The 113792-nt window shown below is 70.2% G+C and carries 102 protein-coding genes, 1 tRNA gene and 4 pseudogenes (1 of these 107 running past the window's edge); 60 read left to right on the top strand and 47 right to left on the bottom strand.

All coding sequences use genetic code 11. The features are described 5' to 3' along the window. A protein-coding gene (minD, locus tag J2744_RS06555) for a cell division ATPase MinD (protein WP_209545868.1) crosses the window boundary here: on the bottom strand, positions 1–1383 show its 5' portion. Its footprint begins 306 nt before the window's first position; 1383 of the gene's 1689 nt are visible here — the first part of the coding sequence; the start codon lies at positions 1381–1383; its stop codon lies off the left edge, out of view. Between the two features lie 176 nt (positions 1384–1559). On the opposite strand from minD, the gene ahaH reads away from it, so the two are divergent. The 10 genes from ahaH to J2744_RS06505 all read left to right on the top strand — a co-directional run bounded on the left by ahaH (position 1560) and on the right by J2744_RS06505 (position 11111). After that, the gene (gene ahaH / locus J2744_RS06550; protein WP_209545866.1) at positions 1560–1916 is read left to right on the top strand and encodes an ATP synthase archaeal subunit H; all 357 of its coding nucleotides are present in this window, start codon (positions 1560–1562) and stop codon (positions 1914–1916) included. Positions 1917–1920: 4 nt separating this feature from the next. After that, positions 1921–4149, top strand: coding sequence for a V-type ATP synthase subunit I (locus J2744_RS06545; RefSeq protein ID WP_209546079.1), 2229 nt, complete (start codon positions 1921–1923; stop codon positions 4147–4149). Positions 4150–4349: 200 nt separating this feature from the next. After that, the gene (locus J2744_RS06540; protein WP_209545864.1) at positions 4350–4604 is read left to right on the top strand and encodes a hypothetical protein; all 255 of its coding nucleotides are present in this window, start codon (positions 4350–4352) and stop codon (positions 4602–4604) included. A gap of 18 nt (positions 4605–4622) precedes the next feature. Further along, positions 4623–5198, top strand: coding sequence for a V-type ATP synthase subunit E (locus J2744_RS06535; protein ID WP_209545863.1), 576 nt, complete (start codon positions 4623–4625; stop codon positions 5196–5198). Further along, complete coding sequence (locus tag J2744_RS06530; RefSeq protein WP_209545861.1) at positions 5195–6241, top strand: V-type ATP synthase subunit C; 1047 nt, start codon at positions 5195–5197, stop codon at positions 6239–6241. Before J2744_RS06535 ends, J2744_RS06530 begins: the two co-directional genes overlap by 4 nt. Then, on the top strand, positions 6238–6567 hold the full coding sequence (locus J2744_RS06525; protein ID WP_209545859.1) for a V-type ATP synthase subunit F: 330 nt from the start codon (positions 6238–6240) through the stop codon (positions 6565–6567). The genes J2744_RS06530 and J2744_RS06525 overlap by 4 nt, the downstream gene beginning before the upstream one ends. Position 6568: 1 nt before the next feature. Further along, a complete protein-coding gene (locus J2744_RS06520; RefSeq protein ID WP_209545858.1) occupies positions 6569–8332 on the top strand; it encodes an ATP synthase subunit A in 1764 nt (587 codons plus the stop codon). A gap of 2 nt (positions 8333–8334) precedes the next feature. Beyond that, the gene (locus J2744_RS06515; protein WP_209545857.1) at positions 8335–9759 is read left to right on the top strand and encodes a V-type ATP synthase subunit B; all 1425 of its coding nucleotides are present in this window, start codon (positions 8335–8337) and stop codon (positions 9757–9759) included. Positions 9760–9898: 139 nt separating this feature from the next. Further along, the gene (locus J2744_RS06510) at positions 9899–10600 is read left to right on the top strand and encodes a V-type ATP synthase subunit D (protein ID WP_209545855.1); all 702 of its coding nucleotides are present in this window, start codon (positions 9899–9901) and stop codon (positions 10598–10600) included. A gap of 121 nt (positions 10601–10721) precedes the next feature. Beyond that, entirely contained in the window at positions 10722–11111 is a 390-nt protein-coding gene (locus J2744_RS06505; RefSeq protein ID WP_209545854.1) for a DUF6276 family protein, read from the top strand. A 545-nt stretch (positions 11112–11656) separates the two neighbouring features. Here the strand turns inward: J2744_RS06505 and J2744_RS06500 are convergent. The 3 genes from J2744_RS06500 to J2744_RS06490 form a co-directional block, all read right to left on the bottom strand. Further along, positions 11657–12013, bottom strand: a complete 357-nt coding sequence (locus J2744_RS06500) for a hypothetical protein (protein WP_209545852.1) — start codon at positions 12011–12013, stop codon at positions 11657–11659. A gap of 58 nt (positions 12014–12071) precedes the next feature. Continuing rightward, a complete protein-coding gene (locus J2744_RS06495; RefSeq protein ID WP_209545851.1) occupies positions 12072–13577 on the bottom strand; it encodes a stage II sporulation protein M in 1506 nt (501 codons plus the stop codon). Positions 13578–13668: 91 nt separating this feature from the next. Further along, positions 13669–16608 carry a DEAD/DEAH box helicase gene (locus tag J2744_RS06490; RefSeq protein WP_209545850.1) on the bottom strand — a complete coding sequence of 980 codons (2940 nt, stop codon included), beginning with the start codon at positions 16606–16608 and terminating at the stop codon, positions 13669–13671. A gap of 135 nt (positions 16609–16743) precedes the next feature. On the opposite strand from J2744_RS06490, the gene J2744_RS06485 reads away from it, so the two are divergent. Beyond that, a complete protein-coding gene (locus tag J2744_RS06485) occupies positions 16744–17136 on the top strand; it encodes a hypothetical protein (RefSeq protein WP_209545848.1) in 393 nt (130 codons plus the stop codon). Positions 17137–17570: 434 nt separating this feature from the next. On the opposite strand, the gene kynU is transcribed toward J2744_RS06485, so the two are convergent. The 4 genes and pseudogenes from kynU to J2744_RS06465 all read right to left on the bottom strand — a co-directional run. Next, positions 17571–18980, bottom strand: coding sequence for a kynureninase (gene kynU / locus J2744_RS06480; protein WP_209545847.1), 1410 nt, complete (start codon positions 18978–18980; stop codon positions 17571–17573). Between the two features lie 71 nt (positions 18981–19051). Continuing rightward, the gene (gene leuS, locus J2744_RS06475; protein ID WP_209545845.1) at positions 19052–21736 is read right to left on the bottom strand and encodes a leucine--tRNA ligase; all 2685 of its coding nucleotides are present in this window, start codon (positions 21734–21736) and stop codon (positions 19052–19054) included. Positions 21737–21843: 107 nt separating this feature from the next. Further along, positions 21844–23067 (bottom strand): RNA-guided endonuclease InsQ/TnpB family protein, encoded by a 1224-nt coding sequence (locus J2744_RS06470; RefSeq protein ID WP_209545843.1) that lies wholly within the window; start codon positions 23065–23067, stop codon positions 21844–21846. A gap of 181 nt (positions 23068–23248) precedes the next feature. Next, a pseudogene (locus tag J2744_RS06465) lies at positions 23249–23587 on the bottom strand (hypothetical protein); the annotation flags it as partial. Positions 23588–23674: 87 nt separating this feature from the next. Here J2744_RS06465 and J2744_RS06460 point away from each other — a divergent pair. Then, positions 23675–24067 (top strand): hypothetical protein, encoded by a 393-nt coding sequence (locus J2744_RS06460; protein ID WP_209545841.1) that lies wholly within the window; start codon positions 23675–23677, stop codon positions 24065–24067. A 6-nt stretch (positions 24068–24073) separates the two neighbouring features. On the opposite strand, the gene hisE is transcribed toward J2744_RS06460, so the two are convergent. The 3 genes from hisE to J2744_RS06445 all read right to left on the bottom strand — a co-directional run bounded on the left by hisE (position 24074) and on the right by J2744_RS06445 (position 25282). Then, positions 24074–24433 carry a phosphoribosyl-ATP diphosphatase gene (hisE, locus tag J2744_RS06455; protein WP_321169792.1) on the bottom strand — a complete coding sequence of 120 codons (360 nt, stop codon included), beginning with the start codon at positions 24431–24433 and terminating at the stop codon, positions 24074–24076. Further along, entirely contained in the window at positions 24430–25023 is a 594-nt protein-coding gene (gene pdxT, locus J2744_RS06450; RefSeq protein WP_209545839.1) for a pyridoxal 5'-phosphate synthase glutaminase subunit PdxT, read from the bottom strand. The genes hisE and pdxT overlap by 4 nt, the downstream gene beginning before the upstream one ends. A 97-nt stretch (positions 25024–25120) precedes the next feature. Beyond that, the gene (locus J2744_RS06445; RefSeq protein WP_209545836.1) at positions 25121–25282 is read right to left on the bottom strand and encodes a preprotein translocase subunit Sec61beta; all 162 of its coding nucleotides are present in this window, start codon (positions 25280–25282) and stop codon (positions 25121–25123) included. Positions 25283–25435: 153 nt separating this feature from the next. Between J2744_RS06445 and J2744_RS06440 the strand changes: the two genes are divergently transcribed. Then, the gene (locus J2744_RS06440; RefSeq protein WP_006111654.1) at positions 25436–25705 is read left to right on the top strand and encodes a thioredoxin family protein; all 270 of its coding nucleotides are present in this window, start codon (positions 25436–25438) and stop codon (positions 25703–25705) included. An 84-nt stretch (positions 25706–25789) separates the two neighbouring features. Continuing rightward, a complete protein-coding gene (locus tag J2744_RS06435) occupies positions 25790–25939 on the top strand; it encodes a 50S ribosomal protein L40e (protein ID WP_048078454.1) in 150 nt (49 codons plus the stop codon). A 243-nt stretch (positions 25940–26182) separates the two neighbouring features. Here J2744_RS06435 and J2744_RS06430 read toward each other — a convergent pair whose 3' ends face one another. Further along, positions 26183–26824 (bottom strand): MBL fold metallo-hydrolase, encoded by a 642-nt coding sequence (locus tag J2744_RS06430; protein ID WP_209545834.1) that lies wholly within the window; start codon positions 26822–26824, stop codon positions 26183–26185. A gap of 143 nt (positions 26825–26967) precedes the next feature. Between J2744_RS06430 and J2744_RS06425 the strand changes: the two genes are divergently transcribed. The 7 genes from J2744_RS06425 to hisH all read left to right on the top strand — a co-directional run bounded on the left by J2744_RS06425 (position 26968) and on the right by hisH (position 32134). Further along, positions 26968–27150: a DUF5786 family protein gene (locus tag J2744_RS06425; protein WP_007995123.1), complete on the top strand. Its 183-nt coding sequence runs from the start codon at positions 26968–26970 to the stop codon at positions 27148–27150. Then, positions 27151–27738 (top strand): endonuclease dU, encoded by a 588-nt coding sequence (locus J2744_RS06420; protein WP_209545832.1) that lies wholly within the window; start codon positions 27151–27153, stop codon positions 27736–27738. It begins immediately after the preceding gene. Positions 27739–27788: 50 nt separating this feature from the next. Continuing rightward, positions 27789–28424 (top strand): uracil-DNA glycosylase, encoded by a 636-nt coding sequence (locus tag J2744_RS06415; protein WP_209545830.1) that lies wholly within the window; start codon positions 27789–27791, stop codon positions 28422–28424. A gap of 96 nt (positions 28425–28520) precedes the next feature. Next, positions 28521–29558: a PhnD/SsuA/transferrin family substrate-binding protein gene (locus J2744_RS06410; RefSeq protein ID WP_209545828.1), complete on the top strand. Its 1038-nt coding sequence runs from the start codon at positions 28521–28523 to the stop codon at positions 29556–29558. Positions 29559–29585: 27 nt separating this feature from the next. Further along, a complete protein-coding gene (phnC, locus tag J2744_RS06405; RefSeq protein ID WP_209545826.1) occupies positions 29586–30419 on the top strand; it encodes a phosphonate ABC transporter ATP-binding protein in 834 nt (277 codons plus the stop codon). After that, positions 30416–31384: a phosphonate ABC transporter, permease protein PhnE gene (gene phnE, locus J2744_RS06400; protein WP_209545825.1), complete on the top strand. Its 969-nt coding sequence runs from the start codon at positions 30416–30418 to the stop codon at positions 31382–31384. The genes phnC and phnE overlap by 4 nt, the downstream gene beginning before the upstream one ends. 90 nt (positions 31385–31474) lie before the next feature. Then, positions 31475–32134 (top strand): imidazole glycerol phosphate synthase subunit HisH, encoded by a 660-nt coding sequence (hisH, locus tag J2744_RS06395; protein WP_209545824.1) that lies wholly within the window; start codon positions 31475–31477, stop codon positions 32132–32134. Between the two features lie 14 nt (positions 32135–32148). Here the strand turns inward: hisH and J2744_RS06390 are convergent, their stop codons facing one another. The 4 genes from J2744_RS06390 to J2744_RS06375 all read right to left on the bottom strand — a co-directional run bounded on the left by J2744_RS06390 (position 32149) and on the right by J2744_RS06375 (position 35318). Further along, positions 32149–33162 carry an aldo/keto reductase gene (locus J2744_RS06390; RefSeq protein WP_209545822.1) on the bottom strand — a complete coding sequence of 338 codons (1014 nt, stop codon included), beginning with the start codon at positions 33160–33162 and terminating at the stop codon, positions 32149–32151. Positions 33163–33261: 99 nt separating this feature from the next. Then, positions 33262–33405 carry a DUF7560 family zinc ribbon protein gene (locus J2744_RS06385; RefSeq protein WP_209545821.1) on the bottom strand — a complete coding sequence of 48 codons (144 nt, stop codon included), beginning with the start codon at positions 33403–33405 and terminating at the stop codon, positions 33262–33264. Between the two features lie 114 nt (positions 33406–33519). Further along, a complete protein-coding gene (locus J2744_RS06380) occupies positions 33520–34275 on the bottom strand; it encodes an ABC transporter permease (protein ID WP_209545819.1) in 756 nt (251 codons plus the stop codon). Beyond that, on the bottom strand, positions 34272–35318 hold the full coding sequence (locus J2744_RS06375; protein ID WP_209545818.1) for an ABC transporter ATP-binding protein: 1047 nt from the start codon (positions 35316–35318) through the stop codon (positions 34272–34274). The genes J2744_RS06380 and J2744_RS06375 overlap by 4 nt, the downstream gene beginning before the upstream one ends. Positions 35319–35493: 175 nt before the next feature. Between J2744_RS06375 and folP the strand changes: the two genes are divergently transcribed. From folP to J2744_RS06360, 3 genes are all read left to right on the top strand, one after another. Next, positions 35494–38106, top strand: coding sequence for a dihydropteroate synthase (gene folP / locus J2744_RS06370; protein ID WP_209545817.1), 2613 nt, complete (start codon positions 35494–35496; stop codon positions 38104–38106). Positions 38107–38194: 88 nt separating this feature from the next. After that, positions 38195–39721 carry a DHH family phosphoesterase gene (locus tag J2744_RS06365; RefSeq protein WP_209545816.1) on the top strand — a complete coding sequence of 509 codons (1527 nt, stop codon included), beginning with the start codon at positions 38195–38197 and terminating at the stop codon, positions 39719–39721. Positions 39722–39831: 110 nt separating this feature from the next. Beyond that, positions 39832–40902, top strand: coding sequence for an NAD(P)/FAD-dependent oxidoreductase (locus tag J2744_RS06360; protein ID WP_209545815.1), 1071 nt, complete (start codon positions 39832–39834; stop codon positions 40900–40902). Positions 40903–41316: 414 nt separating this feature from the next. Here the strand turns inward: J2744_RS06360 and ilvA are convergent, their stop codons facing one another. Together ilvA and J2744_RS06350 are read right to left on the bottom strand one after the other, a co-directional pair. Continuing rightward, a complete protein-coding gene (gene ilvA, locus J2744_RS06355) occupies positions 41317–42528 on the bottom strand; it encodes a threonine ammonia-lyase (protein ID WP_209545814.1) in 1212 nt (403 codons plus the stop codon). 208 nt (positions 42529–42736) lie between these two features. Next, entirely contained in the window at positions 42737–43144 is a 408-nt protein-coding gene (locus J2744_RS06350) for a gamma-glutamylcyclotransferase family protein (protein WP_209545813.1), read from the bottom strand. Between the two features lie 121 nt (positions 43145–43265). On the opposite strand from J2744_RS06350, the gene J2744_RS06345 reads away from it, so the two are divergent. Further along, positions 43266–44711 carry an MATE family efflux transporter gene (locus J2744_RS06345; RefSeq protein WP_209545812.1) on the top strand — a complete coding sequence of 482 codons (1446 nt, stop codon included), beginning with the start codon at positions 43266–43268 and terminating at the stop codon, positions 44709–44711. Positions 44712–44793: 82 nt separating this feature from the next. Here J2744_RS06345 and J2744_RS06340 read toward each other — a convergent pair whose 3' ends face one another. Together J2744_RS06340 and J2744_RS06335 are read right to left on the bottom strand one after the other, a co-directional pair. Next, on the bottom strand, positions 44794–45105 hold the full coding sequence (locus tag J2744_RS06340) for a hypothetical protein (protein WP_209545811.1): 312 nt from the start codon (positions 45103–45105) through the stop codon (positions 44794–44796). Positions 45106–45155: 50 nt separating this feature from the next. Then, positions 45156–46712, bottom strand: a complete 1557-nt coding sequence (locus tag J2744_RS06335; protein ID WP_209545810.1) for an alpha-isopropylmalate synthase regulatory domain-containing protein — start codon at positions 46710–46712, stop codon at positions 45156–45158. Positions 46713–47035: 323 nt separating this feature from the next. On the opposite strand from J2744_RS06335, the gene J2744_RS06330 reads away from it, so the two are divergent. Beyond that, on the top strand, positions 47036–47524 hold the full coding sequence (locus J2744_RS06330; RefSeq protein ID WP_209545808.1) for a cupin domain-containing protein: 489 nt from the start codon (positions 47036–47038) through the stop codon (positions 47522–47524). A 42-nt stretch (positions 47525–47566) separates the two neighbouring features. Here J2744_RS06330 and J2744_RS06325 read toward each other — a convergent pair whose 3' ends face one another. The 4 genes from J2744_RS06325 to J2744_RS06310 form a co-directional block, all read right to left on the bottom strand. After that, the gene (locus J2744_RS06325; protein ID WP_209545807.1) at positions 47567–48253 is read right to left on the bottom strand and encodes a CRISPR-associated protein Cas4; all 687 of its coding nucleotides are present in this window, start codon (positions 48251–48253) and stop codon (positions 47567–47569) included. A gap of 419 nt (positions 48254–48672) precedes the next feature. Next, positions 48673–49377 carry a hypothetical protein gene (locus J2744_RS06320; protein WP_209545805.1) on the bottom strand — a complete coding sequence of 235 codons (705 nt, stop codon included), beginning with the start codon at positions 49375–49377 and terminating at the stop codon, positions 48673–48675. A gap of 73 nt (positions 49378–49450) precedes the next feature. After that, positions 49451–51487: a type II secretion system F family protein gene (locus J2744_RS06315; protein WP_209545804.1), complete on the bottom strand. Its 2037-nt coding sequence runs from the start codon at positions 51485–51487 to the stop codon at positions 49451–49453. After that, a complete protein-coding gene (locus J2744_RS06310; RefSeq protein ID WP_209545802.1) occupies positions 51484–53919 on the bottom strand; it encodes an ATPase, T2SS/T4P/T4SS family in 2436 nt (811 codons plus the stop codon). Before J2744_RS06310 ends, J2744_RS06315 begins: the two co-directional genes overlap by 4 nt. A gap of 290 nt (positions 53920–54209) precedes the next feature. Here J2744_RS06310 and J2744_RS06305 point away from each other — a divergent pair, with 290 nt between their 5' ends. From J2744_RS06305 to J2744_RS06270, 8 genes are all read left to right on the top strand, one after another. Further along, the gene (locus J2744_RS06305; protein ID WP_209545800.1) at positions 54210–55415 is read left to right on the top strand and encodes an ATP-binding protein; all 1206 of its coding nucleotides are present in this window, start codon (positions 54210–54212) and stop codon (positions 55413–55415) included. 97 nt (positions 55416–55512) lie between these two features. Further along, positions 55513–56499: a bile acid:sodium symporter family protein gene (locus J2744_RS06300; RefSeq protein WP_209545798.1), complete on the top strand. Its 987-nt coding sequence runs from the start codon at positions 55513–55515 to the stop codon at positions 56497–56499. 52 nt (positions 56500–56551) lie between these two features. Further along, on the top strand, positions 56552–57604 hold the full coding sequence (locus tag J2744_RS06295; protein ID WP_209545796.1) for a zinc-dependent alcohol dehydrogenase family protein: 1053 nt from the start codon (positions 56552–56554) through the stop codon (positions 57602–57604). A gap of 748 nt (positions 57605–58352) precedes the next feature. Next, complete coding sequence (locus tag J2744_RS06290; protein WP_209545794.1) at positions 58353–58526, top strand: hypothetical protein; 174 nt, start codon at positions 58353–58355, stop codon at positions 58524–58526. A gap of 139 nt (positions 58527–58665) precedes the next feature. After that, positions 58666–59700 carry a hypothetical protein gene (locus J2744_RS06285; RefSeq protein ID WP_209545792.1) on the top strand — a complete coding sequence of 345 codons (1035 nt, stop codon included), beginning with the start codon at positions 58666–58668 and terminating at the stop codon, positions 59698–59700. Between the two features lie 141 nt (positions 59701–59841). After that, positions 59842–60786, top strand: coding sequence for an ABC transporter substrate-binding protein (locus tag J2744_RS06280; protein ID WP_209545791.1), 945 nt, complete (start codon positions 59842–59844; stop codon positions 60784–60786). Between the two features lie 72 nt (positions 60787–60858). Further along, a complete protein-coding gene (locus J2744_RS06275; RefSeq protein ID WP_209545790.1) occupies positions 60859–61923 on the top strand; it encodes an ABC transporter ATP-binding protein in 1065 nt (354 codons plus the stop codon). Continuing rightward, on the top strand, positions 61920–62762 hold the full coding sequence (locus J2744_RS06270) for an ABC transporter permease (protein WP_209545789.1): 843 nt from the start codon (positions 61920–61922) through the stop codon (positions 62760–62762). The genes J2744_RS06275 and J2744_RS06270 overlap by 4 nt, the downstream gene beginning before the upstream one ends. Positions 62763–62775: 13 nt before the next feature. Here J2744_RS06270 and J2744_RS06265 read toward each other — a convergent pair whose 3' ends face one another. From J2744_RS06265 to J2744_RS06255, 3 genes and pseudogenes are all read right to left on the bottom strand, one after another. After that, a complete protein-coding gene (locus tag J2744_RS06265; RefSeq protein WP_209545788.1) occupies positions 62776–63243 on the bottom strand; it encodes an HVO_A0114 family putative DNA-binding protein in 468 nt (155 codons plus the stop codon). Continuing rightward, a pseudogene (locus tag J2744_RS06260) lies at positions 63224–63531 on the bottom strand (toxin-antitoxin system TumE family protein). Before J2744_RS06260 ends, J2744_RS06265 begins: the two are co-directional and overlap by 20 nt. Positions 63532–63665: 134 nt before the next feature. Beyond that, on the bottom strand, positions 63666–64115 hold the full coding sequence (locus J2744_RS06255; protein ID WP_209545787.1) for an acyl-CoA thioesterase: 450 nt from the start codon (positions 64113–64115) through the stop codon (positions 63666–63668). A gap of 174 nt (positions 64116–64289) precedes the next feature. Between J2744_RS06255 and J2744_RS06250 the strand changes: the two genes are divergently transcribed. The 6 genes from J2744_RS06250 to J2744_RS06225 all read left to right on the top strand — a co-directional run bounded on the left by J2744_RS06250 (position 64290) and on the right by J2744_RS06225 (position 71651). Continuing rightward, complete coding sequence (locus J2744_RS06250; RefSeq protein ID WP_209545786.1) at positions 64290–65933, top strand: methyl-accepting chemotaxis protein; 1644 nt, start codon at positions 64290–64292, stop codon at positions 65931–65933. Then, positions 65926–66663: a G protein-coupled receptor family protein gene (locus J2744_RS06245; protein ID WP_209545784.1), complete on the top strand. Its 738-nt coding sequence runs from the start codon at positions 65926–65928 to the stop codon at positions 66661–66663. The genes J2744_RS06250 and J2744_RS06245 overlap by 8 nt, the downstream gene beginning before the upstream one ends. A gap of 816 nt (positions 66664–67479) precedes the next feature. After that, entirely contained in the window at positions 67480–70476 is a 2997-nt protein-coding gene (locus J2744_RS06240) for a BGTF surface domain-containing protein (RefSeq protein ID WP_245203233.1), read from the top strand. Positions 70477–70690: 214 nt separating this feature from the next. After that, positions 70691–70885 carry a hypothetical protein gene (locus J2744_RS06235; protein ID WP_209545782.1) on the top strand — a complete coding sequence of 65 codons (195 nt, stop codon included), beginning with the start codon at positions 70691–70693 and terminating at the stop codon, positions 70883–70885. Between the two features lie 89 nt (positions 70886–70974). After that, positions 70975–71253, top strand: a complete 279-nt coding sequence (locus tag J2744_RS06230) for an AbrB/MazE/SpoVT family DNA-binding domain-containing protein (RefSeq protein ID WP_209545781.1) — start codon at positions 70975–70977, stop codon at positions 71251–71253. After that, positions 71250–71651, top strand: a complete 402-nt coding sequence (locus tag J2744_RS06225) for a hypothetical protein (RefSeq protein WP_209545779.1) — start codon at positions 71250–71252, stop codon at positions 71649–71651. Before J2744_RS06230 ends, J2744_RS06225 begins: the two co-directional genes overlap by 4 nt. Positions 71652–71667: 16 nt before the next feature. Here the strand turns inward: J2744_RS06225 and J2744_RS06220 are convergent, their stop codons facing one another. The 3 genes from J2744_RS06220 to J2744_RS06210 all read right to left on the bottom strand — a co-directional run bounded on the left by J2744_RS06220 (position 71668) and on the right by J2744_RS06210 (position 73114). Continuing rightward, positions 71668–72123, bottom strand: coding sequence for a pyridoxamine 5'-phosphate oxidase family protein (locus J2744_RS06220; protein ID WP_209545777.1), 456 nt, complete (start codon positions 72121–72123; stop codon positions 71668–71670). A 135-nt stretch (positions 72124–72258) separates the two neighbouring features. Continuing rightward, positions 72259–72417 (bottom strand): DUF7560 family zinc ribbon protein, encoded by a 159-nt coding sequence (locus tag J2744_RS06215; protein ID WP_209545775.1) that lies wholly within the window; start codon positions 72415–72417, stop codon positions 72259–72261. Positions 72418–72481: 64 nt separating this feature from the next. Next, a complete protein-coding gene (locus J2744_RS06210; RefSeq protein WP_209545773.1) occupies positions 72482–73114 on the bottom strand; it encodes a helix-turn-helix domain-containing protein in 633 nt (210 codons plus the stop codon). A gap of 115 nt (positions 73115–73229) precedes the next feature. On the opposite strand from J2744_RS06210, the gene J2744_RS06205 reads away from it, so the two are divergent. The 5 genes and pseudogenes from J2744_RS06205 (at position 73230) to J2744_RS06185 (ending at position 79949) form a co-directional block, all read left to right on the top strand. Beyond that, positions 73230–73616 (top strand): winged helix-turn-helix domain-containing protein, encoded by a 387-nt coding sequence (locus J2744_RS06205; RefSeq protein WP_209545772.1) that lies wholly within the window; start codon positions 73230–73232, stop codon positions 73614–73616. A 103-nt stretch (positions 73617–73719) separates the two neighbouring features. Then, on the top strand, positions 73720–75459 hold the full coding sequence (locus tag J2744_RS06200; RefSeq protein WP_209545771.1) for a PAS domain-containing protein: 1740 nt from the start codon (positions 73720–73722) through the stop codon (positions 75457–75459). Between the two features lie 89 nt (positions 75460–75548). Then, positions 75549–77723, top strand: a complete 2175-nt coding sequence (locus J2744_RS06195) for an acetate--CoA ligase family protein (protein WP_209545767.1) — start codon at positions 75549–75551, stop codon at positions 77721–77723. Beyond that, a pseudogene (locus J2744_RS06190) lies at positions 77716–78776 on the top strand (phosphotransacetylase family protein). The gene J2744_RS06195 and the pseudogene J2744_RS06190 overlap by 8 nt, the downstream one beginning before the upstream one ends. A 105-nt stretch (positions 78777–78881) precedes the next feature. Further along, positions 78882–79949, top strand: a complete 1068-nt coding sequence (locus J2744_RS06185; RefSeq protein ID WP_209545765.1) for a DUF7139 domain-containing protein — start codon at positions 78882–78884, stop codon at positions 79947–79949. A gap of 63 nt (positions 79950–80012) precedes the next feature. On the opposite strand, the gene J2744_RS06180 is transcribed toward J2744_RS06185, so the two are convergent. After that, entirely contained in the window at positions 80013–81122 is a 1110-nt protein-coding gene (locus J2744_RS06180; protein ID WP_209545763.1) for a DUF373 family protein, read from the bottom strand. A gap of 161 nt (positions 81123–81283) precedes the next feature. Then, positions 81284–82006: a DUF6517 family protein gene (locus J2744_RS06175; RefSeq protein ID WP_209545762.1), complete on the bottom strand. Its 723-nt coding sequence runs from the start codon at positions 82004–82006 to the stop codon at positions 81284–81286. 157 nt (positions 82007–82163) lie between these two features. On the opposite strand from J2744_RS06175, the gene J2744_RS06170 reads away from it, so the two are divergent. Next, positions 82164–83159 carry a radical SAM protein gene (locus J2744_RS06170; protein WP_209545760.1) on the top strand — a complete coding sequence of 332 codons (996 nt, stop codon included), beginning with the start codon at positions 82164–82166 and terminating at the stop codon, positions 83157–83159. Positions 83160–83801: 642 nt separating this feature from the next. After that, entirely contained in the window at positions 83802–84098 is a 297-nt protein-coding gene (locus J2744_RS06165) for a DUF7130 family rubredoxin-like protein (protein WP_209545759.1), read from the top strand. A gap of 447 nt (positions 84099–84545) precedes the next feature. Here J2744_RS06165 and nreA read toward each other — a convergent pair whose 3' ends face one another. From nreA to J2744_RS06125, 8 genes are all read right to left on the bottom strand, one after another. Further along, entirely contained in the window at positions 84546–85871 is a 1326-nt protein-coding gene (gene nreA / locus J2744_RS06160) for a DNA repair protein NreA (RefSeq protein ID WP_209545757.1), read from the bottom strand. 99 nt (positions 85872–85970) lie between these two features. Further along, positions 85971–86966, bottom strand: a complete 996-nt coding sequence (locus J2744_RS06155) for a transcription initiation factor IIB (RefSeq protein ID WP_209545756.1) — start codon at positions 86964–86966, stop codon at positions 85971–85973. A gap of 78 nt (positions 86967–87044) precedes the next feature. Continuing rightward, a complete protein-coding gene (locus J2744_RS06150; protein ID WP_209545755.1) occupies positions 87045–88166 on the bottom strand; it encodes a TorD/DmsD family molecular chaperone in 1122 nt (373 codons plus the stop codon). 12 nt (positions 88167–88178) lie between these two features. Next, complete coding sequence (locus J2744_RS06145) at positions 88179–89369, bottom strand: 4Fe-4S dicluster domain-containing protein (protein WP_209545754.1); 1191 nt, start codon at positions 89367–89369, stop codon at positions 88179–88181. A 66-nt stretch (positions 89370–89435) separates the two neighbouring features. Next, positions 89436–92960, bottom strand: a complete 3525-nt coding sequence (locus tag J2744_RS06140) for a molybdopterin-dependent oxidoreductase (protein ID WP_209545753.1) — start codon at positions 92958–92960, stop codon at positions 89436–89438. Between the two features lie 219 nt (positions 92961–93179). Next, entirely contained in the window at positions 93180–94931 is a 1752-nt protein-coding gene (locus tag J2744_RS06135; RefSeq protein WP_209545752.1) for a P-loop NTPase, read from the bottom strand. Next, the gene (locus J2744_RS06130) at positions 94928–95629 is read right to left on the bottom strand and encodes a molybdopterin-guanine dinucleotide biosynthesis protein B (protein ID WP_209545751.1); all 702 of its coding nucleotides are present in this window, start codon (positions 95627–95629) and stop codon (positions 94928–94930) included. Before J2744_RS06130 ends, J2744_RS06135 begins: the two co-directional genes overlap by 4 nt. Before the next feature lie 66 nt (positions 95630–95695). Beyond that, complete coding sequence (locus J2744_RS06125) at positions 95696–96163, bottom strand: molybdopterin-binding protein (protein WP_209545748.1); 468 nt, start codon at positions 96161–96163, stop codon at positions 95696–95698. 115 nt (positions 96164–96278) lie between these two features. Here J2744_RS06125 and rnhA point away from each other — a divergent pair, with 115 nt between their 5' ends. Together rnhA and J2744_RS06115 are read left to right on the top strand one after the other, a co-directional pair. Continuing rightward, the gene (gene rnhA / locus J2744_RS06120) at positions 96279–96875 is read left to right on the top strand and encodes a ribonuclease HI (RefSeq protein ID WP_209545747.1); all 597 of its coding nucleotides are present in this window, start codon (positions 96279–96281) and stop codon (positions 96873–96875) included. Next, positions 96862–97635 carry a DUF7108 domain-containing protein gene (locus tag J2744_RS06115; RefSeq protein WP_209545746.1) on the top strand — a complete coding sequence of 258 codons (774 nt, stop codon included), beginning with the start codon at positions 96862–96864 and terminating at the stop codon, positions 97633–97635. The genes rnhA and J2744_RS06115 overlap by 14 nt, the downstream gene beginning before the upstream one ends. A 103-nt stretch (positions 97636–97738) precedes the next feature. Here the strand turns inward: J2744_RS06115 and J2744_RS06110 are convergent, their stop codons facing one another. Further along, a complete protein-coding gene (locus J2744_RS06110; protein ID WP_209545745.1) occupies positions 97739–98089 on the bottom strand; it encodes a PadR family transcriptional regulator in 351 nt (116 codons plus the stop codon). A gap of 346 nt (positions 98090–98435) precedes the next feature. Between J2744_RS06110 and J2744_RS06105 the strand changes: the two genes are divergently transcribed. Both J2744_RS06105 and J2744_RS06100 read left to right on the top strand, forming a co-directional pair. Continuing rightward, positions 98436–98969, top strand: a complete 534-nt coding sequence (locus tag J2744_RS06105) for an inorganic diphosphatase (protein WP_209545744.1) — start codon at positions 98436–98438, stop codon at positions 98967–98969. A gap of 97 nt (positions 98970–99066) precedes the next feature. Beyond that, positions 99067–99216 (top strand): hypothetical protein, encoded by a 150-nt coding sequence (locus J2744_RS06100; protein ID WP_209545743.1) that lies wholly within the window; start codon positions 99067–99069, stop codon positions 99214–99216. Between the two features lie 18 nt (positions 99217–99234). Here the strand turns inward: J2744_RS06100 and J2744_RS06095 are convergent, their stop codons facing one another. After that, positions 99235–100032 carry a helix-turn-helix transcriptional regulator gene (locus J2744_RS06095; protein WP_209545741.1) on the bottom strand — a complete coding sequence of 266 codons (798 nt, stop codon included), beginning with the start codon at positions 100030–100032 and terminating at the stop codon, positions 99235–99237. 99 nt (positions 100033–100131) lie between these two features. After that, positions 100132–100380: a hypothetical protein gene (locus J2744_RS06090; protein WP_209545739.1), complete on the bottom strand. Its 249-nt coding sequence runs from the start codon at positions 100378–100380 to the stop codon at positions 100132–100134. Positions 100381–100601: 221 nt separating this feature from the next. Between J2744_RS06090 and J2744_RS15630 the strand changes: the two genes are divergently transcribed. Further along, on the top strand, positions 100602–100733 hold the full coding sequence (locus J2744_RS15630; RefSeq protein ID WP_425544852.1) for a DUF7503 family protein: 132 nt from the start codon (positions 100602–100604) through the stop codon (positions 100731–100733). Here the strand turns inward: J2744_RS15630 and J2744_RS06085 are convergent. Next, positions 100730–102894, bottom strand: a pseudogene (locus J2744_RS06085) (caspase family protein). The gene J2744_RS15630 and the pseudogene J2744_RS06085 sit on opposite strands and share 4 nt — an antisense overlap. A gap of 151 nt (positions 102895–103045) precedes the next feature. On the opposite strand from J2744_RS06085, the gene J2744_RS06080 reads away from it, so the two are divergent. The 3 genes from J2744_RS06080 to J2744_RS06070 all read left to right on the top strand — a co-directional run bounded on the left by J2744_RS06080 (position 103046) and on the right by J2744_RS06070 (position 106180). After that, complete coding sequence (locus J2744_RS06080) at positions 103046–104002, top strand: succinylglutamate desuccinylase/aspartoacylase family protein (RefSeq protein ID WP_209545737.1); 957 nt, start codon at positions 103046–103048, stop codon at positions 104000–104002. Next, a complete protein-coding gene (locus J2744_RS06075) occupies positions 104002–105201 on the top strand; it encodes a pyridoxal-phosphate dependent enzyme (RefSeq protein ID WP_209545735.1) in 1200 nt (399 codons plus the stop codon). The genes J2744_RS06080 and J2744_RS06075 overlap by 1 nt, the downstream gene beginning before the upstream one ends. 82 nt (positions 105202–105283) lie before the next feature. Further along, the gene (locus tag J2744_RS06070; protein WP_209545732.1) at positions 105284–106180 is read left to right on the top strand and encodes a ketopantoate reductase family protein; all 897 of its coding nucleotides are present in this window, start codon (positions 105284–105286) and stop codon (positions 106178–106180) included. Between the two features lie 63 nt (positions 106181–106243). Here J2744_RS06070 and J2744_RS06065 read toward each other — a convergent pair whose 3' ends face one another. Beyond that, positions 106244–106465, bottom strand: a complete 222-nt coding sequence (locus tag J2744_RS06065; RefSeq protein ID WP_209545730.1) for a DUF7556 family protein — start codon at positions 106463–106465, stop codon at positions 106244–106246. 266 nt (positions 106466–106731) lie between these two features. On the opposite strand from J2744_RS06065, the gene J2744_RS06060 reads away from it, so the two are divergent. Genes J2744_RS06060 through J2744_RS06050 form a run of 3 tightly spaced genes read left to right on the top strand, consistent with a single transcriptional unit; the run spans position 106732 to position 110011 of the window. Further along, entirely contained in the window at positions 106732–107580 is an 849-nt protein-coding gene (locus J2744_RS06060; protein WP_209545729.1) for a CBS domain-containing protein, read from the top strand. Beyond that, a complete protein-coding gene (gene glyS, locus J2744_RS06055) occupies positions 107581–109383 on the top strand; it encodes a glycine--tRNA ligase (protein WP_209545725.1) in 1803 nt (600 codons plus the stop codon). Positions 109384–109387: 4 nt separating this feature from the next. Next, a complete protein-coding gene (locus tag J2744_RS06050) occupies positions 109388–110011 on the top strand; it encodes a dolichol kinase (protein ID WP_209545724.1) in 624 nt (207 codons plus the stop codon). A gap of 117 nt (positions 110012–110128) precedes the next feature. Here J2744_RS06050 and J2744_RS06045 read toward each other — a convergent pair. Further along, positions 110129–110213 (bottom strand) — tRNA-Ser (locus tag J2744_RS06045). Between the two features lie 132 nt (positions 110214–110345). Here J2744_RS06045 and J2744_RS06040 point away from each other — a divergent pair. Continuing rightward, the gene (locus tag J2744_RS06040) at positions 110346–111308 is read left to right on the top strand and encodes an AAA family ATPase (protein ID WP_209545723.1); all 963 of its coding nucleotides are present in this window, start codon (positions 110346–110348) and stop codon (positions 111306–111308) included. A gap of 30 nt (positions 111309–111338) precedes the next feature. Here the strand turns inward: J2744_RS06040 and pyrE are convergent, their stop codons facing one another. After that, the gene (gene pyrE, locus J2744_RS06035; protein WP_209545722.1) at positions 111339–111887 is read right to left on the bottom strand and encodes an orotate phosphoribosyltransferase; all 549 of its coding nucleotides are present in this window, start codon (positions 111885–111887) and stop codon (positions 111339–111341) included. Positions 111888–112036: 149 nt separating this feature from the next. Between pyrE and gatB the strand changes: the two genes are divergently transcribed. After that, positions 112037–113524, top strand: a complete 1488-nt coding sequence (gatB, locus tag J2744_RS06030; RefSeq protein ID WP_209545721.1) for an Asp-tRNA(Asn)/Glu-tRNA(Gln) amidotransferase subunit GatB — start codon at positions 112037–112039, stop codon at positions 113522–113524. Positions 113525–113792: the final 268 nt, after the last annotated feature.

Genomic DNA, 113792 nt, shown 5'->3' with positions numbered 1-113792 from the left:
GCGGTCGCCCTCGGCGGGTCCCTCGCCGGCGGCGCGGTCGTCGGTCTCGTCTTCGGCGTCGATTCCGTTCCCCTCGCCGCCGTCGCCCTCGTCGGTATCGGCGTCGACCGACTCGCTCGCCGTCTCGTCGCGTTCGGTATCGGTGGCGTCGTCGGTTTCGGGCGCGTCGTCATCTGTCGCGTCGTCGGTATCGGCCGCGCCGTCGTCGGTATCGGCCGCGCCGTCGTCGGCATCGGCCGCGTCGATGTCTCCGTCCGCGGTCTCGCCGCCGGCTTCGCTCTCGCTCGCGACGATGATGTCGTCGCCGTCGCCCGGCTCCGCGACCCCGGTCGCGTCGGGGTCGGCGACGATGATGTCATCGTCATCGGCGGTTTCGCCGTCGCCCGACTCGGACCCCTCCTCGCCGGCTCCTTCCACCGCTTCTCGGTCGCCGGCGTCGCCCCGCTCATCCGTTTTCTCGCTGTCGCCGTCCTCACCGCCCGCCGCCTCCGGCTCGTCGTCGACGATCACCGCGTCGTCGTCCTCATCTCCCGCCGTCGCCTCCGGTTCGTCGTCGTCCTCATCTCCCGCCGTCGCCTCCGGTTCGTCGTCGTCCTCATCTCCCGCCGTCGCCTCCGGTTCGTCGTCGTCGCCGTCCCCGCCTCCGCTCACCGCGTCGGCCGCGGGTTCGTCGAGTCCCGCCCCGTCGACGTCGGCGCCGGTCAGCGCTCGGACCAGGTCGCGGTACGCGCGCGTCGCCGGCGCGTCGGGCGCGACGGCCAGCAGGGGACGGTTCGACGCCGCGGCGCGTGCCACGGCCTCGTCGTCCGGGATCCGGCCGAGGACCGGGACGTCGAGCAGGGCCGTGACGACCTCGTCGGTGTCGTCGGTGACCCGGGTGATCGCGGCGCCGGCGACCGTGCCGCCGAGGCGCTCGGTCAGCTGTCGCGTCTTCTCCGTGTCGCCGAGCGCGCTCCGCTCCGGCGTCGAGACGAGCAGCGTCTCGTCGGCGATCGCCAGCGGGAGCGTCGAGTCGTGGGACAGCCCCGCGCCCGCGTCGACGAACACGTAATCGGCGTCGTCGAACGCCTCGACGACTCGCCGAAGTCCCGACGGGTCCGCCGCCGCGTACGCGTCGAGGTCGGTCGCCCCCGGGACGACCCGGAGTCCGGACGGTCCCTCGCGGACCGCCGCCGCCGGCTCAGCCTCGCCGGCGAGGACGTCGTGGAGGGTGGTCTCGCCGGGCGTCACGCCCACGGCGCCCGCGAGGTTCGCCATGCCGAGGTCGGCGTCGATCGCGACGACGTCGGCGCCCGAGTCCGCCAGAATCGTCGCCAGCGCGGCGGTCGTGGTGGTCTTCCCGACGCCACCTTTCGCCGACGCGACCGCATACACCGTTGCCATACGGTGAGGGTCCGGCGACTGGTACTTAAATGTAGGCGGCGACGCCCGGAGTCGGCCGACGCACCGGGCAAGTCCCCCCGGAATCTCCCCGGAAACGCCGCCGAATTCCTCCGAACCCCCGCGGGCTTTCGCAAACACCTTATACGTCGCTTGTAGAGTTTCAGGCGATTAGTAGCATGGCGAGACCAGAGGTGCTCAACTCGATCAAGGAGGCCGAACGGGAGGCGGACGAGATCATCGCGGACGCGGAGTCGGACGCCGAGGAGCGCCTCGCCGAGGCTCGAGAGCGCGCGGACGAGATCCGCGCCGAGGCCGAGGAGGAGGCGGAGTCCGAGGCCCAAGAGCGGCTCGAAACGGCCCGCGAGGAGATCGAGGAGCGGCGCGAGGAGATCCTCGAATCGGGGCGTGCCGACCGCGACGAGCTCGAACGCGAGGCCCGCGACCGGGTGGAATCGGCCGTCGACTACGCCGTCGAGCGGTTCGAGGCGGCGGTTCACGACCAGGCCGAGGAGGCGGTGGATGCTCAGGCCTGAGCGGATGAGCCGGGTGTCGGTGACGGGCTCGAAGCGCGTCATCGACGACGTCATCGAGGCGGCGTACGCCCACCACTCCCTGCACGTCACCGACTACGACGAGCGGTACGAGGGATTCGAGCCGGGGACCTCTCTCGAGGGGGCCGAGACGGTCAACGAGCGGCTCGTGACGGTCCGGTCGCTCGAAAGCATCCTCGACGTCGACGCCGAGGACGCCGAGGTCGCCCGGTCGCTGGACGACGACGAGCTCGTCGCCGAGCTGGAGCGCGTCCGCGAGCGGGTCAACGAACTCAACGACCGGCGCGACGAGCTTCAGAACGCGATCCGCGACCGGCAGGAGGAGATCGACCGGATGGAGCCGTTCGCCGAGCTGGGTATCGATCTGGAGTACCTGCGCGGCTACGACTCCGTCGAGGTCGTCGTCGGCGAGGCGAAGGCCGACGCCGTCGAGACGGCGCTCGAAGACGCCGACTCGATCGACGTTTTCGACGTGTTCGTCGGCGGCGGCGTGCTCGCCATCGTCGCCAAGCCGACCGACTCGGACGCCGAGGGCGTCGTTCAGGACGCGCTCGTCGGCGTCGACATCGCGCTGCTCGACGTGCCGGACGCGGATGCGAGCCCGGAGGAGTACGTCGCGGAGCTGGAGGCCGAGCAGGCCGACCTCCGCGACGAGCTCGACGGCGTCGAAACCGAGCTGGAGTCGGTGAAAGCGGAGGCGGCCGGCTTCCTGCTTCGCGCCGAAGAGCAGCTCACCATCGAGGCCGAGAAGAAGGAGGCGCCGCTCTCCTTCGCGACCACCGAGAACGCCTTCGTCGCCGAGGGGTGGGTGCCGACCGAGACCTACCCCGACTTCGAGGCGGCGGTCGTCGACGCGGTGGGCGACCACGTCGAGGTCGAGGAGCTCGAACGCGCCTCCTTCACGCCCGACGGCGACCACCACGCCAAGCCGGTCGACGAAGGGAACGACGGCGGCGCGGGGGAATCTGACACTCCCACTGCCGCCGGCGACGCGGCGGACGCGACCGCCGAGCGCGAGGCCGCCACGGACGGCGGCCACGCGGCACGCGGCTCCGACGACCCGCCGGTCGTCCAGGACAACGGGGGCGCGGCCGGTCCGTTCGAACTGCTCGTTCAGGCGTTCGGACGGCCGAAGTACTCCGAGTTCGACCCGACGCTGCTCGTGTTCCTCACGTTCCCGGCGATGTTCGGCTTCATGATCGGCGACGTCGGGTACGGCGTCCTCTACGCCGCTATCGGGTACTTCATGTACTCCAACTACGAGGGCGCGTTCCGCGAGCTGGGTTCGGTCGCGATGTGGGCCGGCGGCTTCACGATACTGTTCGGGATCTACTTCGGCATCGACGTGTTCGGCTACCACGCCTACCAGCTGCTGGGTATCCACTGGCCGGTCGCCGGGAAGGGACTCTCTCCAGCCGACCTCAACTGGGGGCTATCCTTCCTCGTCGCCAGCGTAGTGTTCGGTATCGTCCACCTGAACGCCGGGCACGTCCTCTCGTTCGTGAGCACGTACCAGCACCACGACTTCAAACACGCTCTGTACGAGGCCGGCTCGTGGCTGCTGATCCTCAACGGGGCGTGGATCTGGGTGTTCAGCCAGCACCTGGCCGGCTTCAAGCCTGACTTCCTGTTCGAGGCGGTGCCCCTCCTCACGTTCGGGATGGTCCCGTTCGCCGGGCTTCCGGCCGTCGTCGGCTACGCCGGCGGCGCGGCCGCCGGTCTCGGGCTCGTCTTACTCGGGATCGGTGAGCCGCCGGAGCTTGCCGAGTTCCTCTCGCCGCTCGTCAACGCCATCTCGTACGCCCGGCTCATGGCCGTCCTGCTCGCGAAGGGCGGGATGGCGCTCGCGGTTAACCTGCTCGCGTTCGGCGCGTACATCGACGGTGAGGGCGAGGGGAGCTTCCACTTCATCTTCACGCCGGGACAGCTCTCGTACGTTCAGGGACACACCGTGGCCGAAGGCGGCGAGTACGTGATGGTCTTCTCGGGACTGACGACCGCGTTCGACCCGAGCGCCGTGGGCGTCCTCGCCCTTGTGGGCGGCATCCTCGTGGCCGTCGTCGGACACTTCGTCGTCCTCCTGCTCGGTATCACGTCCGCCGGCATTCAGGCGGTACGCCTCGAGTACGTGGAGTTCTTCGGGAACTTCTACGAGGGCGGCGGGCGGGCGTACCTCCCGTTCGGTCGCGACCGGAAGTACACCCGCGAGGACTGACGACCGGAGTAGTCGGCCGCCGGTTGGTCTCGCCGCTTCGCATGCCGGTCGAACCCGGCAATTCCGTCGGGTATCTGACCGCAGTAGCCGCCGCTTTCCCCGCCGTTCTCCCGGATTCGTTCGGTCGTTTTGGGAAGCTTTATGACTCCTGTAGGGGCAATTAGCAACCGTTCGGAGACGAGCAACAGCAACTACTACCAATGTTTGAAGCTACCAACGAACTCGGGAACCTCGTACTGTCGACCGGTGGAACGCTGAATAACCCCGCCGCCGCCGCGGCCCTCGCGGTCGGGCTGGCCGCGCTCGGTGCGGGCTACGCGGAGCGCGGTATCGGGTCGGCCGCCGTCGGCGCGATGGCCGAGGACGATGACCTCTTCGTCAACGGGCTCATCCTGACGGTCCTTCCCGAGACGATCGTCATCCTCGCACTGGTCGTCGTCTTCCTGTTCCTGTAACAACGACCTCATTTTACAATGAGTTTGGAAACCGTCGTTGAGGACGTTGAAGATGAGGCCCGCGCGCGTGCGGAGGAGATCCGCGAACAGGCCGAAGCCGAGGCCGACGAGATCGTCGCCGAGGCGGAGACCGACGCGGAGCGCATCCGCGAGGAGCGGCTCGCCGAGGTCGACGACCAGATCGACCAGGAGCGCGAACAGACGCTCTCCTCGGCGAAGCTCGAGGCCAAACAGGAACGGCTCGGCGCCCGCCGCGACGTCCTCGAGGACGTTCGCGACGACGTCGAGGCGGCGATAGCCGGTCTCGACGGCGACGACCGCCGCGAGCTCACCGAGGCCTTACTCGACGCGAGCCTCGCGGAGTTCGACGACGAGGACGTCGCCGTCTACACCCGCGCCGAGGACGTCGAGCTGCTCGAGGACCTCGTCGCGGACCGCAACGCCGAGGTCGACGGCGAAGTCGACTGCCTCGGCGGCGTCGTCGCCGAGAGCGACACCTCCCGCGTTCGCGTGAACAACACGTTCGACTCGGTCCTGGAGTCCGTCTGGGACGACGAGTTGAAGAACATCTCGGAGCGACTGTTCGACCAATGAGTGCTGCCGGCAGCTCGAACCCCGAGTACGTCGTCGCGCGGGTTCGTGCCCGCCGCGGCAGCCTCTTCGGGGACGAGGAGTACCGGAAGCTGACCCGGATGGGACCGGCGGAGATCGCCCGGTTCATGGAGGAGTCGAGCTACGGCGCGGAGATCAACGCGCTCGGCAGCCGCCACGGCGGCGTGGACCTGATCGAGTACGCGTTGAACCGGAACCTCGCCGAGCAGTTCGACGCCATCCTCGACTGGAGCGAGGGGTCGCTGTACGACCTGATCGCCCGGTACCTCCGGAAGTTCGACGCCTGGAACGTGAAGACGGTCATCCGCGGCGTCTACACCGACGCGGACCAGTCGGCCGTCGAGGTCGACCTGATCCGCGCCGGCGAGTTCGACGACCGGCGGATCCGCCGGCTGCTGGAGGCGGACTCGGTCGACGGCGTGATCGAGGTCCTCGAAGACACGATCTACGGGGAGCCGCTGCGCGAGGCGTACGCCGAGTTCGAGGAGACGGACGTGCTGGTGCCCTTGGAGAACGCGGTCGACCGCGCGTTCTACGAGCGGCTCCTCTCGGGGCTGGGCGGCGACGAGCCGACCCGGCAGTACGAGGCGTTCCTCAAGGCGGAGGTCGACTTCCGGAACGCGACGAACGCGCTCCGGCTCGCCCGCTCGGGCGCGGACATCGACCCCGCGGCGTACTTCATCGAGGGCGGCGACCTGTTCACCCGCTCGTCGCTCGCGCGGCTGGCGCAGAACCTCGACGAGCTGGTCGAGTACATCGGCGACAGCCAGTACGGCGACGAGCTCGGTCCCGCGCTGCGCGAGCTCGAGGAGGCGGACAGCCTCATCGCGTTCGAGCACGCGATCGACGCCGCGCTGTTGGCGTACGGCGACCGGCTCGGCACGATCCACCCGGTGTCGGTCACTCCGGTGATCTCCTATATCCTCGCGAAGGAGCGCGAGACGGAGAACATCCGGGCGATCGCCCGCGGGAAGGAGGCCGGTCTCTCGCCCGACGAGATCGAATCGGAGCTGGTGATAACATGAGCCAGGAGATAGCGGTCGTCGGCAGCCCGGAGTTCACGACCGGATTCCGCCTCGCCGGCGTCCGGGCGTTCGAGAACGTCCCGGACGACGAGAAGGACGAGAAGCTCGACGACGCCGTCGAGCGGACGCTCGAGGACGAGGGCGTCGGCATCATCGTGATGCACGACGACGACCTCGACCACCTCTCGCGGGGGACCCGCGAGGCGGTCGAGGGGAGCATCGAGCCGGTCCTCGTGACGCTGGGCGGCTCCGGTGCCGGCAGCGGCGGGCTGCGCGACCAGATCAAACGCGCCATCGGTATCGATCTGATGGAGGAAGACGACTAATATGAGCAAAGCAGACACAACCGACGCCGAGACAGACAACGGCGTCATTCAGAGCGTGAGCGGTCCGGTCGTGACCGCCCGCGATCTCAACGCCCGCATGAACGACGTCGTCTACGTCGGCGACGAAGGGCTCATGGGGGAAGTGATCGAGATCGAGGGCGACCTCACGACCGTTCAGGTGTACGAGGAGACCTCCGGTGTCGGCCCCGGCGAACCCGTCGAGAACACGGGCGAGCCGCTGTCGGTCGACCTCGGCCCGGGGGTGCTGGACGCCATCTACGACGGCGTTCAGCGTCCCCTGGACGTGCTGGAGGGCAAGATGGGCAGTCCGTACCTCGACCGCGGGGTCGACGCGCCCGGTATCGACCTCGAGGAGGAGTGGGAGTTCGAGCCGGCGGTCGAGGCGGGCGACGTCGTCGAGCCCGGCGACGTCGTCGGCGTCGTCGAGGAGACGGTCACCATCGACCACAAGGTCATGGTGCCGCCGGACTACGAGGGCGGCGAGGTCGTCGCCGCCGAGGCCGGCAGCTTCACCGTCACGGAGACGGTCGTCGAACTCGACAACGGCGAGGAGGTCTCGATGCACCAGGAGTGGCCGGTGCGCGAGGCCCGCCCCGCCAACGACAAGAAGACGCCCCGGACGCCGCTGGTGTCCGGCCAGCGCATCCTCGACGGCCTGTTCCCCATCGCGAAGGGGGGGACGGCTGCGATCCCCGGGCCGTTCGGCTCCGGGAAGACGGTCACCCAGCACCAGCTCGCGAAGTACGCCGACGCGGACATCATCGTCTACGTCGGCTGCGGCGAGCGCGGCAACGAGATGACCGAGGTCATCGAGGACTTCCCCGAGCTGGAGGACCCGGCCAACGGCAACCCGCTGATGGCCCGCACCTCGCTCATTGCGAACACCTCGAACATGCCCGTCGCGGCGCGCGAGTCCTGTATCTACACCGGGATCACGATCGCCGAGTACTACCGCGACATGGGGTACGACGTCGCGCTGATGGCCGACTCCACCTCGCGGTGGGCGGAGGCGATGCGCGAGATCTCCTCCCGGCTGGAGGAGATGCCCGGCGAGGAGGGGTACCCCGCGTACCTCGCCGCCCGTCTGGCGCAGTTCTACGAGCGAGCCGGCTACTTCGAGAACATCAACGGGACCGAGGGGTCGGTCTCCGCGATCGGCGCGGTGTCGCCGCCCGGCGGCGACTTCTCCGAGCCGGTCACCCAGAACACGCTGCGTATCGTGAAGACGTTCTGGGCGCTCGACGCGGACTTAGCGGAGCGCCGCCACTTCCCGTCGATCAACTGGAACGAGTCCTACTCGCTGTACAAGGACCAGCTCGACCCGTGGTTCGAGGACGAAGTGGCCGACGACTGGGCCGAGCGGCGCCAGTGGGCGGTCGACGTGCTCGACGAGGAGACGGAGCTGCAGGAGATCGTCCAGCTCGTCGGGAAGGACGCCCTGCCCGACGACCAGCAGCTCACCCTGGAGGTCGCGCGCTACCTGCGCGAGGCGTACCTCCAGCAGAACGCGTTCCACCCGGTCGACACGTTCTGTCCGCCGGAGAAGACGTACCTCATGCTGACGACGATCCAGACGTTCAACGACGAGGCGTTCGACGCGCTCGACGCCGGCGTCCCGGTCGAGGAGATCGTCGACATCGAGTCGGCCCCGCGGATTAACCGTATCGGCGTGCAAGAGGACTACGAGGAGTACGTCGAGGATCTCAAAGCGGAGATCACCGAGGAGCTCCGGAGCCTCTACTGACCATGAAAGAGTATCAAACCATCACCGAGATCAGCGGTCCCCTCGTGTACGCCGAGGTCGACGAGGCGATCGGCTACGACGAGATCGTCGAGATCGAGACGGCACAGGGGGAGACGCTGCGCGGACAGGTGCTCGAATCCTCGGAGGACGTGGTCGCGATCCAGGTCTTCGAGGGCACCTCCGGTATCGACAGAGACGCGTCCGTCCGCTTCCTGGGCGAGACGATGAAGATGCCCGTCACCGAGGACCTTCTCGGGCGGGTGCTCGACGGCTCCGGCCGCCCGATCGACGACGGCCCGGAGATCGTCCCCGAGGAGCGACAGGACATCGTCGGCGCGGCGATCAACCCGTACTCCCGGGAGTACCCCGAGGAGTTCATCGAGACGGGCGTCTCCGCCATCGACGGCATGAACACGCTCGTCCGCGGCCAGAAGCTCCCGATCTTCTCCAGCTCCGGTCAGCCGCACAGCGAGCTGGCGATGCAGATCGCCCGGCAGGCCAGCGTGCCCGAAGAGGAGGAGGGTGACGACGACGAGGACGGCTCCGAGTTCGCCGTCATCTTCGGCGCGATGGGGATCACGCAGGAGGAGGCCAACGAGTTCATGGAGGACTTCGAGCGGACCGGCGCGCTGGAGCGCTCGGTCGTCTTCATGAACCTCGCGGACGACCCCGCCGTCGAGCGGACGGTCACGCCGCGGATGGTGCTCACCACGGCCGAGTACCTCGCCTTCGAGAAGGACTACCACGTCCTCGTCATCCTGACGGACATGACCAACTACTGCGAGGCGCTCCGCGAGATCGGCGCGGCGCGCGAGGAAGTGCCCGGCCGCCGCGGGTACCCCGGGTACATGTACACCGACCTCGCGCAGCTGTACGAGCGCGCGGGCCGGATCAAGGGCCGCGACGGCTCCGTCACGCAGATCCCGATCCTCACGATGCCGGGCGACGACGACACCCACCCGATCCCGGACCTGACCGGGTACATCACGGAGGGGCAGATCTACGTCGACCCCGACCTCAACAGTCAGGGCCTGCAGCCGCCGATCAACGTCCTCCCCAGCCTGTCGCGGCTGATGGATGACGGGATCGGCGAGGGGCTCACCCGCGAGGACCACGCCGACGTGAAAGACCAGATGTTCGCGGCGTACGCGGAGGGCGAGGACCTTCGCGACCTCGTGAACATCGTCGGTCGGGAGGCGCTCTCCGAGCTGGACAACAAGTACCTCGACTTCGCGGACGCGTTCGAGTCGGAGTTCATCGACCAGGGCTTCGAGACGACCCGCGACATCGAGGAGACGCTGTCGATCGGCTGGGACCTCCTCTCGATGCTGCCGAAGGACGCCCTCAACCGGATCGACGAGGAGTTCATCGAGGAGCACTACCGCGAGGACGACGCCGAGCGCGAAGTCGTCGAAGCGGCCGACTGACGCCTCGGTTCACTTTTCGCCGCGCGTCGCACGCTCGTCCGGTAGCGGCGGCGTCACCGGTATCAGTTCGTCGACGAGGCCCGCCGAACCGACGCGTCTGAAAAGATTTACCCGCCTCGGAGCGGAACCTTCCCCCAAGATGGCCAAGGACGTCAAACCGACGCGCAAGAACCTGATGGCGATCGAGGACCGCATCGAGCTCTCCGAGCGCGGTCACGACACGCTCGAACAGAAGCGCGACGGACTCATCATGGAGTTCATGGACATCCTCGACCAGGCGCAGGACGTCCGGTCCGAGGTCTCCGAGAACTACGACACGGCCCAGCGTAAGATCGATATGGCCCGCGCGATGGAGGGCGACGTCGCCGTCCGCGGCGCGGCCGCGGCGCTGAAGGAACACCCCGAGATCACGACGCAGTCGAAGAACATCATGGGCGTCGTGGTCCCGCAGATCGAGTCCTCGAAGGTCCAGAAGAGTCTCGACGAGCGGGGCTACGGGCTGCTCGGCTCCTCGGCGCGGATCGACGAGGCGGCCGACGCCTACGAGCAGCTGCTCGAATCGATCATCCTCGCCGCCGAGGTCGAGACGGCGATGAAGAAGATGCTCACGGAGATCGAGACCACGAAGCGCCGCGTGAACGCTCTGGAGTTCACGCTGCTCCCGACCCTCTACGAGAATCAGGAGTACATCGAGCAGAAGCTCGAAGAGCAGGAGCGCGAGGAGATCTTCCGCATGAAGAAGATCAAAGCGAAGAAGGAGGAAGAGGAGGCCGCCGAGGAGGCCGAGGCGGCCGCGGAGGTCGCGGCCGCGGAGACCGAGGAACCGGAGCCCGCCGACTGACGACTCGCCGCGCGTCGGCCGTCCTCTCTCTGCGATCTCTTCGATCGTCGGTCCCCGCTCGCGGTGTTTTCACCCACCTAAGACGGTCGTTTTTAAGTTCCGAGCGGCGCCTCTTCCACACATGTCCTGTCCTCACTGCGACGCCGACACGGTCGCGTTCGCCGTGCCGCCCGCGCTCCGCGAGCACGCCCCGGCCGACGCGGCCGCGATCTGTACCCGGTGTCTGCGCGTCGTCGCGGCCGCCGAGGCGGGGGTGGTGGGTGGGGTGTCCGAGGATCCCGACCTGTCCGCGGTCGATCCCGCGTTCCCGAACGGCGAGGCCGGGATCGCGCTGGCGCTCTGCTGTGGCAAGCTGGAGTCGTTCGCGCTCAACCGCGCGTCGATCGAGGCGCTGGTCCGCCACGCGGAGGGTGCGGGCGCGGACGCGTTCGCCTTCTTCGAGCGACTCGACGCGCCCGACGCCGCGTTCGACTTGGGCCGCCGGCGAGCGGCGCTCCGCGACGCGATTTAGGACTTCTCGGACCGATCGCTTTCGTCGAACGGTGACGCCGGCGGTGGTCACTTATAAATGACTGGTCGTGGATCGGCGGCGAACATCGCCAAATCCCCACCCGCTCGCTCATAATTGGCTGCTACTAGATTGACGAATGACACCGCCAAAGCCCCAGCCGCGAGGCCGGCGCAGACGACGTAAGCACCGCAGCGAGTGAGCGGAGCGAACGAGCGAGGAGCGCAACGAGTGTGCGCCGGCCTCGCGACTGCCCCTTTGAGTCCCGCCCCGCTCCGCACGGCACCTCACACCTCCCCAGCCTCGTCGCTGGCACCCTCCGCTTCGCTCCGGGAGCCAGCGACTCCCTCGCGCGTGCTGTCGCCGGCGCTACGCGCCGGCTTCCCGAGGGACCGAAGGTCCCTCGCGGCTCGGCCGCAAGGCGGCCTCGCAGGCACGCGCCGACCCACCGCTATTTATAAATAACTGACGCCACCGCTCTCGGGTATTTAAATATCGCATCGGTCGCCGCCGTCTCCGTGCTGACCGGAATCCGTCCAGTCGTCCCGTCAGCGGTCGACGCCGTCCGGGTCGTCCCACTCGTCGTCCGCGTCTTCATCGCCGTCGTCCGCCTCCGTTCCCGCCGGGCCGAGCCGTTTTTCCCCCTGCCGCGACTCGTGGACGGCGAAGCCGCCGGTCCGGTCGTCGTCGCCGCCGGCGTACGGATCGGTCTCCGGGTCGTAGTCGAGTTCGTCGCGCTCGAAGACGTACGCGAGGAAGCCGAACAGCGGGACGGCAAAGGAGATCAGCGCCCACTTTCGCGGATTCATTCCGTGCTTGGGCGCGTCGACGTACGCGTAGGCGGCGAAGCCGACGAGCCACGCGAGCGGGACGCCGACGAGGATGACGGCGACGAGCGGCTCCATACCGTCGCTTCGGGTACGTGGTAATAAGGCTGCGGGCGGGCGACCGCTCGGGTGCGGCCTAGAGGAACAGCTGCCAGTAGTACGGGCTGACGAACCCCTCGATGACGGCGGCGACGCCGATCAGGATCCCGAGCCCGACGGTCACCCAGAAGGCGGTCTCGACGGCGTCGGCGAAGCGCTCGCGGCTCGCGCGGCCGCGGAACGCCCGCCACGAGACGACGCCGAGGTGGATCCCGAGCGCGCCCGAGACGACGAGCGCGGGGATCTCGAAGATCCCGTGCGGGATCACGAACGCGACGAGCACCGGGAGGTTCTGCTCCAAGGCGGCGGTGGCGCCGAGCGCGAGACCGTTGAACGCGAGCGACGAGAGCGCGGGGACGACGAGACCGACCCCGGAGAAGGCGGTCGCGATCGCGACCCCCCAGTTGTTTCCGAAGTACGTCAGCGTCGCCACGGGCGGGATCTGTCCGGCGATCCGCCCCTCGATCGAGGCCGGGATCGTCTCGGCGAAGGGCGCGGCGGCCAGCCAGCCGACCGCGCCGAACCCGATCGCGATCGCGACCGCGAGCGCGTGGTGGCCCGGCGTCGACCGAACGAACCCGCCGAGTTCTCGCCACCCGCGCCGGAGACCGCCGACGAGCTGCGTCCTGACGCCGGTCTCGGGCGGCGAGACGGGGTCGACCGTCCCGCGGTAGTCGCCGTAGAGGACGGTCTTCAACAGGTCGAGCGCGGGCGCGACGACGACCGCGCTCGCGAGCGCGACGACGGCGCCGCCGCCGAGGAACGCGACGCCGGAGGCGACGGACGCGACGGCGACCAGCGCGCCGATCGCGACCACGAGGTACGCGGCGGCGTCGACCGGGTTCGACCGCACGAAGCCGCCCGCGCCCTCGACGGCTCCGACCACGCCGGCGTCGTCGACGACGACGGCCACCGGCGCGAACGCGAAGAGGATTCGAACGAGCACGAGGGCGACGAACCCGACGAGCAGGGCGGCGACCGCCACCGCGGCCCCGAGGAACGGGTTCGCGAGGAACGCCGCGCCGACCGCGATCGACCCGAGCGCGACGACGCCGATCCAGAGGAGCAGCTCGGCGACGTACAGCCCGAGGAACGTGAGCCAGCGGGACCGAGCGCCCGCGATCCCCCCGACGAGTCCGCGCTCGTCGCGGAGGCTCGCGATCACCGCCGAGAGCTGGCCGGCCGAGACGACGGCGTACACGAGGATCGAGAGGAGAACCGTGACGAGCACGCCGGCGGTGAACAGGATCCCGACGGTCTGCGTCAGCAACGGCTCGAACGCGGGGGCCAACCCCTCTGCCCACGCCTGAAGCGCCTCCGGGTCCTGCGTCTCCGGCGGCGGTTCGATCCCGCCCAGCGCGTCGCGGGCGGCCGCGAGCCGCCCGGTGAGTTCGAGGTGGACGTAGATTCCCGCGAGCGCGGCGAACACGCCGAGCCGGGAGATCACCGGTACCGCGGTACCGAGGAAGTAAAAGGGGAGGAGGTCGGCGGGGCGTCGACGGAGGGTCGCTGTCGTGGCCGTGACGGCGGCGGAGAGGTCCATGCCGCCCGGTTCGTTCGTCCGGTACTTAAAAACGGGAGTCTCTGCGAGTCGGTCTCGGCCCGGGCGCGAGCCGATTCGACCGCGGCGCGAGTCAGTCCCAGAACGACTGCGTGCGCGCGTACTCGCGCTCCTGCCGGAGCACGTCGCGGTAGAACTCCTCTTCGTCCTCGCGGAGCTTGTTGATGATCCGCGCGGCGTTGTGGGGACCGACGCCGCGGGCGGCCAAGGCGATCACCGCCCGCTTCCCGTGGGTCTGGACGAGGCTCGCGGCGCGGTGGGCGCGCTCGGTGCGACGCTCCTGCTCGTCGTCCTTCTCGGTCGCGCGGACCGCGGCGACCGTCTCGTCGTCCCACGGGTTGAGCGCCGCGATCCGGGTCGAGCCGCACTCGGGGCACTCGGGCTGGTCGCGGACGCGACGAACTTTCGTCGTGTGTTTCCAGTCCGCGCAGTGGAGACAGAAGAGTATCACGCGGTCCTCCTGAATCCGCTCTCTGACCGTCTCGATCACGTCCGCGTCGGCGTTGTCGGGCACGAGGAACTCCGTGCCGGCGGAGCGCCCCGCGGTGCCGAGCGGGGTGCGCTCGCGGGCGATCTCGACCCCCACGGAGTCGTCTTGGACCGCCGCGAGCAGATCCGCGGTCTCCGGCACCGCGAGGTCGGCGTGGAACACCTCGCGGAGCGCCTCGTCGTAGACGGGCGTGTCCTCCAGCGCCGCGAGCAGGCGGTCGCCGCCGAACCGGCCTCGCCCCTCCTTGTACCGCTTTACTGCGCCGAACTTCGCGGCGACCTGCGCGAGCGTGAACTTCAGCGCGTCCGACTTCTTGACGGCGAGTTCGAGGTACGCCTCCATGCGCTCGGGGTCGGTCGTCTCCAGCACCTCCCGGAACGTTCCGGGGTCGACGCCGTGCGGGACCTCGAACTCGATCCGGTACGGGTCGACGTCCATCCCCACCGACGAGCCGGCGCGCTGTCCGACGAGCGCCGCGAGCAGCCGCGCGAGCGTCTCGTTGACCTCGTGGCCGAAGGCGGCGTTGACCGCGACGGTGCGCGCGCTCCCCTCGATGACGACCCGCTCGTCGGTCGGGACCGGGTGGCCGGCCTCGACGTGGTCGACGACGGGCTTCAGGGCGGCCGCGACCGTCTCCCGGTCCGTCGGGTACCGCTCTGCGAGGTCGCCCGCGACCGCATCCGGCGTGGAGCCGGCCGCCAAGGCGGCCGCGGCCTCGCCGCGTATTCGGCCCACTTCCTCCGCGACGGGCTTCGGGACGGGAATCTCCTGCCCGACCCACGAGGGCACCTCGCCGGTGGGGTCGGGGATCGGCGTCACGTTCACGCGCTCCTCCTCCTCGTCGATCTCCGTAATCCGCCACATCTCGCCGCGCTGGACGAACGTCTCGCCCGGCCCGGCGAAGTTGACGACGAACTGCTCGTCGAGGGTGCCGATACCGCGCCGCGAGGACATGTCGTACACCTCGTAGGTGGACTCGTCGGGGATCATCGAGAGGTTCGCGTAGAAGTACTGCCACGTGCCCCCCGACTTCTCGAGGGTGTCCGTCTCCTCGTCGAGCCACAGCAGGCGGTTGCCGTCGAGTTCGCGGACGACCTCCTGGAACCGCGGCTCCGAGAGGTCCCTGAACGGGTAGGCGTTCGTGACCGTCTCGTACGCCTCGCGGGCGTGAACGTCGCCCTCGTCCATCACGATCCCGACGACCTGGTTGGCGACCGTGTCGAGGCTGCCGTGGTGGATGTTCGCCGGCTCGACCAGCTCCTCCCCCGCGCGGCGCGCGATGGCCAGCGCTTCGAGCGTGTCGTCGCCCCCCTGCGCCACGACGGTCCCCTCGGAGACCAGGTCGCGGCGGTGGCCCGCGCGCCCGACGCGTTGGAGCAGGCGGGCGACCTCGCGGGGACTCCCGTACTGGACCACGTGGTCGACGCGCCCCACGTCGATCCCAAGCTCCATCGAGGAGGTGCAGACCAGGCCGTCCAGATCGCCCGACTTGAACCGGTCCTCCACGTCGATCCGGACCTCCTTCGAGAGCGAGCCGTGGTGGAGTTCGATCTCGGTGGGGGTGGTGTCGTTCTCGCCGTTCTGGTCCCCGCTCGCCGCCTCCCGTTCCTTCTCGGCGAGCGTCTTGAACCGCGAGCCGAGCGCCTCCGCAGTCTGTCGCGTGTTGACGAAGATCAGTGTCGACTCGTTCTCGGCGACGATCTCGCGGATCGTCCGCACGTGGCTCGCCGTCGTCTCGTCGACCGCGAGCTCGCCGGCGAGGGTCGTGTCGCGGTCGGTGATTTCCGGATCGAGGACGCGCACGTCCGTCCGAGTCCCGGCCGCGACCTCGACCGTCTCGAACGCGCGGTCGCCGGGGCGGTCGGGGTCGCGCTTCCCCGTCCCGACGAGGAACCGGCCGACCTCCTCTGGGTCGCCGACCGTCGCGGAGAGACCGACGCGCTGGAACGGGCCGGCGACGCGGCGGAGCCGCTCCATGCCGACCGTGAGCTGGACGCCGCGCTTCGCCGAGGCGAGCTCGTGGACCTCGTCGATCACGACGTGCGCGACGTCTTCGAGCGCGGCGCGCATCTTCGAGCCGGTGAGGATCGCCTGGAGGCTCTCCGGCGTCGTGATCAGCACGTCCGGCGGGTCGTCGGCCTGTTTCGACCGCTCGTACTGGGTGGTGTCGCCGTGGCGCACCGCGACCTCGACGCCGAGGCGATCGCCCCACCACTCCAGCCGGTCCATCATGTCGCGGTTGAGCGCGCGGAGCGGGGTGATGTAGATCGCGGAGATGCCCTCGCGGGGCTGGTCGCCGGGCGAGTTCCGGGCGTCGACGACCGCGTCGAAGACCGGGAGCATCGCGGTCTCCGTCTTCCCGGTGCCGGTCGGGGCTAAGACGAGGGCGTTTTTCCCGTCGGCGAGCGGCGGGATCGCTTCGCGCTGGGGTTCCGTGGGCGTGGTGAACCCTCGGTCCGAGAGCGCCTCGCGGAGCTCGCTCCCGAGGTGCGCGAACGCGTCCATCCCCGACGGTTCCGACATTACGTGATCGCCGGAGCTTGGGCGTTCGGGCGATTAAGCCCGTCGTTGTGCGAGGTCGGCCGTAGGATGTTCCGCGGTTGTTTTGGAAAGATACTGCGCGGAAAATGTTTCAACGACGGCCGATCTACTGCCCGTGTGCCCTCCCCGTTCCGCGTGTTCGAGACGTGGTTCGCGTTGCTGTTGACCGTCGGCACCCTCGCGAGGATAACCGCCGGTGCGGCGTCGTCGCTCTCGAGGTCCGCCGAGATACTGGTCGGTCCCCTCCTCGCGCTCTGCGTCGCGGTCGGACTCCTCTGGCGGGACCCGGACCTGAACGTCGGACGGCTCTGGCGGGTCGGGTTCACCGCGTACGCCGTCGGCATCGCGATCGCGGTTGTCGGGATCTTCGGCGGCTGGCTGGCCGCGTACGACCGGTACGTGTTCCCGGTCGCCGTCGGAATCGCGCTTCTCATGGAACCCGTCTACGAGTCGGGCGTCCTGCCCACGGACGCGATTCCGGACTTCATAAGCGAGTATCAGGGTCGGTAGAAGCGTATTCCGACTCCTGTTCGATCTGTCCGCGGCGACGAACACCGCCAAAGCCCCAGCCGTTCGGTACTACGTATCTGGCTTCTCTGCGGTGAATACCTCCAAAGCCCCAGCCGGGAGGGCGCCGGACGCTCGCTGTGCTCCTCACTCAGTCGCTCGCGTTGCTCGCTCCTTCGTTGCGGTGCTTGCGTCGCCTCCGGCGCCCTCCCGGCTGCCCCTTTGAGTCCCGCCCCGCACAGCACCGCGCCTCACGCCTCCCCAGCCTCGTCAGTCGCCGTCGCTTCGCTCCGGCGACTGACTCCCTCGCACCGTCGTCGCCGGCGCTACGCGCCGGCTGCCAGAGGGACCTTCGGTCCCTCGCGGTTCGCGGCCCTTCGGGCCGCTCACCGGGGCGCGCCACCGCAGTTCGGTTTATAAATAATCGTTCGCACCGATCACGTCACGCCGCCCTCGCTCGTCGCGTACGCCTCGTGTGCGCCCGAATCGAGGATCGCCTCGACCTCGTCGACGACCGCCAGCACGTCGGCGAAGGAGGTGTAGGGCGCCGCGGGGCAGACGCGCACCACGTTCGGCTGTCGGAAGTCGACGACGACGCCGCGGTCGGTGAGCGCCTCGCTCAGCCGCTCGGCGTCCGGGTGTTCGAGCGCGACGTGGCCGCCGCGGGCGTCGCGGTCGCGGGGGGTCCCGACCGACACCTCGGGGAGTCGGTCGTCGACGAGCGCGATCAGGAAGTCGGTGAGCGCGAGCGACTTCTCTCGGAGGCGCCGGATCCCGGCCTCGCGCAGGAGTTCGGCGGAGCCTTCCAGCGGCGCGGCCGCGAGCAGCGGCGGCGTCCCGATCTGCCACGCGCCCGCCGAGTCGGCCGGGGTGTATTCCATGTTCATCTCGAACTGCGTTTCCTTCTCGTGGCCCCACCACCCCGCCAGCGCGGGCGTCAGTCCGTGGTGGCGCTCCGCGACGAACAGCGCGCCGATCGAGCCGGGACCCGCGTTGAGGTACTTGTACGTGCACCACACCGCGAAGTCGACGCCAGTCGCGTCGAACTCGTGGGGCACGGCCCCCGCGGAGTGGGCCGCGTCGAAGCCGGCGTACGCGCCCGCCTCGTGGGCGGCCGCGGCGATCCGTTCCACGTCGAACAGTTGACCCGACCGGTACAGCGCGGTCGGCATGAAGACGATCCCGATATCGTCGTGTGCGGCCAGCGCGGCCTCGACGTCTCGTGGGTCGATCGTCCGCCCGTCGCGGCTCGGAACGCCCCGGAGCTTCTCGTCGGGGTCGATCCCGCGCCCGCGGAGCTGCGCCCGGATCGCGTAGTGGTCGGAGGGGAAGTCGAGCTCGTTGACGAGGACGGCGGGGTCGGCGTCGGGGTCCCCGTCCGGCGCCCACTCCCCGTTCGCGGCCGCGACCCCCTCACGCTCCGGGCCGCTCCCGGCCAGCAGCTCGTCGAGGAAGGTGCCGACCAGCGTGTGGATGTTCACCGTGATCGAGTTGCCGACGACCACCTCGTCCGGCTCCGCGCCCACGAGCGGCGCGAGCGCGTCGCCCAGCCGCTCGCCGACCTCGAACCACGGCGGGTCGGCGTCGGTCCAGCCCGAGATCAGCAGGTCGCGCCACTCCTCGACCACGCGGTCGAGGCTCGCGAGGGCGGCGTCGCTCGCGGGACCGAGCGAGTTACCGTCCATGTAGAGCACGCCGTCCGGGATCCGGTACCGGTCCGCGAACCCGGAGAGCGGATCGTTCTCGTCGAGGCGAGCGGCGAGAACGGCGGGGTCGGCGTCGGCCGCGCCGCCGGTCAGGTCGTCACCGGCGAGCGCGTCCCGCGCGGGGGCGTACGGATCGTCCATACCGGAGGGCGCCGCCCCGGCGACTAAGCGTTTCCGGGGTCGGGCAGTAATTTAAAACGTCCGACCGAGCGCTACTCGACGATGTCGATGGCGGGGCGTCCCGGCTCGGCCTTGCTGACCACGTCCTCGTCGGCGTCCGCGGCGCGCTCGACGCGCACCGGCGCGTCGAATTCCCGTTCGATCAGCCACGCGGCCGCGCGTAAGGCGTCGTACTCGGCGTCGCCGCCGAGCGTCTCCCGTAACGCCTCGCGGTTCGCCTGGAGGTCCTGCCCGTACGAGGCGGCGGCGTCCCCCTGCTCGCGGATGTGTGACTCGGCCATCAGCTCGGAGATCAGGTTGTCGGCGTCGCTGTCGATCGCGATCGCCAGCGCGTCGTACTTCCAGTCGGGCGCGACGACCACGTCGATCCGCTCGGGGTCGTCGATGCCGGCGACGTCGATGATGTCGCGCACGTCCTCGCGGGTGTTGGTCACCAGCCGGCGGCGACGCTCGACGGTGTCGCGGTCCACCGTCGCGGTCGGCCACTCGGCCTCGGCGACGAACCCGTCCCGACCGAGCGTCTCCCACAGCTCCTCGGCGAGGTGGGGCGCGACCGGCGCGAGCAGGCGGACCGCGACGTCGACCCCGTGCTCGAAGACGGCCGGATGCGGGTCGGCGTACTCCCGGTAGCTCCGGAGCGTGCGGACCAGCTCCTGCGCCTCGCGGAGCGCGACGTTGAACGTGAGATCGTCGTACTCCGCGCCCGCGATGGCGACCGCGGCGTCGGTCTCGTCGGCGACGTAGTCGTCGATGGTGTCGCGGTCGGCGGTCTCCGCGTCGCCGTCCCCGGCGAGCGCCACGTCGCCCGCGGCGAACGCCTCGACGAGGTCGTTGAGGCGGGTCAAAAAGCGGTGGGTGGACCGGACGCCCTCCTCGGACCAGTCGAAGTCGCGCTCGGGCTGGGCGGCCTCCATCATGAACAGCCGCGCGGTGTCGGCCCCGTGCTCGTCGACGATCCGCTGGGGCGAGACGACGTTCCCCTTCGATTTCGACATCTTCTCGCCCTCCAGCTGGACCATCCCCTGCGCCAGCAGGTTCGTGAACGGCTCGCGGTGCTGTAACCCCTCCTCGTCGGCCAGCACCTTCGTGAAGAAGCGCGAGTACAGCAGGTGCATCACGGCGTGTTCGATGCCGCCCACGTACTGGTCGACCGGCATCCAGTCGTTCGCGCGGTCGAGTTCGAAGGGGGCGTCCTCGAGGTCCGGCGAGACGTACCGCAGGAAGTACCACGAGGAGTCGACGAACGTGTCCATCGTGTCCGTCTCGCGGGTCGCCGGCCCGCCGCACTCCGGACAGGTCGTCGCCTGCCACTCGTCGGCGGCGTCCAGCGGGTTCCCCGTCGTGTTGATGAACTCCGGCAGCTCGACGGGCAGGTCCTCGTCGGGCACCGGCACCGCGCCGCAGTCGTCGCAGTTCACGATCGGGATCGGCGTCCCCCAGTAGCGCTGGCGGGAGATGCCCCAGTCGCGCAGGCGGTACTGGGTCGCCTCGCTCGCGCCGTCGGTGTCGGCCGTGATCGCCTCTCTCGCGGTCTCGCTGTCGAGACCGGTGTACTCGCCGGAGCCGATCACGACGCCGTCCTCGGTGAACGCCGCCTCCTCGACGTCGGGGGCGTCGGGGACCGTCTCGCCGTCCCAGCCGTCCGGTTCCGGCGCGATCACGGGGCGGATCTCGACGTCCTTCTTCGTCGCGAACGCGTGGTCGCGTTCGTCGTGGGCCGGGACCGCCATCAGCGCGCCCGTCCCCACGTCGGAGAGGACGAAGTCCGCGACGTAGACGGGGATCTCCTCGCCCGTGACGGGATTCGTGGCCGACAGATCGGTCGCGACGCCGTTCGGCTCGTCACCGTCGGGGTCGGCCTCCTCCTCGACGAACCGCCGGACGTCGGGGTCGTCCTCCGCCAGCTCCTCGGCGATCGGGTGGTCGGGCGCGATCGCGAAGAACGTCGCGCCGAAGATCGTGTCGATCCGGGTCGTGAACGCCTCGACGGGGCCGTACCCCTCGACGTCGAAGGACAGCTCCGTGCCGTGTTGGCGGCCGATCCAGTTGCGCTGCATCTGGCGGACGGAGTCGGGCCACCCCTCCAGCCCGTCTATCGCCTCCAGCAGCTCGTCGGCGTACTCCGTTATCTTCAGGAACCACTGGTCCAGCTCGCGGGTCTCGACGGGGGTGTCACAGCGCCAGCACAGCTCGTCGTCGCCCTCGACCTGCTCGTCGGCGAGGACGGTCTCACAGGAGGGACACCAGTTCACCTCGGCGTCGCGGCGCTCGACGAGACCGGCCTCGTGGAAGCGGCGGAACAGCCACTGGTTCCACCGGTAGTACTCGGGGGTACAGGTGGTGACCTCGCGGTCCCAGTCGTAGCCGAACCCCATCGACTTCATCTGCCCTCGCATCGTGTCGATGCAGTCGAACGTCCAGTCGCGGGGGTTGGTGTCGCGCTCCTTCGCGGCGTTTTCGGCGGGCAGGCCGAACGCGTCCCACCCCATCGGGTGGAGCACGTCGTCGCCGCGCATCCGCCGATAGCGGGCGTACGCGTCCGTGATCGTGTAGTTGCGGACGTGGCCCATGTGGAGCTTCCCGGACGGGTACGGGTACATCCCGAGGACGTACGTCGGGTCCTCGGCGTCGTCCGGGACGTGGTACACGTCGGCGTCGTCCCACGCCTCCTGCCAGCGTTCTTCGACCGTCGCGTGGTCGTATCCCTCCTGAGACATCTGCTTATAGGTGCGTGGTCGATTCGGCGCCCTATAGCTTTCCATCCGTTGGTGCGCGATCACCTACACCCGGCGTAAACACCGGGGTTTGTCAGTGAACTCCCGGTCTACCCGCGTGATACGGTGGGCGTGAAATCGCCGCTCCCATTCACTGTTCCTGACTTCAGGGCAAGGTGATTGGTTGCCCCTCCGGAACCAGACTTACGCCGATTCCGGAGATACCGCGCTGCTATGTTTCGCGCCGCGTTGTAGTCGCTGTGTAGCTCTTTGCCGCACTTCTGACACACAAACTCATCGCCGTCGCGGTTATCCTCATGTGTGAACCCACACTCGGAATGACTACACTGCTGGCTTGTGTAGGCTGGATTCACCACTTCAACAGTGATTCCTTCAGCTTTCGCCTTGTAGGTTATCTTCCGCGATAGCTCTCGAAACGCCCACTGCTGGAACTTTGAGAGATCTGACATCCGCTCTCGGATATTCTCTAAGTCTTCCAGTACAATCGTTTCACACCCGTTGGCGACAGCCTCAGTAACTACCTCTTTCGACACATGGTGTAGATAGTTCTCGCTCCAATTGGCGAAGCGATCACCAATCGACTGGATTGTGAGATGGGCTGATCGCGTTCCGGTCTGTTGTAGGTTGCGGCGTCGGCGTTCGTATTCGCGGCGTTTGTGGTTCAATAGGTCTGCGTTACCGATGAACGCACCGGAGCTGGTCACAGCGAGATACCCGTCCACGTTGCGATCTACGCCAAGGACTGTTCGGCCCTCGGCTTCTTCCTGCGTGTCGTCACGTTCCTGCTTGACTGAGACGTGGAGGTAGTAGGTATCTGTCTGCTGGTCGTATCGGAGCTTCGCCCCCTGTTTATCCCATTCGTCTGATTCCATGTACTCAGTCTGAATGGAATCGTCTGGATAGACGTATTCGGCTTTTATACGACCACTGCCGTAGGCGGCAAGCGTACAATACCCATCAAAATAGCTGATTGCACTGGTATTGTAAACAGTCGTGTTCGACGTGAACACCGGCTTGGAAACTTTCTCACCCTCTTTCATGCGGTCAACGACGCCACGGAGTGCATCGGCGGCATGGTTGACCGCAGCAACACAGAGGTCAGAGTGCAATCCGGTTTCATCTCGGATGTCGTCGTAGAGGTATGGTTGAAGCTGGGAGCGAGAGGTAATCACGTACCCGTCGTTGTTGCCCTCCCATCCTCGATCAGCGAACCGCTGGGCGGCGTTCCTGAAGGTATCCATTGTTTCCTCCAGGTCGTCTCGGCGGCCGTTGGGAACGGAGAGTTTCACGACAGCGGTACGTTGAACCTCCATCTACACATCACATGTGGTGCTATGTATTTATACAAATTGGGGAGTTGGTTAGGATAGTGTTTTGCGGTTGGGTGTTACTCATGGCGCGATTCCCGCCCGCCGTGAACGGCGGGACTCCCTCGCTGTATTAGGTGGCACACGCTCGGCGAGGGTGACGCCGGCGACGACAGCCGAGCCGGGACTACAGCTTGTCGGCGTTCCGCGCCTGTTCGACGCGCTTCGTCGCCTGCTCGACCCGCTTCCCGGTCGCGTTCGCGAGTCCGGGCGGAAGCCCCTCTCGCGCGGCGGCGAGCCGCTCTTCGATCCGGGCGATCCGGTCGAGCACGTTCGCGAGCTGTCGCTCCGTGCCCTCGGCGTCGCCCTCCCGGGCGCGCTCCTCGGCCCGCCTCGCTTGGTCGACCGCGGCCGCGAGGGCCCGTTCCAGCCCGTTGACCGCGTTCGACGGGCCGCCGCCCGAGCCGCCTCCTCCGGACCCGCCGCTCCCGCTCCCCCCGCCGGAGTCGTCGTCATCGCCGTCGCCGCCGTCGCCCTCGGTCGCCGGCTCTCGGGTACCGGACGCCTCGTCCACGGGAGAAGGTATTTGCGCCCGGCAGCCCGACCCCGAGGCATGGACGGAACGAAGGCCCTCTACTACGGCGCGGTCGCGCTCGTGATCCTGATCGGGATCAGCGTCGTACTGTCCGTGATCTCTGCGATCATCGGGCTCGCCACCGCGGTGATATCCGGGATCGTCACGCTCGCCGTTCTCGTCGGGATCGGCTACGTCGCGTACAAGGCCGGCTCGTGGCTCCTCGGCGACGACGACTCCGCGTCGCTCGATTCGATCGGTACGGGGTCGTCGTCGACGTCGGTCGACGCCGGAAGCAGTCGCCAGGACCGCCTCCGGAAGCAGTACGTCGAGGGGCAGATCAGCGAGGCGGAGTTCGAGCGCCGCATCGGCGACGAACTGGAGACGGAGGAGATCGACGACATCGACCGCGAACTCGAACGGGAGCGCTAAGGGGATTTAAAAACGGTCGCGCAGCTCCTCGCGGAGGTCGTCGACGTCGAGGTCCTTCATCGCGAACAGCACGAGCAGGTGGTAGACGAGGTCGGCGCTCTCGTAGGTGAGCTCCTCGCGGTCGTCGTCTTTCGCCGCGAGGATCGCCTCCGTCGTCTCCTCGCCGATCTTCTCTAAGACGGCGTTTTCGCCCTTCTCGTGGGTGAAGAGGGAGGCGGTGTACGACCCTTCGGGAAGCTCCTCCCGCCGCGATTCGATGGTGGCGAACAGCTCGTCGAGGACTGCCTCTGGCGGGACCTCCGGATCCTCGTCGGTCTCGGGGTCGGCCCCCGCCGCCTCGCCGTCGTCCGCGCTCGGATCGCTCACGCGACCACCTCCCGCTCGGGGAAGAAGGCGAGGTCGTGGATCCGCGGGTCGTCGGTGAGTTCCGGGTGGAACGCGGTGGCGACGACGGGGCCGTCCCGGACCGCGACCGGGCGTCCGTCGACCGTCGCGAGCGTCTCGACGCCCGCGCCCACGTCGTCGATGAGCGGCGCGCGGATGAACACGGCGTGGAAGGGGTCGTCGAGTCCGGTCACCGGGATCTTCGCCTCGAAGGAGTCCTTCTGCCGGCCGAAGGCGTTGCGGTCGACGGAGACGTCGACCAAGCCGAGCGCGTCGACACGGTCGTCTTTCGCGTCGGTCGAGCAGACGATGAGTCCGGCACAGGTGGCGAGCACGGGCTTGCCGCTCGCGACGTGGTCGCCGATCTCGGCGGCGATCCCCTCGCGGTGGATCAGCCGCGAGATGGTCGTCGACTCCCCGCCCGGCACGAGGAGGACGTCGCAGTCCGAGACGATCCCCGCCTCCCGGATCTCGACGACCTCCGCGGACTCGTCGTGGGCGGCCGCGGCGTTGCGCACGGCGGCGGCGTGCTCGGCCACGTCGCCCTGAACGGCGATGACGCCTGCTTTCATACGGATCGGTGGGGCGGGCGCGTGGAAAAAGGGCGCGCTACGCGGTCGGTCGGTTCACGGTCGGTTCAGCGGGGAAACGAGGAACCGCGGGGGGACTCTACGCGACGGTTAGCGAGAGGATCTGGACGAACACGCCGAAGAGGACGGAGAACGCGAGGACCGTCTTGGGGTCGATCGCGATGGCGTTCCGGTCCTCGTTCTCGAAGTAGCGGACCAGTCCCGCACTGGACATCAGCCCGCCGGAGTTGGAACCACTCATACCCGTTTCTGCGGGTCGCCGCGTTCTAAACGTTTCGTTCGCTGCTCGGGTCGCGGTGAGCGCCGTCGCCGCGCGGTCGGCCGGTCGCGTGGGGCGCGCGCACGCACGAGTGGGAAACCCTTATGCGCGGGCCGGCGATAGTTGACGCCGACTATGACCGTTCGACTGCTGGATTTCCACGCCGAGTGGTGCGGCCCGTGTAAGACCCAAGACCCCATCCTGGAGGAGATTCAGGAGGACCTCGGCGACGCGTTCGAGCTCCAGAAGGTCGACGTCGACGAGGAGCAGGACGTCGCGAACCAGTACCAGGTCCGCTCGCTCCCGACGCTCATCGTCGAGAACGACGACGGCGTCGTCGACCGCTTCGTCGGCGTCACGCAGCGCGAGGACATCGAGGCCGCCCTCTCCGAAGCGGGCGCTTGACCCCGGTTCTCCCCCAGTAAGCGTTCTCCCGCGGTCGCCGCGGCGTCTCGCAACCTTTTACAGCACCGCACGTCCAGTAGCCGTATGGCCAAATTCGACGCCGCCGAACGCCGCATGCTCGACCGACAGATCTGTATGCGCTGTAACGCCCGCAACGCCTCCGAGGCCGAGCGCTGCCGCAAGTGCGGCTACACCAACCTCCGCCCGAAGGCGACCGAGCGCCGCGCGGCCTAATCCGGTCGGTTCCGGGCCGGCTTCGGCCCTTCTCGCGGACTCTCGTCTCGTCTCGTTTCGACGGCCAGCCGCGCGTGTGCCTCGCTCCTCCCCAGCCTCGGCGGACGGCCCGGCGCGGGCGGGGCCGCGCCGGACCGCCGCCTCCCTCGCGGACCCCTCGCGGCCGCCGGTGGCGGCCGCTCGGGGGCGCGCCGACGTTGGCGGTCGGTCTTCTCGTCTCCCGCCTTTACATTCGGGTCCCGCTTACTCGTCCGGGTACTTCGGCTCGCGGCGCTCGGCGCGTTCCGTCGCGCGCTCGATCACCTCGCGGACGGTGTCCGGTCCGTCGACGGCGCGGTAGACGTCGCCGTGGCCGGGGAACATCGCCGCGGTGGTGTCGGGGAGCCGGTCGAGAATCCCGCGGAGGCTCTCGATCAGGCGCTCGCGCGACTGGCCGGCCATGTCGGTGCGGCCGAACGAGCCGTCGTCGAAGGCGCCGTCGTTGTAGACGACGACGTCGCCGGAGTAGAGCCGCTCCTCGCCGACGAGCGAGACGTGGTCGTCGGCGTGGCCCGGCGTGTAGACGACCTCGCAGGGCTCGTCGCCGACGAGTATCTCGTCGCCGTCCTCGAGCGCGACGTCGCGGTGCGGGTGGTCGGCGTACGCGAACACCCGCGGGTCGAACCGGTCGACCACGGCGTCGAGCTCGCCCACGTGGTCGTGGTGCTGGTGGGTGATCACGAGGCGGTCGAGTCCGCCGACGCCGGCGTCGTCGAGCGCGTCGGCGATTACGTCGTCGACGCCGGGCATCGTTCCCGCGTCGACGAGCGTCGTCGCGTCCCCGACGACGAGGTACGCGTTGCAGGTGAACTCCTCCGCGTCCGCGGTGACGGTGATCGGCTCCATACCCGTACTCGCCCCCCGAGCGACAAAAGGCTACAGCCGCGGCCGCGCGGCCGGCGTTCGGATGCCGCCGCGCGGTCGACGCTCGGATTCCCTCCCCCTCGCCCGTGGATTTATCACTCGTCCCCTGCTAATCTCACACACATATGGGCTTCGGCAGCTACGACGAGTCCGAACAGGAGAATCAGGACCTGGACGCGGACTTCGACGACGACGACGGCGTCCGGGCTGCCCAGGAAACCCATCAGGGGTCCGTCGACTACGAGCCCGGCGCCTCGAACGACGAGCTTCTCGACCGGCTCCAGGAGATCAAGTCCGAGGACGCGTGAGTGACCCCGCCGAGCCGGACGCTCGGCATTGCCTTCTCTGACGCCCGCGACGCCAGCTACGCGGCCGGCGTCGTCGTCCGCGCCGACGGGACTCCGGACGGCTTCGCGTTCGCGCGGTGTACCGTCGGCGGGACGGACGCCACCGACGCGGTCCTCGACTGCTGGCGCGCGCTCGCGCGCGAGGACGTTCGCCACGTCGCCTGCGCGGGCGTCGCGCCGGCCTGGTTCAACCTCCTCGACCTCGACCGCCTCTCCGAGACGCTCGACCGCCCGGTGTACGCCGTGAGCTACGAGGAGAGTCCCGGACTCGAACCGGCGCTCCGCGAGGCGTTCGACGGCGACGCGCTCGCCGACCGTCTCGCGGCGTACCGGTCGCTCCCGGCCCGAGTCGCGGTCGACCCCTCGGACGTGGCCGACGACCCACCGGACACCGACGACCCCCGCTTCGTCCGCGCGGTCGGTATCGACCCCGAGCGCGCCGCCGCGGCTGTCAGGGGACTCACCCGCGACGGCTTCCGGCGCTGCGAGCCGCTCCGGATCGCGTCGCTCGCCGCGAGCGCGCACCGCGAGGCGGCGGCGGGCGAGTGAGCTTCGGATCGACCGACGGGACTTAGACGCCCGCGCCCGGAGCCGTGCGTATGAGCGAACACGGCGGCGACGCCGATTCCCCGCTCGACGAGGACCTCCGGGTGCCGGCCTGCGAGCGGTGCCCGGCGCTGGTCGAGTCCCGGAGCCGGATCGTGGACGGGGTCGGGCCGACGGACGCGGACCTGCTGTTCGTCGGCGAGGGACCGGGCGCGAACGAGGACGAGGAGGGAGAGCCGTTCGTGGGGCGGTCGGGCGACGTCCTCGACGACGCGCTGCAGGACGCCGGACTCGCCCGCGCGGACGTACGGATCACGAACTGCGTGCGGTGCCGACCGCCCGACAACCGGGACCCGACGACGGCGGAGCTGGCGAACTGCCGCGGCCACCTCGAAAGCGAAATCGACCGGCTGGACCCCGAACTGGTGGTGACGCTCGGGAAGGTGCCGAGCGAACACCTCCTCGACCGCTCGGTTGCGATCACTTCGGAGTCGGGCGAGGTGGTCGACGCCAGGCTCGCCGGCGAATCGCGGCGCGTCCTGCTCTCCGTCCACCCGGCGGCGACGCTGTACGACCGGAGCCAGCGCGACGGCTTCTTCGAGACGATCGCTCGGGCCGCCGAGCTGAGCGGCGTCGGGGGACGGTCGGGGGACGGCGGCGACGGCCAGTCGCGGTTGGGCGAGTTCTGATCCGCCGGTCGACCGCCGCTTGGCCACGACGGTCGTTCATGATCTATATAGAAAACATAGAAAACGATTAGTCGTGCGAGCGAAAGTACCGTCTGTATGTCCGACAACAGGTGGTCGGCGAACCGGCGAACGTTTGTCAAAACAGCGGGCGCGGGCGGCGTGGTCGCGCTCGCCGGGTGTTCCGGCGGCGGTGACGGCGGCGACGGCAACAGCTCCAACGGCGGCACCTCCGGCAGCACCGACGACGTGCCGACGGCGCAGTTCGTGTTGAACCCGGCGGAGGCGGACGTCGCCATCGAGGAGCAGTACCAGCCGATGTTCGAGTACCTCGAGTCGGAGGTCGAGGTCGAAATCGAGGCGAGCCGCGCGGAGAGCTACACGGCGACGCTTCAGGCCATCCGCAACGATCAGGGCGAAATCGCCGACATCTCCCCGTCCGCGGTCATCGCCGGCGAGGACATCCTCGACATCGTCGGCATCCGGATCGCGTACGGCGCGGCCCAGTACTTCTCGACGATCACGACGACGCCGGACAGCGGCATCGAGTCGCTCTCCGACCTCGAGGGCGAGCTCATCTACATGGGCGACATCCTCTCGGTGTCCGGGACGCTCGTCCCGCTCACGGTGCTTCAGGACGCCGGGCTGGACATCGGAAACGCCCCCGACGGCGACGCGGGCAACTTCGAGGCGGAGTACTCGGACCACACGACCGCGCGCGAGCAGATGGTCCAGCGCGACGACGTGATGGCCGCGACGACCGGCGCGTTCTCCTCCGCCCCGTACGTGCCCCAAGAGCAGTTCGAGGAGATGTCGCAGGACTTCGTCGACATTTCCGCGGAGTACGACGGCGCCGGAGACGAGATCGAGTCGTCGGGCACCCAGCTCGATCTCCTCGCGGTCTCCGACCCGATCCCGCGCGCGCCGCTCGTGACCCGGTCTAACTGGGACAACTCCGTGAAGGGCGAGATCGAAGAGGCGATCTTGAACGTCGAGGGGGACGACCTCAGCCACGGCGACGACTACGACGGCGAGCCGCTCTGGTTCACCGGCGTTCAGGAGGGGACGATAGACGACTACGAGATGATCCGGACCGTACTCGACGAACTCGGTCTCGAGTTCGAAGACCTTTCGTAAACCCCCCGGAAACATCATTTTGCCCTAATGAGCAGCATCACAGTCGAGGGACTAACGAAACGGTTCGGCGAGACCGTCGCGCTCGACGACGTCTCCTTCGAGGTCCCGGAAGGGGAGTTCGTCATCGTGCTCGGCGTCTCCGGATCGGGAAAATCGACCCTTCTCCGATGTATGAACGGGCTCGAAACTCCCACCGAAGGCGAGATCCGGATCGGCGATACGCCGGTGGACGAGCCCCGCCCCGACATCGCGATGATCTTCCAACAGCACAACATCATCGAGCAGATGAACGCCTACTCGAACGCGCTCACCGGCTCGCTCAACCGCAACACCTTCCTTGACTCGCTCTTCCAGCGACAGAGCGAGGAGGACAAGCTTCAGGCGCTCGACGCGCTCGACACGGTCGGACTCTTAGACGAGGCCCAGCAGAACGCCCAGCAGATGTCCGGCGGGCAACAGCAGCGCGTCGGGATCGCCCGCGCGCTGGTCCAGGACCCGACGATCCTCCTCGCCGACGAGCCGGTCGCGAGCCTCGACCCCGGCTCCTCACAGCAGGTGATGGGCTACCTCCGGACGGCCGCCGCCGACCGCGGTCTGACGGCCGTCATCAGCCTCCATCAGGTGAACCTCGCACGGAAGTTCGGCGAGCGGTTCATCGGGCTCCGCGACGGGAAGAAGGTGTTCGACGGCTACCGCGACGAGTTCGACATGGGCGTGATAGACGAGATCTACGGTGACATCGACACCGAGGGCATGTTCGCGCCCGATGGCGAGGCCGACGACGGTCCCGACCCGTCGAGCGAATCCGGCGACGACGCGTCCTCGAAGCGCGGCGTCTCCAGCGGGGGGATGGGCCAATGAGCTACGGCGACAGCGTCCGCGACCGCTACGAGGAGATCGTCCTCGCGCGCCGGGTCCGCGCGCTGGTGTTTCTCGCCGGGTTCGCGGCCCTCGCCGGCCTGTTCTACTACGCGCTCATCTCCGTCGGCTTCTTCGCGGCGAACATTCCGAACTACCTCCCGAACTTCCTCAACGCGCTGCGCGACTTCTTCCCGTTCTTCACGCCGGCGTTCCCGTTCATCGAGCCGGCCGGGTTCCTCGACTACTGGGCGTTCATCGACGAGCGAAACCTGATCTGGGGCGGCTTCGGCGGCGAGACGCCGCTCTTCGGTGAGGCCGGGATCACCCTCGCGATGGGATTCGCCGGCACCGTGATGGGGTTCCCGCTCGCGCTGCTTTTCGGCGTGCTCGGCTCCGGCCGCGTGACGCCGTTCCCCTTTAACTTCATCTTCCGCGGTCTCATGTCTTCCATCCGCGCCATCCCGGCGCTGGTGTGGGGGCTCATCTACATCCCGCTCGGCGGGATCGGCCCGGTGACCGCGACGCTCGCGATCGCCACCGACACCGTCGGCAACCTCGGTCGCCTGTTCACGGACGAGCTCGAAGAGATCGAGGACGGGCCGATCGAGGCGATGGAGACGACCGGGGCGAACAAGCCGCAGCTCATCACCTTCGGGATGCTCTCGCAGGTGACGACGCCCTTCATCGCGTGGACGCTGTACATCTTCGAGATCAACGTCCGGATCGCCGTCTCGCTCGGCATCATCGGCGGCGGCGGGCTCGGAAACGTGCTCTCCGTCCAGCAGGGGCTGTTCGCGTTCACCAACATGATGGCGACGATCCTCGTCATCCTCGTGTTGATCATCTCCGTGGAGATCGTCTCACAGCGGATCCGCTCGGCGCTCCGCGAGGGCGACGAGGCGCAGGGGATCGTGGCGCTGCTCATGGGCTTCCCGCAGCGGATGGCCGAGGCGGCGCTGAAGTGAGCTGAGCGCGTTCGATCCACTCCCTTTCCGCCCGCGCGATTCGACTGTCGCAAGGGAAACCGACTTTTCCGTCCCCCTCCGAGAGGAGGTATGAGCACCTTCGAACCGCCCGCGGAGACGCTGGCGGACGTCGTCGTCGTCGACTACGGGCTCGGGAACCTCCGGTCCGCGACCCGCGGGCTGGAGCGCGCGGGCGCGGCCGTCGAGATCACCGACGACCCCGAGGCGTTCGCGGCCGCCGACGGCGTCGTCCTCCCGGGCGTCGGCGCGTTCCGCGAGGGGATGGAGAACGCCGGCCCGCTGCGTGAGGCGCTGACCGACCACGCCGAGGCGGGCCGTCCCCTCTTCGGGATCTGTCTCGGGATGCAGATGCTCCTCACCACGAGCGAGGAGGCGGACCACGAGGGGGAAGGCGAGGTGACGGGTCTCGATCTGGTCCCCGGCACCAACGTCCGGTTCGACGTGGACCGGAAGGTGCCCCACATGGGCTGGAACGAGCTGGAGGTGACGCGCGACCACCCGATCGTCGAGGGCGTCGAGGGCCAGTACGCCTACTTCGTCCACTCCTACTACGCGGAGCCGGACGACCCGGACGCGGTCGTCGCCACCGCGGACTACGGCGTCGACTTCCCGGCGGTCGTCGCCAACGAGGCCGGCAACGTGTTCGGCACGCAGTTCCACCCCGAGAAGAGCGGCGAGACGGGGCTGCGGATCTTACGGAACTTCGTCGAGTACTGCGCCGATCGGTAGCGCCGCACTCCCTTCTACAGCGCGTCGTACGGGCCGGGCTTGGCCGCGGTGAGGCGGTCGACCTGCTCGTCCGAGAGGTCGATCGTCGCGGCCGCGAGGTTCTCCGTGAGCTGGTCGACGGTGCGGGCGCCGACGATGGGCGCGGTGACGCCGTCCCGGTGGGCGAGCCACGCGAGCGCGGTCTGCGCGGGCGAGGCGTCGACCGCGTCGGCGACCGCGTCCAGCTCGTCGTGGACGTCGAAGTTCTCCTCGGTGAGGTACGCCTCTTGGAACCGGCTGGACTCGGCGGCCTTCGAGTCGTCCGGCAGGTCGGCGTCGCGGTCGTACTTCCCGGTGAGGAAGCCCTGTCCGAGCGGGCTCCACGGGGAGACGGCGAGGTTCCGCTGGCGCGCGAACTCCAGGTAATCCCCCTCGACCTCGCGGTCGACGAGGTTGTAGCGCGGCTGGAGCACTTTGAACGGCTCCCACCCCTCGCTCCGGGCGATCTCGTTGGCGCGGGCGACCTTCCAGGCGTTCGGCCGGAGCGTGGAGGCGCCGAGGTAGTGGACCTTGCCGGACTCGACCAGCCCGTTGAGCGTCTTCATCAGCTCGCGGGCGGGCGTCTCGTCGTCCCAGCGGTGGATGTAGAGGACGTCGATGTAATCGGTGTCGAGCCGGTCGAGCAGGGCGTCGACGCGGTGGCGGACGTTCTTGCGGTTCGTGCCCCGACTGTTCGGGTCGCCGTCGCGGATCTGCCAGTACACCTTCGAGGCGACCGTGTAGCGCTCGCGGTCGCGCTCGGAGAGCCAGTCGCCGATCCAGCGCTCGCAGTCGCCGCCGCCGTACACGTCGGCGGTGTCGATGTAGCGCCCGCCGGCGGTCTCGTAGGCGTCGAGCAGCTCGTGGGCGCGGTCCTCGTCGATCTCAACGTTCCCCGCCTCGGTCACGCGGCCGAACCGCCACGTGCCGAACTGGAGCTCGCTCGTCCGCAGGCCGGTTCGGCCGAGCGGCACGGTTCCCAGATCGATCTCCTCGAGTTCTGGCGTCATCGTCGAACGGTTGTCGCGGTCGACGCAAAAACCTACAGCAACCGGATGCGGTGTGCGAACGCGTGGCGGACACGAGGGTGTCGGTGATGGCCGCGGCGCTCACTCGCACGCCACGGCGAAGTCTTCCTCCGCCGCGGTCGCGGTGCACACCGGGCAGCCGGCGTCGAGTATCGTCTCGCGCATCTCATCGTTGACCTCGATGGTCTGCGCGCAGTCCGGACAGGTGAAGTGAACGGTGCTCAACGGCGTTACCTCTCAGTTCCTCCGGACGCGGGCTGTGAACATAAATGGACGGTTACGGGATCCCGGACGGCGGCCGCTCCGACGCCGCCGTCCCGCGGGCGACGGGCCGCCCGCTCACTCGGTCCGCGGCACCGCGTACGCGCCGACCGCGAGGAAGCCGGCCGCGAGCGCGGTCAACGCGAGCAGGTCGCCGGCCCACGCGCCGCCTTCGAACGTTATCGCTCTGGTCCCCCGCGCGAAGTACGTCAGCGGCGAGGCGGCGACCGCGGGCAGGAACCACTCCGGGAGCAGCGACGGGGTGACGAACGTCTCGGAGAGGAACAGCAGGGGGAGCGCCACCGTGTTGCTCGCGGCGATCACGCCGTCCTGCGAGTCGGCGAGCGCGCCGAGGACCGCGCCGAGGCCGCAGAACAGCGCGACCGCGACCGCGACGAAGACGGGGAGGACGGCGAGCGCGGGCGAGACGATCAGGGTCGCGTCCGTCACCGCGAGCACCAGCCCGAGGATGAGCAGGCTCGCGGCGCCGATGATCCCGACGTTGACGAGCGTGTGCGCGAGCAGCCACTCGCCGCGCGAGAGGGGAGTCGTCGCCAGCTTCTCGAACCGCCCGCCGTCGCGGTGGCGCGCGATCTCGGAGCCGACCCGCGACAGCGGCGTGAACAGGACGACGACCGCGAGGTAGCCGGGGATGTAGTAGCCCGCCGGCTCGGCGAAGAGGCCGCCCCCGGTCGGCTGGGTCCGCACCAGCGCGCCGAAGATGACGACGAGGATGACGGGGAAGAAGAAGGTGAAGAACACCGCCGTCCGGCGGCGGGTGAACGAGCGCGCCGCCGCGACCGCCTCCGTCCGGATCCGGCCGAGGCGGGTCATCGGTCGCCCTCCTCGTCAGCTCTCTCGACGCTCTCTCCCGCGTCCCCTCGTCGCGCGTACTCCTCGCCGGTGAGCCGCAGGTACACGTCCTCGAGCGACGGTTCGGTCCACGAGAGCGAGTCGAAGGCGACCCCGGCGCCGTCGAGCGCGTCGACCGCGTCGCCGATCGCTTCGGGGCGCACGCCCCGCACCCGGAGTCCCGCCTCGGTCCTCTCGACGGTCGGCTCGGTCCCGAGGCGCTCCCGGACCCCGCTCGCGACCGACTCGACGACCTCTTCGGTCGCCGACTCGGCAGTCGCGGCGTCGAGCCGCGGCGCGCCGCCGTGTTCGGCGACCAGCCGGTCCGGCGCGCCGCTCGCGACGACCCGACCGTCGCGCAGCAGCGCGACCCGGTCCGTGAGCCGCTCGACCTCGTCCATCGCGTGGCTCGTGAGGAAAACGGTCGTGCCGCCGGCCGCGAGCCGCTCGATCAGCCGGTGTATCGCCCGCCGGCCGGCGGGGTCGATCCCGGTCGTCGGCTCGTCGAGGAACAACAGGTCGGGGTCGTTGACGACCGCGGTCGCGACGCAGGTCCGGCGCTTCTGGCCGCCCGAGAGCGTCTCGTACCAGGCGTCGGCGTCGTCGGCCATCCCCACGTCCTCGAGGACCGCCTCGGTGTCGCGGGCCGCGTCGTACAGCCCGCCGTAGTAGTCGACCAGCTCGCGGGCCGTGAGCCGCGCGGGCGGGTCGAACGACTGCGGGAGCAGCCCGATGCGGGCCGGGTCGACGTCTCGGGGCGGCTCGCCGAAGACGCGCAGGTCGCCGTCGGCCTCGGTGGTGCCGGTGAGCGCGCGCACCAGCGTCGTCTTCCCGGCGCCGTTAGGACCGATCAGCCCGAACACCTCGCCGGCCGCGACGTCGAGGCTGACCCCGTCGAGCGCGACGACGTCGCCGTACGACTTGCGGACGCCCTCGCCGCTCACGACGGGATCGGCCGCGGGGCCGCCCGGACTCGCCCCGTCGGCGGGGGCGTCTCCCGCGGCGTCGATCGCTGTCTCGTTCATGCGACCGACTCCGGCCGCCGCGCGCGTAAGGGTTGCTCTTCGGTCGACGCGGGGCGGCGCCGTCGACGGAAGCGCCGCCGTGGCGCCCGCCGGGTCCGTCGCCGTGGCGCTCGCCGGACCCCCTCCCTCGTCCCGGTCCGTTACCCCTAAGCGACGCGCTCCCGACTCACGGCGTATGCACTACCACGAGGCGGCGGCGTTCCTCTTCGACCTCCGCCGCTTCTCGGTCAAGCCCGGCACGGAGCGGGTGGAGGCGCTGCTGGCGCACCTCGGCGACCCGCAGGAGGACGTCCCGTTCGTTCAGATCGCGGGGTCGAACGGGAAGGGCAGCGCGGCGCGGATGACGGAGTCGGTCCTCCGCGAGGCGGGGCTGTCGGTGGGGCTGTACACCTCGCCGCACCTCTCCGCGCTCACGGAGCGCGTCCGCGTCGGCGGCCGGGAGATGACGGAGGCCGCGGTCGCCGACTTCGTCGCGGAGGTGCGCCCGTGGCTGATCGACCGGGCGGCCGCCGGCGAGCCGCTCACCTTCTTCGAAGTCGTGACGGCGATGGCAGTCCGGGAGTTCGCGCGGCGCGAGGTCGACGTGGCCGTGCTGGAGGTCGGTCTCGGCGGCGAGTACGACGCGACGAGCGCGGTCGACCCCGCCGCGACCGCCGTGACGAACGTCTCCTTGGAACACACCGCGGTGCTCGGCGACACGATCGGCGAGATCGCCCGCACGAAGGCCCGGATCGCCCGCTCCGACGCCCCCTTCGTCACCGCTTGCGAGGGCGAGGCGCTCGACGTGGTCCGCGAGGTCGCGGACGAGGCCGGCGCGCCGGTGACGCGCGTGACGGGCGAGAGGGGCACCGAGGAGGGCGGTGACGCCGAGTCCGAGTCCGACGACCCGCCGGCGTTCACGGCGACCTACGAGGGCCGCGTCAGCGCCACCGACGCCGAGGTCTCGATCGTCGGCGAGCGCGAGGGGACCTACCGGATCCCGCTCGTCGGCGCTCACCAGGCGACGAACGCGGCGATCGCCGTCGCGATCGCGGACCGAACCGCGGCGGCGCTGGGGACCGACCTCGCGGACCGGGCGATCCGCGACGGCCTCGCGCGGGCGACGTGGCCGGGGCGGTTCGAGGTGGTCGACACCGCGCCGCTGACCGTCCTCGACGGCGCGCACAACCCCGCGGCGGCTCGCACGCTCGCGGCGACGCTCGACGAGTACGACTACGACGATCTCCACCTCGTGTACGCCGCGATGCACGACAAGGACCACGCGGAGACGGCCGCGGCGTTCCCCGACGCGGCGACGGCGGTCACCTGCCGCCCCGCGATCGACCGCGCCGAGGCCCCCGACGTGCTCGCGGCCGCGCTCCGCTCGGCGGGCGTCGACCGCGTGATGGCGGGCGGCGACGTGTCGGACGCGCTCGCCGACGCGGTCGACCGCGCCGACGGAGACGACTGCGTGCTGCTCGTCGGCTCGCTGTTCGCGGTCGCCGAGGCCCGCGCGGCGCGAAACCGGACGGTCCGCCAGCGAACGGTTCGCGGCCCAGCGGACGCCGCCCACGCGCTTGACACGGCCGGCGTCCCGCCGGCGGGGGTCGCGGCCCGCCGGGACGGCGTCGACCACCGCGTCCTCACCCTCCGGCTGCGCGGCGACCGCGCCGAGCGCGTCGCGAGCGAGGTCCGGGCGGTCGGCGGCGACGCGGCGCTCGGCGGACTCGGCGCGAGCGAGGACCGCGGCGCCGGCGGCGAACGGGTCCCGGTCACCGTCGCGGGGACGGTCGCCGAACTCCGCGCGCTCGTCGACCGACTCGACGCGGCCGACGCCGGCGGACTCGGTGGCGTGGCGGCCGACCTCGCCGGGGCGGTCGGGATCGACGACTCCGGCGTGGACGGAACAGCGGACGGGGTCGCCGCGAGCGACGGAGCGGCCGACCCCGAAGACCCCGACCTTCCGTGGACCGACCGGACCGCCGTGATGGGCGTGCTCAACGTCACGCCCGACTCCTTCCACGACGGCGGGCGCCACGCCGACCTCGACGACGCGGTCGCGGGCGTCGAGCGGATGGTCGAGTCCGGCGTCGATATCGTCGACGTCGGCGGGGAGTCGACCCGGCCGGGCGCGGAGCCGGTCCCGGTCGAGGAGGAGATCGATCGGGTCGTGCCGACGGTCGAGGCGATCCAGTCGGTGCCGGCGGTCGACGCGGGCGACGTGCTCGTCTCGGTCGACACGCGGAAGCCGGCCGTCGCCGAGGCGGCGCTCGACGCCGGCGCGGACGTCATCAACGACGTGACGGGGTTGGAGGATCCGGAGATGCGCTCGGTCGTCGCCGACGCGGACTGCCCGGTGATCGTGATGCACAGCCTCGACGCGCCGGTCGACCCGGACGCCGACCCCGAGTACGACGACGTGGTGAGCGAGGTCGTCGACGCGCTGCGCGAGCGGCTCGCGCTTGCGGACACGGCCGGCATCGACCGCGACCGCGTGATCGTCGACCCCGGTCTCGGGTTCGGCAAGTCGCCCGCGGAGGACTACGAGCTGCTCGCGCGCTGCGGGGAGCTCGCGGCGCTCGGCTGTCCGGTTCTGATCGGTCACTCGCACAAGTCGCTGTACGGCGCGGTGGGACGCGACGCGGACGACCGCGAGCACGCGACGGTCGCGGGCACCGCGCTCGCCGCCGACCGCGGCGCCGACATCGTCCGGGTCCACGACGTCGCCGAGAACCGCGCGGCGGTCGACGTCGCCGCCGCGGTCGGCGGGGCGCTCCGCGAGGGAGACGATTCGGAGGACGCGGCGTAATGTCGGTTCGCCCCCCGACCCCGCGTCCGGGGCGTCACCCCCGCCGCGCCGACGGCAGCGTTTTGCCTCGCGACCTCGTCGCGTCCGTATGACCCGGCGCCTGCTGCTCGGCTGTAGCGCGGTCGGGAACGCCCTCGCCGAGCGCACCCGCGAGGGACGCGGCGATCTGGTGGCGATCACCGACGACACGGGGTGGGCGTCGACGCTGCGCGACCGCAACGTCGCCACGGTCGAGGCCGACCCGACCGACCCGGCGACGTACCCCGACTCGGCGGCGATCGTGCTGGTCGCGAGCGACGACGCCGCGCGGAACGTCGCCGCCGCGCGCGCGGCCCGGGAGCGATACCCGGACGCGATGGTCGTCGCGTACCTCGGAACGGCGCCGACCGACGAGCAGCGGGCGGCGAGCGAGGCGGTCGCGGACCGCGTTGTCGACCCCGTCGAGGCCGTCACCGACCGCGTCTGCGAGGCGATCGGTCTCGACGGCGGCGCGGACGACGCGGGCGGCGCGGGCGGCTCCGGCGATGCGGGCGACCTCGCCCCGAGTCTCGCCGGCGACCGCTCGCAGACGCCGGACGACGAGAAGCCCGCCCGGCTGCTCGCGGCCCTCCGGGCGCTCTCGGGACCGCTCCTCGTCGTCGCGCACGACAACCCCGACCCGGACGCCATCGCGAGCGCCCTCGGGCTGGCGCGGATCGCGGAGTCGATCGGCGTCGACGCCGACGCGTGTTACGGCGGCGAGATCGCCCACCAGGAGAACCGCGCGATGGTGAACCTCCTCGACATCGGTCTCCGGCCGTTCGACGAGATCGACCTCGACGCGTACGGCGGCGTCGCCCTGGTCGACCACTCCCGCGCCGGGATCAACGACAGCCTCCCCGAGGGCCACCCGGTCGACGTCGTGATCGACCACCACCCGCCGCGGGGACCGGTCGCGGGGTCGTTCGTGGACATCCGCCCCGCGGTCGGCGCGACGAGCACGCTAATCTCCGAGTACCTCTCGCGGTTCGGGATCGTGCCGGACCGGGACCTCGCCACGGCGCTCCTGTACGGGATCCGGATCGACACGAAGGACTTCACGCGGGCGACCGCCATCGACGACTTCGAGGCGGCCGCCGCGCTGCTCGCGCACGCCGACGAGTCGACGCTCGAACGCGTCGAGAGCCCGAGCGTGAGTCCCGAGACGCTACGCGTGCTCGCGGCCGCGATCGAGAACCGCGACGTCCGCGGGTCGGTGGCCGCCTCCTGCGTCGGCGAGATCGCCGACCGAGACACCCTCGCGCAGGCGGCCGAGCGCCTCCTCGATCTGGAGGACGTGACGGTGACGTTCGTCTACGGCTACATGGACGGGGTGATCTACGGCTCCGCTCGCGCCCGCGGCGCCGACCTCGACGCTGGCGAACTGCTTCGCGACGCGCTCGACCCCGTCGGTTCGGCCGGGGGGCACGCCGCGATGGCCGGCGCGCAGGTCCCGCTCGGGATCCTCTCGGAGGTCTCCGAGTCGGAGTCGCTGTCGGACGTCGTCGAGGCGTTCGTCGCCGGGCGGTTCTTCGAGGCGCTCGACGACGCCCCCGCCCAGCCGACCGGGCTTCCCCCGGAGTTTCCGACGGACTGACCGGGTTCGCGTCGATCTGAACAGTCGTCGGCCGTGTCACACTCGCCGGTCGTGCGGCCGACGCGCCAACGGTCGCAACGTACATACGGCGCGCCGGCGAACCCTTTCGCATGACCGACGACGTCGTCGAACACCGTCGACTGATCATCGCCGGCACCGGCATCTCGGGCCTCTCGGCGGCCATCTACGCCGCGCGCTCGAACAACGACCCGCTGCTCATCGAGGGCGACGAGCCGGGCGGCCAGCTCACGCTGACGAGCGAAGTGGAGAACTACCCCGGCTTCCCCGAGGGGATCTCCGGGCCGGGCCTGATCAACGACATGAAAGAACAGGCGCAGAAGTTCGGCGCCGAGACCCGCAACGGCGTCATCGAGGACGTCTCGAAGGAGCCGGCGGGCCACTTCCGCGTCGCGCTCTCCGACGGCGACGTCTACACCGCCGACGCCGTCATCGCCGCGTCGGGCGCCAGCGCCCGCACGCTGGGGGTCCCGGGCGAGGACGAACTGATGGGGTACGGGCTCTCGACGTGTGCGACCTGCGACGGCGCGTTCTTCCGCGACGAGGACATGCTCGTCGTCGGCGGCGGCGACGCCGCGATGGAGGAGGCGAACTTCCTGACGAAGTTCGCGGACACCGTCTACGTCGCCCACCGCCGCGAGGAGTTCCGCGCCGAGGACGTGTGGATCGAGCGCACGATGGACGCGGTCGAGGAGGGCGAGATCGAGCTGCTCTTGAACACCGAACTCACCGAGATCCACGGCTCGCCCGAGGACGGGATCGACCACGTGACCCTCGTCGAACACCCGGACGGCCACCCGAAGGAGAAGCTGGACGACCCGGCGACCGCCGACGAGGTCGACGAGTACGAGTTCGACGTGGGCGCCGTCTTCTACGCCATCGGCCACACGCCGAACACGGACTTCCTCGAAGGGACCGGCATCGAGACCGACGAGGACGGCTACCTGATTACCGAGGGCGGCCGCGGCGGCGGACAGACCCGCACCGGCGTCGAGGGCCTCTTCGGCGCGGGCGACGTGGTCGACTTCCACTACCAGCAGGCCGCGACCGCGAGCGGCATGGGCGTGAAGGCCGCGCTCGACGCCGACGAGTACCTCTCCGAGCGCGAGCGCGCCGGCGAGCTTTATGAAGGTGAGGTCGACGCCGCGGCCGCAGACGACTAATACTCGGGATCTGCGGTTTCGGACGTTCCTTTCGGCCGCTTCGAGTCACCCGCTCGCTGATTCGTCACTGCCGTCTGGGTGAACACCTCCAAAGCCCCTGCCGCGAGGCCGGCGTACGCTCGCTGCGTTCCTCGGTCGGTCGCTGCCGCTCCCTCCCTGCGGTACTTGCGTCGCCTACGCCGGCCTCGCGGCAGCGTGGCGCTGTGCGCCACGGGCAGCCGGCGGCGGAGCCGCCGGCGACTGCCCCTTTGAGTCCCATCCGACCGCGACCGCACAGCACCTCACGCCTCCCCAGCCTCGTCGGCCTCCCTTCGGTCGGCCGACTCCCTCGCGCGTGCGACTCGCGCCCTCTGGGCGCTCGTCGGCACGCGCCACCGCAGTTCCATTTATAGACGGCCGTCGTGATCGCCCACCTTACGACAGAATTTCGACCTCGTACCCCTCGGCTTCGAGCGCGTCGACGATGTCGGCGGCGTGTTCGGCGTCGTCGGTCTCTAATTCCAGTTCGAGTTCGGCGGCGTTGACGGCCACGTCGCGCGAGGTGCGGTCGTGGTGGACCGCGTACACGTTCGCGCCGGTGCGCGCGACGATGCTGGAGACGCGCTCCAGTTCGCCGGGCCGGTCCTTCAGGTCGATGGTGATCTTGAGGTACCGACCCATCTGGACCAGGCCGCGCCGGATCACGGTGCCGAGGCGGTTGAGGTCGATGTTCCCGCCGCAGAGCGCGGCGACGACCGTCTCGCCGTCGTCGTACTCGAACGCCTCCGAGAGCACGGCGGCGAGCGCGACCGCGCCGGCACCCTCGACGAGCGTCTTCGCGCGCTCTAAGAGCAGCGTGAGCGCGAGGGCGATCTCGCGGTCGTCGACGGTGACGACCTCGTCGACGTACTCCGCCATCACGTCGAGCGTCTGCTCGCCGACGGATCGGGTCGCGATCCCGTCGGCGATCGTGTCGACGCTGTCGATCTCGCGGAGCTCGCCCGCCTCCAGCGACTTCGCGGCGGAGGCCGCGCCCTCCGCCTGAACGCCGACGACGCGGGCGTCGGGGAGCTGTTCTTTGATCGCGACCGCGACGCCCGAGATCAGCCCGCCGCCGCCGATCGGGACGACCACGGTGTCGAGTTCGGGACAGTCGTCGACGATCTCCAGGCCGAGCGTCCCCTGCCCGGCCATCACGACGGGGTCGTCGAACGCGTGGACGTAGGTCCGGTCCTCCTCGCGCTCCAGCTGGTGCGCGTACGCCTGCGCCTCGTCGTAATCGACGCCCTCCAGCCGGACGCTCGCGCCGTACCCGCGGGTGGCCTTCACCTTCGAGACGGGCGCGAACTTCGGCATCACGACGGTGGCGTCGACGCCCGCGCGGCTGGCCGCCAGCGCCACGCCCTGCGCGTGGTTGCCGGCGCTCGCGGTGACGACGCCGGCCTCGCGCTCCGCGTCCGAGAGCGTCTCGATCCGGTTCATCGCGCCGCGGATCTTGAACGCGCCGGTCCGCTGGAAGTTCTCCAGCTTCAGGTGGAGGTCGGCGCCGCTCATCTCCGAAAAGGAGCGCGACCGCTCCAGCGGCGTGTGCCGGGCGACGCCCGAGACCCGCTCGCGCGCCTCGCGGATGTCGGCAAGACTGAGCATGCCACGTCGTCGCCGCGCCGACCGCTAATCGGTTCCGGTCGACCGCGGTCGCCTCGCCCGTCGTATCGACGAGCGAGCGGCTCGCGGTTCGTGAAGGGGGGAATGCACGCGTGTGACGTGCGAGTGAAGCGAGGCGACGGGAATACAAAAAGGTGGGGCTACCAGAGTGAAAGTGTAACCGCACGACTGCGGCGCTGTCATCCGCCCGTCAGACGGGATCTCGGGGGGTTAGCCGCACCCGCACGTCGCGGTCGTCGAGGACCGATCGCACCTGGTCGGCGAACGGACCGTTTCCCGGCCACGTCGCGTCCGCGTCGAGCCGGTCGGGGTCGCCGACGTACACCGCGGCGGTCCCCGGGTGGTCGGCCGGCGCGTCGAGCGGCACGGTCTCGCGGACGTACAGCCCGCCGTCGACGTCCTCGTACGCGTCGAGCGCGTCGATCTCCTCCGTCCGGAGAAGTCTGCCCGCCGTCTCGCCGCCCGGCGCGAGCGTCGGGTACCGGCCCTCCACGAGTCGGAGGCCGTCGAGCGTCGCGGAACCGACGAAGACGAACGAGTCGACCACCTCGGCGACCCGCTCCGGCTCGGTCAGCGTGCCGTACACGAAGACGTCCATGGGGTGCGTGGGTCGCTCGCGGGTTTCAACGTTCGGGCGGTCGCGGCCCGCGCCCTCGACTCCCGGCGGGAGCGTCCGGGTCCGATATATCAATACCGCGGGCGACCGTCGGGTGCGACACATGGACTTCCCGCGGCTGCGGCGCGTCTGGAAGCGCGTGTTCTCGCTCGCGTGGCCCGTCATGGCCGAGCAGACGTTCCGCACCGCGATGCGGACGACCGACATCCTCGTCACCGCGCTGTTCTCGCCCGCCGCGGTCGTCGCGATCGGACTCGCCGACCTGTACGCCCGGTTCCCGCTACGGATCGGGCTGGGACTGGGCGGCGGCGCCATCGCGCTCTCCTCGCAGGACACCGGCGCGGGCGCCGCGGAGAACCGCGACGAGGCGGTGACGCAGGCGATTCTGATCGGCGCGCTCGCCGGGATCCCGTTCGTCCTCTTCGGCTTCCTCTTCGGCGAACTCGCGATCGACGTGTTCGGCCGGATCGTCGGCGAGGAGACCTCGCCCGCGGTCGTCGACCTCGGTTCGACGTACCTCGCCGTCGTGTTCGCGACCGCCCCGGCGCGCCACGTCGCCCTGGTCGGCGCCCGCGCGCTTCAGGGGACCGGCGACACCCGCACGCCGATGTACGTCAACGTCGCCGCCAACTCCGTCAACATCGTCGGCTCCGTCGTCCTCGGCTTGGGACTTTTCGGGTTCCCGCGATTGGAGGTCCTCGGCGTCGGCCTCGCGACCACGGGCGCGAACGTGCTCACGGCCGGGCTGCTCTGTTTCGCGATCTGGGGGTCGTGGACTGACGCCGACTTCGCGTGGCCGCGCGACCTCACGATCGCCAAACAGCTGCTGGTCGTGAGCGCGCCCCGCGTGTTGGAGGGGTTCGGCTCGGAGCTCGCGGAGTTCCCGTTCAACGCCCTCCTCCTCGGCTTCGGCGAGGCGGTCAACGCCGGCTTCCAGATCGGCCGCCGGGTGTACCAGCAGGTGACCGGCCCGCTCTCGCGCGGCTACAACGTCGCGGCGTCGGTGCTGGTCGGCCAGGCGCTCGGCGAGGGCGACCCGGAGGCCGCGCGCTTCAACGGGTGGGCGGTCGCGAGCCTCGGCGTGCTCACGGTCGGGACGATCGGGATCGGACTCGTCGTCGGCGCGCCCCGGCTGGTCCCGATCTTCACCGACGACGCGGCGACGATCGGGTACGCGGTCGACTTCGCGCGGGTGTACGGGGTCGCGGGCGCCGCGCTCGCCTGCTTCTCCGCCCTCTCCGGGTCGCTTCAGGGCGCCAGCGAGACGCGGATCCCCCTCGTCGCGCGCGTCTCGGCGATGTTCGGGCTGTTTCTGGGACTCTCGTGGCTGCTCGGGCGCACCGCCGGATTCGGTCCGATCGGCGCGTACGTCGGCGTGTCCGCCGCCTACGTCTGGATGGCGCTCGTCGTCGCCGCCGGGTTCCGCTACTCCGGCTGGGCGACCCGCGCCGCAGACATGATGGACGCGCGCGGCTCCGGCCCGGGCGCCGAGTCGGACGCCGGACCGGAGTCGCCGCCGGATCCGGTGCCCGACGAGGAGTCGTCGTAGGCGCCGCCGCGATCGACAGCGGTTCTCGCGGCCGACAGTGGCTCTCGCGGCCGACCGCCGCTCCCGCATCGCGGCCTCTCGGCTACGGCTCGCCGCCGAGCGACTCCTGTTCGGAGCCCGTATCGCCCCTGAGCCGCCGCCGGCGCTTGTCGTAGGCGGCCTCCAGTTTCGCGTTCGTCGCCCGCGAGACGAGGTAACAGTCCGCGTCGCCGTCGTCGCGGGGGTGCGCGCTCGCGACCCACACGTGGCCGTCGCCGGCCGAGAGGTCGTCGGCCCACCGCTCGGCGGCCGCGCGGCTCTCGAAGGCGTGGCGGGTCCCGTCCTCGAAGACGAGCCGCCCCACCTTCGCGTTCCGCTTGCGGGCCGACGGTTTGATCGCGACGACGACGCTCACACCCCGCGATCGGTCGCCGTCAGTTAAAAACCTCGTCAGACGCGGCGCGGTCAGTCGTCGGCCACGGCGCTCGGCTCGGCGTCCGCGGCGTCCGCCTCCGCCGCCAGCAGGCGGTCGAGCCCGTCGACCATCCCGACGACGCTCGCGCGCGTGATGTCCGCGTCCGACGCCGAGACGCTCACGGAGCGATCGCCCCGCGAGAGGTCGACCTCGACGGTGACGACCGCGTCGGTGCCGCCCGTGATGGCGTCGACGTGGTAGGAGTCGAGCTCGAAGGCGACGCCGTCGCTCTCGCTTTCATACTCGTCGCCCGCGAGCGCCGTCCGGACCGCCTCCAGTCCGGCGTCGACCGGGCCGGCGCCGGTGCCGGAGGCGACGCGCTCCTCGTCGCCGACGCGGAGCCGGACCGAGGCGGTCGGGAGGTTCCCGCCGGAGGTCGCGGAGAGGTCGACCAGCTCGACGTGGCGCTCGCGCTCGCGGCCGCGGACGTCGTCGGCGACCGCGAGCAGGTCGGCGTCGGTGACGCGCTTGCCGCGCTCGCCCAGCTCCTTGACGCGGGCGACGGCCTCGCGCAGCTCGTCGTCGTCGACCGCCACGTCGTGCTCGGCGAGCGCGGCCTTCACGCCCGCGCGGCCCGCGTGCTTGCCGAGGACGAGCCGGCGCTCTCGGCCGACCGTCTCCGGCGGGTACGGCTCGTACATCGTCCCGTCCTTGAGCGTGCCGTCGGTGTGGATGCCGGACTCGTGGGCGAAGGCGTTGGCGCCGCAGACCGCCTTGTTCGGCGGGAGGGCGACGCCGGTCGCCTCCGAGACGGTCCGGCAGAGCCGGTAGAGCCGCGAGAGCTCGACGGTGTCGACGTCGTACGACCGGCCGAGCGCGACCGCGACCTCTTCGAGGGCGACGTTGCCGGCGCGCTCGCCGACGCCGAGGACGGTGCCGTGGACGGTGTCGGCGCCGGCCTTCAGCCCCGCGTGGACGTTCGCCAGCCCGAACCCGAGGTCGTCGTGGGTGTGGAGGCTCGTCGGGCCGCGGTCGGCCAGCCGCGAGACGACCGCGGCGGTGCGCTCGGGGTCGGCCGCGCCCACCGTGTCGCAGTAGCAGATCCGGTCCGCGCCGGCGTCGAGCCCGGCGCCGAGCAGGCGTTCGAGGTAGTCGAGGTCGGCCCGGGAGCCGTCCTCGCCGAGCACCTCGACCCACAGGCCGTGCTCTTTGGCGTACTCGACGAGTTCGACGGTCGTCTCGACGACCTCGTCGCGGGTCGACCCCACCTTCGTCTCGACGTGCTTGTCGGAGGCGGGCACGACGAGGTTCACGCCGTCGACGCCGCAGTCGAGCGCGTGGTCGACGTCCCGCTTCATCCCGCGGGCGAAGCTCGTCACGGTCGCGTCGAGTCCCTCGTCGGCCACGCGGCGGATCGCCTCGCGCTCGCCTTCCGAGGTGCACGCCGAGCCGGCCTCGACGAGGTGGACGCCGGCGGCGTCCAGCTCGCGGGCGACGTCGACCTTCTCGTCGGGCGATAAGGAGACGCCGGGCATCTGTTCGCCGTCGCGCAGGGTGGTGTCGAGTAGCTGTACCTCGTCGAGGTCGGTGAGTGGTGTTCGGGTCAAAAGGGAGTCCGTCGGCTCTGCGGTGGTCTCGGGGTCGGTGCCGCCGCGGGGCGGTCGTGCCCCGTCGTCGTTATCGTCGGAGAATTTCGCGGCCAGCCGCCGCGAGGCGACTTCCTCTATCCTCCGAACGATCGCGAGTGTCTCGCGTCATTCGTACCCGTGCGAACGACGCACACACGTATAAACTGCCGGGTCGCGTCACCTTTGGCCGAGCGATCGTCGCCGCGGCCCGGGGTTCGCTGAGGATCTCTCGATCCGCTTCGGCGACGGTCCCTCGACGCGACCGGCGACAGCGTTAGGGGACTCCCCTGCGAGCGACCCGCATGGAGCGAGTCGCGATCGACGATGTCGACGTCGTCACGAACCCCATGGGCGTCCACGACCTCCGGAAGCCGGTGTCGCGCGCGCTCGGCACCGACCACGTCGCGATGAACTACTTCGAGCTCGCGCCCGGCGACGGCTTCTCCGGCGGGCTTCACACCCACGGCGACCAGGAGGAGATATTCTACGTCCTCTCGGGCACCGCCACGTTCGAGGTCGGCCGCGAGCGCGAGCGGGTCGCGGTCGGTCCCGGGGAACTGATCCGCTTCGCGCCCGGCGAGTTCCAGTCCGGATACGTGGCCGAGGACGCCGACGAGGAGGTGGTCGCGTGGGCGGTCGGCGCGCCCGGCGCGCACCACGACTGGGACCAGATCGAGTCGGTCGTCGAGTGCCGCGAGTGCGGCGAAGAACGAGTCCACGACACGGAACTCACCGACGAGGAGCGGTTCCGGTTCACCTGTACCGAGTGCGGCACCGCCTTTTCGCCGTGAGAACGGGGACGCGTCGCGACGACCACGCCGCGCCGATTCGGCTCAGCCCAGCAGGGATCTGAGCGAGCGTCGCCGGGTGCCGCACTCGGCGGCGTAGTCGCAGGCGTCACAGCGGTCGTCGTCGACGCGCGGCGGCGGGCCGTCGATCGACCGCGCCGCGCGGAGCGCCTCGCGGTACGCCGCCTTCTTCCGGAGCGTGAGCCGGACCTCGCGGACGACGCCCACCGCGGGGTACTCGACCAAGGCCCGATCGATCTCGCGTTCGCGCTCCCACGCCAGCGCCTTCGCGATCCCGACCGCGCGGACCGCCTGCGGCTCCCACACGCCGGTCTCCGGCGGTTCGCCCGACGAGACGAGGGTCGGAACGGGCGACGGCGACCGCTCCTCGTTCCCGCTCGCGTCGCCCGGCTCCAACACCTTGTGAACCGTGCCGTGACAGTCCTTGCCCGAGAGGAACCCCCGCTCGCTCGCGGGGTTGACGAGGCAGTCGTAGTCGCTCCGCTCCCGCAGCCGGGTCAGGTTTCGGCGGTAGGCGGCCGGCGACCGGTGGAGCGGCAGCTGTAGCAGCACTCGGTCCGGCGCGTCGACCAGTTCGTCGTACCGGAACGCGAGGTCGATGCGCTCGCGCGCCTTCGGCGGGACGCTCCGCTCGTCGTCGCGCCGCACGTAGTAGAGCTGTCGGGGGCAGTACGCCGCGCGGGCCAGGTCGCTGAACGGGACGAGGGTCACGCGACCGGTTGGCCGCGGCCTCGGTGATAAAGATACGACGGCGCGTGCCGATGAGTGGCCCGGAGGGCCACGAACCGCACGCGCGAGGTCGCCGGCGCTACGCGCCGGCTGCCAGAGGGACCTTCGGTCCCTCGCTGGAGTCAGTCGCCCGGAGCAACGCGGAGGGCGACTGACGAGGCTGGGGAGGCGTGAGGTGCTGTGCGGTCGGGTGGGACTCAAAGGGGCAGCCGCGAGGACGAAGCACACCGACGTAAGCACCACAGCGAGTGAGCGGAGCGAACGAGCGAGGAGCGCAACGAGGTGCGCGAGTCCTCGCGGCTGGGGCTTTGGAGGTGTTCACCGTCGATCCGCAGTCACCGGATTATAGCCGAGCGGCTGGGGCTTTGGAGAAGAGTTACCGAGGATCCACAGCCAACTACTTATAAAGAAACGTCCGTCTCGATGTCCTCTGTCGCCTCGCGGAGGCCGTCCTCGCGGGCGTCGCTCGCGAGCGACCCCTCGATGTCGGCGTCGGTGAGGAGGTCGCGGAACGTGTCGCGGAACCGGTCGTTCGTCCGAGTGGAGGTGAGGTCGGCGCGCGCGACCGCGGCGTACTTAGCGACCGCATCCGGCTCCGCGTCCAACTCCTCGGCGCACTCGACGATGGAGTTCCCGGCGGCGGTGAGCCGCTTCAGGGCGGCGTATTCGAAGGGCGGATCGGCGGTATCGCCCTCGCTCTCGTCACCGTCCGCCTCGATGTCCCGGTCCGACTCCCGCACGAGGTGGAGGTCGAGACGCGCCTTGCGGACCGTCTCGGCGTCGACGGGGTCGGCCTCGGCGTCGCTGCCGTCGCCCTCGCCGTCCTCCCGCTCCGCGAGCGCGTCCCGAACCGCCGCCGCGATTTCGGCGTCGTCCGCGCCGCCGAACCGGCCGCGGGCGACGAGCGCGTACGCGTCGTCGTCGAGCGGAGTCGAGAAGCCGTACCGCTCGCGCATCGCGGCGACGAGTTCGCGGAGGCGCTCGTCGGTCGCCCCCTCGTCGCGGTCGGAGAGGGTCCCCCGCGCCGCGTCCTGGCGCTCGGTGACCGTCTCGGCGCCGGTGGCGTCGACGAACAGGTCGCGGAGGTCGGCGGTCTTCTCGTCCATATGGGCCAACATAAGCGGTCGCGGTGGAAAAGGCTCGTGTCGGCGCGGCGTCCACACCGGCATCAATCCGCCTTCACACCAGCCCGCCCACGGTAAAGACCACGTAACAGCACGCCACCAGCGCGCCCGAGTGAAGCAGCGCGGCGTACCGCCCGCGCGCCGCGGTGCCGGCGAACCAGCCGGACGCGAGCACGGTCGCCTGCGTGACGACGTACAGCCGGAAGCGCTCCAGCTCGGGGTACACCCCTTCCGGCTCCGTCACCGCCTCCGACGCGGCCGCGATCTCGGCCAGCCGCGCGGCGTCGACCACCTGCGTGTTCACGACCGCGACGACGCCGGCGACGAGGACCGCCGCGGCCCAGCCGACGGCGATGTACGGCTGCATCGCCGAGCGGAGCGCGCGCTGCTCGCTGTACAGCCGCCCGACCTCGATGCGGAGCGTCTCGAAGACGGCGTCGGCGTCGCCGCCGGCGTTCAGCGCCCCCGTGACGAGTCCGAGCGTCCCGGCGGCGAGGGGGGTCCCCACGCGGTCGACGAACCGCTCGATGGCGGCGCCGCGGACGTCGACCGCGGTCGACCCGTCCGCAACCGCCCCTCCGACCGAATCCGACACCTCCCCGGTCACGCCCTCGGTCGCGGTCGTCGACCGCAGCGCGAACGCGAGATCCGTCACGTCGTCGTCGAGGACGCCGAGGTCGACGTCGCGCGCGACGGCGTCGACCGCCGCCGCGAGCGGGCGCCCCTGCGCGACGTGGCCCGAAACGGCGTGGACGAAGTCGGCCAGCTCCCGGTCCTTCGCGTCGTCGATCCGGGTGCGCCGCGCGGCGACGAGTCCGACCGGCACCGCGAACGCGGCGTAGCCGAGGAGGGCGACGTTGACGAGCGTGTAGCCCGCGACCGCGAGCCAGGCCGCGAGCGCGACCGCCGGTCCCGCGGCGACGACCCCCGTGCTCGCGGGGTTGCGCCCGGCGGTCGCGAGGACCGCCCGCGGACTCGTCGGGACCTCGTAGCTCGCCCGCTGGCTCGGCGGCCGGAGCGTGCCGACCGCGACCGCGGCCGCCAGCCCGAACGCGACGAGGAACGCGACCGCCCCGTAGAGGACGACCGCCCGGGTCGGCACCACGCCGACCGGGGTGGAGACGGGCGGGAGCAGCTCGGGGATCACGACCGACAGCGCGGTCGCGCCGATGACGAGCAGCGCCGGCAACACCAGCACGGCGACGAACAGCTCCGTGAGCAGTTCGAGGAACCGCCGGGCGCGCTTCCGGGCGCGGTCCTGCCGGTGCGAGAGCATCCGGCGCTCGGTCGCGAGGAACGCCGAGAGCGCCTCGTCGCCGGTCGCGGCGTGCTTCCGGAACTTGAGGAGGAACGGCGCGAGCAGCTCCCGCGAGGGCGTGTCGCGCGCGACCCGCCGCAGCCCCTCGTCGAGGCTCCCGGCGAGTTTGGCGGCGTTGAGCGCCTTCCGCAGCGAGGTGGCGGTGCCGCCGTACGCGTCGCCGTCGGCCGCCTTCCGGAGCATCGCCCGCGGCTCGTCGCTCCCCGAGGAGAGCAGTTCGAGGTACCGCACCGCCCCGGGGAGGGTGCGCTCGATGTCGGTCCGCCGCGTGGCGACCACCCACCGGAGGTGAAGCCCGGCGGCCGCCACGGTCGCGCGCTTCGCGAGGAGCGCGACCGCGATCGCGACGAGCAGCGCGGCCCGGTCCGTCCGGAGCGGGCCCACGGAGTCGGGCGTCGGCGCGGGCGTCGCCGTCGGTCCCGACGAGAGCAGCGCCGCGCCGAACCGGGCCTCGACCGCGGCCGCGACCGCGGGGGCCGCGCCGGCCGCGACGACCAGCGCCGGGAAGAAGACCGCGACCGCGACGACCCACGAGAGACCGTACGCCCGCGCGAGGTACGTCTCGAAGCCGGTGTCGAGCGCGGTCCCGCGGTACCGCTTCCGGTCGGCGTCGTGCCGCCGGTCGCTCGCGTGCCGCGCGAACAGCGCGTAGCAGACGCGGTCGACGACCGCCAGCCGGCCGCCCGTCGCGAGCGCGCCGGTCGCGTCCGTCTCGTCCGCGGCCGTCTCGTCGGTGCCCGCCTCGACCGCTCCGCTCGCGCGGCGCCGGCTCACGGCCCCCTCCGTTCGGGGGAGTCGCTCCCCTCGTCCGGCGCGTCCCGCCCCCCGTTCCCGTCGCCGTCGCGGTCCATCGTCCGGGCGGCGCGCTCGACGGTCGCGGCCTCGTCGGTGCGCAGGTCGGCGAGGAACTCGAAGAGCGCGTCCGGGTCGTCGACGCCGTCGCGCACGAGATACTCCACGTACCGCCGCTTCGAGGCGAACTCGGCGGCGACGGTCTCCCGGTCGCGGTCGGTCCGGCTCGCAATTCGGTCGAAGACGCGGAACCGCGGACCGGTGTCGGTGCCGTCGCCCGGAGCGTCACTCGATCCGGCCGCGCCGGCCGCCGCGACCCCTTCGTCACCGTCGCCGCCCGGCGCGCCGGGGAACCGGAACGCCCCGTCGCCGTCGCGCCAGGCGACCGTGTTGTACCGGACGGACTCGGCGCCGGTCTCGACGACGCCGGCGCCGCCCCGCTTCGGGTCGCCGGTCGGGCTTCGCTTCGCCTCCGGACCGAGTCCCTCGTACGCGGTCTCGGAGAGCGGTTCGATCGCCCGGGAGACGTAGCGCTCGCCGTCGACCCGGCGCGGGAAGACGACGAGGTCGACCTCGCGGAGCAGGCGCGCGGGCAGGTCGCGCTCGCGCAGGCGGTTGACGAGGGCTTCGACGTCCTCCGCGTGCGTCGTCCCGATCACCCCGTGGCCGGTGTTCAGGCTCTCCGCGAAGGTCTCGAAGCTCTCGTGGGTGTTGATCTCGGCGATGACCTCCACGTCCGGATTCAGGTAGTTCGCCTCGGTCATCAGCTCCGCCATCCCCACCGACTTGTACGCGTCCTCGTGGTCGCGGGTGGTGAGCGAGACGCCCGTCTCGTGCGGAAGCCGGACCTCTCGGGACCCCTCGTCGACGGAGACCGGGCGGGCGTCGAAGGGGATGAAGGGCGTGTGGGCGTTGAGCAGCGTCGTCTTCCCCACGCCGGTCGGGCCGGCGAAGAGGACGACCCCGCGGTGCTCGTACAGCAGCCACAGTAGCGTCACCAGGTCGACCGACAGCGTGCCGCGCTCGATCAGGTCGACCGGGGTGAGCGCGTCCGCGCGCTGCTTCCGGATCGAGACGTGCGGGCCGCCCTCGGAGATGACCGGCAGCGCCACCGCACACCGGATCGTCTGTGGCACCCCGTCGAGTTCGAGGTTCACCTTCGCGGAGGGCGTCGAGGCGTTGAGTTCGGTGCCGTCGCGGGCGGCGATCCCCGTGACGACGTTGACGAACGTCGGCTCGTCGTCGAACGCGAGGTTCGTCGGCACGCGCTCGCCGGCCTCGGGGGCGTCGCCCTCGCCGTCGGAAGCGCCGGTCTCGCCCGTCTCGCCGCCCGTCCCCGAGAGGACCGACGCGCGCGGGACGACCTTCACGCGCTCGCCGACGCGGTTCGCCTCCACGTCCTCGAGGTGCGGGTCGCGGATCGGCACCGTCAGAATCCCCTCGCCGACGAAGTCGCGAAGCACGTAGTACGCGAGGTCGTCGAGGCGGTCGCGGGCGTACCGCGAGTCGACCGGCGGCGCGGCCAGCCCCCGGTCCGCGAGCGCGGCCTTCGCCCGGTGGGCCGCGGCGTCGAGCCACGCGCGGGTGTTGCGCGCGGTGAGCCGCCGCGAGAGGAACCGGCGGGCGCGGGCGGCGACGAACGACTCGCGGTCCTCGATCACGTCGCTCACGGTCGTCTCCCAGATCCGCGATTTACACTCCTCGATGAGCGCCTCGTCGCCCGGCAACAGGTCCGGCTCCAACACGGCGTACTTCGTCTCGAACGCGTCCGACCCGAGCAGCCGCTCGCGGTAGACGACCACCTCGATAGCGAGTCCGGCGAACTCCACCGCGTACTGCGCGAGCCGCTCGGCGGCCACCCGCTCGACGTAGTCGGCGTCGGCGTCGATCCCGGTCTCCAGCGGCGCGAACGTCTCGGTGTGGACCACCAGCTCGCGGTCGTCGCCCACGTCCGCGACCGCGATCCGGTCGTCGAGCGCGACCGGCGTTAGCTCGCCGAGCAGCCGGAACTCCCGCAGCGCGTGGTAATCTATCCGGCGGCGCGCGGCTGCGCTCGCGTCGACCAGCCGCTCTATCGCTCCCGCGTACTTCGCCTCGAACCCCTTCTCGGCGCGCTCGACGACGCCGACCCGCGTGAGCGGGCGGCGGTGGCGCACCGCGGAGAAGCGCTCGCGGACGCGGTCGAGCGCGCGCTCGTCGTCGGCCGACAGCGGCGGCTCGCGGACGTCGTAGCCGAACCGCCCGCCGTCGCGCTCGCGGACCGTCGCCACCACGCCGGGCGCGGCCTCGTACTGCGCCCGGACGTCCGGCGCGTACCACGCCTCGGGGTCGTCCGGCGGCACCGGCGCGGGGACCGCGCCGCCCGGGTCGTCGTCCGACTCGTCGACGATCCGGAGGGTCGCTCCGTCGCTCACGGCTCGGCGCTCCGTCCCGATCGGTCCGTCGCGGCACCGCCCTCTCGTCTCCGCGTCATCGTTCGATCGGCGGGTGGCCGACCGGTCGATTTAAGCGTTATTTTCTCCCACTCGAGGATAATTTCAAAGATGGAAAACGTATCCGCGGGCCCGCGACCCGTCGAACGCGGTTCGCGGCGTCTCCCGGCGTTCTCGTCGCCGATCCCGCGTCCCGGCTTGTCGCCCCCGATTCTTCGAGTTGATACCGCGTCGCAAACGGTTAACTTCCAGCGACGGAGACCGGGAGATCAATGCGGACCACACGGCTCCGAAACGCCGCGGAACTCGGGCTGCTCGCGGCCGTGGGTCTCGTCCCGCTCGCGTATCACCTGGTCTCGCTGTCGGCGATGACCGACCCCGTCGCGATCGTGAGCGGCGCGGTGGTCCCCATCGCCTGTAGCGCGCTCGTCGTCGCCGCGACGGTCCCCGTCGCTCGCTCGCCGATCTCGCCGGCGTACACCCTCCGCGTCACCGGATGGAGCGCGCTGGGAGCGCTGACGCTCGGCGCGGTCGCGCTGCTTTTCGTCACCTACGAGATGAGCCAAGGCCCGCCGCCGGAGGGACCGGTCGTCGTCATCGCCGGCGCGGCGTCGATCGGGTCGGTGTTCGGACTCGCGTTCGGGCTGACCGACGCGCGCCAGCAGCGCGCGCAGGACCAGGTCGAGCGGGCGAACGCCCAGCTCACGGTGTTGAACCGCGTGCTCCGTCACAACATCCGGAACGCAATGACGGTCGTCAGCGGGCGAGTCGAACTCCTCGCCGAGCGCGTCGACGACGGCGAGGAGAGCGCCGCCGTCGTGGAAGAGAACGTCGACCGGCTGCTGTCGGTCAGCGAGCACGCCCGCCACATCGGCGCGGTGATCGGCTCCGAGGGTCCCGACGGTCCCGGCGACGTGGAGGCGGAGATGGACCTCGTCGAGGTCGTCGACGGCGCGATAGAGCGGCTCGGGACCGAACATCCCGACGCCGAGTTCGACGCTCCCGCCGCGGAGACGTGCCGGGTCCGGGCGCACCCCCTCACCGAAGCCGTCGCCTCGGAGGTGATCGAGAACGCGGTGGTCCACGGCGGCGACGACGCGCCGCGGGTCTCGGTGTCGATCTGCCGGGTGGACGACGGCGTCGCGCTCCGCGTCGCCGACGACGGGCCGGGGATCCCGGCGGAGACCGTCGAGACGATCCGGCGCGGCTACGAGACCTCGATGCGTCACACCGACGGGCTGGGCCTGTGGCTCGTTCAGTGGGTCGTCGACCGCTCCGAGGCCGACCTCTCCTTCGAGTCGAGTGGCGAGGGGCAGGTCGTTCGGATCCTATTCGAGCGCGTTGAGGAGACGGCGGGGGTCCCCGCGAGTGACGACCTCGTCGCCCCCGACGACGACACGCCGCCGACAGCCGACGACGACACGCCGACGCCGACAGCCGACGACGACACGCCGCCGACAGCCGACGGCGACGACTGACCGCGACGGCGATCCGGCAAGTGCGGACGATACCGCGGGACGGAGAACATTGCCCGAACTGTAGTCCCTTTCAGTCGGTCGCGAGAACGCCGACGGGATGACCGCACTGGACCGGCTCGAACGGGTTGGTGAGTTCACGAGCAAGTACTTCGTCCTCTGGGTCCTCGTCGCCTCCGCGGCCGCGCTGTACTCGCCGTCGGCGTTCACGCCGATCGGCGACTACATCACGCCGCTGCTCGGGGTGATCATGCTCGGGATGGGGCTGACGCTCACGCCCGAGGACTTCAGACGCATCGTCGAGCGCCCGCGAGACGTGGCGATCGGCGCTGCGGCGCAGTGGCTCGTCATGCCGACGCTGGCGTACGCGCTCGTCGTCGTCCTCGGACTTCCGTGGGAGGTCGGGATCGGGCTGATCCTCGTCGGCGCGGCGCCGGGCGGGACCGCCTCGAACGTGATGACCTACCTCGGACGCGGCGACGTGGCGCTGTCGGTGACGATCACGACGGTGACGACGATCGCCGCCCCGCTCGTGATGCCGGCGTGGATCGTCGCGCTCGCCGGCGAACAGATCTCGGTCACCTTCGCGCAGCTGTCGGAGACGATCATCTGGGTCGTGCTCGTCCCGGTCGTGGCGGGACTCGCGCTCCGGCTCCTCCTCGACCGCTACGCGCCGACCGCGGCGAAGGTCGGTCTCTCCGTGTTCCCCGCGATCAGCGTGATCGCCATCGTCGCCATCGTGGCCGCGGTCGTCGGTCTCAACGTCGAGAACATCCTCACCGCGGGCGGGCTGGTCGCCGTCGCCGTCGTCCTCCACAACGGGCTCGGTCTCGGCGCGGGCTACGGAGTCGGGAAGCTGACCGGGATGGCGGAGGACCGCGCCCGGGCGTGCGCGTTCGAGGTCGGTCTCCAGAACAGCGGGTTGGCCGTCGCGCTCGCGACCGCCTTCTTCGATCCCATCGCGGCGCTGATCCCGGCGCTGTTCAGCGTCTGGCACAACGTGAGCGGCCCGGCGCTGGCGACGCTTTTCACCCGGATCGACGGCGAGCCGATCTCCGAGTACGACCCCTCGGTCGGCGCGGACTGAGTCTTCACGCCCGACCCGCGGCCTTTTGTGACGCGCGCCGGTAGCGGATCCCATGCGCGCAGCCGTTTTCAACGGACCCGGCGAGATCGGCGTCGAAGAGCGACCCCGCCCCGAGATCGAGTCTCCGACCGACGCGATCGTCCGCGTGACCCACACCGCGATCTGCGGCTCCGACCTCTGGTTCTACCGCGGGGACAGCGACCGCGACGCGGGATCCCCGGTCGGCCACGAGCCGATGGGGATCGTCGAAGAGGTGGGCGACGACGTGACCTCCGTCGACCCCGGCGACCGCGTGCTCGCCCCGTTCGCAATCTCCTGTGGGGAGTGCGAGTTCTGCCGGAAGGGACTCCACACCTCCTGTGAGCACGGCGACTCGTGGGGCGGCGACAACGGCGGCGGCCAGGGCGAGTACGTCCGGTCGACCCACGCCGACGGCACGCTCGTCCGCGTCCCCGACCGCCACGCGGACGACGAGGAGACGCTCCGCTCGCTGCTCCCCCTGACCGACGTGCTGGGCACCGGCCACCACGCGGCCGTCAGCGCGGGCGTCGAGGCGGGGTCGACCGTGGCCGTCATCGGCGACGGCGCGGTCGGACTCTGCGGCGTCCTCGCGGCCCGCCGGATCGGCGCCGAGCGGATCATCGCGGTCGGCCACCACGAGGACCGGCTCGAACTCGCCGCGGAGTTCGGCGCCACGGAGACCGTCTCCGAGCGTGGCGAGGCCGTCGTCGAGCGAATTCGAGAACTCACCTACGGCGGCCCGAACCACGTGATGGAGTGCGTCGGCGCCGCGAGCGCGATGAACACCGCCATCGACGTCGTCCGCCCCGGCGGCACGATCGGGTACGTCGGGGTCCCCTACGGCGTCGAAGACGAGGGACTCGACGTGTTCGGGATGTTCGGTCAAAACGTGACGCTCGCGGGCGGCGTCGCCCCGGTCCGCGCGTACGCCGAGGAGCTGATGGCCGACGTGCTTCAGGGGACGCTCGACCCCGCACCGATCTTCACCGAGACGGTCGGTCTCGACGGGGTCGCGGAGGGGTACCGGATGATGGACGAGCGCGAGGCGATCAAGGTGCTGGTGAAGCCGCACGGCGACGCCTGACCGGCCGCGAAAGCCGTCTTCCGCGCTGACTCTACTGAACCAATTTTTAAATGCTGGCGCGTGCCTCCGAGTGGCCGCCGAAGGCGGCCGCGAGTAGTGAGAGACCGAAGGTCTCTCTGACAGCCGGCGGCGAAGCCGCCGGCGACAGCACGCGCGAGGGAGTCGCGGGGGGCGCCCGCGCCCCCCCCCCGGCGGGGGGGGGGGGTGGGGGGGGTGGGGGGGGGGGGGGGGGGGGCCTGCGGCCCCGCGGGGGGCGGGTGGCGGGTGGCACTTGGGGCCCCTGGGGCCGCGGGGGGGGGGGGCGGGGGACCCCCGGGGGGGGGGGGGGGGGGGCGCCGCGGGCCCCCGCGACGAGGCTGGGGTGGTGTGAGGTGCGGTTGCGGTGCTGTGCGGGACTCAAAGGGGCAGCCGGGAGGGCGGCGCACACTCGCTGTGCTCCTCACTCGTTCGCTCCGCTCACTCGTTCCGGTGCTTCCGTCGCCTGCGCCGCCCTCCCGGCTGGGGCTTTGGCGGTGTTCGCCACGGAGTCACAGATCCCGTATCGCCGAGCGGCTGGGGCTTTGGCGGTAGTCGCCGTCGATCTGCTGACACCGATTTATACCCGAGCGGCCGCGGAGTCAGCGGACATCGCAGGACCGGACGCCGTTGAGACGTACTCTGACGGACCGAATACAGAACCTCTCAAACGTTCGATTTCGACGGTATCGGCGTAACCTTTAGTACGCCAAAGTCCTTGTCGCCTGTTGTCATGTGCCATCATTACGACGAGGCGCGCACGTGGACGGAGATTCAGGCGCGTCACCGGGCCGACGAGGCGGACGAACGCGACGAACTTCTCGATGTCGACGCGGTCGACGAGCCGGCGGGCGAGACGGAGGAAGCCGAACCCCCGGCCGAACCGCGCGCCCCGGCCGACGACTGACGCGGTCGGGCGCGACCCCGCCTCGAACCCCGACTTTCTATCGCGCGCCGCTCCACGACCGAGAGCGACGGCGCGGTCTCGCGGTCTTCGCTGCCGTCCGACCCACAGCTTTACGGTCGCTTTTCGGTTATCCTCGCCCGTGTCTCCCTCCATCCGCACCCTTGCGATCCTCGCGCTCCTCGTCGTCGGTCTCGGTCTCAGCTTCGCCTTCCACGCCACGGTCGACGGGACCGAGATCACCTACGAGGCGACGGCCGTCGAACCCGGCGACGACCCGGCGCTGGTCGCGAGCGCGTCGCGTAACGTCTCCGACCTCGACGAGCACCTCTCGGGCACCGAAGACCAGTACCGGGGGCCGGTCCGGACCGCCGCCGCGACCGGGTCGTTCGAGGGGTCGCTCTCCCCCGAGTTGGACATCGCGCTCGACGGCGTCGACTCCCCGTACGTCGCGTACGACGGGACCTACTACGAGTGGTCGCTGTCGACGCGCGGCGACACGACGAACGCGACGATCGAGATGGGCGAGACCGACCCCGAGACGGTGTTCGACGCGGTTGCGCGCCCGGCGGCTGCGGCGTCGCCCGGCGTGCGGACGGCCATCGACGAGGGGACCGTGACCGACTCGACCGTCCGGCCGGGGCTGTACGAACGGGACGGTGCGTACTACGCCGTCGCGCTCGAAAACGAGGCCGCCGTCCTCGTCCAGATCGCGGGCGCCGCCCTCGGCTTCGCCCTCACGCCGGTCGGGCGGGGGTACGTCGCGGTCGCGCTCGGTCTCCTCGCGTACCGCTACCGCGAGCCGACGCGCGACCGCCTCCTGACCGCGCGCCGGGCCGCCGCGGTCGCCGCGTTCGCGCTCCCGGTCGCGCTCGTCGGCACCGCGCTGTTCGAGAGCGGGTCGCCCTCCCGGTTCGTCACCGGTCCCGCGAGCGCGGCCGTCGTCGCGTCCGGCGTCGTCGCCGGCGTGCTCGCCGCCCAACGACGGTGGCTCGCGCTCGCCGGCGTGACGGTCGGTATCGGACTGCTCGCCACGGCGGCGATCGCGGGCGCGCTCGGGGTCGTCGGGCTGATATTCGGGCCGCTCGCGGTGGCCTTCGGCGTGGTCACCGGTCTCGTGCCGTTCGGCTACGGCTACTGGTTCGCGCCGAGCGCGCCGGGGGAGTCGCCCGCGTAGCGCCGCCCCTCGTCGCCGCGCCGGACGCCGTCGCCACGCCTGACCCCGTCGCCGCGCCGGCCCCCGCCGGACGCCGCCGTCACGCCTGACCCCGCCGCGCGGGACCCCTCACTTTAGTCGGCCGAGCGCCTTGGTCCGCCCATGCGCGTCGCCTCCCTGCTGCCCTCCGCCACGGAAACGCTGTTCGCGCTCGGCGTCGAGCCGGTCGGCGTGTCGCACAGCTGCGACCACCCGCCGGCCGCCCGCGAGCGACCGACGCTGACGAGCACGGTCGTCGACCACGCGGACCGCTCGGCCGCCGACATCGACGAGCAGATGCGCGAGGTCGACGGCGCCGTCTACGAACTCGACGAGGAGCGACTCGCGGCCCTCGAACCCGACCTACTCGTCACGCAGGCGACCTGCGACGTCTGCGCGGTCGACGCGAGCGAGGTCCGCGCGGCCGCCGCGCGCCTCGACCCCGAACCGGACGTGCTCGCCTGCGACCCGCACTCCTTCGCTGACGCCCTCGACGACGTGGTGCGGATCGGCGAGGCGGTCGGGGAAGCCGCGGCCGCGAGCGCCCTCCGCGCCGACTGCCGCGAGCGCGTCGACGCGGTCCGCGAGCGTGCCGAGCGCGCGGTCGCCGCCGAGGGCCGCCCCCGAACCGCGGTCCTCGACTGGACGGACCCGCCGATCCGGGCGGGCCACTGGGTGCGCGACATGGTCGAACTCGCGGGCGGCGACCCCTCCTTCCAGCCCGAGGGTCCCTCCGAGCCGGTCGCGTGGGACGACGTCCGCGCGGCCGACCCCGAGGTGCTCGTCGTCGCGCCCTGCGGGTTCGACCGCGAGCGCGCCCGCGACGCGGTCGCCGACCTCGCCGCCCGCCCCGGCTTCGACGAGCTGCGCGCGGTCGCCGACGACCGCGCCTACGCGGTCGACGGCAACGGCCTGTTCAACCGCCCGAGCCACCGGCTCGTCGACTCGCTGGAGGCGCTGTTCGCGTGTCTCCACCCCGACCGCGCCGCGACACCGCCCGCCGAGCACGACCGGATCGCCCGCGCCGACCGCGCGGCGACGCCGTCGGTCCGCGCCGACGGCGGGTAACGCGTCGCCGGGCGCCGTCCGCCGTCGCCGGCGAGCGCGGATATATCCCCCGTCGGCGCGTACCGGGAGGCGATGGCACGGAGCGCGACGAGCGCGCGCGGTGGTCCCCGCGAGCGCGACGACACGGACGCGGCACGCGACGAGTCGACACCGGAGCGATCCCCTCCCCCGGCCCTCGCGGTCGAGGGACTCACGAAGCGGTTCGGCGACGGCGACGACGCGGTGACCGCGGTCGACGACGTGAGCCTCACCGTCGAGCGCGGGTCGGTCGTCGGCCTCCTCGGGCCGAACGGCGCGGGCAAGACGACGCTGATCAAGTGCGCGCTGGGGATCGTGATCCCCGACGCGGGGTCGGTGCGGGTGTTCGGCACCGACGTGCGCGACGGCCGGCGGGCGGCGTACGCCGACGTGGACGCGATGCTTGAGGGCGCGCGAAACGACTACTGGCGGCTCACCGTCCGGGAGAACCTCCGCTACTTCGCGACGATAAGCGGGGTCGACCCCGACTCGGTGGCGGCGCGGCACGACCGCCTGCTCGATCGGCTCGATCTGGCCGACAAGGCGGACACGCCGGTTCGAGACCTCTCTCGCGGCATGAAACAGAAGGTGTCGCTGGCGAGCGTGCTTGCGGGCGGCGCCGAGCTGGTCTTCCTCGACGAGCCGACGCTGGGACTCGACGTCGAGAGCGCGCGGACGCTCCGGGCGGAGCTGCGCCGGCTCGCGGCCGAGGAGGGGCTCACCATCGTCGTCAGCAGCCACGACATGACGACGATCGAGGCGGTGTGCGACCGGGTCGTGATGCTGTCGAACGGGCGGGTCGTCGCGGACGACACCGTCGAGGCGCTGCTCGGCGGGACCGACCGCGACGTCGTCCGCGTGGCGAGTCCGGACCTCGATCGGGAGACGGTCGCGGGTCTCCGCGAGGCGTTCGAGGTCGTCGACGTCGACCGCGACGCGCACCCGCCCGCGGTGACGGTCGTCGCGGGCGGCGACCGGATCTACGACCTGACCGACGCGCTCCGCGCGGCCGGGGTCACCGTCTCGGACATCCGGACGGTTCAGCCCGACCTCGAAGACGTGTTCCTCGACCGCACCGGAACCGTGCCGAGCGCCGCGGCCGGGGGTGAGTCCTCGTGAGCGCTGACGCGTCGGCTGGGGACGCGTCGACCGGAGACGGGGCGGCGATCGACGACGCCCCCCGCCCGGCCACCTACTATCACCTGGCGCGGGCCGTGCTCTACCGGGAGTTCCTGATATTCGTGCGCTACCCGGCCAACGCGATCGGGGGGATCGTGGTGTCGTTGTTCTTCTTCGCCGCGCTGTTCCTCGGCGGCCAGCTGCTCGCGGGGCAGGCGCTGACGGACTCGATCGAGGGAATCGTCGTCGGCTACTTCCTGTGGACGCTGTCGGTCGGCGCGTACTCGTCGGTGTCGAACGACATCGGCAGCGAAGTACAGTGGGGGACCCTCGAACGCCACATCACCACCCCGTTCGGCTTCGCGCCGGTCGCGCTGCTGAAGGGGGTCGCGAAGGTGGTTCGGACGTTCCTCACGAGCGCGGTGATCCTCGCGGTCATGCTCCTCGCGACCGGGACGCGGCTGAACCTCGCGCCGCTCACGGTGGTCGCCGTCGCGGGACTCTCGATCACGTCCGTCCTCGGGCTCGGGTTCGCCGCCGGCGGGGTGACGGTGCTGTACAAGCGGATCGGCAGCTGGCTCAACCTGCTACAGTTCGGCTTCGTCGCGCTGATCTCGGCGCCCGTCTTCGACCTGCCGTGGACGCGCGTCCTCCCCTTAGCGCACGGCAGCGCCATGCTTCAGCGCGCGATGGTCGACGGGATCCGACTGTGGGAGTTCCCGCCCGCCGACCTGGCGCTCCTCGTCGCGGTCGCGCTCGGCTACCTGGTCGGCGGCTACCTCGTCTTCCAGTTGGCGACCCGGCGGGCACGGCGGCTCGGCGTGCTCGGGGATTACTGATCTCGGACGGCCGTCACGCCGATGCGGCCGGTTCCGACTCATCGCCGCGGGGCAGCCCGAACTCGACTTCGATCCGAACCGTCTCGTAGGGCACGGACGGCCGCTTCGCGCGGCCGTCCGCCTCGAAGTGGACGATGTCGTAGTCGGCCAGCAGCGACAGGTCGTCGTGGACGGTGTGGACGTCGCGGCCGAGGCGGTCCGCCAGCGCGCGGATGCTCTCCGGCGGCCGCTCCATCACGGCTTCTAAGAGTTCCATTCGGCGGTCTGTGAGCAGCTGGCGAAGTCCCGTTCGGTCCTCGAAGTTGACCACGTGCGGGACCGCCTCGCCGTCCTCCCAGCGCTCGGCGCGCTCGACCGCTGTCGCCTGTGCCTGTTCCGCCGGCAGCGACGTGATTCGAAGCGTCGACGGGTACTCGGCGTCGTTTGGGTCCGGGGTAAATTCGCCGTGGGCGGTGTCGGTGTCAGTTGGTTCGTCGGTCATGGATGTCGTTCACCTCGGCTTGGAAGTCGGTGATCAGGTCGGCGAGACCGGTGAAATCCAGTTTCGTGACTTCTCCCGCGTGCGTGTGTCGATGGTGTCGTCCGACGTCTCGGTGGTGCGGCGCGTTGTCGTACCGGAGGGGCGTGTCGCCGTCAGCGTCCATGTACTGGAAGCTGTACTTCACCCCTCCGGGTAGTCCTCGCTTTCCGGGACCTGCCACGCGACCATCTCGTACCGACTTCCGTCCGGTTTCTCGGACTCTTCCCGGTACACGACCGTGGCGGGCATCTGTCTCGTCTGTTGTGGTGCGAACTCAACAGTGTTACCGTTTTTCGTTGTGATCTGACCGCAACGCCGATCACAGACACCGCTCTCGCCGCAGGGTTGTAGTCAAGATTTCCCGGCGGCGTTCGCCGCGCTTTCTATCGGTCCTCCTCCGGCTCCGCCGCGAGCGCCTCGTCGCGGAGTTCGCGGCAGCGGTCGCCCGTGATCGCCAGCTCCGGGACGGGCGTGGGGGTCCCCTCCGCGTCGACGGCGACGAACACGAAGTACGACTCCGTGGTGAGTTCGCGCTCGCCCGTGCGCGGCGACTCGCGGTACGCGCGGATCCGCGTGCGGAGGCTCGTCCGCCCGACCGCGTACACGTACGACTCGATGACGCAGGTGTCTCCCTGCGGCACCGGGCGCTTGAAGTCGAGCCCGTTGATCTTGGCCGTAACGCAGGTCTCGCCGGCGGCGCGCATCGCCGACATCGCGCCGATCTCGTCCATCCACTTGACGACGTTTCCCCCGTGGGCCGACGCGTAGTTGTTCGTGTGGGTGGGCTGGACGCGCTGGCGGTTCTCGATGTACGTGTCGCTGACGCTGGGCATACTCGCCGGTGGCGCGGCCGCGGGAAAAACATCGGTCCTCGGGTCGACGGGTCCGGCGTTCGGGGTTCGGCGTGTCCGGTCCATCGGTCGCTGCCCGCGCGTCAAATTATCGAATCATGTAATTTGGCCTTTACTCCTAAATAGGGCATCTGGTTCCCCACGGACGAACTATCTATGCTGAACGCGATCACCACGCGATACGGCCGGCGGGTCGGGGCGGCCGTCCTCCTGACGCTCGGCGTGACCCTCGGCTTCATCGCCCTCTTCGCGGGCCACGTCGCGACGGTCGGGACGCCGGCGGCCGCGACGGCGGCGCTGACGTCGATCGGCGTCGTCGTCACGCTGAACCTCGGACTGTTGGGTATCGTCCTCGTCGGCAACGTCGCGGTCGAGCTCCGGCGGCTGACGGAGACGGCCGAGGCGGTCGGACGCGGCGAGTTCGACGCGCGCGCGACCTCCGACCGGCGCGACGAGATCGGGCGGCTGTTCGACGCCTTCGACGAGACGCGGCGGTCGCTCCGGGACGCGGTCGCCGAGTCCGAGCGGGCGCAGTCCGAGGCCGAGTCGGCCCGCGAGGAGGCCGAGGCGCTGTCGGGCACCCTCATCGATCGGGCCGACGAGATCGGCGGCGCCATGGAGGACGCCGCCGAGGGCGACCTCACGCGCCGGCTCGACGAGGGCAGCGAGGTCGACGCGATCGAGCGCATCACGGCGGCGTACAACGAGATGACCGGCGGGCTCTCGACGACGATCGAGGACATTCAGGCGTTCGCGGGCGACGTGGAGGCGACGAGCGAGGAGATGGCCGCGGAGGCCGACGCGGTCGCCGGGATGAACGCGGAGGTGGCCGACGAGATGCGCGCGCTGGCCGACGAGCTGGACGCACAGACCGACCGGCTGCGCGAGACGGCCGCCGACACCGACGACTTCTCGGCGACCGTCGAGGAGATCGCCTCCACCACCGACGAGGTGGCGGGCGACGCGAGCGCCGCGGCCGAGCTCGGCGATGAGGGCGAACGGCGGGCGACCGAGGCGGTCGAGGCGATCGTCGCGATCGGCGACCTCCTGGAAGACCTCGACGGTCTCGTGGCCGGGCTCGACGACCGGATGGACGGCGTCGCGGAGACGACCGACGTGATCGCGGACATCGCCGAGCAGACGAACATCCTCGCGCTGAACGCCTCAATCGAGGCGTCGCGGGCGGGCGGCGACGGCGACGGGTTCGCGGTCGTCGCCGACGAGGTGAAGGGGCTCGCCGAGGAGACGCGCGCGTCGACGACGGAGATCGAGGCGACGATCGGCGAGGTGACCGAGGACGTGTCCGCGGTCGCCGGCGAGATGGACCGGACGATGACGGAGCTCGACGAGACGACCGCGGCGGTGCGCGCGGCGGGCGACGCGATCGAGGAGCTGACCGGGACCGTCGAGGACGTCGACGTGGCGATGGGCGACATCGCCCGCGCGACCGACGAGGGCGCCGAGGGGATCGAGTCGGTCGCGGCGCGCGTCGAGGCCGTCCACGGCTCCGCCACCGACGCCGCGGACCGCGCGCGGTCGCTCGCGGAGACCGCGGACGACACCGCCGAGACCGTCGGCGACCTCGCGGAGACGGCGACGGCGCTCTCGGAGCGGACCGCGTCGCTCACCGAGCGGCTCGCCCAGTTCGAGACGCGTGCGGACGCGGAGGCGGCCGGGGCGGACGCCGAGGCGGGGAACGCCGTCGGGGCGGACGCCGAGACTGCGACCGCCGAGGCGGGGGAGAGCGCCCCGCCGGAGTCGATCGGGGGCGGCGACGCGGAGGTGAGCGCCGATGATTGAGCTGTCGACGGTGCGGTTCGCGTCGGCGGGGATCTACGCGGTCTCCGCGGTGGTGTTGTTCGCGCTCGCGCGCCGCAAGCCCGCGAAGCTGCGCCGGTACTGTTACCCGTTCGTCGCGGTCGTGGCGCTCGCGGGCGTCGGGATCGGGACGTGGGGTGCCGGGATCGGGACGTTCAGCGTCGGGAGCGGTACGCTGGAGGCCGGGCAGCTGCTCACCGACTACGTGGCGTACCCGTTCCTGTTCGGGTTCACGGCGTTCGTCGCGGGCGTGAGCCGCCGATACGTCGGGGGTATCGTCGCGATCACCGTCGCGATGCGACTCGGCTACGACTTCGCGGAGGTGTTCGAGGGGACGCTCTCGCTGGCGGGCACCCTCGGTATCGTCGTCGGGTACGTGACGCTGGTCGGGCTGTTCTTCGGGCCGGTGGCGAGCGCGGCCGCGCGCCGGCCCCCCGAACGCGAGCTGTTCTATAAGAAGACGCGGAACCTCGCGCTGTTCGCGTTCGGCGTGCTCATCGCGTGGGCGATGCTCCAGATCGCCGGGCTGTTCGACGCGTTCACCGCGGCGGTGACGCTGGAGTACCTCGACCTCCTGCTCCGGGTCGGGTTCGCGGGCTTCGTCTTCGCGAACGTGGAGACGCTGGCGGCGGAGGCGGAGTCCACGGGCGATGCCGGTACCGATACGGGCCAGCCCGCGTCTCACACGGCGGCGGGAACGGGCGCCGACTGAGGCGACGGGACCCGCATTTCACACGAGTCCGCTGCTACGTCGGCCCGTCAAACTAAATAGTTCGCCGACACCAGAATTATATAGTTACTACCGCTACTGACGAGTATTCCTGCCGACGAGCCGGGCGAAGAGTTCGGACTCGCCGAGGGGTTCGGCGCGGACCTCGACGCCGAGACCGCGACTCGTAGTTTACTCGCACCGAACCGGCCGAGACCCGTTCGAGCGAAGCGAGTCACACGCACGCGCCCGCGAACACACCATCAACTCGGTTCGTGGGCCGAGGCCGCCGAGGCCGCGTTCGAGGAGACGGACGAGACGGACGAAGCGCAAAACCGGTGGGGACGCCGGCGGTGAGGGGACGGGTCAGAGGAGACACGCCGGCGCCACCGGGTTGGGTATCGAATCGCAGACGACGGGGACGGCCCCTACCAAGAACCGGTTCCAAGTCGCCTGAAGGGCGGAAGGCCCGATCAGACCTGATCGCAGTATCCCGTTAGGCGTTTCGGTTCGCTACCCCGTCGACACCGCTCTCGGACCGCCCGACACTCGTTCGCATCAATCTTGAGAATAGGCGTCTCAGGCCGCCTACTGTGTATGAGACGCGTTGTCATACATTTGTGTACCCCACAAAGCATTTATACCGAACGCTAAAAGGATAGGTCGCAGCCCTACCCGCAGGCAGAATGCGATACCATCTGTGAGTAATCCGGGTCAAGTCCGGTCGTACGTTGCTGATCCTGTCGGTGCGAGCGATGGACGGGCGACCCAGACGCGGACAAAGCACGGGTGTCGCGACGCAGAACAACACAACACACAATGACAAACGACAATACCACACGCAAGAAGGCTAACGCAGTCTTCTTCGCGGCGGTCATGGTTGTCTCCATGGTCGCAGTTGGATTCGCTGCGGCTCCCGCCGCGGCGGCTGGTTCCAACCTGGATATTGGTAACGGCGACGACGCCGATTACGCTATCCAGTCTGGAAACAATCTTACAGGCGTACAGGTAGATGATACAGATGCAGACACTCCCGGACTCTTCGTCTTCGTTGACGAAAACGGGAACGGTGAGTTCGACACTGGTGAGGCAAACATCACCGCCACGGGTTACACTGGTGGAGCCTCTGACATTGCTGTCGGTGACCTCGAAACGGACGACCTCGGGGAAGGCGATTACGATGTCTACGCCTACGAGAACGCCTCGCTGAATGACGGTGACAGTTCCTTTGACACCAATGTTCAGCTGACCATCGACGACACGAGTGACGACCCGCGGAAGGCGACTCACTACGACAGCGCCCTCAACGGTAGCGTCGTAGTTGAGGTCGCCTACGACAATGATGTCGTTGTCACTCAGAGTAATGCTGAGGCCGACATCAACCTCGCTAACGGAACTACCGTTGACGTCAATTCGGGAATTGTCGAAGGGATTGACGGTCAGGTGCTTGTTCCGACCGGTCAGCCTTACAACAACGTGGAGAACATCTCCATTGAGGGCGGCGTTACCGATCTCGCCGGAAACAGCGTGAGCGACGACGACTTTGACGTCACGTTCGCGCCGACGTCGGTCGACACGACGTCCAACGCCTCCACCGTTGATGCGCTCTCCGGAGAGAACATTGCTCTCGAAGCCAATGAAGGCGACTCGATCGATATTGAGGGGCCCAGCACTGGTGTCACCCGTGGAACTGGCGTCAACAGTCAGGTCTACGTGTTCGATACTGATGGCCTCGAAACTGGTGACTACAACGTCACCAACGGTAACGTTGAGAGAGTCATTGAGCTTGGCGACCTCGGCCTCGGAGTCGAGAGCGACGAGGACGAGTTCACGACCAACGACAACGTGACTGCGTCGGTCACGGCTGACGAAATCAACCGCCCCATCACCGCGGAACTCATCGACAGTGACGGTGACGTCGTTGACGATCTCAACGCTCAGATCGACTCCGACGGTAACGCGGAGGTCGACTTCGGGACCGTCAGCGAGACGGATACCTACACGATCAACGTCACCGATGATAACTCGGGTATTAGTGCCCAGACCGGTGATTTCGATGTTGTCGAAGCGCCCGAGGGTGACATCACCTTCGAGGAGAGCTTCGTGACCGAGCAGCGCGGTGACGTTGCGAACATCACGATCAACTTCCAGGGCGACCGGGACATGGCGTACCTCACAATCGGTGACGACGATGAGGTTGGTTACGAGACCAACGTCACCGTCGACGCCGACGGCGAGGACAACGTCACGGTCGGCTTCAACACCTACATCGCTGGCAACACCACTTCATCTAACGTCTCCGGCAGCGACGTTGTGTTCCTGGCCGACCAGGACAGTGACGCGTCAGTCAGCTTCGTGAACGAGAGCGAGACCAACCTCGAAAACATGCTCGCGGCGGGTACGTACCCGTTCGAGATTAGCGACACGAGCTTCGTCCAGACCGCCAAGGGTAACTCCGACTCGGTGGGCGACCTCGAACTCGAAGAGCGCTCTGTCGAGGACTTCCAGCTGTGGACCACCTCGGATGACGTCTTCGAGGATGTCGAGAACGTCGAGGACATCACAAACGGTGTCGAGAACGATACCGTCATCGAGACGAGTTCGCTGGCTGAGGGCGACGTCCTCATCCACGAGCTTACTGCGACCGGACTCGAGGGTGCCCTCGAACTGAACGGCGACCTCGAGACTCTAGTCGATAACGGTGCTGTCGACCTGCGCATCCGGCAGACGGCCGACACCACCGCGCCGAACTCGCAGCGCAAGACCGCTGACATCACGTCGATGTTCGATGACGGCGACATCAGCGTCATCTCGACTGAGGGTTCGTACTACATCGCGTTCGACCAGGACAACCTCGACCTCGGCAGCGAGTCGATCGCCGACGAGGACGCCTTCGAGGTCCGCGTCCAGGTTCAGGACCCGCGCCTGCTCGACCCCGACGAGGACGAGCTTGACGACGCCGACGGCGACCTCTCCGAGTTCTACGAGACCGCCACGGCGACGTTCGAGTACCAGGACGCGACGGGCGAATTCGACACGCCGGTCGAAGTCCAGGCCGCTGAGAACCAGTCCATCACGGGCACGACGAACGTCGCGCCCGGTCAGGAGTTCACGGTGCGCGTGCGCTCCGACTCTGGTGTCTCGCCCGGCTTCGTCCAGTCCGCTGAAGGCGTGACCGTCCAGGCTGACGGCACATTCGAGGCAACGGGTCTCGACCTGAGCGACGCCTCGGTGAACGACACGTTCACCGTGACCGCGCAGCAGTCCACCTTCGACGCTGAGGAAGACGGTACCGTGGTCGAAGAAGTCGGCCAGGCCGCCTTCCTCGAAGTGTCCGAACTGAACCCCGAACAGGCCACCGCGACTGCTGGTGACTCGGTCGACGTTTCGGCGACGATCGAGAACACCGGCAGCGAGGAGGCCACCCAGACCGTCGCGCTCACGCTCGACGGCGACGAACTCGACACGACTGAAGTCACCCTCGCGGGTGGTAACAGCACGACCGTCGAGTTCACGGCCGACACGTCCGGTCTCGAAGCCGGCGATTACACGCACGGCGTCGCGACCGACGACGATGAGGCCACTGGCACGCTGACCATCGAAGCCGCCGGCGACGACGGCTCCGGTGACGACTCCAGCGGAGACGACTCCACCGGTGACGACTCCAGCGGGGACGACTCCACCGGAGACGACTCCAGTGGCGACGGTAACGGTACCGACGACTCCACCGACGACGGAACGCCCGGCTTCGGTGCGCTCGTCGCGCTCGTTGCCCTCATCGCCGCTGCGCTGCTCGCGACCCGCCGCAACGAGTAACATCGTTGCCTAACGGTCGCGACTCGTAGCTTCGAACTATCGGCCCTCGCGGGCCGACCCACACGCGGTTTTTCTTTATCGCGCCTCGCTTGGCCAGCGGCGGCGCTCGTGATCCCGGTACGACACCCGGCGAGCGCGTTCGGATAGAATCTCACCGAGAGTCGGGATCCGGGATAACTGTTACAACTGTCTGCCCTGTAGTCCGTCCAGAACTATGCCGGCGGACGAACACGTTCCGGTAACCGAGGAAACTCGGAAGGTGCTCCACGAGCTCAAGGAACCGGGCCAGACGTACGACGACCTACTGAAGCAACTCGCACAGCAGCGCCGACGACGCGACCTCGAACGACGTTTTCAGGAGTTGGAGGACGCGGATCGAGACGGGCTAACGTCACTCTCGGACGTTTGACTGTGGTCCTGATCGACTCGATACTGCCCATCTGCGACCGTCGCTCAACACTCGGTGTATTTAATGTAGTACAGTGCGTAGTACTTCGCATGAGTACTGACAGCGAAAGCGACGATCGAACGACCCGTATCACGCGGAAGGGACAGGTGACGATCCCGAAAGCGCTCCGCGAGGAGTTCGGACTGGAGGAAGGCGACGAAATTCGCTGGGAGAAGACTGACGACGGAATTCGCGTCCGGAAGGCGACGGGGTCGGCGGGCCGCGGGATGCTCGTCGACGAGGACGTCTCCGAAGCGAAGCGTGAGGAGATGGCCGCGGAGATGGAAGCCGAGATCCGTGAGAAGCGTCGAAGCGAGTGGCAGCCGTGACCCGCTACACCGTCGATGGCGTCGCGATGGCTCGGTACCTCGTCGACAGCCTGCCGTCCGCTGCCGACGACGTGTTCGAACGCGCCGAGCGCGGTGTCGACATCGTCGAGGCGCCGACAGTCGCCGTCAGCGAGGCGATCTGGACCGCGGTCAACAAGGAGTCGATCGCAGGCGTCGGGGTCGACACGACGCCGAACGCGGTGTTACGTGGACTCGTCACCGACGGACCGGTACGGATCGCTCCGAGCGACGACCACGACCTCGCGGTGTATGGGAGTCTGATCGACCAATACACCCTCCACGACGCGCTGCTTATCGCCAACCATCGCGTCCGGGGTACTGAAGCGATCGTCACCAACGACGAGGAGTTCGTGACTGAGTCGACTGTCTGGCGCTGAACGACGTTGTGACTCCTTACTCCTCGTCGCGCTCGACGACGACCGTGCGCCCGGTCAGTTTCTCGGGCTCGAAGCGGTAGAGCTCGATGTCGAGGTCCGGCTTGTCGTCGGCCCAGATCTCGAAGAGGGGGCGCTGCGCCTCGCCGTACTGCGCGATCGTCTCCGGGGTGAGCTCGTCGAGGTCGACCCGTTCGAGGGCGCCGACGCCGACGACGCTTGCGTACTCGTCCGCTTCGTCCTCGTACACCACGATCCGGGCCTGCGGCGTCGACGCGAGGAACTCGCGCTTCTCGCTGTCGGGCGTCGACACCAGCCGGAGGTACAGGGCGCGGTCGTCCGCGTCGTATCCGTAGGAGATCGGGATGGCGTACGGCGCGTCGTCGCGCGCGAGCGCGAGTACGCCCGTCTCGTGGCGAGAGAGGAGCGCGTCCACCTCGGCCGGCGACATCTCGACCTCGCTGTTCGTCGGCATACCCCGAATTTCTTCGCACGGCGGCATAAAGGGCACGAGACGACGCGGGACCGGACGCGAGAAGACGGGGACGCGATGAGTCGAGACGTGACGGACGCGACACGCGGCGGTTCGGAGCGGGGACCGCGAGGGACCTCACCCGAGCGCCGGCGCGCCGCCGATGTCCTCCTCGGTGACCGGCGCGCCGCAGACGACGCAGCCCGTTTCGAGCAGCGTCGCTCGCATCGCGTCGTCCACCTCGATCGAGCGCCGACACTCCGGGCAGACGAAGGTGTGCGTCGGTGTGGGCGTCATGGCTGTGTGTACGATCCCCACGCTCATCAAACGGGACTCGGATTCTCGGGGCGTCGGAACGCGATCAGTCGAGCAGCGACCCGAACAGCTTCCGCTGGGCGGCCGCGAGGTGTTCCGTGAACGTCGACCGGCCGATGCCCAGCGACTCGGCCACCTCGCCGGCGTTGGCCCGTTTCGGGTGGTCGAAGTACCCCGCCTCGTAGGCTGCCGCGAGCACCTCGCGCTGGCGCTCCGTCAGCTCGCTCCGGTCGACGGTGACCAGGTCCGACTCTGTCGGCGTCGTCGTCGACTGGAGCAAGCGCAACACCTCCATCTCCGGACACCCCTCGCGAAACGCCTCCAACACCGACCGCAGCGTCGGCAGGTCGCTCGCGTGGAAGGTGAGCCGGAGCCGCCCGTCGCGGATCACCGCCTCCGAGACGGGGGTCTCGTGGCGGTCGAGGACGGCGAACGGCGAGTCCGGATCGACCGTCGCCTCGAACCGGTAGGCCGCGCGCCCGCCGTAGTCGAAGACGACCTCGACCTCCTCGGGGACCGACAGGTCGGCGTCCGCGATGAACTCCACGACCAGGCGCTCGCGGTCGTCCGCGGGCGTACACCGCGAGACGCCGGTGACCGGTGTCGCTCCGTCGACGACGCCGTCGAACGGGGACAGCGCGGTCGGCAGCGAGACCTCCGCCCGGATTCCCGATCCCATCTCGTTCGTCCGTACCCGTCCCGGGCAAAAACGTTGGCGGGCGCGGCGCCGCGGTATAAAACCCCCAGCATATGATGGGTCACCGTTCGGGGGGCTGGAGCCGGTATATACAGATATGAAACGACCCGCGCGCGCGACCGACGGCACGACGACGACCGAGGCGGACGCGGCGCTCGACGCGACGTTCGAGGCGCTCGCCGACGGCGACTGCCGGGCGATCCTCGCGGCCGCGGCGACGCCGAAGACGACGAGCGAGCTGGCCGAGGACTGCGACATCGCGCTCTCGACCGCCTACCGGAAGGTCGAGCTGTTAAGCGAGACGCCGCTGCTCGCCGAGGGGGTCAGGTTCGACCCGGACGGCGACCACGCCGCCGAGTACGTCCGCGACGCCGCGAACGCCGCCGTCGAACTCGGCGACGACGGCGTCACGCTCGCGGTCGACGGCGACGGGACCGACCCGCTCGCCGTCGCGCTCGACGCCCCCGGCGTCTCGGCCGACTGACCGCCGACCGCGGAGACCACCGGCGTCACGCCGTGCGACGCTCCTTTTCGAACGTGATAATCACACGGTCAACGTTATAGGTCCGTTCGCGAACCTACACCGTATGTCTCGCTCGCCGGAGCCAGAGACCCTCATCGATCTCGCGCAAGACAAGATCGCGGTGATCGACGAGGCGGGACGGTTCCGGTACCTCAACGCGGCCACGCGCGACCTGCTCGGGTTCGACCCCGACGACCTGGTCGGGACGGACGCGTTCGATCTGGTTCACCCGGACGACGCCGACCGCGTTCGCGCCGCGTTCGACGCCCTCGTCGCCGACGGCACGCCGCCGGACGCCGCGCTGGAGTACCGCTACCAGACCGCCGACGGCGACTGGGTGTGGTTCCGCAGCCGGGTGTTCCCGCCCGCGGAGACCGGGCTGGACGGCTACGCGCTGAGCTCTCGCGACGTCACCCTCGAGGTCGAGTCCCGCCGGCGCCTGGAGACCATCGCCTCGACTTCGCCGGACGTGCTGTGGATGTTCAGCGCCGACTGGAGCGAACTGCTGTTCGTCAACGGCGCGGTCGAGTCCGTGTTCGGAATCGACCCCGAAACGCTCGAACAACGACCGCAGTCGTTCTTGGAGGCGGTCCACCCGGACGACCGACCGGACGTCGAGCGCGCGATGGAGCGGCTCTCCGCCGGCAAGCCGACGAACCTCGACTACCGGATCGGGTCACAGGAGGGGCGGACCACCTGGGCCCGGGTGCCCGCGCGCCCCGTGACGGAGGACGGCGCGGTCGTCGCGGTCACCGGCTTCGCCCGCGACGTCACCGACGAGTACCGCCGGGAGCGCCAGCTCACGGTGATGGACAACCTGCTCCGGCACACGATCCGCAACGACATGAACATCGTCGACGGCACCGCGGAGCGGATCGTCGACCGGGTCACCGAGTCCGTCGCCGCGGCGTCGACGGAGCCGACGGCGGACGACCGCCCCTCCGACGCCGATCTGGCCGAGCTCGCCGCCGACCTGATCGACCACGCGGAGACGGTCCGCCGGGTCGCCAACGACCTGTTGACCACCGCCGAAAAGCAGCGCGGCGTGATCGACCTCCTCCGGCAACACGAGCCGCCCCAGCCGCTCCGCGTCGCCCCGCTCGTCGAGAGCGCGGTGGCGGACGCCGTCGGGGACGCGAGCGAGGCAGCCGCCGACGTCTCCGTCTCCTGTTCCCCCGACGTGCGCGCGTTCACGCACTCCGAGCTCGACTACGCGATCGCCGAGCTGATCGAGAACGCGATCGAGCACGCGGAGGCGACGCCGACGGTCGAGATCGAGGTTACCGCCCCCGCCGACCGCGTCGAGATCGCGGTCCGGGACAACGCGCCGCCGATCCCGCCGGCCGAGCGGGACCCCATCACCGATCGGTGGAAGATGGACGACCTCAGACACACCGGCGGGATGGGGCTGTGGCTCGTCTACTGGATCGCGGACCGCTCCGGCGGCGACCTCGCGTTCGACGCCGGCGCCGACGGCAACGAGGTGACGATCAGCGTCCCCGACGCCGACTGCGACCCCGCCTTCTCGGTGGCGGACCGAGGTCGCCGGGCGACCCCGGAGGTCAGCCCGCCGTCGGTCGAACCGGACGGCGGGCCGACGGCGACGGCCGCCGGCTCCGAAGCCGTCGGCTCCGAGTCGGGCGCTACAGACGCCGCCGACGGGACGGTCGCCGAGTCCGCCTCGGCCCCCGAGTCCGACGCGGTAGACGCTGCCGACGGGACGGTCACTGAGTCCGCCTCGGCCCCCGAGTCCGAGGACGCCGACGCCGCCCCCGACCCGCCGTCGGGATCGACGGACCCCTGACCGAAACCCGATCGATCGTTCATCGTTGACTCCGATTTCGAAGAACCTCCCACCGATCTTAAGCCGACGCTTCGCGTACTCCCGCGTTGATGGGTACGCTCAATGAGCTGTTCGACCCGGACCGGGTCGCCGTCGTCGGCGCCACCGCCCGCGAGGGCGCCGTCGGGCGCGCCGTCACGTCGAATCTCCTCGACGACTTCGACGGCGACACGGTCCCCGTCAACCCGAACTACGACGAGGTGCTCGACACGCCCTGTGTCGACGACGTCGCCGACGCGGACGCCGACGTCGCGGTCGTCGTCGTCCCCCCGTCTATCGTGTTGGACGCCATCGAGGCGTGCGGCGAGGCCGGGGTGCGCAACGTCGTCGTGATCACCGCCGGGTTCGGCGAGACGGGGGAGGACGGAGCGGCGAGGGAGCGTCGCCTCGCGGAGATAGCCGACGAGTACGACCTGAACCTCGTCGGTCCCAACAGCCTGGGGATCATGTCGACTCCCTCGGGGATGAACGCGACGTTCGGCCCGGAGAACGCGCTCCCGGGCGGACTCTCCTTTATGAGCCAGTCCGGCGCGTTCGTCACCGCGGTCCTCGACTGGGCCAACGACAACGGGATCGGGTTCAAGGACGTCGTCTCGCTCGGCAACAAGGCGGTCCTCGACGAGACGGACTTCGTCGACCACTGGGGGGCCGACGAGGAGACAGACGTGATCATCGGCTACCTCGAGGGGATCGAGGACGGCCGCGAGTTCATCGAGACCGCCCGCGAGACGACCCAAGACACCCCGATCGTCGCGGTGAAGTCGGGGCGGACGAGCGCGGGCGCGCAGGCCGCCTCCTCGCACACGGGGACGCTCGCCGGCTCCGACAAGGCGTACGAGGCCGGTCTCGACCAGGCCGGGGTGATCCGCGCGGAGTCGGTCGACGAGCTGTTCGACGCCGCGGGCATCCTCGGGAGCCAGCCGCTTCCCGACACCGACAGCGTCGCCATCGTCACGAACGCCGGCGGTCCCGGCGTGATGGCGACCGACGCGGTCGGCGACGCCGACCTCGACATGGCGTCGTTCACCGGGGAGACGACCGATCGGCTCGCCGAGTCGATGCCCGGCGAGGCGAACATCCACAACCCGGTCGACGTGATCGGCGACGCCGACGTCGACCGGTTCCGCGAGGCGCTCGAGATCACCGTCGCCGACGACAACGTCGGCGCCGCCCTCGTGTTGGCCGCGCCGACGGCGACGATCGACTTCGCGGACCTCGCGGACGCCATCGAGGCGGTCAGCGAGGAGATGGACGCGCCCGTCGCCGCCTGTCTGATGGGCGGCGACCGGACCCGCGAGCCGAAACAGCAGCTCCAGGCGCAGGGGATCCCCTGTTACTTCGACCCCGCGCGCGCCATCGACAGCCTCGCGACGCTCGCGACCTACCGCGACATCAAGGCCCGGGAGTACGCCGAGCCGATGTCGTTCGACGTCGACCGCGAGCGCGCCCGCGAGATCCTCGGCACGGTTCGCGACCGCGACGACAACCGCTTGGGCGTCGAGGCGATGGAGCTGCTCGACGCGTACGGCATCCCGACGCCGGACGGCGAGATCGTCGACTCGCCGGAGCGCGCCCGCGAGGTCGCCGAAGGCGTCGACGGCGACGTGGTGATGAAGATCGTCTCGCCGGACATCCTGCATAAGTCCGACATCGGCGGCGTCGCCGTCGGCGTCGCGGACGCGGACGTGGCCGACACCTACGAGGACCTGATCACCCGCGCGCGCAACTACCAGCCGGACGCGACCGTGCTCGGCGTTCAGGTACAGGAGATGGTCGACCTCGACGACGGCGTCGAGACCATCGTCGGGATGAACCGCGACCCGCAGTTCGGCCCGCTGCTGATGTTCGGGCTGGGCGGCATCTTCGTGGAGGTGATGGAAGACACCACCTTCCGCGTCGCGCCCGTCTCGGAGCCGGAGGCCCGCGAGATGACCGAGGAGATCCAGTCGGCGCCGCTGTTGCGGGGCGCCCGCGGCCGCGACCCGGTCGACGTCGACGCCGTGATCGAGACGATCGGCCGGCTCTCGCAGCTGGTCACCGACTTCCCGGCCGTCCTCGAACTCGACATCAACCCCCTCGTCGCACTGCCCGACGACGACGGCGGCACGAACGCCGCCGCCGTCGACGTGAGACTCACCGTCGACCCGGAGGCGCTCGACCCGCCGGAGACCGACGCGGAGACCGACCCGAAGCCGCTCGACGCGGAGGAACCCACCGATGACTGACACACCCACCACACTCGTCACCGCGACCGGAGACAGCGCCGGAAAGACAGCGATCACCGTCGCCCTCGCGCGGCTCGCCGCCGAGCGCGACCGCAGCGTCGGCTACATGAAACCGAAGGGCACCCGGCTCCAGTCGAACGTCGGCAAGACGCTCGATCAGGACCCGATGCTCGCCCGCGAGGTGCTCGGCTTGGACGCCGAGATGCACCAGATGGAGCCGGTCGTCTACTCGCCGACGTTCGTCGAGGGCGCGATCCGCGGCACGGAGGACCCGGACGCCTTACGCGACCGGATCCGCGAGGAGTACGACGCGATCGCGGCCGACCACGACCGGGTGTTCGTCGAGGGCGGCGGCAGCTGGACCACCGGCGGCGTCGTCGACCTGACCGACGTCGACGTCGCGGAGCTGCTCGACGCGCGGGTCGTCCTCGTCGCCGAGTACGGCTCGCCGAACGACCTCGACGAGGTGCTGGCGGCCGCCGACGCGTTCGGCGACCGCCTCGCCGGCGTCGTGTTCAACAAGGTGTCCGACGACGCCTTGAGTCGCTCGACCAGGACGGGATCCCGTTCCTCGAATCGAAGGGGATCACGGTGTTCGGCGCGCTCCCGTACGAGAAGGAGCTGGCGGGCGTCACGGTCGGCGAGCTGGCGGACGAGCTGGGCGCCGAACTGCTCACCGACGCGCCCACCGACGCGTTCGTCGAGCGCTTCCTCGTCGGTGCGATGGGCGGCGACGAGGCGCTCCGCTACTTCCGGCGCGCCCGCGACGCCGCCGTCATCACCGGCGGCGACCGCGCGGACGTCCAGACCGCGGCGCTCGACGCCTCCGGGGTGGCCTGTCTCGTCCTCACCGGCGGCCACCGCCCCTCGGGCGCGGTGCTCGGCAAGGCGGCGGACGCCGGCAAGCCCGTGCTGGCGGTGAACACCGACACCGTCACCGCCATCGACCGCGCCGAGGAGATCGTCCGCGGCGGCCGCACGCGCGACGTGCGGACGGTCGACCGGATGGCCGAGCTGCTCGGCGACCACGTCGACGTGGACGCGCTCGTCTGAACCGGGCGTCGTCCCGCCCGTTTCGCCCGCAGTCCTCGGTCGCGGTCGCCCGCGATCCGTGATCGTCTGACGTACTGTTTTCACGGTGGACGACGTACCCCGCCTATGACCAGTCTCTCGGAAGCGTACGGCGGACGGGGACGCTCCGGGGTCGACCCGCGTCGGCTCTATCTCGGTGTGGGTTCGTTCGTCGCGGGCGCGTTGCTCGTCGTCGCGGGCATCCTCGTGGCGGCCGAGGTGGTGCTGCCGGCGGGCTACTCCGCGGGCACGGCCCGAGAGGTCGGCGGAGTCCTCGGCGGCGTCGGCGTCCCGCTCGTACTGCTCGGCGTGATGGCCGTCCTCCCGGCCGACCGCAGCACCTACGCCGCGGCGGTCGTCGGCGCGGCCGTCATGTGTCTCGGCGTCGCGCTGTTCGCGCACGCGTACCCCCAGCAGTGGGTGGGCGGGCCGCGCCCGGAGCTGACCGACCTCACCCTCCCGACCGCGGGCGTCTACTTCCTCGGCGCCGCGACGACGCTGTGGAGCGTGTTTGTCGGCGTCGCGAACTTCAAGACCCGCAACGACCCCGGCGGCACCGTCACGATGGAGGTGACCCACAAGGGGGAGACGAGGGTCGTCGAAGTCTCCCGCGACCAGTTGGGCAGCCGCGGCGGCGTCGGGCTCCTCGGCGGGACCCCGGACGGCGACGTCGAGACCCAGACGAACCGCCCCGCGGGCGACTCCGGGAGCGCCCCGTCGCGAGGTGGACCCGGCTCCCCGTCGGACGGTTCGCCCGCAACGCCGACCGACTCCGGACCGTCGGACGGTTCGTCCGCAGCGCCGGCCGACTCCGGACCGTCGAACGCCGCAGCAGGGCGATCGAGCGGGACGACCCGCTCCGGAACGAGCGGTCCCGGCTCGCCGGGCGTGAGCGACGGCGGCAGCGCCGACACCGACATCACCTCGCCGCTCGACGACGCGAGCCCGACGGACGGGCCGTCGTCGCCGGCGGCGCCGGAGTCCGCGCCCTCCCCCGGATCCCCGTCCGCGCGCGACGGGCCGGGCGACACCTACTGCGGTAACTGCGCGAAGTTCGACTACGTCCGGACCGACGACGGGATGCGCCCCTACTGCGCGCACTACGACGAGCTGATGGACGACATGGAGGCGTGCGACTCCTGGACGCCGCGGTAGCGTCGTCACCGTCTCTCGTCGCCTCTTCTCTCGCCGGCTCTTCTCTCGCTGGCTCTCCTCACCTCACACCGGTTCAGCCGACGGGAGCTGCGACTCCGCGACCGCGAACGCGAGCGTGCTCAACACGCCGATGAGCGTTCCGGCCGCGAGCGCCATCGCCAGCTCCGAGAGGCCGAGCGCCGTCACTCCGGGCGCGTCGGGGAGGAAGAACCCGGAGACCGCGAACAACACGACGGCGATGGACACCACGTAGAACGGCGCGTTGAGGTAGCGCCACCGGAACCGGCCGGCGAGGTACTCGTCGGTGATCTGGCCGAGACTGGAGGTGACGCCCGCGACGCTGAGCCACTGGACGAACCCGTGGACGAACGCCGCGAGCGCGGTGCCGGCCGCGAGGGAGCCGCCCTGGACGCCGCGGACGGCGTCGACCGTATCGACCCCCTGAACGCCGCCGACGACGACCAAGGCGAGCGCGACGACGTAGGTGACGAGCGTCACGCGGCCGGTGTAGAGGACGTTGCGGACGCTCTCCGCGGCGCCGTCGACGCTCTCTTCGAGTCCCAGCCCGCGGAACAGCGAGTAGAGACCCACCACGCCCGAGAGGATCCCCAGTACGGCCGCGCCGGCGACGTCGAAGAGGTTCGCGACGACGACGAGCGGGTAGATCAAAAGGAGGACGCCGAGCGGGATGAGGATCGTCCCGCGGGTCTCCGGGTCGGCGAGGACCTGCTTGATCGTGTAGTAGAGCGATTCGAGGTCTTGCGCCTGCCGGACAACGACCCGGCGCATCCCGTCGATCGGCATCCGCGATCGGATCACGGGGAGGACGGACTCGTCTTGGGCGCCGTCGGTGATCACGACCGCGGACACCTCCTCGCCGGTCGACAGCTCGGCGAGCACGCGGTCGACCTCCTGGCCGACCGCGCGGTTCGCCTTCACGTCGGGACCGTCGACGCCGGTGACGGCCGCGACCTCCACGGCCTCGCCCTCGGCGGCGAGCTCGTCGTGGACGTTGACGCCCTGGAAGAGCACGTTCACGTCGGAGTCCTCTGGGTCGGCGGTCGCGAGCGCGACCGCGGCCTCGGTGACGTCCTCGGCGCCGATGACGGGCGTGGGGATCCCCGTCTTCCGACCGAGGTCGTCGTCGAGGTCGACGCAGAGGACGAGCAGCATCGTTCGAGGCTACGCGGGGGGACGGCATATGTTTTCGGCTCGCTTCGTGGTTCCGCGAATCCGGCGACCGCGTCGGCGCAAGCGGCCGCGTCGACACACGCGGCCGCGTCGCCCCGGCGCGGCGGCGCTCTCCGCGGGACAGCAGCGTCCGGCGAGCGCCGTTAGTTCTCCTCGTTCGGTTCGTGTTCGATCCCGTTCATCATCCGGCGGACGTTCTCGCCGTCGCTGAACGCGGCCGGGTACGCCGCGAGCGGGAGCACGAAGTCGTCCTCGACGCCGACCGGCTCGCCGATGTGAAGCTCCAACTCGGTGCTCGCACCCGTCCCCTCGATCTCGCCGTCGGCCGTGTACACGACGACCGCGGCGTCGGAGCCGAGCACCTCGGTCGAGTACTCCGACCCGCGTTCGAGGTCGCCGACGCCCTCGTAGCGGCTCAGGATGAGGTCGGCGCGCTCACGGGTGCTCAGCTCGGCGATCGGGTTGAGCGCCTGCCCGAGCACCCGGATCTGCGGCGTCGTCACCGCGGCGAAGACGGCGGCCTGGTAGCGCTCGCCGAACAGCTCGACGGCCTTGTCGTACTCCGCGACGGTGTTCGTCACGCGCACCTCGCGGGTCTGGCCGCCCACCTCGACCTCCCGAGAGAGCGTCTCGTCGGACACCTCGTTGAGTTGGTAGCCGCTCTCCGAGAGGGTGGCGTCCCCGACCGTCGCGGTGCCGGCGGCGAACGCCGCCGGCTCGCCGCCGGTGGCGACGTCGAGCGCGGTGCAGCCGGCGAGGCTCGCGAGTCCGACGGCGCCCGCGAGTCCGAGCGCGCCTCGACGGGTGGTCGCGTCGGTCGTCGAGCGGTTCTCGTCGGCGGAATCGAACGTCTCACCGGTGTTCATGGCTCCACGTCTCGGTGGCGGGGGTACATACTTTGTGTTCAGCCCGGTCGCCGCTCGGCGGGCGGTCGAATCGCTGAATCCGCCCCCGTGCTAACGGCTCTCCCGGGACCGCGCGGTTCGGACGCTTTTTGGGGCCGCGGCCGGTAGAGAGGGGTAGATGATCTCCAAGGGCTGTGAACAGTGCGCCAAGGGCGGGAAGATGGTGCTTTTCGTCTACGGGTACTGCGACCAGCGGGACTGCTTCTACTGCCCCCTCGGAGAGAACCGGAAGAACGTCACCGACGTGTACGCCAACGAGCGGAAAGTCGAGTCCGACGCGGACGTGATCGAGGAGGCCAAGCGCATGAGCGCGCTCGGCACCTCGATCACGGGCGGCGAGCCGCAGGAGGCGATGGCGAAGACGACCCGGTTCCTCGAACTGCTGAAAGACGAGTTCGGCGAGGACCACCACACCCACCTCTACACCGGGATCACGGGCGGCCGCGAGAACATGCGCCGCCTCTCGGAGGCCGGACTCGACGAGATCCGCTTCCACCCGCCGGTGGAGCTGTGGGGCGACATGCACGGCACCGAGTGGGAGGAGATCCTGTATATCGCCCGCGAGGAGGGACTCACGCCCGCCTTCGAGATCCCCGGCATCCGCGCGGAGCCGGAGTTCGTGGAGTTCCTCGACGAGGGCGCCGCCGAGTTCTGTAACATCAACGAGTTCGAGATGTCCGACGGCAACTACCGCCGGATGCAAGAAGAGGGGTTCGAGCTGCAGGAGGGCCACATGTCCGCGGTCGAGGGGTCGAAAGACGCCATCCTCGAGGAGATGGCGAGCCACGAGCAGGTGTACTTCTGTACCTCCGTGTTCAAAGACGCCGCCCAACACCGCAACCGCCTCAAGCGGATGGCGAAGAACATCCGCCGCGAGTTCGACGAGGTGACCGACGACGGCACGCTCGTTTACGGGAAGGCGTTCGCCGACGCCGACCGGTTCGAGGCGCTCGGCGTCCCCGAGGAGTTCTACACCGTCAAATCCGACCACGTCGAGGTCGCGTGGTGGCTCCTCGAGGAGATGGTCGAGGACGGCGACTTGGCGGAGGGAGAAATCGTCGAGCAGTACCCGACCGTCGACGGCACCGTCGTCGAGCGCACGCCGGTCGCTTGAAGCGGTCGTTTTCGGGCTTCTGCGTCGATTTTTGGTTCGTCGTCTGATTAAATCGCCACCCCGGAGCCACCGGTCTGCTGTGCGGTGGCGTCGCCGGCGGCTCTGCCGCCGGCTGCAAGAGGCGCAACGCGCCTCCCTGCGCGCCTGCGAGCGCCCGGCAGGGCGCTCGTCGGCACGCGCGAGGTCGCCGGCGCTACGCGCCGGCTGCCAGAGGGACCTCCGGTCCCTCGCTGGAGTCGGCCGACCGGAGCGAAGCGGAGGGAGGCCGACGAGGCTGGGGAGGTGTGAGGTGCTGTACGGGGCGGGATTCGAAGGGGCAGTCGCCGGCGGCGAAGCCGCCGGCTGCCAGAGACGCGTAGCGTCTCGCTGCCGCGAGGACGAAGACGCGCGACGCAAGGACCGCAGGCGCGAACGGAGTGAGCGCCGAGGACCGTGGTTCGAGAGAGCAAAGCTCTCTCGTCATCACGAGACGCCTTCGGCGTCTCGAACGACAGCGAGCGCATCGAGTCCTCGTGGCTGGGGCTTCGGAGATGTCCACAACCGATCAGTCGTCGGCACGATCAGTCGCTGCCATCGCTCTCCGGTGTGTGTGTCGCGCCACCAACTATCACAATTATAAGTGATAAACACGTACTGTCGCGCATGGCCTCCGAAGAACCCGTATTCGCCGACGTGAGCATCGGCCAATCGGTGTACGACGAGGACGGCGAGAAGCTCGGGTCAGTCCGCGGCGTCGACGACGACGGCTTCTACGTCTCCTCGCCGTCCGGCTCAGATCCGCTGGCGCTGACCGACGCCCGGGACGTGTTCGGCACCGCCTACGTGATGTGGCGCTGTTGGGAGTGCGGCGAGATGGGCGAGATCGGCGAGGAGCTTCCGGACAACTGCCCCAACTGCGACGCGCCCCGCGAGGACCTGTACTACTGGGCCGAGGACTGATACGACGTGTCGGTGGATAGAGCCGGCGGTACTGACCGGTCGGTCGGTTACTGACAGCCGGGCTCTCCTACGGCCGACACCGTCGAATCCCCAGTTGCTCACTTATAAATGGATAACTGCGGATCGGCGGTGACCACCGCCAAAGCCCCAGCCGCGAGGGCTCGCGCGCCTCGTTGCGCGCCTCGCTCGTTCGCTCCGCTCACTCGCTACGGTGCTTACGTCGGCGTGCTTCGCCCTCGCGACTGCCCCTTTGAGTCCCGCCCGACCGCGACCGCAGCCTCACGCCTCCCCAGCCTCGTCGCGGCCGTTTTTAAACGGCCGCGACTCCCTCGCACGCGCTCCTCGCGCCCTTCGGGCGCTCGGAGGCGCGCGCCACCGCATCTCTCTTTATAAATAGACGACACCGATTCCACAGCCGTTTATAACTGACCGTCGCCGCCTGCCGGTTCAGTCCGCGTCCACGAAGTCCGCGAGGTTCGCCTGAAGCCCGGCCGCCATCGTCGATTTCCGCCGGAGTCGACCGAGCGAGACGGGGAGCTGCTCGGCGACGCCGCGGACCGCCTCGCCGAACGTCTCCGCGGTCCCGAGTTCGCCCTCGAAGGCGTTCCGGACCGCCTCGCGCACCTGCCACACGCCGACCGGTCCCCAGTAGTCGTCGGAGACGTGACGCAACACGAGCGCCTTCGCCTGCCGCCCGCGGTCGTCGAGGTGTTCGAGGACGCCCAGCCGGGACGCGTAGTAGGCGCCCGCCGTCTCCTCGACGTAGCCGGTTCGCCCCTCGCGGCCCTCGCTGGCGGCCGCGAGGTACACCCCCGCCTCGGGGTCGGGGTTCCAGATCGAGCCGGGCGATTTCATCTCGACCAGCTCGTACTCCCACTGCCCCGGCACGAGGATCACCCAGAAGGCGTTGCCGAGGTACTCGTTGCGGTGGACCTCGATCCGGTCGATCGTCGGATTGTCGCGGATCGACCCGCGGAGGAACTGCCCGACCGTGTCGTCGACGGCGGTTATCGACCAGCGCGTCGGGACGAGCCGGCGGTTCTCGCCCTGTCCGAGCGCGCCCGCCGAGAGGATCGTGTTGATCTCGTACACGTCGAACCCGCGGCGGTAGAGGTACGTCATCGCCCCCTCCGCGCGCCAGTCGTCGTCTTCGAGCGTCTTCTTCACCGGCCGGGGGACGTGCGGATTCTCGCCGAGGTCGGCGGTCCGGGCCGCGGCGCGCGGGCCGGTCGGGGTCTTGATGTCCTCCGTCCCGATATCGAAGTCGAGATCCGGGGTCCCGTTGAGTCCGATCTCCACGTCGACCGGGCGGTCCGCGATGGCGACCTCGCGTTGGACCCCCAGCCAGCCGTTCCACGCGTCGTGGACGCTCTCGGCCGGCCCGTCGCCGCCGACCGCCTTCACCCCGCCCGTCGCGCCCGCGTCCGCCACGTCGACCCCGCGCGTCGAGTTGAGCAGGCTGGTCCGTCGGTCGAACACGTCCGAAATCGAGACGCCCTCGTCGTACCACGCCGCGGAGGTCTCGAAGCTCGCGGCGCGCTCCTCGCGGCCGACCGGCGAGAGCAGCCCGGTCGAGACGTTCGGGTAGTCCGCGCGGCCGACGAAGATGGAGGGGGAGACGCTGCCGACGACCGCGTCGTCGGAGACGTGCTCGTCGAAGCGCCGCTCGAAGGAGTCGAGGTGATCGAGGATGCCGTAGTCCTTCTCCGCGGCGAGGCGCCGCCGCTCGGCGCGCTCGTTCGCCTCGAACTCGATGAACTCGTCGAGCCGCATTCGGATCGACGTTGGCGGCGCGGCGGCTTGAACGTTTCCGGCGAGCGAAAGGGATCAGACGAGAAGGGAACCGAGAGGAGACCGACCGCGTCGGCGTCGCTAACTGTGGATCCCCATCGCCTCGATCTGCTCTTGGTACCGGTTCCGGATGGTGACCTCGGTGACCTGCGCGACGTCGGCGACCTCGCGCTGGGTCTTCTTCTCGTTACAGAGCAGCGAGGCCGCGTAGATGGCGGCCGCCGCGTAGCCGGTGGGCGACTTCCCGGAGAGCAGTCCCTGTTCGGCGGTCGTCTCGATGATCTCGTTGGCCTTCGACTGGACCTCCTCGCTCAGCTCCAGCTCCGAGGAGAACCGGGGGACGTACTTCTTCGGGTCGACCGGTCGCATCTCCAGGCCCAGCTCCTGGGAGATGTACCGGTAGGTCCGGCCGATCTCCTTGCGGTCGACCCGCGAGACCTCCGAGATCTCCTCGAGGCTCCGGGGGATCCCCTCCTTTCGGCAGGCTGCGTACAGCGCGGCCGTGGAGACGCCCTCGATGGACCGCCCCCGGATCAGGTCCTCGTTGAGCGCGCGTCGGTAGATGACCGAGGCGACCTCGCGCACCGACCGCGGGACGCCCAGCGCCGAGGCCATGCGGTCGATCTCCGAGAGCGCGAACTGGAGGTTACGCTCGCCGGCGTCCTTCGTCCGAATGCGCTCCTGCCACTTGCGCAGGCGGTGCATCTGCGACCGCTTCTTCGAGGAGATGGAGCGCCCGTAGGCGTCTTTGTCCTTCCAGTCGATCGTCGTCGTCAACCCCTTGTCGTGCATCGTCTTCGTCGTCGGGGCGCCGACGCGCGACTTCTCCTGTCGCTCCGAGTGGTTGAACGCGCGCCACTCCGGGCCGGGATCGATCTGTTCGTCTTCGATGATCATTCCCGTCTCCTCGTGTATCAACTCCCCGTCGGCCGTCCGGGTGAGATCCTCCGGATCGAAGTCCTCTGGATCCAGTTCGTCGACGTCCTCGACCTCCTCGACGTCGATCGCGTCTTCCTCGGCGTCCTCGTCCCCCACGCGCTGCCGGTCGTGATCCCGTTGCCGGGTGGGCCGTGTCATCGCATTTATATGCTATCGAAATGGTTTAACTTAAAAGTTCGTTACTATGTGAGGGTGTGACAATCCCTGGTGCCGCGGTCAGTTCGACGGCGGCTCGCTCGGCAGCCCCTCGGACGTCCGTGTCTCGTCCTCGGCGGCGTCGGCGGCGCCCCCGGCGTCCGCGTCAGGGGTTTCGCTCGGCGGCTTCGGCGTCTCTCCCGGCGGCGCGGCGCGCTGGCCGGGCGAGCCGGTGAAGTTCTCGCGGCCGGCGGCGCCGCAGCCGGTCGCGGCCGGGTGGTCGTTCGGTTCGCTCGCGCTCGACCCGTTGCCGCCGGTGCCGCAGCGCAGGTCGAGCCGGCCGTCGGCGTCGGTGTCGACGCCCGTCAGGCTCTCGACGGGACCGTCGGGCTGCTCCTCGAAGACCTCGGGTTCGACGCCGAACCGCTCGGTTTCCAGGTCGACGAACGCCCCCAGCGCGTCCGCGAGCGCGGGGAACGGTCCCCCGTCGGCCGCCTCGCGGACGTCGGCCGCGAACCGCGGCACCCACCGGCCGACGTGGTCCTCGAGGAACGCGGCCGTCGCCTCGGTGACGCGCTCGGCGCCCGTCTCGTCGCCGGTCTCGCGGAGGTACGCGCGCTGGGCCGCGAGGTGCGAACAGAACTCCAGCTGGACGGAGACCGCGTCGGCGCGGTCGCGCGCCCCGCCGGCGTTCTCCAGGCCGAACGCCCGGTAGAAGCCGGCCGCGTCGGCCATTCGGTCCGTGTTGACGGTGACGCCGCCGGGCGCGTACGCGACCTCGTAGCGGTCGACCGCGCCGTCGGTCTCGACCCCGAACGTCCGGGCGAACGTGCGTTCGAGTTCGGTCGGATCGTCCGGGAGGCGGTCGGTGACCGCGGCGGCGGCGTCGAGCAGCTCCCGCCGGCTATCGGCCCGCTCGGCGTCGCCCTCGTCGGCGTCGCCGTCGGCGATTTCCGCGGCCGCCTCCGCGATGACCTCGCCAAGCACGGTCGGGTCCGGATCGCGCTCCGCGTCGGCCGCGGTCGCCCGCGGGCGGTCGAGCGCGGTCGCGAGCGCCTCGTAGAGCCGCCCCCGGTGGACGTCCCGCTCGGCGGCGGGCGAGAGGTCCGCGTCCCAGCCGGCGGCCGCGGACTCGTCGCCGACCGCGGACTCGTCGTCGACACGCGCGCCGGTCTCGGTCTCGTCGTCGGTGTGGTCGGTCATCGGTCTGGGTGATCACGTCACGTCGAGCCGGTAGGCGTCGACGCCCTGCTCGAACTTGGGTCGCTCGGCGCGCGGTTCCTCCATCGGCACCTTCGCGACGGTGCGGCCGTTCTCGTCGTAGCCGATCGCCCGGTCTTCGGTCACCTCGAACTCCTCGATGCGCCACTCCGTGCTGCCCATCAGGTGGAGCAGGCCGCGGAGCTTCCGCTCCTCGGCGCGGCCGTCGCGGGCGCGGCGGTACGTCGCCTTCGCCTCCTCGACGCCCGGCCCGAACATCTGGTAGAGGTAGTCGTCCGGGACGTTGATCGGCGGGATGTAGTAGACGTTCGGCTCCAAGCCGAGCTGGGGGTACAGCGGCAGCGCCACCTCGGCCTCGTGGACGAGGTAGTCGATCGGGTTCGTCGGGTCCGCCTCCTCCGGCGGGTTCACCCAGCCGTGCTGGCGGATCTTCCCGAGGCAGTTCTCGAAGCACTGCGGGACGCGCCCCTGCTCGACCTTGGGGTAACAGCCGACGCACTTCTGGGAGTTCCCCTTCGCCTGGTTGAACACCGACTTCTTGTACGGGCACGCCTGGACGCACTGGAGCTGCGCCTGACAGCTCTCCTCGTCGATGAGGACGATCCCGTCCTGCTGGCGCTTGTAGATCGCCTGAACGGGACAGGAGCCGGCACAGCCCGCGTACGTACAGTGGTTGCACACCCGCGGGAGATAGAAGAACCACATCGGGTGCTCTTCCCCCTCGATGTGGGTGTCGCCCGCGAACGCCTCGCCCGCCGGCTCGTCCTCGCCGAGGTTCGGGTGCGCCCAGTCCTGGTCTTCCGGCATGTATCCCTCGACGTACCCCTCGTTGGCGATGTGCTCCTCGGTCGGGCTGGTCTCCTCCCAGTCGACGTCGTTGGCCTCCCAGATGGTGTCGCCGTCGTAGACGCCGTCCGAGCCCCACTCCTGGACGCCGAGCCGGTCTAAGATCTCCTGGTCCCAGCCGAGCGGGTGGGCGCCGTACGGCTTCGACTCGACGTTGTTCCAGAACATGTGCTCTTGCCCCTCGCCGTGGGTCCAGGTGGTCTTACACGAGAGCGTACACGTCTGGCACGCGATACACTTGTTGAGGTCGAAGACGGCCCCCCACTGTCGGTCCGGGCGGTTCTCGGCGTAGGGATACTCCATCTCGCGGCCGATCTGCCAGTTGTAGACGGTTGCCATTGGTCTGAGTTGGTGTGGTGGTGTCGTTCTGTGGTCGCGGTTCCGCAGCGTCGCGGCTCGCGGGCGTCAGTCGGACTCGGAGCGGCCGACGAAGCCGCCGTCGAGGTAGCTCTCCATGCGCTCGTCCTCGTTCGTCGGGCGGACGCCCTCCTCGACCGGACGCCAGTCGCCCTCGCCGTCGACGCCGCCGTCCTCCGCCTTCTCGACCTTCACGAACGCCTCCTTCGGGGCGCCGTTGGCGGCGTGGACGTCCGGCTCGAACCCGTGGTCGAGGTTGAGCCCGGCGAGGTTCTTCCGCGGCATCGTGTCGGTGAGCCACGTGCGGCGGAGCCACGTCGTCGTCGCCGACTGGTGGCCGCCCTGCCGGTACATCCCGACGTAGTTGGTGTCCTCGGCCTTCGCCATCCCGTCGTCGCGGCTCTCGGTCGCCTCGACCGACTTGTGGGAGGCGTTCGTCACGTTCATCCAGCTGCGGGTGACGCCCTGCGGGAGGCTCGGCTGGAACCGGACGCGCATCATCGCGCGGGCGACGTCGTAGGAGTCGTCGCTCTCCTCCCAGTCGGGGTACGGGCGGTCCTGCGGGTCGGCGTCGACCCACACGTAGTCGCCGTCGGTGAGCCCCTCCGCGAGCGCGTCGGCGGGGTTCATCTCGATGTACCCCTCGCCGAAGTACGGCTGCCGCTGGTCGTTCCGGTTCATGTCGCCGAAGTTCGACCACCACACCGCGATGTTCGGCAGGTCGCTGCCGAACGAGTGGGTGCCGTGGCGGTACTTCGGCGTCATGTACACGTACTCGTACCCCTCGTCGAGGTCGTTGAGCGGGTGGCTGCTGTCGGTCAGTTCGTCGGGCGACCGGACCACGTTCCGCACCTGGCGGTCGTTGCTGTCTTCGACCTCGTCGCCGTCCCACCCGCGGTCCTCGGGCGTCTCGGGGTCGATCACCGGGCTGTCGCTGTCGTCGACGATGACGTTCGGCTCGTACGGCGTCGCGTCCATCGGCTCCCGGTGGAGCGGGATGTTCTCGCCGGCCTCGGTGAACTCCGTCTCCTCGCGGAAGAACTCCAGCCGGCCGGTCTTGGTGTACCACGGGTCGTCGTCGAGCGTCTGCTCGTTGCCGACGTGTTTCGGGTACGACCGCGTCATGATGATCGCGGGCGTCCCCTCGCGGGCGTCTTCGAGCAGGTTCTCGACGTCGTACCCCGTCACCGTGTTCGAGTGGTCGACGATCCGCTGAAGGTACGGCTTCGCGCGGTGCTCCTCCTCGTCGATGAACTGCCAGTACGCCTCGAACCGGTCGTCGCCGGTGATCGCCGCGAGCTTCTCGGCGACGCCCTGGTAGTGTTGGGCGTCGTTGCGGGTGTCGTAGATCCGGTCGATCCCCGTCTTGGGCATCGTCGTGATAAAGGGGTTGGTGACCGAGGCGGTCATGTCGTGGACGTGGTGTTCCGCCCACGAGTCGGCGGGGAAGACGATGTCCGAGTACTCGCAGGTCATCGTCCACCACCACTCGTTGGTGAAGAACGCCTCTATCTTCCCGTTCCGGAGCATCCGCTCGATGATCTTGTAGGCCCCCTTCGCGTTGCCGAGGATGGAGTTCGACCCCGACACCCAGATCGACTTCGTGGGCGTGTGCATGTGCGAGTCGCCCTGGAAGTACTCGCCGTCGACCTTCAGCGGCTTGTCGAGGTTGGTGTAGAAGTGCGCCGAGTGCATGCCGTACCGCTGGTCGACGGTCGCCTCGGCGTCGGGGTCGGACTCGATGTCGAACGGACTCTCCTTCGTGTACTGTTCGAGTCCGTTGAAGTAGGCGGCCCGGTAGTTCCCGGAGTAGGACCCCACGTTGCCGGTCTGGTAGCCGACGTTGCGCGTGAGCGACGCCACGAGGAACACGGCCCGGTCTTTCAGGTCCGCGTTCGCGTAGTGGTTCGGTCCCATCCCCGTGAGGATCAGCGTCTCCTCTTTGTTGTCGGCGATGTCGGTCGCGAGGTTCTCGACCGCCTCGGGCTGGGTCCCGGTCACCTCGGCGGTGCCCTCGGGGTCCCACGTCTCCGCGAGGTGCTCGCGGATGAGGTCGAAGACGGTCCGCACCTTGACCGTCTCGCCGTCGGCCAGCTCGACCTCGAAGCTCCCCTCGATCGTCGCGGACACGTCGAAGTCGTCGCCGACGTCGTCGCGGGTCACCGGCTCCAGCTCGCCGGTCTCCTCGTCGCGGACGACGAAGTCGCCCCACTCGTCGCGGAGCTGCTCGTCTATCACCTGCTCGGCGATGTCGGTCCGGCCGGCGGTGGGCCGGTCGCCGTCGTCGCCGACCGTCTCGGTCTTCTCTAGGTCGGCCGGCTCGTAGTCCGCGAAGGCGTCGCTCGCGCGCAGCAGGCGGGTGTCGTCCATCCGAACTAACAGCGGCAGGTCGGTGTTCGCCCGGACGAACTCGGGGTCGTAGCGGTCGTTTTCGATCAGCTCGCGGGCGACGCCGAGGAAGAGCGCCGAGTCGGTGGCGGGCCGAACCGTGACGACCTCGTCGCACTTCGAGGCCGTCGCGTTGTAGTCGGTGAAGACGCCGGTGAGCTTCGTCCCCTTCACCTTGGCCTCGGTGAGCCAGTGGCAGTCCGCCATCTTCGAGGTGAGGTAGTTCATCCCCGCGACGACGAGCTGGTCGGCGTGCTCGACGTTCGCGAGGTCGAAGTCGACGGTCTGCTGGCCCGTGACCATCGTGTGGCCCGGGGGCAGGTCGGTGTGGAACGAGTAGTTGTCCAGCCCCATCGCGCCGACCGCCTCCTCTTCGTCGACGTCGCGGACGTAGTTGTCCAGAAGCGCCATCGAGTTGGCGTTCCGGTACTGGCCGAACAGCTTGATCAGGCCGAGCAGCGGCATCCCGCCGCGGAACTTCATCGACCGGACGCCGGCGCCGTCCATCTCCTCGACGATGCGCTCGTCGTACCCCTGTTCGAGCAGGCTGTTCGCGCCCGACTCGCCGGAGTAGTGGGTCGCCAGCTCGACGAGTGTCTTCGCCGCCAGCTCGTACGCCTCGTCGAAGTCGACCTCGACGAAGGCGTCCTCGCCGCGGTTCGCGTACTCCTCGGGCATGGAGCCGTCGGGGTTCCGCGGGAAGCCCTCTTCGACCCACTCGCGGAAGCCCTCGCGGACCATCGGGGCCTGGACGCGCCGGTCGCTGTAGAACCGCTCGACCATCGCCAACCCCTTGTTACAGACGCGAGGGTCCCAGCGCTGGGAGGCCTGGTTCCCCTGGAGGTCGGTCGCCTCGCCGTAGTTCATCGAGGGACCGAGCCGCGTGATCTGCCCGTTTTTCACGCTGGCTTCGAGGTAGCAGTTGTGCGTGTCGTTGGGCGTACAGGTGAGCATGAAGGAGTCGTCCCGGCTCCACACCTCCCGGTACTGCGACTCCCACTCCGCGTTCGGGTACGCCTCGAAGGGACTCCGCCGGCCCGGGAACGGCCCGGGGTCGTCACCCATCGTGAGACGGGTGCTGCCGAGGTAGCCCGCGGCGCCGATGCCGGCGACGGCGCCCGCCGCGGTCAACACGTCGCGCCGGCTGACCTCGCCGTCGCTCTCCTCGTCGTCGGCACGACTCATCCGGACCACCCCCGCCGAACCGCCGGGGCGTCGGGTCCTCTCCACCCGTACCGGACCGATCGGTTCCAGGTCATCGCATCCGTGACGGAGGACCGCCCGGCGATTATAACGGCCCTTCAGTTCCTGTACCGTGACAGGTCTGGTGAACGTCTTCGGTGTGATTCACTTAAACGATCGACGGGGTCCCGAACGACGGCGCCGACCGCGGCGGGCCGACCGTCAGGCCGAACCGGCGTCGCCCTCGACGCGCACCACCGACCGGTCGTCGTCGACCGGTTCGACGTCGACAGCGAACTCGTCGTCGAGCGCCTCGCCGACCCGGTCGTCGCCCCGGTCGACGAGGAGCGGCCGCGGGCCGTCCGGGGCCGCCCCGGCCTCGATGAGCGCCTGCTGCTCGCGGAGCCGGTCCGGCAGCCCGCTGATGTCGACGGCGTCCTCGGGCACGTCCGACCCGGCGTCGTCGAGGAATCCCGTCACTGCGGCCCGGAGGTCCGAGAGACCGGTCGCGGTCGCGTCCGCGAGCGCGTCGAACTCGAACCCCGCGGGGTCGCGGAGGGCGGCGTCGAACGGGAGCGAGACGAGCGCCGGGTCGCCGTTCGCCTCGGCGACGAGGTCGGTCGGGTCGCGGTCGCCCGCTGTTTCTGCCTCCGGCTCGCCGTCTCCTCCCGCCTCCTCCCCGCCCTCAGCCGCGTCGTCACCGACCGCCTCGCTCTCGCGGGCCTTGTTCTCGACCACGGCGGCGACGGGCACGTCGCGGGCGTCGAGCAGGCCTATCGTCCGGGTGACGTTCCGGACGCTCACGTCCGAGGAGGTCGTCACGGCCACCGCGCCGTCGACGGGGACCCGCGAGAAGACGGTGTGGCCCACGTCGCCGACGCCCGGCGGGAGGTCGACGAGGAGCACGTCGAGGTCGCCCCAGACGGCCTCGCCCAGCAGGTCCGCGAGCGCGTCGTGGGTCATCGCGCCGCGCCACGCGGTCGGGCGGTCGCCGGAGACCAGGTCGATGCTCACGATCCGCATTCCGTCCGCGTACGCGGGCGAGGGGCGCCCCGTGGGCGTCGAGACAACTGGGTCGCTCGCGCCGAGGTACTCGGTGAGGTCGGGCGCCTGGAAGTCGGCGTCGAACACGCCGACGTCGAGTCCCGCCTCGCGGAGCGCGCGGGCGAGCGCGATCGTCACCGTGCTCTTGCCCGCGCCGCCCTTCGCGCCGGTGACTGCGAGGACGCGGTCGACGCCCTCGGGGCTGAGCTCCCCCTCGACGCGGCTCCGCTCCGGACTGTCGATCCGGACGTGGTCGACGCCCTCTATCGCCAGCCCGGCCCCGCGGACCTGCTCGCCGACCGCGGTCGCGACCGCGGGGGCGAGTCCGCCCGCGTCGAGCGTCGCCGTCACCACGCCGTCCCCGACGGTCAGGTCCGCGAGCACCTCGGCGGAGACGGGGTCGCCGCGCGGCGTGTCGATCGACCGGATCTCGCGGACCATCCGGTTCTGGATCCGCTCGGCGTCCGGCAGGTCGGCCCCGCCGGCGCCACCGGGCGGAGAACCGCTCCCCTGCGGTCCCGCGGCACCGCCGGGCGGTCCGCCGCCACCGCTTCCCGGCGGCTCGCCAGCGCTACCCGGTGGTCCACCGGCTCCGCCCGGCGGAGAACCGCCGCCTTGCGGTCCGCCAGCATCGTTCTCCAGCGCCGGGTGGTTCCGCGGCAGGGCGCCCTTCCCGGTCTCCGCTAAGTCGATCGGCCGGTAGTTCCGGTTCGGGTCGTCGGTCGGCGGCGCCTCGCGGGTCTCAACGCCCGGCGGCCCGCCGTCGTCGCCGTGAGCGTGGCCGTCACCGTGATCGTGGTCGTGGCCGTCGCCGTCACCGTGGCCGCCGGCGACATCGCCGTCGCCGGCGTCCCCGTCAGCCCCCCGCTGCGACTCCTCGTCGGTCGTCGCGTCCGGTTCCTCCGTCTCGTCGCGCGTGTCGTCGCTCATTTGTCGTGGGTGTCGGTCGCGTTCGGTTCGGCCGCGTCCGGCTGGCCGAGCGATTCCGGCGGGTCGACGTCGCGGACCGCCTCGCGGACCGTGTTGAACGGGTCGTCACCCTCGGCGACGATCTCGCCGGCGACCGTCTCCAGGTCGGCGTCGCCCGCGAGGACGGTCGGGATCGGTACCTCGGCGAACCCCTCGACGACCACGAGGTCGTGGCCCGCGGCCGCGAACCGGTCGATCGCCTCGCGGAGCGCGGCCCGCTTCCGCGCGTCGGCGCCGCCGATCTCTTCGGAGCCGTCATCCTCCTCGGAGCCGTCCTCCTCGTCGAAGTCGACATCGCCGACATCGCCGTCAGGGCCGGTCCCGTCGGGGTCGTGCGGACTGACCTCGAAGGCGTGTTGCGGCGTGATACCGACCGTCGCCGCCGCGCCCGCGGTCCGGTGGCGGTGCGTGTCGGTCCCCGGCTCGTCCGGCTCGATCGCGTGGTGGATCGATTTCACCGTCGCCACGCGCTCCCCTTCCGCGGCGAACGTGTCGACCAGCCGCTCGACGAGCGTCGTCTTCCCCGCGCCGCTCGGTCCCGCGACGCCGACGACGACCGGCAGCGGGTCGGCGTCGGGTGATCGGTCGGCGGCCGCTCGCGAGTCGTCGGCCGGCGCTCCGTCCTCAGTCGCGGTTCGGTCGCGGGCCGTGGGGTTCATGGGTCGTTCTCCGTGGGGTTCATGGGTCGTTCTCGTGGGGTTCGTCGGTCTCTCACTCGTCACGTCTCACTCGTCGCCCGTCTCCGCTCGGTCATCGCGGACCACCGCGGTCTCCGGGTCGGCGTCGGCCGAAAGCGCGACGGGGACGAGCGCCGAGAGGTCCCGCACCGTTCGCGAACTGTCGAAATCGGGTTCGACGAGCCGGGGCAGCCCGTCAGCCGGCCCGTCGAGGCGCTCCGTCGCGACGACGGCGTCCAGCGCCTTCCGCACCGCGACGTGCGCCCGGTACCCGTCCGCCGACTCGGCGCGGAGGTGGGTCGTCTCCGGCGGCGCGTCGTTGAGGAGCGGTCCCACCGGAACGCCCCGCCACTCGCCGCCGAACGCCGTCCCGGTCGCGCACCGGTAGCGGCAGGCGACGGTGACCGTGCCGCGTCGCTCTCGGACGGCGGCGAGACCGGTCAACAGGTCCGACTCGGCCCGCTCGGCGGTCGACGCGTCGTCCGCTCGGGTCGGATCGGCGTTCGACGTGGTCACTGCGCGTCGATCGAGGGACGCGCCGCCCCTGTCGTCTGTGCCTCATATATTCGGCCTTTTTTCCTTCGACGGCGGACGGACAGCTCTTTGTCCGCCGGGCGCGGAACCCGGACGAATGCCGACGATCGACTGCGACCCGGCCGCCGCGCGCGAGCGCCTCGCGGACGCGGGCGTCCGGATCGACGAGGGGAACACGCCCCACGAGCGGTGGCGGGCCGAGCGCGAGGGGGCCGTCGCGGTCGCGTACGACGACAAGGTCGTCGTTCAGGGGAGCGACCCGACGCGGCTCACCGCCCTGCTCCGCGACGGCGGCGGCCGCGCACACGTCTACTTCGACGGCGCCTCCCGCGGGAACCCCGGTCCGGGCGCGGTCGGCTGGTGCCTGGTCACCTCCGACGGGGTCGTCGCGGAGGGCGGCGAGCGCATCGGCCGCGTGACGAACAACCAGGCCGAGTACGCCGCGCTGATCCGCGCGCTGGAGGCGGCCGACGAGTACGGCTTCGACGCGGTCGACGTCCGCGGCGACTCCCAGCTCACCGTCAAGCAGGTCCGCGGCGAGTGGGACGCCAACGACCCGGAGCTCCGCGAGCGGCGGGTCCGCGCCCGGGAGCTGTTGGAGCGGTTCGACCGCTGGTCGATCGCGCACGTACCGCGGGAGATAAACGAGCGCGCCGACGATCTGGCGAACGAGGCACTCGATGACGCGAACTGACGACGACCCGCCGGAGTGGGCGAAGGAACGGGCGCGAGAGATGATGGCCGCGGAGGAAGACGAGGAGACGGACGAGTCCGCCGACGCGGAGGCCCCCGACCGCGACGACGACCGCGTCCCGGACGTGCCGGTCGAGGCGGTCGACGAGGCGGAGCGGCTCACGCGGCTCGCCCGCGAGGCGGAGTCCGCCGAGCCGACGCCGGAGATCGAGGAGGCGGCCGACCAGTACCGCGAGCGGCGCGACGCGCTCGCGGCCGAGTACGGCTACACCGCGCGCGTCCGCGACGAGGACGACGCGCTCGTGTTGTACCCCGACGAGTGGATGGACGACGGGACGGTCCAACTCGACCGGGTCGAGGACACCGACCGCGCCGTCGAGGTGTCGCTCTCCGGCCCGGGCGACGCCGACCGGTACCGCGAGGTGGCCGCGTACAACGAGACCGTCGCCGAGGAGGTCGCCGAGCGGGAGGCCGAGATCCACGCGCGGACCGCGGAGACGTTCGCGGCGTTCATGAGCAACCACTACGTCCGCCCGGTCGACGACGCCACCCCGGAGATGCGCGCCGAGTTCCGCGAGGAGTACCTGGTTCGGAACGGCTGGCCGACCGACGAGCAGCTCGACGCCGTCGACGAGTCGCTGTCCGTGATCGAGTCGGTCGCCGCCGGCGTCGACGAGCCCGCCGAGATCGAGGATTCGGCCGACGGCGACGGTCCGGACGACGCCGACGGCGATAGTCCCGACGGCGACGGTCCGGCGTAGCGGCGGCTCGGAGAACGAGGAAACGCGGCTTTCGCCGCGCCGTGTGCCAAAAGTGTTCTGTCGGGTTCGGTGCCGTCCGGCCGCGCGGGATCGGAGGGTCCGCTTACTCCAGCAGCTCGCGGACCTCGTCGCCGCGCGTCTCGTCGGTGACGAACCGGTCGAGGACCCACTCGATCTGGCCGAGGACGACGTCGTGGCCCTCGTCGGTCAGCTCGTACTGGTTCGTCCGCTTGTCCAGTTCGCTCTTCTCCACCAGCCCGAGGTCGACGAGGTCGTCGAGGTTGGGGTACAGGCGGCCGTGGTTCACCTCGGAGCCGTAGTACGCCTCCAGCTCCCGCTTGATGGCGAGACCGTACATCGGCTCCTCGGCCAGGATCGTGAGGATGTTCTGTTGGAACGCCGTGAGATCGCTTGCGGCCGTCGATTCATCAGTGACTGTTTGTGCCTCTGACATAGGTGCTAAGAAGGAACCCGAACTTATAGTCTTTCTCAACATTCACGATCGTTGCGATGCTTCATCCCGGACGAACGTCCGGATCCCCCGGTATCCACGCGCTATCGGCGGACGCCCGGACGATCCGGCGGCACGAGGCGTTCGACCGATCGATTCCGTTCCCGCCGGATACGCCGACGATCTGTCGGCGTGGTCCCGGATTCGACTCCCGATCGAAACCGACCGGATCGGTCGTTCGAGGGGTTTCGGACGGCTGACGCCGGTCTCGCGCGGTTACGACCTCGACCGCGGGCGAATCGCTGGATCCCGAAAGGACTTTGGCCGCCATCGACGCATCAACGGACACATGGTCAACCTCTGGGAAGATCTCGAGACGGGACCGAACGCGCCGGACGAGATCTACGCCGTCGTCGAGTGTCTCAAAGGCGAGCGGAACAAGTACGAGTACGACAAGGACGTCCCTGGCGTCGTCCTCGACCGCGTGCTCCACTCGAACGTCCACTACCCGTACGACTACGGCTTCATCCCGCAGTCGTACTACGACGACGAGGACCCCTTCGACGTGATGGTGCTCGTCGAAGACCAGACGTTCCCCGGCTGCGTCGTCGAGGCCCGCCCCGTCGCGCTGATGAAGATGGACGACGACGGCGAGCAGGACGACAAGGTGATCGCGGTGCCGACCGAGGACCCCCGGTTCGATCACATCGAGGACCTCGAGGACATCCCCCAGCAGATCCTCGACGAGATAGACGAGTTCTTCGCGACCTACAAGAACCTCGAGGCCGGTAAGGAGGTCGAAACGCTCGGCTGGGAGGACAAGGCGGCGGCCAAGGACGCGATCGAGCACGCGCAGGACCTCTACGACGAGCAGGTCGCGTAGCGGCGGTATAACCCGAGCGCATCCACCGCCCGCGGCCGGATGCGTTATGCCTATGGGTAATTTTTAGGGTCAGCGTCGCGTATCGTCTCTTAGAGCCATGAGCGCCACAACGCCCTCCGTCGGCATCGACCACCCGACGGTCGTGCCCGCGAACTTCGATCCGGACGACGACGACGCGAATCCGGACGACGACGCGACGGCCGATGCGGCTACCGCCGACGAGAGCGCCGCGAGCGACGACGCGTAGGGAGCGCAGCCACCCTTCTCAGGCGCGTTCGACGACCGAGGAGAGCTTCGACGCGTCGTCTCGAAGCGCCGCGAACGTCTCGTCGACCCAGTCGACGACCGTTGCCTCGGTCGATTCGAGCACGTATCGGGGGTTGTTCCGCTCGTCGTGCGCGGTCACGCAGGCCACGTCGCCGCACCGAAACAGCCCGTACTCGATCGGCTCGGCGCTCACGTACACCTCGGCGGCGTCGTCGTCCAGCGCGCGGTCGGTCGCCGGTTCGAACTCCGCGACCGAGGCGTCGACCACGTCGCGATCGATGACCAGTTCGACGCTCGCGCCGTCGTCCAGCGCCGCGGCCGCCGCTTCGTTGAACGGCTGGATGACGACGGGAGAGACGGCCCGAATCTCGCTGCCGCAGCTCTCGTGGAGCAGCTCCGTGAGCCGGTCGACGGCCGCCAGCGGATTCTGGTCGGACGCGACGGTGAGGTCGCTGCCGGGGAGTCCCGCCGCTGGGAAGTCGGCGCCGACGCGCTCGACGGTCGCGGCGAACCGCCCGTAGCGGTCGCCGCGTTCGACCTCCGTCAGGAGCGTCTCGTACGCCTCGTGGACGCGCTCTCCGGTCGGCGTCACCCGGTAGGCGGCGTCCCGTTTCACCACCCAGTCCCGCTCGCGGAACCCCGCGAGGATCCGCTGGACCGTCGTTCGGGTCGCGTCGACCGCGCCGGTCAACTCTGCCGGGCGTTGCGGGTTCTCGCGTAGCGCCCGGAGTATCGCGACCCGAACGGGCGAGCCGGCGAGGTACTGTGCGCCGTCGTGTCCGTCCTCGGCCGTCATCGTGTGATCCCTGTGTACGGGTACCGACCTGTTAATCGTACCGCGTCGCGGTGGGGGGTCGGTCTCGCGGCGCCGACCCGGAACCCCTCGGCGGTCGCCTCAGTCCCGATATCGGAACGACACGACGGTCCCGACGGTGTCCTCGCCGGCGATCCGCTCCGTGGTCACGGTCACGGCGGCGAGCGCGTCCGCGCCGAGCGCCTCCTCTATCACCGCTCGGAGCGCGTCGGGGTCGGCGCCCTCCTGTATCACCGGCACGCGGACCTGTCGGCGGTTGACCGCGACGTCGCCGAGGTCGTACTCCGTGTGCTCGAACGCCGCTCGGATCGTGGACTCGATGTCGGTCATGGCGACCCCACCTCCGCGCTCGGCGGTGAAAAAACGGGGTCCTCGACCGAGCGAGCGCGACAGTTCGCGATGACTCACGGACTTTCGGGCCTATCCGGTGTGGCCGATATCCGGCTTTCAGCCGTTAAATCTATTTAATACAGTCTTACCTTATTTCAAATATCTCTATCTTCTCACCGCAGAACAATCTCAATATTTATTTATCCTGATACTTTTCGAATATGCACGAAAGTGTGGCAGATTACGTGGCAGAGCACCCGAAGATGGCCGGCGTCCTGTTCACCGCCCTCCTGCTGTTGACGCAGGCGGCGCCCGCGGCAGCAAACATGGCCGCTACGAACCCTGGTCCTTAATCGATAATAAACTCGTCACTCCAAGTTAATTCATCGTCAATAAAAATTGGTACTGTCTCAAGTTCAAGGAAACTCTTAAGTTTATTTTTTGAACAGATTTTATAAATATTTTTGTGGGGATGTAGTGATTGCCTGTTTCTCCTGACATGTTTATCTTTGTAAGGGACCCCTTCCCATAGGGGCCGTTCGGAAACATTTCCGCAGTTAACTCCCACGAATCGCTAGACCTGTTCGAAATGTCGAGCACGACCACAGATCCACTCCGACTCTGGCAAATCGTCGTCCCTCCGTCGCCAACGACGGTGTATTGTTGACCAGTGATCAGCTCCCGCTTCGCGACGTGGAGCGCGGTCCGGAGGTTAAACCCGCTGTTCATCAGGCGGGCGATGATCCGGCCGAGCGTCGTCGCGGGCGAGTTCGCCACGTCGGAGAGGGTGACGATGCCGCCGCGCGAGCCGCGGTGGACGAGCGCCTCGCCCTGCTGGTAGGACTGACAGGCGTTGAGCAGGAAGGCGCTCACACCGATTTCGAGCTCCTCGTCGGTCAGATCGAGGTAGCTCTCGGCGCACTGCATCCCGCGGTCGTCGACGTGGCCGATGTAGTGGAGGAAGTCGACGTCGGACGCGAGGGCGTCGCGCATCTCCTCGCGCGAGAGGTCGTGGCGCACCTCGATGTCGAACTGGACCATGTCGCGGAGTCCGTAGAGGTCGGCGACGTCGCCCTCCTCGCGCATCTGCTCGTCGTTACAGACCACGAGGACCGAGATCCGCGACTGCTCGACCTGCCCCGCTTCGAGCCGGCGGTGGTACGCGTCGAGCGTCGCCTTGTTCGCGTCGAGGGGAACCCCGTCGCCGACCCACGCGTGCTCGACGGTGTCGACCGGCTCCGGCCGAACGAACTCGGACTGAGCCGAGACGGCGCCGCGGTCCGCGGAAGCGCCCGCGCCGCGGGTGGTCCTCGCACTCGCGGCGCCCGCGCTCGCGCCGCCCCGAACGAACTCGCCGCCATCGAGTTCGACGCCGTCGGCCGGGATCTCCCGCCTCGTCGCCTGCGGAGCGCTCCGGTCCGCGCCGCCGAAGAAGCCGACGCCGACGCCCTCGTCGTCGTCCACCGGCGTGACCGTCTCCGGCGAGCGAACGACCGACAGCTCCCCGGCGACGAAGGGGAGCATCTCCACGTTCTCCGGGTCGGGACGGACGTCCGTCGTCAGCGTCCACTGCGGTAACTCCGGCTCGACCGCCTCGAACGGCACGTCGAGGTACTCGCCGAGCCGCTCGGCGAGCGGGAGGTCGTACAGCCGCCCCCAGTCGAGGTCGAGGTCGGTCGTCTCGCGCTCGTGGAGGTCGACCGGGTAGAACCCCTCCGTGCGGACGAGACAGTCCATGTGGAACGACTGCCTGAGCACCGCCGCGGTCCGCGCCTCGAACCCCGGTTCGAGCGGGTACGTCCAGCCGTTCCCTTCGATCCGCGGGGCGTCGCCCGGGACCACCTCGGCCGCGAAGTAGTACGCCAGCGAGACCACCGGATAGAGGTAGCGGTACTCGGGCGGGACGACGATCCGGATCCCGCCCTCGACCGGCTCGACCCGGTCAGGAACGCGGAACTCCTCGCCCGGCTCGATCAGCGGCGGGTGTCCCCGCAGGGTCGGAAAGGACCGCTCCGGGCTGGTGGTCTGGAGCGCGGAGCCGAGCAGCGAGACGGCGTCCATCAGCGACTCCGGGTCCGTCGGGGTGGTGATCGTCCCCGCCGGGGTCTGATGGAGCGACCGGAACCCGAGAGCGACGCTACCGGGCGTGTCGAGGTCGATTCGGGTGGTCCGGTCGGTCGTCGAGACGGAGAATCCGGACTCGAACGAGAGGTAGAGCTTCGTCGGTGCCGGGTTGATACCGACGTGGTACGTCCCGTCCGGCATCGTGTAACAGTCCCCGTGAGTGAGGAGCGTTCCGTCGCCGGCCCGCGTCTCGACGACCGCGACGCGGGGGATCTCGATCGATCCGGTCTCGACCGCGACGCCCGCGTCGACCGGGAAGTAGTGGTCCGACTCGGGGCGCGGGCGCGGGTCGACGGGGCGGTCGGTGTACACCTCGAACTGCGTGTTCTCGATGTGGTCGGTGACGGTTATCCCGTCGGCCTCACGCAGCGGGTCGATGTCGATGCTCATTGGAAATCGCCGCGGCGGTCGTCGGGGAATGCGGGGACCGGCGCCGCGGTAGTGCGTGCCACTCCGTAGTGCGATAGCGGCGATAAAGCTTGTGTCGGTCGGATCGCCGCGGACCGAACCGATAAAGTCCCGGCCGTCCCACCTCCGCGTAATGATAACGCTGGGAACGGCCCGCGCCTCCCCCGGCGAGACGGACACGGGCCGTCTCGAGGTGGGGGAGATGCGGGACGGGAGTCCCGTCCGGCTGCCGGTCGCCGCGATCAACGGCGCCGCCGACGGGCCGACGCTGTACGTCCAAGCGGTGAGCGACGGCGACGAACTGAACGGGCTGGGCGTCGTCAACCGCGTCGTCCCGCGGATCGATCCGGCCGAGCTGTCCGGCTCCGTCCTCGTCGTCGGCATCGTGAACCACTTCGCGTTCCAGGCCGCGGAACACCGGAACCCGGTCGACGACCGGAAGATGAACCGCGGCTACCCGGGCGACGCCGACGGGACGACCAGCGAGCGGATCGCCCACGAGACGTTCCAGATCGCCACCCGCGCCGACTACATCCTCGACCTCCACCAGGGGTCGACGAGCCGGATGATAAACGAGACCCGCGTACGCTGCGGCGTCCGCCACCGCCTCCACGGCGACTGCCTGGAGCTGGCGAAGGTCTTCGGCTGCGGCCACGTCCTCGACATCAAGGGACCGGACGGACAGCTCGCCCGGGCCGGTCCCGAACACGGTATCCCGACCGTCGACCCCGAGCTGGGCGGCTGCGTCGGCTGGGACGAGGAGTCCATCCGGTACGGCGTCGAGGGCGTGTTCAACGTGCTCCGCCACTACGGGTTCCTCGACGGCGACACCGACCTCGAATCGCAGACGCGCGCCCGCGGCTTCGACCAGTACGGCTCGCCGGCGGGCGGGCTGGTCCGCTTCGAGCGCGAACTCGGCGAGCGCGTCTCGGCCGGCGACGTGCTGTTCGAGGTGACCGACACCTTCGGCGCCCTGGAGGGCCGCGTGACCGCCGACGCGGATGGCGTCTTCTGGCGCACGCGACGGCTCCCGCAGGTGGCCGCCGGCGAGTACGTCTGCTCGATCGGGACCAACGTCGACGAGTACTGATGCGGGACGCCGACCCTCCGGAGCGGAGGACGAGCGCTTCCCGCCGACTTCGCTGTCCCGAGTGCGGCGGGACGTACCGCGACCGCTGGCGCTGCCGGTGCGGCGCCCCGCTCGACTTCGCCGACCCGCCGACGCCCGAAGGGGCGGCGCCGGACCCCGCCTCGTTCGACGCGCGCGACGGCCTGTGGGCGTTCGACGACCTGCTCGCGGTCGGTGACGACCCCCGCGACCGCGTGACGCTCGGCGAGGGGATGTCGCCGCTGGTCGACGCGGACGGGAGGCGGGACGGCGCCGCCCGAGACAACGACGCTCCCCCGTGGAACGCGTCGTTCAAGCTGGAGTACGTCTTCCCGACCGGCTCGTTTAAGGACCGCGGCGCGACCGCGACGCTGACTCGGGCCCGCGAGCTGGGCGTCGAGCGCGTCGTCGAGGACTCCTCGGGCAACGCGGGCGCCGCGATCGCGACCTACGCCGCCCGCGCCGGGATCGCAGCCGAGATCTACGTCCCCGCCGACGCGAAGGAGTCGAAGCTCCGCGCGATCCGCCGCGCCGGCGCCGACCCGGTCCGGATCGAGGGGAGCCGGGGAGACGTGACGGACGCGTGCGTCGCTGCGCTCGGCGCCGATGCGGAGGATCCGTCGCGGACCGACGCCTGGTACGCCAGCCACGCCTGGAATCCGGCGTTCTTCGAGGGGACCGCCACGGTCGCGTACGAGATCGCACTCCAGCGCGGCTTCGAGGCCCCCGACGCCGTCGTGACGCCGCTCGGCCACGGCACGCTCTTCCTCGGCGCCTACCGCGGGTTCCGCCGGCTCGAACGCGCCGGGTGGATCGACTCGGTCCCCCGGCTCTACGGCGCGCAGGCGGCCGGCGTCGCGCCGATAGTGCGGGCGCTTCACGGGCCGGAGGCGGCCGATCCGACGGGAGCGGTCAACGACGCGGCCGACGGGATCCAGATCGCCGAGCCGGTGCGCGACCGCGAGATCCGGGAGGCGATCGACGCGACCGGCGGTGACGCGCTCGCGGTCACCGAGGCGGCCGCGACGCGCGAGCTCGACCGCCTCCACGCCGCCGGCTTCGACACGGAACCGACCTGCGCGGTCGCGCCCGCGGCGCTGCGGACGCTCCGCGAGCGCGGTGAGGTCGCTCCCGACGAGGACGTGGTCGTGCCCCTGACCGGGAGCGGACTGAAAGGCTGACCCAGCCGGAGTCGTCGGCGTCCGAGACGGCGGACCGCACCCCACCGGCACCCCTTTTCTGTCGGCGACCGTTCGTCCCTGTATGGAGGTGCTCGTCTACGGTGCCGGCGCGCTCGGGAGCCTCGCCGGCGGGCTGTTGGCGCGCGAACACGACGTGACGCTCGTCGGTCGCGACCCGCACATGCGGCGGATTCGCGAGGACGGACTCCGGATCGACGGCGAGGTAGACGTCCGGGTCACGCCGCGCGCGCTCACCGACGGGACGCACCGCGCGGCCGACCTCGCGCTGGTCACGACCAAGGCGTACGACACCGACGCGGCCGCCCGAGCGCTCGCGACCGGCGAGTACGAGGCGGTCTGCTCGCTCCAGAACGGACTCACCGAGGAGCGGCTGGTCGCCGCGCTCGACGCGACGGTGCTCGCCGGCACCGCCAGCTACGGCGCCCGGTTCGCCGAGCCGGGCCGCGTCACCTGTACCGGCGTCGGCGAGGTGGTCGTCGGGGCGCTCTCGGGCGGCGCGAGCGCGCCGGCCGCGCGGATCGGGGCCGCCTTCGAAGCGGCCGGCATCGAGACGGTCGTGGCCGAGGACATGCCGATGCGCCGCTTCGAGAAGCTCGCGGTCAACGCCGGGATCAACGGGCCCTCCGCGCTCGCGCGGACCGAGAACGGCCCGACGCTCGACGGGCCCGCGGGCGAGATATCCCGCGAGGCCGCCCGCGAGACGGCCCGCGTCGCCCGCGCTGTCGGGGTCGACCTCCCCGACGACCGCGCGGTCGCCGCCGTCGAGCGCGTCGCCGCCGACACCGCCGCCAACCGGTCGTCCATGCGCGAGGACGTCGCGAACGACCGGCGGACCGAGGTGGACGCCGTCTACGACGCCGTCACCGACCGGGCGGACCGGCACGGCGTGACGGTGCCGACGTGTCGGACGATCGGATCGCTGATCCGCGGCTGGGAGGCGGCGCGCGGGCTTCGGTGAACCGGGAGCGCGGCGGCGCTACGGCGGGAAAAGAAAATTCGGTCCGTCAGCGACCGGCGCGGCTCAACACCACTCCTCGAGGACGGTCGCGTTGGTCTCGTCGACCGACACCCACGCGTCCTCCCGCGAGACGTCCGCGATGACGAGCTCCGGTCGCGACGACGAGGAGTCGATGGATGCCATCACGTCCGGCGCGTCGCCGGCGTCGAGCGCCGGGTCCGTCGGCAGCGCCGTCCGGCGGCGGTCGGGGTCCGGGTCGTCCCAAGGAGTGGAACTCCGTGACATGGTTGTGAATAGTTCACAGTACGTATAAGAGTTGCGAACCCAGACGGAACTGGCCGTCATATCGGTGATTCCGGGGACTGCCGACCGACGTATCTCCTGAAAACCCGCCTCGTGGGCGACGATCCGCCGAAACGTGTCGGGTTTCTCATCGGCTCGCGGTCCGGCGCGGCGCGACCGATCCGGGGTCGCGCGTGGATGTCCGTGACACGCCATCGCTCTCCGCACACCTTCGCAGTATACAAGAGGTGTCACGCTGAAAGACGGGCATGAACGTCGCAGACGCCATGACGCCGCGCTCGGAGCTCGTCGTCGTCGAGATTCCCGGGAGCCGGAACGACGTGTTGGAGTACATCCAAGAGTACGGGTTCTCCTCGGTGCCGGTCGTGAAAGACGTCGACGGCGACGAGGTGTACCGCGGGTTGGTCACGCGCGACGACCTGATCGACCAGCCGGACGAAGACCAGCTCGCGCTGCTGATGCGCGAGGTGCCGACTGTCGGGACCGACGACGACATCGTCGACGCCGCACGGACGATGGCCGCCGAGGAGTCGCGGCGGCTCCCCGTGGTCGACGGCGACGAGCTCGTCGGGATCCTCACGGTCACGGACGTGGTTCGGGCCATCGCCCGCGGCGAGGTCGACGGCGAGACGCCCGTGGGCGAGTTGGCGACCAGCGCGGTCAACGCGACCCACACGGGGACGCCGCTGCCGGTCGCCGAGCGGGAGATCGGTCTCTCGGGGGTCCCGTACGCGGTCGTCCTCGACGACGACGCCGCGGTCGCGGGGATGCTCACCGAGGTCGACATCCTCGAGGTCGCCCGGGTCGTCGAGGGCGAGGCGAGCACCGGCGACTCGATCGCCGAGGAGGACTCGGAGTGGTCCTGGGAGGGGATCAAGGCGACCGGCGCGCGCTATCTCCCCACCCGGAACGTCGAGCTTCCCGCGGAGGCGGTCCGCCACTTCATGACCGAGGACCTGGTCACTGTCAACGCCACGCGGACGGCCAAGGAGGTCGCCCAGGAGCTGATCAGCAACGACATCGAGCAGGTCCCGCTCGTCTCGGGCACGGACCTGGACGGGATCGTCCGGGACGTCGACCTGCTGGAGGGGCTGTAGATGGCCGCGGACGCGCTCGCCGAGCTCGCGAAGCGCCGCGGGTTCTTCTTCGGGTCGAACGGCGCGTACGGCGGCACCGCCGGCTTCTACACCTTCGGCCCGCAGGGGGCCGCCCTCAAGCGGAACGTCGAGGACGCGTGGCGCGACCGGTTCACCATCCGCGAGGGGAACCGCGAGATCGAGGCGCCGACGGTGATGCCGGAGCCGGTGTTCGAGGCCTCCGGCCACCTGGAGGGGTTCGACGACATGCTCGTCGAGTGCCCCGAGTGCGGCGAGTCCCACCGCGCCGACCACCTCGTCGAGGACGCCACCGAGATCGAGGACGCCGAGGCGCTCCCCGGCGAGGAGGTCGAGGACCTCATCGCCGAGGCGGAGATCGCCTGCCCCGCCTGCGGCACGCCGCTGGCGGGCGAGCCGGTCGAGGCGTTCAACCTCATGTTCGCGACCGACATCGGTCCCGGCGACGCCCAGCCCGGCTACCTCCGCCCGGAGACGGCGCAGGGGATCTTCGTCGAGTTCCCGCGCCTGAAGGAGTACGCCCGCGGGAACCTCCCGTTCGGGATCACCCAGATCGGCCCGGCCTACCGCAACGAGATCTCGCCGCGCGGCGGCCTGCTCCGCCTCCGCGAGTTCACGCAGGCCGAGCTCGAGCAGTTCATCGACCCCGAGGAAGACGAGCCGCCGCTCGACCGCGTGCGCGACGTCGAGGTCCGGCTGTACCCCGCGACCGAGCAGGAGGCCGACGACGGCGACTACCTCGACACGACGGTCGGTGAAGCCGTTGACGAGGGGGTCATCGGCTCCCCGTGGGTCGGCTACTACCTCGGCGTCGCGCAGGAGTGGTACGAGCGCGTCGGCGTCGACCTCGACCGGTTCCGGTTCCGCCAGCACCTCGCGGGCGAGCGCGCCCACTACGCGGCCGACTGCTGGGACGCCGAGAGCGAGGTCGACGGCGACTGGATCGAGATCGCCGGCTTCGCCTACCGCGGCGACTACGACCTCTCGAAGCACGACGAGCACGGCGACGACGCGTTCACCGTGTTCAAGCGCTACGACGAGCCGAAGACGGTCGAGCGCGCGACCGTCGACCCCGACATGTCCGTGCTGGGGCCGGAGTTCGGTGGCGACGCCGCCGCGGTCGCGGACGCGCTCGAAACGCTCGCCGAGCGCGACCCGGACGCCTTCGACGGCGAGACCGTCGCGGTGACGGTCGGCGAGGGCGACGGCGCGGAGACCCACGAAGTCGACGCCGGCGTCGCGAACTTCTCGGTCGAGGAGGTGACGGAGAGCGGCGAACACATCACCCCGCACGTCGTCGAACCCTCCTTCGGCGTCGGCCGCACCGTCCAGACGCTGCTCGCGCACGCCTACAGCGAGGACGAGGTCGACGGCGAGGAGCGCACCTACCTCTCCTTAGAGCCCGAGGTCGCGCCGCAGGACGCCGCCGTCTTCCCCCTCGTCACGAACGACGACCGCCTCACCGCGCTGGCCGACGAGGCCGCGGCCGACCTGCGGGCGGCGGGGCTGGCGGTCGCGTACGACGACTCCGGTTCGATCGGCCGCCGGTACCGCCGGCAGGACGAGGTCGGCACGCCGTTCTGCGTCACGGTCGACCGCGACGGCGTCGAGGCCGACGGGCCGGACACCGTCACGCTCCGCGAGCGCGACTCCGCGGCGCAGGTCCGGATCCCGGTCGCGGAGCTCGCCGACGAGCTGACCGCGCTGCGAGGGGGCGAGCCGTTCGCGTCCGTCGCCGACCGGTACGACGCGGTCGACACGGACGTCGACACCGCGGGGAACTGAGGGCGTGACGCTCCCGGCCGCGGCGTGGCGCGAGCGCGTGGAGTTCGAGCGCCGGCTGGTCCACGCCAGCGGCACGCTGTACCCGGTCCCGTTCCTGTTGGGGTGGATCTCGTGGGAGACGACCGGGCGGCTGCTGATCGCCAGCGTCGCGGTCGCGGCCGTGCTCGAAGCGCTGCGCCTCTCCGGCTCCGCGGGACCGCTCGACCCGCTGTACGACGCCCTCGTCCGCGAGTACGAGGCGGACGGGATCGCGGGCTACGCGCTGTATCAGGTGAGCATGGCCGCCACCGCGCTGGTCTTCGCGCCGGTGTTCGCCGTGCCCGCGATGTGGATGCTCTCCGTCGGCGACCCGATAAGCGGTGGTCTCGGCGAGAACGCGGCGACGGAGCCGAAGCGGCTCTCCGTGGTAGCGGCGATGGTGTTCGTCTGCTTCGGGATCGCCGTCCCGTACGCGATCCCCGAGTTCGGTCCCGACCCGGGCGTGATCGTCGCGCTCGCGGGCGCGATTCCCGCCGCGGTCGCCGACGGGCTACCGCCGCTCATCCGCGGCGTCGCCGTCGACGACAACCTCACCATTCCGCCCGCGGCCGCGAGCGGGATGTTCCTCGCGGCGTCGCTGGTCGGGTAGCGGGCGTCGGAGAACGCGACGGCGGCGAAGGCGAACGCGACGGCGGCGAAGGCGAACGCGACGGCGGCGAAGGCGAACGCGACGGCGGCGCCGCTCGCCGAACGAGACTGAGAGAAGCGCCGAGGCGGAGATTTGAACTCCGGTGTCCGAATGGACAGTAGATTTCGAATCTACCGCCTTGGCCAGGCTAGGCTACCTCGGCTCGCTTCGACGTTGGCCGGTTCCGCTGTTATGCGTTTCGATCGCTTTCGGACGACCCGCGGTCCGGGGCCTCTTGGCCGGCGACATCGCCGCCGCCGACAACGCTTTTCGGCCCGGCTCCCGTGCGGGCGGTATGGACGTCCCCGAAGCGGCCGACGCCTGCGCCCGCGTCGTCGACGAGGTCGGCGGCGCGGTCGTCGCCGACCGCGAGTTCCTCGACCGCGTCACCCTCGGCATCCTCGCCCGCGGCCACGTCCTCTTGGAGGACGTGCCCGGCACCGGAAAGACCCTCTCCGCGCGCTCGTTCGCGACCGCTCTCGGCCTGGAGTTCTCGCGGATCCAGTTCACGCCCGACCTCCTGCCCGCCGACGTCACCGGGACCAACGTGTTCGACGAGCGCGACGGCTCCTTCTCGTTTTCGCCCGGCCCGATCTTCGCGAACGTCGTGCTGGCCGACGAGATCAACCGCGCGCCGCCGAAGACGCAGGCGGCGCTGCTGGAGGCGATGGAGGAGGGACAGGTGACCGTCGACGGCGAGACCCACGACCTCCCCAGCCCCTTCTACGTGATCGCGACGCAGAACCCCGTCGAGAGCGAGGGAGCGTTCCCGCTGCCGGAGGCCCAGCTCGACCGGTTCACGATCAAGACCTCGATCGGCTACCCCGACGAGGAGGGCGAGCTGGAGCTGCTCCGGCGCCGCGCCGGGCGTGTCGAGCAGTCGCCGACCGTCGACCGCGTCCTCGACCCCGACGCCGTGGCGACGCTGCGGGAGGTGCCCGAGTCGGTCCGGGTCGACGACGACCTGCTTCGTTACGCCGCGGCGCTCGCGCGGGCGACCCGCGAGGACCGCCGCGTCGAGGCCGGCGTCTCCCCGCGCGGCACCCAGCGCCTCTTCGAGACCGCGCGGGCGGCGGCGGTGATCGCCGGGCGGGAGTTCGTCACGCCGGACGACGTGAAGCGCGTCGCGGAGCCGACGCTCGCGCACCGACTCGTGTTGACGCCGGACGCGGCCGTCAACGACGTGGACGAGCGCGACGTGATCGCCGACGTGCTCGACCGGATCGCGGTGCCGACGGTGGACGCGCCGGAGGCCTGAGTCGTCGTGGCCGCGACCGACAGAATTCCCTTACTCCCCGTCCCGCTCCGCCAGCAGCTCCGTCGCCGTGAGCAGCGACGCAAGCTCCACGTCGTGGTCGGCGAGCAGTTCCGCGGCGCCCTCCTCGCGGTCGACGACGACCAGCACGCGGTTCACGGTCGCGCCCGCCTCGCGGAGCGCCTCGACCGCGTCGACCGCGGACTGCCCCGTCGTGGCGATGTCCTCGATGACGACGACCTCCTCGCCCTCGTCGAGCCGCCCCTCGATCCGGTTGCCCGTGCCGTACTCCTTCGCCTGCTTGCGCGCGATGACGTACGGGCGGCCCAGCTCCGCGGCCGTGACGGCCACCAGCGGCACCGCGCCCAGCGCGACCCCCGCCAGCTTCGCGTCTGTGTCGGCGAGCCGGGCGGCGAACGCCTCGCTCACGAGCGTCAGCGCCGCCGGGTCGGTCTCGAAGAGGTACTTGTCGACGTAGTAGTCGCTCGTGCCGCCGTGAGACAGCTCGAACTCGCCGAACCGGACGGCGTCGGCCGCGGTGAGCGCCGCGATCAGCTCGCGTCGTCGGTCGTCGTCGGTCATACGCCGAGAAGGGCCGCCGCCGACAATAAACGGGTCGGAACGCGGCAGCGGACCGGCGGCGCCCCCGCGGACCGCGGGGGTGCTTCCCCGGATCCGTCGCGCCGGTCGTCCCGACACGATTTAGGCGGCCCGCTCACAACGAGCCGGTAATGAGCACGCAGGCCGCGACGGCGGACCGGACAGTCGTGATCGGGCTGGAGGTCCACGTCCAGCTCGAGACCGACACGAAGATCTTCTGCGGCTGCTCGACGGAGCCGGCCGAGGGCGAGGAGCCGAACACGCGCACCTGCCCGACCTGCCTCGGGCTGCCGGGCGCGCTCCCCGTCCTCAACGAGGGCGCCGTCGAGGCCGCCGTGAAGATCGGGAAGGCGATCGACGCCGACATCCCCGAGACGACCACCTTCCACCGGAAGAACTACTACTACCCCGACCTCCCGAAGAACTTCCAGCTCACCCAGTACGACGCGCCGATCTGCCAGTCGGGCGAGCTGGAGGTCCGCGTCGACGGCGACCCGCGGACCATCGGGATCACCCGCGCGCACCTCGAAGAGGACCCCGGGAGCCTCCAGCACGCTGGCGGCTCCATCGACTCGGCGACCCACACGCTGGTGAACTACAACCGCGCGGGCACGCCCCTCATGGAGATCGTCACGGAGCCGGACTTCCGCTCGCCGGCCGAGACGCGCGCGTTCCTCGCGAAGCTCGAGGAGGTGCTGGAGTACCTCGGCGTGTTCGACCCCGGCCGCGACGGGAGCCTGCGCGTCGACGCCAACGTCTCGCTCGTCCCCGCCGAGCACGTCGCCGACGACGGGACGATCGACGACGCGGCCCTCGACGAGGTGAGCCGCGCGGAGGTGAAGAACATCTCCAGTCACAAGGGCGCCGAGCAGGCGCTCGCCTACGAGGTCACCAGACAGGAGAACGTCCTCCGGCGCGGCCGCGAGATCGAACAGGAGACCCGCCACTGGGACGAGTCGCGCGGCGTCACCGTCGGGATGCGCTCGAAGGAGGCCGAGAAGGACTACCGGTACTTCCGCGAGGGCGACCTCCCCGCCCTGGAGGTGGCCGACTGGAAGGAACAGATCGCGATCCCGGAGCTGCCCGACGCCCGCCGCGAGCGCTTCCGCGAGGAGTACGGACTCGACCGCGAGGCCGCCTCGAAGCTCACCTCCACGAAGGCGGTCGCGGACTTCTTCGAGGACGTGGCGAGCGAGTTCGACCCCGACCTGGCGGCGACGTGGGTCGCAGACAACCTGCTCGGCGAGCTCAACTACCGCGAGATGCAGATTACGGACGTCGAAGGCCGGCTCGACGAGTTCACGCGCCTGATCGAGCTGGTCGCCGCAGACGAGCTGACCGTGAAGAACGCCGAGGAGGTCGTCCTCCGCGAGATGCTCGACGAGGGCGACGACCCCGAGACGGTGATCGAGCGCGAGGGGCTCGGCAAGGCCCAGAGCGGCGAGGTCGAGGCCGCGGTCGCGGCCGCCATCGACGAGAACCCCGACGCCGTGAGCGACTACCACGACGGCGACGAGGGCGCGATCAACTTCCTCGTCGGGCAGGTGATGCAGGAAACCGGCGGCAGCGCCGACCCCGGACAGGTGAACGGCCTGCTCCGCGAGGAGCTGGACGGCTGAGGCGGTCGATGTCGAACGGTTTCGGGAGCGGACGAATCGGATCGACGGCGGCGATGTGGCATTTAAACAGACGCGAGCAGCGGCGACGACAGCTTAGAAAGAACGACGTGGTCGGCGCGTGCCGACGAGCGCCCGAAGGGCGCGAGTCGCACGCGCGAGGGAGTCGCGGGGGCCCCCGGCCCCCCCCCCCCCGGGGGGGGGGGGGGGGGGGGGGGTGGGGGGGGGGGGGGGGGGGGGGTCGCATGGGGGGGCGCGGGGGGGGCGGGGC

The organism is Halorubrum trapanicum, assembly GCF_017873555.1.
GTDB lineage: Archaea > Halobacteriota > Halobacteria > Halobacteriales > Haloferacaceae > Halorubrum > Halorubrum trapanicum.
This window is presented reverse-complemented; position numbering and strand designations above follow the sequence as displayed.

Bases quoted from the DNA above. Each gene is read 5' to 3' on its own strand.
- ahaH (WP_209545866.1), top strand. From the start codon at position 1,560: ATGGCGAGACCAGAGGTGCTCAACTCGATCAAGGAGGCCGAACGGGAG.
- J2744_RS06545 (WP_209546079.1), top strand. From the start codon at position 1,921: ATGAGCCGGGTGTCGGTGACGGGCTCGAAGCGCGTCATCGACGACGTC.
- J2744_RS06540 (WP_209545864.1), top strand. From the start codon at position 4,350: ATGTTTGAAGCTACCAACGAACTCGGGAACCTCGTACTGTCGACCGGT.
- J2744_RS06535 (WP_209545863.1), top strand. From the start codon at position 4,623: ATGAGTTTGGAAACCGTCGTTGAGGACGTTGAAGATGAGGCCCGCGCG.
- J2744_RS06530 (WP_209545861.1), top strand. From the start codon at position 5,195: ATGAGTGCTGCCGGCAGCTCGAACCCCGAGTACGTCGTCGCGCGGGTT.
- J2744_RS06525 (WP_209545859.1), top strand. From the start codon at position 6,238: ATGAGCCAGGAGATAGCGGTCGTCGGCAGCCCGGAGTTCACGACCGGA.
- J2744_RS06520 (WP_209545858.1), top strand. From the start codon at position 6,569: ATGAGCAAAGCAGACACAACCGACGCCGAGACAGACAACGGCGTCATT.
- J2744_RS06515 (WP_209545857.1), top strand. From the start codon at position 8,335: ATGAAAGAGTATCAAACCATCACCGAGATCAGCGGTCCCCTCGTGTAC.
- J2744_RS06510 (WP_209545855.1), top strand. From the start codon at position 9,899: ATGGCCAAGGACGTCAAACCGACGCGCAAGAACCTGATGGCGATCGAG.
- J2744_RS06505 (WP_209545854.1), top strand. From the start codon at position 10,722: ATGTCCTGTCCTCACTGCGACGCCGACACGGTCGCGTTCGCCGTGCCG.
- J2744_RS06500 (WP_209545852.1), bottom strand. From the start codon at position 12,013: ATGGAGCCGCTCGTCGCCGTCATCCTCGTCGGCGTCCCGCTCGCGTGG.
- J2744_RS06495 (WP_209545851.1), bottom strand. From the start codon at position 13,577: ATGGACCTCTCCGCCGCCGTCACGGCCACGACAGCGACCCTCCGTCGA.
- J2744_RS06490 (WP_209545850.1), bottom strand. From the start codon at position 16,608: ATGTCGGAACCGTCGGGGATGGACGCGTTCGCGCACCTCGGGAGCGAG.
- kynU (WP_209545847.1), bottom strand. From the start codon at position 18,980: ATGGACGATCCGTACGCCCCCGCGCGGGACGCGCTCGCCGGTGACGAC.
- leuS (WP_209545845.1), bottom strand. From the start codon at position 21,736: ATGTCTCAGGAGGGATACGACCACGCGACGGTCGAAGAACGCTGGCAG.
- J2744_RS06470 (WP_209545843.1), bottom strand. From the start codon at position 23,067: ATGGAGGTTCAACGTACCGCTGTCGTGAAACTCTCCGTTCCCAACGGC.
- J2744_RS06460 (WP_209545841.1), top strand. From the start codon at position 23,675: ATGGACGGAACGAAGGCCCTCTACTACGGCGCGGTCGCGCTCGTGATC.
- pdxT (WP_209545839.1), bottom strand. From the start codon at position 25,023: ATGAAAGCAGGCGTCATCGCCGTTCAGGGCGACGTGGCCGAGCACGCC.
- J2744_RS06445 (WP_209545836.1), bottom strand. From the start codon at position 25,282: ATGAGTGGTTCCAACTCCGGCGGGCTGATGTCCAGTGCGGGACTGGTC.
- J2744_RS06440 (WP_006111654.1), top strand. From the start codon at position 25,436: ATGACCGTTCGACTGCTGGATTTCCACGCCGAGTGGTGCGGCCCGTGT.
- J2744_RS06435 (WP_048078454.1), top strand. From the start codon at position 25,790: ATGGCCAAATTCGACGCCGCCGAACGCCGCATGCTCGACCGACAGATC.
- J2744_RS06430 (WP_209545834.1), bottom strand. From the start codon at position 26,824: ATGGAGCCGATCACCGTCACCGCGGACGCGGAGGAGTTCACCTGCAAC.
- J2744_RS06425 (WP_007995123.1), top strand. From the start codon at position 26,968: ATGGGCTTCGGCAGCTACGACGAGTCCGAACAGGAGAATCAGGACCTG.
- J2744_RS06415 (WP_209545830.1), top strand. From the start codon at position 27,789: ATGAGCGAACACGGCGGCGACGCCGATTCCCCGCTCGACGAGGACCTC.
- J2744_RS06410 (WP_209545828.1), top strand. From the start codon at position 28,521: ATGTCCGACAACAGGTGGTCGGCGAACCGGCGAACGTTTGTCAAAACA.
- phnC (WP_209545826.1), top strand. From the start codon at position 29,586: ATGAGCAGCATCACAGTCGAGGGACTAACGAAACGGTTCGGCGAGACC.
- phnE (WP_209545825.1), top strand. From the start codon at position 30,416: ATGAGCTACGGCGACAGCGTCCGCGACCGCTACGAGGAGATCGTCCTC.
- hisH (WP_209545824.1), top strand. From the start codon at position 31,475: ATGAGCACCTTCGAACCGCCCGCGGAGACGCTGGCGGACGTCGTCGTC.
- J2744_RS06390 (WP_209545822.1), bottom strand. From the start codon at position 33,162: ATGACGCCAGAACTCGAGGAGATCGATCTGGGAACCGTGCCGCTCGGC.
- J2744_RS06380 (WP_209545819.1), bottom strand. From the start codon at position 34,275: ATGACCCGCCTCGGCCGGATCCGGACGGAGGCGGTCGCGGCGGCGCGC.
- J2744_RS06375 (WP_209545818.1), bottom strand. From the start codon at position 35,318: ATGAACGAGACAGCGATCGACGCCGCGGGAGACGCCCCCGCCGACGGG.
- folP (WP_209545817.1), top strand. From the start codon at position 35,494: ATGCACTACCACGAGGCGGCGGCGTTCCTCTTCGACCTCCGCCGCTTC.
- J2744_RS06365 (WP_209545816.1), top strand. From the start codon at position 38,195: ATGACCCGGCGCCTGCTGCTCGGCTGTAGCGCGGTCGGGAACGCCCTC.
- J2744_RS06360 (WP_209545815.1), top strand. From the start codon at position 39,832: ATGACCGACGACGTCGTCGAACACCGTCGACTGATCATCGCCGGCACC.
- ilvA (WP_209545814.1), bottom strand. From the start codon at position 42,528: ATGCTCAGTCTTGCCGACATCCGCGAGGCGCGCGAGCGGGTCTCGGGC.
- J2744_RS06350 (WP_209545813.1), bottom strand. From the start codon at position 43,144: ATGGACGTCTTCGTGTACGGCACGCTGACCGAGCCGGAGCGGGTCGCC.
- J2744_RS06345 (WP_209545812.1), top strand. From the start codon at position 43,266: ATGGACTTCCCGCGGCTGCGGCGCGTCTGGAAGCGCGTGTTCTCGCTC.
- J2744_RS06330 (WP_209545808.1), top strand. From the start codon at position 47,036: ATGGAGCGAGTCGCGATCGACGATGTCGACGTCGTCACGAACCCCATG.
- J2744_RS06320 (WP_209545805.1), bottom strand. From the start codon at position 49,377: ATGGACGAGAAGACCGCCGACCTCCGCGACCTGTTCGTCGACGCCACC.
- J2744_RS06305 (WP_209545800.1), top strand. From the start codon at position 54,210: ATGCGGACCACACGGCTCCGAAACGCCGCGGAACTCGGGCTGCTCGCG.
- J2744_RS06300 (WP_209545798.1), top strand. From the start codon at position 55,513: ATGACCGCACTGGACCGGCTCGAACGGGTTGGTGAGTTCACGAGCAAG.
- J2744_RS06295 (WP_209545796.1), top strand. From the start codon at position 56,552: ATGCGCGCAGCCGTTTTCAACGGACCCGGCGAGATCGGCGTCGAAGAG.
- J2744_RS06290 (WP_209545794.1), top strand. From the start codon at position 58,353: ATGTGCCATCATTACGACGAGGCGCGCACGTGGACGGAGATTCAGGCG.
- J2744_RS06280 (WP_209545791.1), top strand. From the start codon at position 59,842: ATGCGCGTCGCCTCCCTGCTGCCCTCCGCCACGGAAACGCTGTTCGCG.
- J2744_RS06275 (WP_209545790.1), top strand. From the start codon at position 60,859: ATGGCACGGAGCGCGACGAGCGCGCGCGGTGGTCCCCGCGAGCGCGAC.
- J2744_RS06265 (WP_209545788.1), bottom strand. From the start codon at position 63,243: ATGACCGACGAACCAACTGACACCGACACCGCCCACGGCGAATTTACC.
- J2744_RS06255 (WP_209545787.1), bottom strand. From the start codon at position 64,115: ATGCCCAGCGTCAGCGACACGTACATCGAGAACCGCCAGCGCGTCCAG.
- J2744_RS06250 (WP_209545786.1), top strand. From the start codon at position 64,290: ATGCTGAACGCGATCACCACGCGATACGGCCGGCGGGTCGGGGCGGCC.
- J2744_RS06245 (WP_209545784.1), top strand. From the start codon at position 65,926: ATGATTGAGCTGTCGACGGTGCGGTTCGCGTCGGCGGGGATCTACGCG.
- J2744_RS06240 (WP_245203233.1), top strand. From the start codon at position 67,480: ATGACAAACGACAATACCACACGCAAGAAGGCTAACGCAGTCTTCTTC.
- J2744_RS06235 (WP_209545782.1), top strand. From the start codon at position 70,691: ATGCCGGCGGACGAACACGTTCCGGTAACCGAGGAAACTCGGAAGGTG.
- J2744_RS06230 (WP_209545781.1), top strand. From the start codon at position 70,975: ATGAGTACTGACAGCGAAAGCGACGATCGAACGACCCGTATCACGCGG.
- J2744_RS06220 (WP_209545777.1), bottom strand. From the start codon at position 72,123: ATGCCGACGAACAGCGAGGTCGAGATGTCGCCGGCCGAGGTGGACGCG.
- J2744_RS06215 (WP_209545775.1), bottom strand. From the start codon at position 72,417: ATGACGCCCACACCGACGCACACCTTCGTCTGCCCGGAGTGTCGGCGC.
- J2744_RS06210 (WP_209545773.1), bottom strand. From the start codon at position 73,114: ATGGGATCGGGAATCCGGGCGGAGGTCTCGCTGCCGACCGCGCTGTCC.
- J2744_RS06205 (WP_209545772.1), top strand. From the start codon at position 73,230: ATGAAACGACCCGCGCGCGCGACCGACGGCACGACGACGACCGAGGCG.
- J2744_RS06200 (WP_209545771.1), top strand. From the start codon at position 73,720: ATGTCTCGCTCGCCGGAGCCAGAGACCCTCATCGATCTCGCGCAAGAC.
- J2744_RS06195 (WP_209545767.1), top strand. From the start codon at position 75,549: ATGGGTACGCTCAATGAGCTGTTCGACCCGGACCGGGTCGCCGTCGTC.
- J2744_RS06185 (WP_209545765.1), top strand. From the start codon at position 78,882: ATGACCAGTCTCTCGGAAGCGTACGGCGGACGGGGACGCTCCGGGGTC.
- J2744_RS06180 (WP_209545763.1), bottom strand. From the start codon at position 81,122: ATGCTGCTCGTCCTCTGCGTCGACCTCGACGACGACCTCGGTCGGAAG.
- J2744_RS06175 (WP_209545762.1), bottom strand. From the start codon at position 82,006: ATGAACACCGGTGAGACGTTCGATTCCGCCGACGAGAACCGCTCGACG.
- J2744_RS06170 (WP_209545760.1), top strand. From the start codon at position 82,164: ATGATCTCCAAGGGCTGTGAACAGTGCGCCAAGGGCGGGAAGATGGTG.
- J2744_RS06165 (WP_209545759.1), top strand. From the start codon at position 83,802: ATGGCCTCCGAAGAACCCGTATTCGCCGACGTGAGCATCGGCCAATCG.
- nreA (WP_209545757.1), bottom strand. From the start codon at position 85,871: ATGCGGCTCGACGAGTTCATCGAGTTCGAGGCGAACGAGCGCGCCGAG.
- J2744_RS06155 (WP_209545756.1), bottom strand. From the start codon at position 86,966: ATGACACGGCCCACCCGGCAACGGGATCACGACCGGCAGCGCGTGGGG.
- J2744_RS06150 (WP_209545755.1), bottom strand. From the start codon at position 88,166: ATGACCGACCACACCGACGACGAGACCGAGACCGGCGCGCGTGTCGAC.
- J2744_RS06145 (WP_209545754.1), bottom strand. From the start codon at position 89,369: ATGGCAACCGTCTACAACTGGCAGATCGGCCGCGAGATGGAGTATCCC.
- J2744_RS06140 (WP_209545753.1), bottom strand. From the start codon at position 92,960: ATGAGTCGTGCCGACGACGAGGAGAGCGACGGCGAGGTCAGCCGGCGC.
- J2744_RS06135 (WP_209545752.1), bottom strand. From the start codon at position 94,931: ATGAGCGACGACACGCGCGACGAGACGGAGGAACCGGACGCGACGACC.
- J2744_RS06130 (WP_209545751.1), bottom strand. From the start codon at position 95,629: ATGAACCCCACGGCCCGCGACCGAACCGCGACTGAGGACGGAGCGCCG.
- rnhA (WP_209545747.1), top strand. From the start codon at position 96,279: ATGCCGACGATCGACTGCGACCCGGCCGCCGCGCGCGAGCGCCTCGCG.
- J2744_RS06115 (WP_209545746.1), top strand. From the start codon at position 96,862: ATGACGCGAACTGACGACGACCCGCCGGAGTGGGCGAAGGAACGGGCG.
- J2744_RS06110 (WP_209545745.1), bottom strand. From the start codon at position 98,089: ATGTCAGAGGCACAAACAGTCACTGATGAATCGACGGCCGCAAGCGAT.
- J2744_RS06105 (WP_209545744.1), top strand. From the start codon at position 98,436: ATGGTCAACCTCTGGGAAGATCTCGAGACGGGACCGAACGCGCCGGAC.
- J2744_RS06100 (WP_209545743.1), top strand. From the start codon at position 99,067: ATGAGCGCCACAACGCCCTCCGTCGGCATCGACCACCCGACGGTCGTG.
- J2744_RS06095 (WP_209545741.1), bottom strand. From the start codon at position 100,032: ATGACGGCCGAGGACGGACACGACGGCGCACAGTACCTCGCCGGCTCG.
- J2744_RS06090 (WP_209545739.1), bottom strand. From the start codon at position 100,380: ATGACCGACATCGAGTCCACGATCCGAGCGGCGTTCGAGCACACGGAG.
- J2744_RS15630 (WP_425544852.1), top strand. From the start codon at position 100,602: ATGCACGAAAGTGTGGCAGATTACGTGGCAGAGCACCCGAAGATGGCC.
- J2744_RS06080 (WP_209545737.1), top strand. From the start codon at position 103,046: ATGATAACGCTGGGAACGGCCCGCGCCTCCCCCGGCGAGACGGACACG.
- J2744_RS06075 (WP_209545735.1), top strand. From the start codon at position 104,002: ATGCGGGACGCCGACCCTCCGGAGCGGAGGACGAGCGCTTCCCGCCGA.
- J2744_RS06070 (WP_209545732.1), top strand. From the start codon at position 105,284: ATGGAGGTGCTCGTCTACGGTGCCGGCGCGCTCGGGAGCCTCGCCGGC.
- J2744_RS06065 (WP_209545730.1), bottom strand. From the start codon at position 106,465: ATGTCACGGAGTTCCACTCCTTGGGACGACCCGGACCCCGACCGCCGC.
- J2744_RS06060 (WP_209545729.1), top strand. From the start codon at position 106,732: ATGAACGTCGCAGACGCCATGACGCCGCGCTCGGAGCTCGTCGTCGTC.
- glyS (WP_209545725.1), top strand. From the start codon at position 107,581: ATGGCCGCGGACGCGCTCGCCGAGCTCGCGAAGCGCCGCGGGTTCTTC.
- J2744_RS06040 (WP_209545723.1), top strand. From the start codon at position 110,346: ATGGACGTCCCCGAAGCGGCCGACGCCTGCGCCCGCGTCGTCGACGAG.
- pyrE (WP_209545722.1), bottom strand. From the start codon at position 111,887: ATGACCGACGACGACCGACGACGCGAGCTGATCGCGGCGCTCACCGCG.
- gatB (WP_209545721.1), top strand. From the start codon at position 112,037: ATGAGCACGCAGGCCGCGACGGCGGACCGGACAGTCGTGATCGGGCTG.